General features: G+C 34.2%; 115 protein-coding genes, 1 tRNA gene and 1 riboswitch (2 of these 117 running past the window's edge). Of the genes, 73 read left to right on the top strand and 43 right to left on the bottom strand.

Annotation, left to right across the window (positions count from 1 at the left end):
• Window positions 1–481: the beginning of a T9SS type B sorting domain-containing protein gene (locus IL45_RS14505; protein ID WP_036585170.1), read on the bottom strand. Its footprint begins 1,388 nt before the window's first position; 481 of the gene's 1,869 nt are visible here — the first part of the coding sequence; it begins with the start codon at window positions 479–481; its stop codon lies off the left edge, out of view.
• Between the two features lie 215 nt (window positions 482–696).
• Here IL45_RS14505 and IL45_RS14500 point away from each other — a divergent pair, with 215 nt between their 5' ends.
• The 4 genes from IL45_RS14500 to IL45_RS14485 all read left to right on the top strand — a co-directional run bounded on the left by IL45_RS14500 (window position 697) and on the right by IL45_RS14485 (window position 2,850).
• A complete protein-coding gene (locus IL45_RS14500) occupies window positions 697–1,002 on the top strand; it encodes an HPF/RaiA family ribosome-associated protein (RefSeq protein WP_036585168.1) in 306 nt (101 codons plus the stop codon).
• Window positions 1,003–1,006: 4 nt separating this feature from the next.
• Complete coding sequence (locus IL45_RS14495; protein ID WP_146128679.1) at window positions 1,007–1,432, top strand: ArsC/Spx/MgsR family protein; 426 nt, start codon at window positions 1,007–1,009, stop codon at window positions 1,430–1,432.
• An 81-nt stretch (window positions 1,433–1,513) separates the two neighbouring features.
• Complete coding sequence (locus IL45_RS14490) at window positions 1,514–2,452, top strand: TerC family protein (protein ID WP_036585166.1); 939 nt, start codon at window positions 1,514–1,516, stop codon at window positions 2,450–2,452.
• A gap of 104 nt (window positions 2,453–2,556) precedes the next feature.
• Window positions 2,557–2,850: a hypothetical protein gene (locus IL45_RS14485; RefSeq protein ID WP_036585164.1), complete on the top strand. Its 294-nt coding sequence runs from the start codon at window positions 2,557–2,559 to the stop codon at window positions 2,848–2,850.
• A 48-nt stretch (window positions 2,851–2,898) separates the two neighbouring features.
• Here IL45_RS14485 and IL45_RS14480 read toward each other — a convergent pair whose 3' ends face one another.
• The 10 genes from IL45_RS14480 to IL45_RS14435 all read right to left on the bottom strand — a co-directional run bounded on the left by IL45_RS14480 (window position 2,899) and on the right by IL45_RS14435 (window position 11,671).
• On the bottom strand, window positions 2,899–3,510 hold the full coding sequence (locus IL45_RS14480) for a nitroreductase family protein (protein WP_036585162.1): 612 nt from the start codon (window positions 3,508–3,510) through the stop codon (window positions 2,899–2,901).
• 110 nt (window positions 3,511–3,620) lie between these two features.
• Complete coding sequence (locus IL45_RS14475) at window positions 3,621–3,872, bottom strand: acyl carrier protein (protein ID WP_036585160.1); 252 nt, start codon at window positions 3,870–3,872, stop codon at window positions 3,621–3,623.
• Between the two features lie 20 nt (window positions 3,873–3,892).
• A complete protein-coding gene (locus tag IL45_RS14470; protein ID WP_036585158.1) occupies window positions 3,893–5,194 on the bottom strand; it encodes a beta-ketoacyl-[acyl-carrier-protein] synthase family protein in 1,302 nt (433 codons plus the stop codon).
• Window positions 5,191–5,646, bottom strand: coding sequence for a 3-hydroxyacyl-ACP dehydratase FabZ family protein (locus IL45_RS14465; protein WP_036585153.1), 456 nt, complete (start codon window positions 5,644–5,646; stop codon window positions 5,191–5,193). Before IL45_RS14465 ends, IL45_RS14470 begins: the two co-directional genes overlap by 4 nt.
• Before the next feature lie 50 nt (window positions 5,647–5,696).
• Window positions 5,697–6,479 (bottom strand): SDR family oxidoreductase, encoded by a 783-nt coding sequence (locus IL45_RS14460; RefSeq protein ID WP_036585151.1) that lies wholly within the window; start codon window positions 6,477–6,479, stop codon window positions 5,697–5,699.
• Window positions 6,473–7,522 (bottom strand): type III polyketide synthase, encoded by a 1,050-nt coding sequence (locus tag IL45_RS14455; RefSeq protein ID WP_036585149.1) that lies wholly within the window; start codon window positions 7,520–7,522, stop codon window positions 6,473–6,475. The genes IL45_RS14460 and IL45_RS14455 overlap by 7 nt, the downstream gene beginning before the upstream one ends.
• Complete coding sequence (locus IL45_RS14450) at window positions 7,506–8,222, bottom strand: methyltransferase domain-containing protein (RefSeq protein WP_036585148.1); 717 nt, start codon at window positions 8,220–8,222, stop codon at window positions 7,506–7,508. Before IL45_RS14450 ends, IL45_RS14455 begins: the two co-directional genes overlap by 17 nt.
• Window positions 8,219–9,334, bottom strand: a complete 1,116-nt coding sequence (locus tag IL45_RS14445) for an NAD(P)/FAD-dependent oxidoreductase (protein ID WP_036585147.1) — start codon at window positions 9,332–9,334, stop codon at window positions 8,219–8,221. Before IL45_RS14445 ends, IL45_RS14450 begins: the two co-directional genes overlap by 4 nt.
• Window positions 9,335–9,379: 45 nt before the next feature.
• Window positions 9,380–9,610 (bottom strand): hypothetical protein, encoded by a 231-nt coding sequence (locus IL45_RS14440; protein ID WP_036585146.1) that lies wholly within the window; start codon window positions 9,608–9,610, stop codon window positions 9,380–9,382.
• Window positions 9,611–9,670: 60 nt separating this feature from the next.
• Window positions 9,671–11,671 carry an alpha-ketoacid dehydrogenase subunit alpha/beta gene (locus IL45_RS14435; protein ID WP_036585145.1) on the bottom strand — a complete coding sequence of 667 codons (2,001 nt, stop codon included), beginning with the start codon at window positions 11,669–11,671 and terminating at the stop codon, window positions 9,671–9,673.
• Between the two features lie 107 nt (window positions 11,672–11,778).
• Here IL45_RS14435 and IL45_RS14430 point away from each other — a divergent pair, with 107 nt between their 5' ends.
• The 3 genes from IL45_RS14430 (at window position 11,779) to IL45_RS14420 (ending at window position 16,170) form a co-directional block, all read left to right on the top strand.
• Window positions 11,779–12,729, top strand: coding sequence for an isopenicillin N synthase family dioxygenase (locus IL45_RS14430; protein WP_036585144.1), 951 nt, complete (start codon window positions 11,779–11,781; stop codon window positions 12,727–12,729).
• A 32-nt stretch (window positions 12,730–12,761) separates the two neighbouring features.
• The gene (locus tag IL45_RS14425; protein ID WP_036585143.1) at window positions 12,762–13,085 is read left to right on the top strand and encodes a translation initiation factor; all 324 of its coding nucleotides are present in this window, start codon (window positions 12,762–12,764) and stop codon (window positions 13,083–13,085) included.
• Window positions 13,086–13,260: 175 nt separating this feature from the next.
• Complete coding sequence (locus IL45_RS14420) at window positions 13,261–16,170, top strand: M16 family metallopeptidase (protein ID WP_081866626.1); 2,910 nt, start codon at window positions 13,261–13,263, stop codon at window positions 16,168–16,170.
• Between the two features lie 125 nt (window positions 16,171–16,295).
• On the opposite strand, the gene IL45_RS14415 is transcribed toward IL45_RS14420, so the two are convergent.
• Entirely contained in the window at window positions 16,296–16,478 is a 183-nt protein-coding gene (locus tag IL45_RS14415) for a hypothetical protein (protein WP_036585142.1), read from the bottom strand.
• Window positions 16,479–16,678: 200 nt separating this feature from the next.
• On the opposite strand from IL45_RS14415, the gene fumC reads away from it, so the two are divergent.
• From fumC to IL45_RS14395, 4 genes are all read left to right on the top strand, one after another.
• Window positions 16,679–18,073, top strand: coding sequence for a class II fumarate hydratase (gene fumC / locus IL45_RS14410; RefSeq protein WP_036585141.1), 1,395 nt, complete (start codon window positions 16,679–16,681; stop codon window positions 18,071–18,073).
• Window positions 18,074–18,259: 186 nt separating this feature from the next.
• Complete coding sequence (locus IL45_RS14405; protein WP_036585474.1) at window positions 18,260–18,766, top strand: DUF3124 domain-containing protein; 507 nt, start codon at window positions 18,260–18,262, stop codon at window positions 18,764–18,766.
• Between the two features lies 1 nt (window position 18,767).
• Window positions 18,768–19,373, top strand: a complete 606-nt coding sequence (locus IL45_RS14400) for a MarC family protein (RefSeq protein WP_036585139.1) — start codon at window positions 18,768–18,770, stop codon at window positions 19,371–19,373.
• Complete coding sequence (locus IL45_RS14395; protein ID WP_036585137.1) at window positions 19,373–19,681, top strand: DUF6122 family protein; 309 nt, start codon at window positions 19,373–19,375, stop codon at window positions 19,679–19,681. The genes IL45_RS14400 and IL45_RS14395 overlap by 1 nt, the downstream gene beginning before the upstream one ends.
• A 28-nt stretch (window positions 19,682–19,709) precedes the next feature.
• Here IL45_RS14395 and IL45_RS14390 read toward each other — a convergent pair whose 3' ends face one another.
• Window positions 19,710–20,945 carry a glycosyltransferase gene (locus tag IL45_RS14390; RefSeq protein ID WP_036585135.1) on the bottom strand — a complete coding sequence of 412 codons (1,236 nt, stop codon included), beginning with the start codon at window positions 20,943–20,945 and terminating at the stop codon, window positions 19,710–19,712.
• A gap of 257 nt (window positions 20,946–21,202) precedes the next feature.
• Here IL45_RS14390 and IL45_RS14385 point away from each other — a divergent pair, with 257 nt between their 5' ends.
• The 10 genes from IL45_RS14385 to IL45_RS14345 all read left to right on the top strand — a co-directional run bounded on the left by IL45_RS14385 (window position 21,203) and on the right by IL45_RS14345 (window position 28,958).
• Window positions 21,203–21,973 carry a ParA family protein gene (locus IL45_RS14385; RefSeq protein WP_036585133.1) on the top strand — a complete coding sequence of 257 codons (771 nt, stop codon included), beginning with the start codon at window positions 21,203–21,205 and terminating at the stop codon, window positions 21,971–21,973.
• A gap of 2 nt (window positions 21,974–21,975) precedes the next feature.
• On the top strand, window positions 21,976–22,875 hold the full coding sequence (locus tag IL45_RS14380) for a ParB/RepB/Spo0J family partition protein (RefSeq protein ID WP_036585132.1): 900 nt from the start codon (window positions 21,976–21,978) through the stop codon (window positions 22,873–22,875).
• Window positions 22,868–23,455 carry a DUF5683 domain-containing protein gene (locus IL45_RS14375; protein WP_036585131.1) on the top strand — a complete coding sequence of 196 codons (588 nt, stop codon included), beginning with the start codon at window positions 22,868–22,870 and terminating at the stop codon, window positions 23,453–23,455. Before IL45_RS14380 ends, IL45_RS14375 begins: the two co-directional genes overlap by 8 nt.
• A 1-nt stretch (window position 23,456) precedes the next feature.
• A complete protein-coding gene (gene dapB, locus IL45_RS14370; RefSeq protein ID WP_036585471.1) occupies window positions 23,457–24,161 on the top strand; it encodes a 4-hydroxy-tetrahydrodipicolinate reductase in 705 nt (234 codons plus the stop codon).
• A 34-nt stretch (window positions 24,162–24,195) separates the two neighbouring features.
• Window positions 24,196–25,776 (top strand): signal peptidase I, encoded by a 1,581-nt coding sequence (lepB, locus tag IL45_RS14365; protein WP_036585126.1) that lies wholly within the window; start codon window positions 24,196–24,198, stop codon window positions 25,774–25,776.
• Between the two features lie 3 nt (window positions 25,777–25,779).
• Window positions 25,780–26,397, top strand: coding sequence for a WbqC family protein (locus IL45_RS14360; RefSeq protein ID WP_036585125.1), 618 nt, complete (start codon window positions 25,780–25,782; stop codon window positions 26,395–26,397).
• 4 nt (window positions 26,398–26,401) lie between these two features.
• Window positions 26,402–27,265, top strand: coding sequence for a DUF1853 family protein (locus tag IL45_RS14355; RefSeq protein ID WP_036585124.1), 864 nt, complete (start codon window positions 26,402–26,404; stop codon window positions 27,263–27,265).
• Between the two features lie 130 nt (window positions 27,266–27,395).
• Window positions 27,396–27,524: a hypothetical protein gene (locus IL45_RS15355; protein WP_262496363.1), complete on the top strand. Its 129-nt coding sequence runs from the start codon at window positions 27,396–27,398 to the stop codon at window positions 27,522–27,524.
• Complete coding sequence (locus IL45_RS14350) at window positions 27,524–28,015, top strand: Dps family protein (protein WP_036585123.1); 492 nt, start codon at window positions 27,524–27,526, stop codon at window positions 28,013–28,015. The genes IL45_RS15355 and IL45_RS14350 overlap by 1 nt, the downstream gene beginning before the upstream one ends.
• A 73-nt stretch (window positions 28,016–28,088) precedes the next feature.
• Window positions 28,089–28,958, top strand: coding sequence for a hypothetical protein (locus IL45_RS14345; protein WP_051788747.1), 870 nt, complete (start codon window positions 28,089–28,091; stop codon window positions 28,956–28,958).
• 1 nt (window position 28,959) lies between these two features.
• On the opposite strand, the gene IL45_RS15165 is transcribed toward IL45_RS14345, so the two are convergent.
• Both IL45_RS15165 and IL45_RS14340 read right to left on the bottom strand, forming a co-directional pair.
• A complete protein-coding gene (locus tag IL45_RS15165) occupies window positions 28,960–29,130 on the bottom strand; it encodes a hypothetical protein (RefSeq protein WP_156779999.1) in 171 nt (56 codons plus the stop codon).
• 65 nt (window positions 29,131–29,195) lie between these two features.
• A complete protein-coding gene (locus IL45_RS14340) occupies window positions 29,196–32,912 on the bottom strand; it encodes a metallophosphoesterase (RefSeq protein WP_036585120.1) in 3,717 nt (1,238 codons plus the stop codon).
• A gap of 43 nt (window positions 32,913–32,955) precedes the next feature.
• Between IL45_RS14340 and IL45_RS14335 the strand changes: the two genes are divergently transcribed.
• A complete protein-coding gene (locus IL45_RS14335; protein ID WP_036585118.1) occupies window positions 32,956–34,173 on the top strand; it encodes a Pycsar system effector family protein in 1,218 nt (405 codons plus the stop codon).
• Here IL45_RS14335 and IL45_RS14330 read toward each other — a convergent pair.
• The gene (locus IL45_RS14330; protein ID WP_036585116.1) at window positions 34,139–36,511 is read right to left on the bottom strand and encodes a GAF domain-containing protein; all 2,373 of its coding nucleotides are present in this window, start codon (window positions 36,509–36,511) and stop codon (window positions 34,139–34,141) included. The genes IL45_RS14335 and IL45_RS14330 overlap by 35 nt on opposite strands.
• A gap of 111 nt (window positions 36,512–36,622) precedes the next feature.
• On the opposite strand from IL45_RS14330, the gene IL45_RS14325 reads away from it, so the two are divergent.
• A complete protein-coding gene (locus IL45_RS14325) occupies window positions 36,623–37,744 on the top strand; it encodes a TlpA disulfide reductase family protein (RefSeq protein ID WP_036585115.1) in 1,122 nt (373 codons plus the stop codon).
• On the opposite strand, the gene IL45_RS14320 is transcribed toward IL45_RS14325, so the two are convergent.
• Window positions 37,739–38,377, bottom strand: a complete 639-nt coding sequence (locus tag IL45_RS14320; protein ID WP_036585114.1) for a rhomboid family intramembrane serine protease — start codon at window positions 38,375–38,377, stop codon at window positions 37,739–37,741. The two genes, IL45_RS14325 and IL45_RS14320, sit on opposite strands and share 6 nt — an antisense overlap.
• Window positions 38,378–38,427: 50 nt before the next feature.
• Between IL45_RS14320 and IL45_RS14315 the strand changes: the two genes are divergently transcribed.
• Window positions 38,428–39,342, top strand: a complete 915-nt coding sequence (locus IL45_RS14315; RefSeq protein WP_036585113.1) for a lysophospholipid acyltransferase family protein — start codon at window positions 38,428–38,430, stop codon at window positions 39,340–39,342.
• On the opposite strand, the gene glmM is transcribed toward IL45_RS14315, so the two are convergent.
• Complete coding sequence (glmM, locus tag IL45_RS14310; RefSeq protein ID WP_036585111.1) at window positions 39,302–40,696, bottom strand: phosphoglucosamine mutase; 1,395 nt, start codon at window positions 40,694–40,696, stop codon at window positions 39,302–39,304. The genes IL45_RS14315 and glmM overlap by 41 nt on opposite strands.
• Before the next feature lie 63 nt (window positions 40,697–40,759).
• On the opposite strand from glmM, the gene IL45_RS14305 reads away from it, so the two are divergent.
• Complete coding sequence (locus IL45_RS14305) at window positions 40,760–41,347, top strand: acyl carrier protein phosphodiesterase (protein WP_036585110.1); 588 nt, start codon at window positions 40,760–40,762, stop codon at window positions 41,345–41,347.
• Between the two features lie 77 nt (window positions 41,348–41,424).
• Here the strand turns inward: IL45_RS14305 and IL45_RS14300 are convergent, their stop codons facing one another.
• From IL45_RS14300 to IL45_RS14280, 5 genes are all read right to left on the bottom strand, one after another.
• Window positions 41,425–41,802, bottom strand: coding sequence for a LysM peptidoglycan-binding domain-containing protein (locus IL45_RS14300; RefSeq protein ID WP_036585108.1), 378 nt, complete (start codon window positions 41,800–41,802; stop codon window positions 41,425–41,427).
• Between the two features lie 142 nt (window positions 41,803–41,944).
• Complete coding sequence (locus tag IL45_RS14295; RefSeq protein WP_036585106.1) at window positions 41,945–42,688, bottom strand: YebC/PmpR family DNA-binding transcriptional regulator; 744 nt, start codon at window positions 42,686–42,688, stop codon at window positions 41,945–41,947.
• A 76-nt stretch (window positions 42,689–42,764) separates the two neighbouring features.
• Entirely contained in the window at window positions 42,765–43,697 is a 933-nt protein-coding gene (locus IL45_RS14290) for a hypothetical protein (protein WP_036585104.1), read from the bottom strand.
• Window positions 43,698–43,754: 57 nt separating this feature from the next.
• A complete protein-coding gene (locus IL45_RS14285) occupies window positions 43,755–44,042 on the bottom strand; it encodes a 4a-hydroxytetrahydrobiopterin dehydratase (protein WP_036585102.1) in 288 nt (95 codons plus the stop codon).
• A 6-nt stretch (window positions 44,043–44,048) separates the two neighbouring features.
• Window positions 44,049–44,234 (bottom strand): CsbD family protein, encoded by a 186-nt coding sequence (locus IL45_RS14280; RefSeq protein ID WP_036585100.1) that lies wholly within the window; start codon window positions 44,232–44,234, stop codon window positions 44,049–44,051.
• 119 nt (window positions 44,235–44,353) lie between these two features.
• Between IL45_RS14280 and IL45_RS14275 the strand changes: the two genes are divergently transcribed.
• The 7 genes from IL45_RS14275 (at window position 44,354) to IL45_RS14245 (ending at window position 50,957) form a co-directional block, all read left to right on the top strand.
• Complete coding sequence (locus IL45_RS14275; protein ID WP_036585097.1) at window positions 44,354–45,112, top strand: outer membrane beta-barrel protein; 759 nt, start codon at window positions 44,354–44,356, stop codon at window positions 45,110–45,112.
• Window positions 45,113–45,243: 131 nt separating this feature from the next.
• Complete coding sequence (locus IL45_RS14270) at window positions 45,244–45,762, top strand: SRPBCC family protein (RefSeq protein WP_036585096.1); 519 nt, start codon at window positions 45,244–45,246, stop codon at window positions 45,760–45,762.
• A gap of 1 nt (window position 45,763) precedes the next feature.
• A complete protein-coding gene (locus tag IL45_RS14265) occupies window positions 45,764–46,459 on the top strand; it encodes an SDR family NAD(P)-dependent oxidoreductase (RefSeq protein ID WP_036585094.1) in 696 nt (231 codons plus the stop codon).
• Window positions 46,460–46,541: 82 nt separating this feature from the next.
• Complete coding sequence (locus tag IL45_RS14260) at window positions 46,542–47,864, top strand: cryptochrome/photolyase family protein (protein ID WP_036585092.1); 1,323 nt, start codon at window positions 46,542–46,544, stop codon at window positions 47,862–47,864.
• 57 nt (window positions 47,865–47,921) lie between these two features.
• A complete protein-coding gene (locus IL45_RS14255) occupies window positions 47,922–49,415 on the top strand; it encodes a cryptochrome/deoxyribodipyrimidine photo-lyase family protein (protein ID WP_036585090.1) in 1,494 nt (497 codons plus the stop codon).
• A 71-nt stretch (window positions 49,416–49,486) separates the two neighbouring features.
• The gene (locus IL45_RS14250; protein ID WP_036585087.1) at window positions 49,487–50,041 is read left to right on the top strand and encodes a hypothetical protein; all 555 of its coding nucleotides are present in this window, start codon (window positions 49,487–49,489) and stop codon (window positions 50,039–50,041) included.
• A 34-nt stretch (window positions 50,042–50,075) separates the two neighbouring features.
• Window positions 50,076–50,957, top strand: coding sequence for a DUF808 domain-containing protein (locus tag IL45_RS14245; protein ID WP_036585086.1), 882 nt, complete (start codon window positions 50,076–50,078; stop codon window positions 50,955–50,957).
• 9 nt (window positions 50,958–50,966) lie between these two features.
• Here IL45_RS14245 and priA read toward each other — a convergent pair whose 3' ends face one another.
• The 5 genes from priA to nadC all read right to left on the bottom strand — a co-directional run bounded on the left by priA (window position 50,967) and on the right by nadC (window position 56,379).
• A complete protein-coding gene (gene priA, locus IL45_RS14240) occupies window positions 50,967–53,417 on the bottom strand; it encodes a replication restart helicase PriA (protein ID WP_036585082.1) in 2,451 nt (816 codons plus the stop codon).
• 80 nt (window positions 53,418–53,497) lie between these two features.
• Window positions 53,498–53,926, bottom strand: coding sequence for a DUF2147 domain-containing protein (locus tag IL45_RS14235; protein WP_036585080.1), 429 nt, complete (start codon window positions 53,924–53,926; stop codon window positions 53,498–53,500).
• Window positions 53,927–53,990: 64 nt separating this feature from the next.
• Window positions 53,991–54,557, bottom strand: coding sequence for a chalcone isomerase family protein (locus tag IL45_RS14230; RefSeq protein WP_036585078.1), 567 nt, complete (start codon window positions 54,555–54,557; stop codon window positions 53,991–53,993).
• 33 nt (window positions 54,558–54,590) lie between these two features.
• Complete coding sequence (locus IL45_RS14225; protein WP_036585076.1) at window positions 54,591–55,520, bottom strand: YihY/virulence factor BrkB family protein; 930 nt, start codon at window positions 55,518–55,520, stop codon at window positions 54,591–54,593.
• Window positions 55,513–56,379 carry a carboxylating nicotinate-nucleotide diphosphorylase gene (gene nadC, locus IL45_RS14220; RefSeq protein ID WP_036585074.1) on the bottom strand — a complete coding sequence of 289 codons (867 nt, stop codon included), beginning with the start codon at window positions 56,377–56,379 and terminating at the stop codon, window positions 55,513–55,515. Before nadC ends, IL45_RS14225 begins: the two co-directional genes overlap by 8 nt.
• Before the next feature lie 76 nt (window positions 56,380–56,455).
• On the opposite strand from nadC, the gene rlmH reads away from it, so the two are divergent.
• Both rlmH and IL45_RS14210 read left to right on the top strand, forming a co-directional pair.
• Window positions 56,456–56,929, top strand: coding sequence for a 23S rRNA (pseudouridine(1915)-N(3))-methyltransferase RlmH (gene rlmH, locus IL45_RS14215; RefSeq protein WP_036585072.1), 474 nt, complete (start codon window positions 56,456–56,458; stop codon window positions 56,927–56,929).
• 74 nt (window positions 56,930–57,003) lie between these two features.
• Entirely contained in the window at window positions 57,004–57,729 is a 726-nt protein-coding gene (locus IL45_RS14210) for a thioredoxin family protein (protein WP_081866625.1), read from the top strand.
• Window positions 57,730–57,778: 49 nt separating this feature from the next.
• Here the strand turns inward: IL45_RS14210 and mnmD are convergent, their stop codons facing one another.
• On the bottom strand, window positions 57,779–58,447 hold the full coding sequence (gene mnmD, locus IL45_RS14205) for a tRNA (5-methylaminomethyl-2-thiouridine)(34)-methyltransferase MnmD (protein ID WP_036585070.1): 669 nt from the start codon (window positions 58,445–58,447) through the stop codon (window positions 57,779–57,781).
• Window positions 58,448–59,005, bottom strand: a complete 558-nt coding sequence (locus IL45_RS14200) for a DUF4920 domain-containing protein (protein ID WP_036585068.1) — start codon at window positions 59,003–59,005, stop codon at window positions 58,448–58,450.
• Between the two features lie 89 nt (window positions 59,006–59,094).
• Here IL45_RS14200 and IL45_RS14195 point away from each other — a divergent pair, with 89 nt between their 5' ends.
• Window positions 59,095–60,156 carry a branched-chain amino acid aminotransferase gene (locus tag IL45_RS14195; protein WP_036585066.1) on the top strand — a complete coding sequence of 354 codons (1,062 nt, stop codon included), beginning with the start codon at window positions 59,095–59,097 and terminating at the stop codon, window positions 60,154–60,156.
• 64 nt (window positions 60,157–60,220) lie between these two features.
• Here IL45_RS14195 and IL45_RS14190 read toward each other — a convergent pair whose 3' ends face one another.
• Window positions 60,221–60,610: a pyrophosphohydrolase domain-containing protein gene (locus IL45_RS14190; protein WP_036585064.1), complete on the bottom strand. Its 390-nt coding sequence runs from the start codon at window positions 60,608–60,610 to the stop codon at window positions 60,221–60,223.
• A gap of 51 nt (window positions 60,611–60,661) precedes the next feature.
• Between IL45_RS14190 and IL45_RS14185 the strand changes: the two genes are divergently transcribed.
• A complete protein-coding gene (locus IL45_RS14185; protein WP_397299850.1) occupies window positions 60,662–60,883 on the top strand; it encodes a hypothetical protein in 222 nt (73 codons plus the stop codon).
• Window positions 60,884–60,962: 79 nt separating this feature from the next.
• The gene (locus tag IL45_RS14180) at window positions 60,963–62,342 is read left to right on the top strand and encodes a DUF5723 family protein (protein ID WP_051788745.1); all 1,380 of its coding nucleotides are present in this window, start codon (window positions 60,963–60,965) and stop codon (window positions 62,340–62,342) included.
• 100 nt (window positions 62,343–62,442) lie between these two features.
• Here IL45_RS14180 and IL45_RS14175 read toward each other — a convergent pair whose 3' ends face one another.
• Window positions 62,443–64,452, bottom strand: a complete 2,010-nt coding sequence (locus IL45_RS14175) for a dipeptidyl-peptidase 3 family protein (protein WP_036585062.1) — start codon at window positions 64,450–64,452, stop codon at window positions 62,443–62,445.
• A gap of 198 nt (window positions 64,453–64,650) precedes the next feature.
• Here IL45_RS14175 and IL45_RS14170 point away from each other — a divergent pair, with 198 nt between their 5' ends.
• The 3 genes from IL45_RS14170 to IL45_RS14160 are packed head-to-tail and all read left to right on the top strand — an operon-like array spanning window position 64,651 to window position 68,005.
• Complete coding sequence (locus IL45_RS14170; protein WP_036585060.1) at window positions 64,651–66,438, top strand: ATP-binding protein; 1,788 nt, start codon at window positions 64,651–64,653, stop codon at window positions 66,436–66,438.
• Window positions 66,435–67,064, top strand: coding sequence for a response regulator transcription factor (locus tag IL45_RS14165; RefSeq protein WP_036585058.1), 630 nt, complete (start codon window positions 66,435–66,437; stop codon window positions 67,062–67,064). Before IL45_RS14170 ends, IL45_RS14165 begins: the two co-directional genes overlap by 4 nt.
• 2 nt (window positions 67,065–67,066) lie before the next feature.
• Complete coding sequence (locus IL45_RS14160; protein WP_036585056.1) at window positions 67,067–68,005, top strand: alpha/beta hydrolase; 939 nt, start codon at window positions 67,067–67,069, stop codon at window positions 68,003–68,005.
• Between the two features lie 87 nt (window positions 68,006–68,092).
• Here the strand turns inward: IL45_RS14160 and IL45_RS14155 are convergent, their stop codons facing one another.
• Complete coding sequence (locus IL45_RS14155; RefSeq protein WP_036585054.1) at window positions 68,093–70,054, bottom strand: TonB-dependent receptor plug domain-containing protein; 1,962 nt, start codon at window positions 70,052–70,054, stop codon at window positions 68,093–68,095.
• A 132-nt stretch (window positions 70,055–70,186) separates the two neighbouring features.
• A riboswitch (cobalamin riboswitch) is annotated at window positions 70,187–70,427 on the bottom strand.
• Window positions 70,428–70,457: 30 nt separating this feature from the next.
• Here IL45_RS14155 and IL45_RS14150 point away from each other — a divergent pair.
• The 18 genes from IL45_RS14150 (at window position 70,458) to IL45_RS14065 (ending at window position 82,669) form a co-directional block, all read left to right on the top strand.
• The gene (locus tag IL45_RS14150; protein ID WP_036585052.1) at window positions 70,458–71,612 is read left to right on the top strand and encodes an ABC transporter substrate-binding protein; all 1,155 of its coding nucleotides are present in this window, start codon (window positions 70,458–70,460) and stop codon (window positions 71,610–71,612) included.
• On the top strand, window positions 71,609–72,610 hold the full coding sequence (locus IL45_RS14145; protein WP_036585050.1) for an iron ABC transporter permease: 1,002 nt from the start codon (window positions 71,609–71,611) through the stop codon (window positions 72,608–72,610). Before IL45_RS14150 ends, IL45_RS14145 begins: the two co-directional genes overlap by 4 nt.
• Entirely contained in the window at window positions 72,610–73,389 is a 780-nt protein-coding gene (locus IL45_RS14140; protein ID WP_036585048.1) for an ABC transporter ATP-binding protein, read from the top strand. Before IL45_RS14145 ends, IL45_RS14140 begins: the two co-directional genes overlap by 1 nt.
• 47 nt (window positions 73,390–73,436) lie before the next feature.
• A complete protein-coding gene (locus IL45_RS14135) occupies window positions 73,437–73,901 on the top strand; it encodes an SMP domain-containing protein (protein WP_036585046.1) in 465 nt (154 codons plus the stop codon).
• 69 nt (window positions 73,902–73,970) lie between these two features.
• Complete coding sequence (locus IL45_RS14130) at window positions 73,971–74,342, top strand: hypothetical protein (RefSeq protein ID WP_036585044.1); 372 nt, start codon at window positions 73,971–73,973, stop codon at window positions 74,340–74,342.
• 54 nt (window positions 74,343–74,396) lie between these two features.
• Window positions 74,397–74,855, top strand: coding sequence for a hypothetical protein (locus IL45_RS14125; protein ID WP_036585043.1), 459 nt, complete (start codon window positions 74,397–74,399; stop codon window positions 74,853–74,855).
• A 76-nt stretch (window positions 74,856–74,931) separates the two neighbouring features.
• Window positions 74,932–75,300, top strand: coding sequence for a DUF2200 domain-containing protein (locus IL45_RS14120; protein ID WP_036585041.1), 369 nt, complete (start codon window positions 74,932–74,934; stop codon window positions 75,298–75,300).
• Between the two features lie 26 nt (window positions 75,301–75,326).
• Window positions 75,327–75,665 carry a hypothetical protein gene (locus tag IL45_RS14115; RefSeq protein WP_146128680.1) on the top strand — a complete coding sequence of 113 codons (339 nt, stop codon included), beginning with the start codon at window positions 75,327–75,329 and terminating at the stop codon, window positions 75,663–75,665.
• Window positions 75,666–75,727: 62 nt separating this feature from the next.
• Window positions 75,728–76,411, top strand: a complete 684-nt coding sequence (locus IL45_RS14110) for an RluA family pseudouridine synthase (RefSeq protein WP_036585040.1) — start codon at window positions 75,728–75,730, stop codon at window positions 76,409–76,411.
• An 83-nt stretch (window positions 76,412–76,494) separates the two neighbouring features.
• Window positions 76,495–77,409, top strand: a complete 915-nt coding sequence (locus tag IL45_RS14105; RefSeq protein WP_036585039.1) for an ABC transporter substrate-binding protein — start codon at window positions 76,495–76,497, stop codon at window positions 77,407–77,409.
• Window positions 77,409–78,794 carry an aldehyde dehydrogenase gene (locus IL45_RS14100; protein ID WP_036585037.1) on the top strand — a complete coding sequence of 462 codons (1,386 nt, stop codon included), beginning with the start codon at window positions 77,409–77,411 and terminating at the stop codon, window positions 78,792–78,794. Before IL45_RS14105 ends, IL45_RS14100 begins: the two co-directional genes overlap by 1 nt.
• 88 nt (window positions 78,795–78,882) lie before the next feature.
• On the top strand, window positions 78,883–79,092 hold the full coding sequence (locus IL45_RS14095) for a hypervirulence associated TUDOR domain-containing protein (protein WP_036585035.1): 210 nt from the start codon (window positions 78,883–78,885) through the stop codon (window positions 79,090–79,092).
• Between the two features lie 12 nt (window positions 79,093–79,104).
• Window positions 79,105–79,443, top strand: a complete 339-nt coding sequence (locus IL45_RS14090; RefSeq protein WP_146128681.1) for a hypothetical protein — start codon at window positions 79,105–79,107, stop codon at window positions 79,441–79,443.
• Window positions 79,444–79,449: 6 nt separating this feature from the next.
• A complete protein-coding gene (locus IL45_RS14085; RefSeq protein WP_036585028.1) occupies window positions 79,450–80,067 on the top strand; it encodes an L-threonylcarbamoyladenylate synthase in 618 nt (205 codons plus the stop codon).
• 2 nt (window positions 80,068–80,069) lie between these two features.
• Window positions 80,070–80,489 carry a hypothetical protein gene (locus tag IL45_RS14080; RefSeq protein WP_036585026.1) on the top strand — a complete coding sequence of 140 codons (420 nt, stop codon included), beginning with the start codon at window positions 80,070–80,072 and terminating at the stop codon, window positions 80,487–80,489.
• A gap of 126 nt (window positions 80,490–80,615) precedes the next feature.
• Entirely contained in the window at window positions 80,616–80,993 is a 378-nt protein-coding gene (locus IL45_RS15305) for a hypothetical protein (RefSeq protein WP_235183362.1), read from the top strand.
• A 60-nt stretch (window positions 80,994–81,053) separates the two neighbouring features.
• Window positions 81,054–81,887 (top strand): alpha/beta fold hydrolase, encoded by an 834-nt coding sequence (locus IL45_RS14070; protein ID WP_036585022.1) that lies wholly within the window; start codon window positions 81,054–81,056, stop codon window positions 81,885–81,887.
• Between the two features lie 152 nt (window positions 81,888–82,039).
• A complete protein-coding gene (locus IL45_RS14065) occupies window positions 82,040–82,669 on the top strand; it encodes a carbonic anhydrase (protein ID WP_036585454.1) in 630 nt (209 codons plus the stop codon).
• A gap of 170 nt (window positions 82,670–82,839) precedes the next feature.
• On the opposite strand, the gene IL45_RS14060 is transcribed toward IL45_RS14065, so the two are convergent.
• Both IL45_RS14060 and IL45_RS14055 read right to left on the bottom strand, forming a co-directional pair.
• The gene (locus IL45_RS14060; RefSeq protein ID WP_146128682.1) at window positions 82,840–83,796 is read right to left on the bottom strand and encodes a hypothetical protein; all 957 of its coding nucleotides are present in this window, start codon (window positions 83,794–83,796) and stop codon (window positions 82,840–82,842) included.
• Window positions 83,797–83,980: 184 nt separating this feature from the next.
• Window positions 83,981–85,195, bottom strand: coding sequence for a peroxiredoxin family protein (locus IL45_RS14055; protein ID WP_036585020.1), 1,215 nt, complete (start codon window positions 85,193–85,195; stop codon window positions 83,981–83,983).
• 82 nt (window positions 85,196–85,277) lie between these two features.
• Here IL45_RS14055 and IL45_RS14050 point away from each other — a divergent pair, with 82 nt between their 5' ends.
• Window positions 85,278–85,877: a pseudouridine synthase gene (locus IL45_RS14050; protein ID WP_036585015.1), complete on the top strand. Its 600-nt coding sequence runs from the start codon at window positions 85,278–85,280 to the stop codon at window positions 85,875–85,877.
• On the opposite strand, the gene IL45_RS14855 is transcribed toward IL45_RS14050, so the two are convergent.
• The 4 genes from IL45_RS14855 to IL45_RS14030 all read right to left on the bottom strand — a co-directional run bounded on the left by IL45_RS14855 (window position 85,857) and on the right by IL45_RS14030 (window position 89,069).
• The gene (locus IL45_RS14855) at window positions 85,857–86,465 is read right to left on the bottom strand and encodes a hypothetical protein (protein WP_051788743.1); all 609 of its coding nucleotides are present in this window, start codon (window positions 86,463–86,465) and stop codon (window positions 85,857–85,859) included. The two genes, IL45_RS14050 and IL45_RS14855, sit on opposite strands and share 21 nt — an antisense overlap.
• Window positions 86,466–86,593: 128 nt before the next feature.
• Entirely contained in the window at window positions 86,594–87,904 is a 1,311-nt protein-coding gene (gene murA / locus IL45_RS14040; protein WP_036585013.1) for a UDP-N-acetylglucosamine 1-carboxyvinyltransferase, read from the bottom strand.
• 143 nt (window positions 87,905–88,047) lie between these two features.
• On the bottom strand, window positions 88,048–88,713 hold the full coding sequence (locus IL45_RS14035) for a DUF4290 domain-containing protein (protein ID WP_036585012.1): 666 nt from the start codon (window positions 88,711–88,713) through the stop codon (window positions 88,048–88,050).
• Window positions 88,714–88,781: 68 nt separating this feature from the next.
• Window positions 88,782–89,069 (bottom strand): DUF493 family protein, encoded by a 288-nt coding sequence (locus IL45_RS14030; protein ID WP_036585010.1) that lies wholly within the window; start codon window positions 89,067–89,069, stop codon window positions 88,782–88,784.
• 74 nt (window positions 89,070–89,143) lie between these two features.
• On the opposite strand from IL45_RS14030, the gene IL45_RS14025 reads away from it, so the two are divergent.
• The 5 genes from IL45_RS14025 (at window position 89,144) to IL45_RS14005 (ending at window position 93,644) form a co-directional block, all read left to right on the top strand.
• Entirely contained in the window at window positions 89,144–89,677 is a 534-nt protein-coding gene (locus IL45_RS14025; RefSeq protein ID WP_036585008.1) for an AAA family ATPase, read from the top strand.
• The gene (locus IL45_RS14020) at window positions 89,674–91,560 is read left to right on the top strand and encodes a RecQ family ATP-dependent DNA helicase (protein WP_036585007.1); all 1,887 of its coding nucleotides are present in this window, start codon (window positions 89,674–89,676) and stop codon (window positions 91,558–91,560) included. Before IL45_RS14025 ends, IL45_RS14020 begins: the two co-directional genes overlap by 4 nt.
• Entirely contained in the window at window positions 91,553–92,512 is a 960-nt protein-coding gene (fmt, locus tag IL45_RS14015) for a methionyl-tRNA formyltransferase (protein WP_036585006.1), read from the top strand. The genes IL45_RS14020 and fmt overlap by 8 nt, the downstream gene beginning before the upstream one ends.
• Window positions 92,513–92,659: 147 nt before the next feature.
• Window positions 92,660–92,932, top strand: a complete 273-nt coding sequence (locus IL45_RS14010) for an HU family DNA-binding protein (protein WP_036585005.1) — start codon at window positions 92,660–92,662, stop codon at window positions 92,930–92,932.
• Window positions 92,933–93,083: 151 nt separating this feature from the next.
• Window positions 93,084–93,644 (top strand): YqgE/AlgH family protein, encoded by a 561-nt coding sequence (locus tag IL45_RS14005; protein ID WP_036585004.1) that lies wholly within the window; start codon window positions 93,084–93,086, stop codon window positions 93,642–93,644.
• Here the strand turns inward: IL45_RS14005 and IL45_RS14000 are convergent.
• Window positions 93,641–94,477: an aminotransferase class IV gene (locus IL45_RS14000; RefSeq protein ID WP_036585003.1), complete on the bottom strand. Its 837-nt coding sequence runs from the start codon at window positions 94,475–94,477 to the stop codon at window positions 93,641–93,643. The two genes, IL45_RS14005 and IL45_RS14000, sit on opposite strands and share 4 nt — an antisense overlap.
• A gap of 51 nt (window positions 94,478–94,528) precedes the next feature.
• A complete protein-coding gene (locus tag IL45_RS13995; protein ID WP_036585002.1) occupies window positions 94,529–94,918 on the bottom strand; it encodes an START-like domain-containing protein in 390 nt (129 codons plus the stop codon).
• 143 nt (window positions 94,919–95,061) lie between these two features.
• Between IL45_RS13995 and IL45_RS13990 the strand changes: the two genes are divergently transcribed.
• Window positions 95,062–95,135 (top strand) — tRNA-Met (locus tag IL45_RS13990).
• A gap of 28 nt (window positions 95,136–95,163) precedes the next feature.
• Here the strand turns inward: IL45_RS13990 and IL45_RS13985 are convergent.
• The gene (locus IL45_RS13985; RefSeq protein ID WP_036585001.1) at window positions 95,164–96,177 is read right to left on the bottom strand and encodes a LacI family DNA-binding transcriptional regulator; all 1,014 of its coding nucleotides are present in this window, start codon (window positions 96,175–96,177) and stop codon (window positions 95,164–95,166) included.
• A 223-nt stretch (window positions 96,178–96,400) separates the two neighbouring features.
• Between IL45_RS13985 and IL45_RS13980 the strand changes: the two genes are divergently transcribed.
• Together IL45_RS13980 and IL45_RS13975 are read left to right on the top strand one after the other, a co-directional pair.
• Window positions 96,401–101,767 carry a LamG-like jellyroll fold domain-containing protein gene (locus tag IL45_RS13980; protein ID WP_036584999.1) on the top strand — a complete coding sequence of 1,789 codons (5,367 nt, stop codon included), beginning with the start codon at window positions 96,401–96,403 and terminating at the stop codon, window positions 101,765–101,767.
• 123 nt (window positions 101,768–101,890) lie between these two features.
• Window positions 101,891–107,227: a LamG-like jellyroll fold domain-containing protein gene (locus IL45_RS13975; RefSeq protein WP_036584997.1), complete on the top strand. Its 5,337-nt coding sequence runs from the start codon at window positions 101,891–101,893 to the stop codon at window positions 107,225–107,227.
• A gap of 93 nt (window positions 107,228–107,320) precedes the next feature.
• On the opposite strand, the gene IL45_RS13970 is transcribed toward IL45_RS13975, so the two are convergent.
• Window positions 107,321–108,775, bottom strand: coding sequence for an aminoacyl-histidine dipeptidase (locus tag IL45_RS13970; protein ID WP_036585447.1), 1,455 nt, complete (start codon window positions 108,773–108,775; stop codon window positions 107,321–107,323).
• A gap of 93 nt (window positions 108,776–108,868) precedes the next feature.
• Between IL45_RS13970 and IL45_RS13965 the strand changes: the two genes are divergently transcribed.
• The 6 genes from IL45_RS13965 to IL45_RS13940 all read left to right on the top strand — a co-directional run.
• On the top strand, window positions 108,869–109,105 hold the full coding sequence (locus tag IL45_RS13965) for a hypothetical protein (protein ID WP_036585444.1): 237 nt from the start codon (window positions 108,869–108,871) through the stop codon (window positions 109,103–109,105).
• Window positions 109,106–109,397: 292 nt separating this feature from the next.
• Window positions 109,398–111,302, top strand: coding sequence for a molecular chaperone DnaK (gene dnaK, locus IL45_RS13960; RefSeq protein ID WP_036584995.1), 1,905 nt, complete (start codon window positions 109,398–109,400; stop codon window positions 111,300–111,302).
• Window positions 111,303–111,626: 324 nt separating this feature from the next.
• The gene (katG, locus tag IL45_RS13955; protein ID WP_036584993.1) at window positions 111,627–113,924 is read left to right on the top strand and encodes a catalase/peroxidase HPI; all 2,298 of its coding nucleotides are present in this window, start codon (window positions 111,627–111,629) and stop codon (window positions 113,922–113,924) included.
• Window positions 113,925–114,072: 148 nt separating this feature from the next.
• Window positions 114,073–114,594, top strand: a complete 522-nt coding sequence (locus IL45_RS13950) for a hypothetical protein (RefSeq protein WP_036584991.1) — start codon at window positions 114,073–114,075, stop codon at window positions 114,592–114,594.
• A gap of 17 nt (window positions 114,595–114,611) precedes the next feature.
• Window positions 114,612–114,968: a hypothetical protein gene (locus IL45_RS13945; RefSeq protein WP_036584989.1), complete on the top strand. Its 357-nt coding sequence runs from the start codon at window positions 114,612–114,614 to the stop codon at window positions 114,966–114,968.
• A 132-nt stretch (window positions 114,969–115,100) separates the two neighbouring features.
• A protein-coding gene (locus IL45_RS13940) for an ABC transporter ATP-binding protein (protein WP_036584988.1) crosses the window boundary here: on the top strand, window positions 115,101–115,343 show its beginning. Its footprint extends 1,593 nt past the window's final position; the window shows 243 of its 1,836 coding nt (coding positions 1–243); the start codon lies at window positions 115,101–115,103; its stop codon lies beyond the right edge, outside the window.

Here is a 115,343-nt window from a genome sequence, read left to right as displayed (position 1 = left end):
CATTTGCTAATAAAATTGTGTCTGTAGCATCCCATATTTCAAAACGCACTTGTATCGGTATTTCTGTAGTACCACACACATTTTGTACGCCATCGAGTACATTCATAATCCATGCACTAAATTCATAAGGTGTGTTTTCACACAATCCATTTATAGGCGTTCTATAAAACTGACCAGCATTAAAACCAGCATTAACAATAAGCATTTTACCATCATTATTACCTGTATGATCAGGGAAAGAAAACCAACTACCCAGTTGACCAGAGTCACTAGAAATAGTGTATTCACCATCTTGCGGTGCTGCATTTACATATTGATATGAAGTTACTGCATTAGAAAGTGATGGACCATTATTTGTGCCTGATCCAAAATCTTCTGTAAATATGGCTGGACCTAATATTCCATCACAGAATTGTAATTGCGCTTTCGCGAAAGCGTAACTCAATAAAGCCAGTAAGGTTAGAGTAACCCTATTTATCATACTGAAAATATACGGTAGAATTTTATATGATTGCCCAACATGATCACAGATTAATTATAGAAAACAGAATAACAAAACAGTACATCTTTAATAGAATTGGTATAAATTTATGAATACGTCTGTAAATCTCATAATTTCTTACTAATAACACGTTAAAGCTTTATGAAAGCACATGTAATAATCAGATATTGAATGTAACTTCAATAAAAAATAATATGCAAATCCAATTCAATTATCAGCATGTCTCTGGAAGTACAGAGCTAGAAAATTTTACTAAAGAAAAATTGCAAGTTATTGCAGATCGATATAGCTGGGTAACCAGAGCAGATGTTTTTTACAGAGTAGAAAATACGGAAAGTAAAGAATCTGGAATGATTGCAGAAATAAGGCTAAGCGCACCAGGTCCTAGATTATTTGCAGAAGAATCACAATCTAATTTTAACGATGCTGTTTCTAAAGTAGTGAATCAATTAAAAACGCAGTGCGAGAAACGTAAATCAGAACTTATAGACCATGCCTAATCAGATGTCAGTACTCAATACCAAAGAAAACTTATTAATAATTTTTTATAATTCTGAGATAAAGAATCACAAGGAAGTCTATGCTTATACTAAAAGTGCAGAAAAGGATTGTCATGCCGTGGACATTAGCAAAACAAAAGTAACAGGCACCGTATGGGCAGAAGTAGCTGAAAAACTTTCTATAACCGTACATGGACTGATTGATACAGATCATTCTGCCTTTGAGAATCGATATGGTAAGGAAAAAGAACTTAGTGCAGACGATACTATAAAGATTTTACAAAACGATCCCGAGATGCTCATCTTCCCTATTATGGTGAAAGATGATACCGCTAAAATCATTAAGAATTACAGCGAAGTAACTAGGTTTCATGATTCCGACAGCATAGGAATTGATAAAACAGAAATAGGAAAAGAAAACGATTATTAATTAATAATCATAATTTTAAAAAAGGCTTTGATTTGCATAAATCAAAGCCTTTTTACATGTAACTGTATTAACTTTGATATTATGACAATTTGGATATCCTTTATAATATTTGTGACCATTCTGCTAGCATTAGATCTGTTAGTCTTCAATAGGAATGCACATGTAATATCAACAAAAGAAGCAACGAAATATACTATACTATGGGTTTCTATAGCACTAGCGTTTACAGGTGTTATTTATTTGATCTATAACGGATCTTACATAGCAAATCCTGAAGGATTATCTGCTAATAAGGCTTCTATAAAATATATTACCGGTTATCTAATTGAACTATCATTAAGTATTGATAACATCTTTGTGATAGCTATAATATTTAAGTCATTTGCGATTGAACAACGGTATCAACATCGTGTTTTATTTTGGGGTATCGTTGGAGCTTTAATTTTTAGAGCTGCTATGATCTTTTTTGGTGTAGCGTTGATAAGGGAAATAGACTGGATGACTTATATTTTTGGTGCTTTTCTATTATATACAGCCTTTAAAATGCTAGTTAGTAAAGATGATGATTTCAATCCAAAGGAATCTGTAATCTATAAACTTGCACGTCGCTGGTTTCCTGTTACTGATCGTATTGAAGGACAAGACTTATTTATTAGAAAAATGGGGAAATTAATAGCGACTCCACTTTTTTTAGCCTTAATCGTAATTGAATTAACAGATGTACTATTTGCTTTAGATTCTATTCCTGCAATCCTAGCCATTACCTCTGATCCATTTTTGGTCTTCTCTAGTAACATTATGGCTATAATCGGATTACGTAGTATGTACTTCTTCTTATCTAATCTATTAGATAAATTTCAATACATCCATTATAGTCTTATAGCTATTCTAACTTTTGTAGGTCTTAAAATGATATTAGTACACTACATTCATTTCCCTGAATGGGTATCCTTAACTTTTATCTTTACTGCTTTACTAGTAGGCGCACTTACCTCAAAATTTTTACCTCATAGAAGCTAATAATGATTGATTAAAATAAATACGTATTATTAAGCTCTCTACTTTTAACATTTTTTTCAAAACCATATGGTGACATTCTAGCGTATATCTATAAAATATGCTCGATGATTACCTACACTTATAAACATACACAACAAAAACAACGACTTGAAAATTTATTTCAACAAGAATTATTACCGGTATTTGAATCCAATGCCATAGAGCATGTTCAGGTTGATTTTCAACTTGTTATAGATCATAACGGACTAACTAAAGAATCTGCCTCCATATACTTGAGATATAATAATCGTTTAATATCCTTTAAAGCAATTAAAGGACGATTTAAAAAATCTGCAAGTATCATTATTGAGGATGTTAAAAGCTATTTTGATCAAACAGATCGATTTTTATCTGCATAAAAAAAGGCTCCTAATTGAATTAGGAGCCTTTTTAAGTTTGTAATCATTTTATAAAGATTCTCTTTCTATAAAATCACCGTTAAAGAGAAATTCATCTTGTTTTTTACGTTTTCTAAGAGCGCTTTCTTCTTTTTGTAAGTCGTCATTTAAATCATTATCATTTCCCCCATAGTAACCAGCGGTTATTGCTGTAGCAACATGATATTCTTCAGGAAATCCAAAATCTTCTTTTGCAGACTCAAAATTCACACCGGCCATTTGGTGTATAGCTATTCCCATACTGTGTGCTTGAATAGCCATATTTGCTGTAAATTGACCTAGATCATGTAAGGCGTGATAATTTTCTTTACCATCAGGAGTTTTAGTATTTATTACTCCTAGCATTAGTACTGGCGCATTAGTCGCCCACGACTGGTTAAATTCCACAAGATGATTCATTATACGATCATATGTTTCACTTCCTTTAATTCCCCACACGATATTCCATGGCTGAAAGTTATTGCTGCTTGCAGCCCATCTTCCAGCTTCAAACATTGATTGTAAATCTGTTTGAGAAACTGGCATATCTGCAAATACCCTTGGACTCCATCTATCTTTAATATTGTCAATTATAGGATGGTCATTGGGTGTTTCTTTAAGAGCTGTATTTTCTTTATTCATCTTTTTATTTACAAGATAAAACCATAGGGTTTAGATATCACTACCTTTTAAATAGTATTATTATAATATTAATAGATATTTATGAAAATACAATATAATAGTTTAAAGATTTAAGGTTTTAGTTTTCTTTGAACAATCTGGACAGAATCTGATACGGTCTGCATTGCTTCCATATCGCTTTCATCTAAGGTGATATCAAAAGCATCTTCAACATCTAAAGCAATATCTACTAAGTGAGCACTATTTATTCCTAGATCTTGCATTAGATGGCTATCAGCCTGTATGTCATCAGCATTTACATCTTGTGGTAAGTATACTTTAACGATATCATGTAATTGATTCTCTATTTCTTCTTTTTTCATTTATAATTATATTCTAGACCTTAGTCATTATTTAATTCATCTTTCCATCGTTTCAATACTACCGCGGCGTTCACATCACCAAAACCAAAACTTGCTTTAATTAAAATATCTATATCTGTTTGAACCACTTTAGTCGGTATTTTCTCAGCTGGATAAATAGCATTAATATCAGAGTGTAATTTTGTTATATTTTGATTAGGAAATATCTCCTGATGTTTTAATTGTAATATAGCACCTACTAATTCAATACTACCAGCTGCAGCAAGACAATGCCCTACTGTTGATTTAAAGCTATTTAAATAAGGGAATTGATTAATCAATTGCAATCCTTCAACCCAGTTACTTACTTCATAACCATCTTTGCCAGTAGCTGTTATATGACCGTTTATGGCGTCTATATCCTTATTAGAAACACCTGATTGCTCGACCGCTTGCTGAATACATTGTTGCACGGCATCACCATTAGGAGCTGTCATACTACCACTACCGCGATGGCCACCAGAATTTAATGAACCACCTAAGACCTCTCCATATATAGTCGCTCCACGTTTTAAAGCACTGTCCAATTCTTCAAGAACCATTGCTCCAGCGCCACTACCAGGCACAAAACCTGCTGCATCATCAGAAAATGGTCGACTAGCTTGTTCTGGATGATTATTATAACCTGTAGGCAATATGCGCATGGCATCAAAACCACCCCAAATATATGGACCAGAATCACTTGTAGAGCCTACAAGCATTTGAGTAGCTTTTCCATAAGCTATGCGCTCATATCCCATTATAAAAGCTTCTGTACCCGTACAACAAGCACTAGAATTGCTTGTGACCATATTCCCAGCTCCTAGTTCACCTGACAACCATGCACTTACACCACTAGTCATAGTTTGGATAACACTGGTACTTCCTAACCTGCGCACACGACCGTCATCTATCAGGTGAATTGCTTCTCTGAATTTTTCACCACCACTTTGGCCAGTTCCCATTATGATTCCAAAATCAGACAATGCACAACCTTTATCAGCTACAGTTAATCCAGCGTCCTTAAAAGCGTCTTTTCCTGCGATAACACCATATACTAATCCGCTTGCCTTTAAACCTCTAAGCTGTAACGGTGTAAAATATTTTGCAATATGTTCTACAGTTAAATGCGGTGTACCAGATACCCGACATCCAAAACTTAGATCTGATAACTGCTGGTCATATGTTAAGCCACTTTTGCCAATTTTCAATGCTTTGTAAAAATCGGAAACATTAATAGCATTAGGAGCTACCACGCCCATACCTGTTATTACAACTCGTTTAAGGATTTGCTTACTCATCATTTTACAGTTTCATCAGACTTTATAATCATACCACTCACCCAACCTTCTGCAATTTTCTTCTCGTTTTCATCCATCATCTTTACTAGACATTTTAATTTTCCAAATCTGAAATATTCCTTTCTAGCACTAACTATAACTGCGGTTCCTGGCTTAACGATTGAATTAAACACTACATGACTTTCATTAAAAATAAAATCTAAAGATTGTGTGTTATTTTTATTTAAATAAGTACCTAGACAAGCTAGTCCGATTTGTGCCATGCATTCAATAAGCATGACTCCTGGAGTTACTGGGTTTTGTAAAAAATGATGCTTGTAGAAATATTCGCTTTCGCGAAAGCGGTAAACACCTATCACATGGTTATCATCCATTTCTAAGATGTGGTCCACAAATTTAAATCCGTCACCATAGGGTAAATTTGCTACTATTTTTTCAAAGGGATCTAAAAGCAATTTGTAAAGTATTAGTTAATATGATTAAATATAATATGTTAAAAATCAAACTACTGTAAAGACTCTCCACCATCAACTTTAATTACATTTCCTGTAATCCATTGGGATTCTTTAAGAGCTAATAAATAAACGACGTTTGCGACATCTTCTGGCTGTGTAAGCCTGTGATTAGGATTACGCTTTAGACTCATCTTTTTAAGAGCTTCATACATAGGTATGCGTTTAAGACTATCTGTATCTGTAACACCAGCCTGTATACAATTACAGGTGATTTGTGATGTAGCAAATTCTATAGCCATACTTCTATTAATCGCCTCAAGAGTTGCCTTTGCGGCACTTACCGCAGCATAGCCCTCCATAGGCTTTAAACTGCCTTCACTAGTGAAACTAATTACTCTTGCAGGAGTTGCAAACATAGATTGTGAATGTAAATTAGAAACCCAACTGTAGAGACTTATTCCCATGGATTGCACCGTTTGTTGAAAATCACCACTAGACAACCTATTATCACCAGTCATAGGCTTTAAATTACCTTTAGAAATACTATGAAGTAAAACACTTAGTTTGTTCTCGTTTAAAAATGGTTTGATTTGAGATAGTGCTTCGATAATTTTATCTTCGCGAGCGGCATCCATATTAAGAGTTAATAATTGATTCCCAAAACTTTTTATCTTTTGAAAATCTGCTTCAATTTTTGCAATTTGTAATCGAGAGGCTCTATAAAGAATGATAAGATTCATTCCATGCTGTGCTAGTTTTAGAGCGCTTGCATACCCTAGACCGCTACTACCGCCTAGAATTATTCCATACTGACCTTCAAATTCTTTTACCATTCTAATAAAATGCGTTGTGCTGTGAAACCTGGACCAAAACTAAGCATCAATCCTCGCTCACCAGTTTGTAGATTTTGAGTCATAAATCGTTCTAATACAAATAGAACGGTCGCACTACTCATATTACCATAAAGTCTCAAAACCTCTTTAGTATCATTAATATCTTTACCTAGTCCTGCAAATAGCTCCTCTACGGTTTGTACAATCTTTTTTCCTCCAGGATGAAATATTAAATGATCAATATCTTCAATAGACAATCCTTGTTTTTCAAGAAACGGATGAATTATCGCAGGAAAATGACTGGCTATCGTTTCTGGTACAGCTTTATCGAGCACCATTTGTAATCCACTATTTACTAAGTCAAAACCCATCATATGCGTTGCATCAGGGAAGTGATACATCTCGTGTGCTTTCATTACAGGTCCATCATCATCATGTGATGATAAAAGTACACATGCGCATCCATCACCAAATATGGCTGCACTTACCATATTTGCCATAGAATAATCCTCTAATTGAAATGTAGCTGTTGGTGCTTCTATCGCTAGAACAGCAGCTTTTTTGCCAGGATTTGCTGTTAAAAATTGTTGTGCATAAATTAAACCAGATACGCCAGCAACACAGCCCATTTCAGTAACGGGTAGTCGATAAATATCAGGCCTCATTCCCATGCTATTAATTAAATATGCATCGATAGAAGGAATCATTATACCCGTACAACTTACCGATATGATATAATCTAAATCAGTTGCTTGCCAGCAGGCTTTATCTAATGCTTTTTGAACAGCCTTCTCGGCTAGTGGTACAACTTCTCTTTTATAGATGGCGTTACGATCCTCAAAAGATGTTTTTGTAAAAACCTCAATAGGATCCATTATAGAGTACCTTTTATCAACTCCAGCACCTTCAAATATCTTGATCGTTTTACGTCTCAATCTATCATCTTGATCTGCAAGCCAGGTTTCAACAAAAGGTAAAATCTCTTTAGTTTCTTTATAATACTTAGGTAGTTGCGTTGCAACCGCTTTAATTTTTACGCTCATAGATAGGTATTAACCATATAAATCGGAATGACCACTTCCATTGTATTAAGTCATTTTTAAAAGGTACCAATTTTGCATATCGTTTAAGATCTGCACGCTTGAAACCACTTGCGATAGAAATTAAGCCATCGTGTTTTGAAATTTCATTTCTTATAAAAATAAGACATACTAGTTGAAATAGTATAAAAGCCGTTCTGCTTCTATGTAAATCATTAATAATTATAGAGTAAGTCGTTATTTCCTTAAATTTCTTTAAAAAATCAATGATTTCTACATCATCAAAATGATGCATTGTTAAAGTACTTATAAGTATATCACATTCAATTTCTGTCGAATCGATTTGTAAAATATCGCTTTCGCGAAAGCGAATATCCTTAAAACCTTCACTCTTTAAATATCCTTTCTTGATTGAATTTGCACTAAAATCTAATCCCAAGAACTGAACTCTAGAATCGTTAATATTAGTGGAAAGATAACGTAACATCTCACCATCACCGCAACCAGCGTCAACAATCGTTATGGTACTCTTATTTATTTTTTTAAGTTCTTTTTGAACAGCTTTTAAGGTAAATTTAAAGCCACCTAGCCATTTATTAACTCTATTAATATCATCAACAGCATTTTGTAAAGTTTGCTCATCAAGATTAGGATCATCCATCCACTCTGGATCAGAGTTTCTTTTATGGTCTACGTAAATCATGGTTGTATCTCTTTACCGTGTGTTTTTTTAATGATTATAGGAAGTAGAAACGGTAAACGCTCTAAGAACCAATAAGATAAAGTTGTTAATTTTTTATGTAATAAAACCTTTTGCAGCCACCTTCCATAAAGCAATCTAGATGAAAATGTTTTTCTCCAGCTTTTAGAGTACTTAATTAACATTTGATCTCTGGTTATTTCATCTTGTAAATACTGAGTCACATACTTAGACGCAATCTGCGCACTGTGAATAGCCATTGCCATACCATTACCGCATAATGGATGAATTAATCCTGCGGTATCACCTATCATTAATAATTTACCTTCTACAGGTTGTTTTTGTTCAAATGAAATCTGAGAGATAGTGATCGGCTTTTCCCATATTGGAACAGCCACTTTAAAGAATTCTTTCAAAGCTTTATTTTGTGTTAACACCTCTTTATTAAAGGCATTAATATCTTTATACTCTTTAAAAGATTCATAATTTACTAAATAGCATAAATTCACATTACCGTTTTCTATCTTAGATAACCCTGCATATCCACCTTTAAAAGCATGTAATTCCACGATATCATTAGACATTTTAAACTTATAATGCATTTTAACGGCGAGCCATGGAGATTTTTTCTGAATAAAAGGTCTTGCTAACTTTTTGTCAAGTAATGATCTTTTACCTGTAGCGATGATGACTTGTCTAGCCGTTAATTTTTGATCAGTAGTAATTACCTCATAATGATTATGATTTAAAGTTATATCTGAAACACGATCGAGAAGAAAATCTGTCTTTTCTTTGGCTTTATTATATAATTCTAAATCTAAAGAATATCTAGATACACCTATGCCTCCTAAAGGTAACGTGGCCGTTTTAATAGATTGCGATCCACGTGTAAATCTAAAATTATTAATAGTAACTTGAGAAAGATCTTTAATATGAATACCTAACGATTTTAAATATGAATCAACCTCCATACTTAAATACTCTCCACACATCTTGTGACGTGGATACGTATCAGGATCAATAACCAGTACTTTAAAATGTTGAGATAGGTGTATAGCGGCCGTTAGTCCGGCAAGACCACCACCAGCAATAATGACATCATAGTTCTTCTTCACCTGTTAAAGGTAAGAACTTTCATATCATTTAAGAATTAAATCTAATTAATTGGAATTAGATTTTTCTGCTTCTTTTCTCTTGTTGCGCTTATAGTTGTATTTTAATAGTAAATACAATCCTAGAAGCGATGCAAAGAGACATAGTAAGATTTTGCCTGTAATACCTAATGATCCATCACTAGGACCAAAAGTTACCAAGAAGGTGAATAAAACAGTAAGAATCCACAACGCATAACGAAAGTTGTGTAATTCATTAAGAATACCTAATAATTTCATTTTTACTTTTATGTAGTTATTCAGGGGAAACCAAATTTATTAATTCCTACAAATAAAAGCTTAATAATCTAACAATTCTTTTACACAAATTTTAAGTCTACTTGTTGGTAAGTAGTTATTTTCCAATCCTTTTTCAAAAGGTATAGGCGTATCTAGGCTTCCTACTCTTCTTATGGGAGCGTCTAAATACTCAAAACATTCTTCACCTATAAAACCAGCAATATCAGCTGCTACACTACCGGTAAGATTATCTTCGGTTAAGATAATTACCTTACCTGTTTTACGTACAGATCCTTTAATAGACTCTGTATCGAGAGGTGCTAATGTTCTTAAATCTATAAGATCGATATCAAAATGCATTTCATCGATTAATTGCTTTGCCCAGTGAACACCAGCACCATAAGTAATTATCGATAGGTCATTTCCATGATTAATTGTAGCTGCTTTCCCTAAAGGCAGATTATAATACCCATGAGGAACATCTCCATAAACACTACGATATAAAGCCTTATGCTCAAAGAATAAAACTGGATTAGGATTTTCTATCGAAGCTGTTAGTAGTCCTTTTGCATCGGCAGGAAAAGCAGGATAAACTATCTTAAGACCAGGAATGGTATAAAACCAAGCTTCATTAGTTTGTGAGTGAAATGGTCCTGCTCCTACACCAGCACCGCAGGGCATTCTTACTACAATATCGGCTTTTTGATTCCATCTATAATATGATTTTGCTAGATAATTAACTATTGGATTAAAGCCACTACTTACAAAATCGGCAAACTGCATTTCAACAACGGCTTTCATACCAGCGATACTTAATCCCATCGCAGCTTCTACAATAGCACTCTCACAAATTGGTGTATTACGAACTCGTTCCCGACCAAATTTTTCTACAAAACCGTCAGTAATTTTAAAAACACCACCATATTCTGCGATATCTTGTCCCATGATTACTAAATTATCATAACGATTCATAGATTCTTCAAGTCCATCTTTAATGGCGTCTACTAATCTTATGTTGGTGTTTTCACCACTAGGCTCAACTGGAACATATTCATGTGGCGCAAAGACGTCTGCTAGTTCTTGTTGTGGTGTGGATTGAGGTAACGCTTTCGCGAAAGCGGTTTCTAAACCTGCATTAATATCATTTTTAATCGCATTTCTCCAATCTTCAATCTGATCGCTTGTAATAGTGTTTTCATCTATAAGATACTGCTCAAAACGAGTTAATGGATCGCGCTGTTCCCAGTATTGCATCAGTTCATCAGGAACATACTTGGTTCCACTTGCCTCTTCGTGTCCTCGACGTCTAAAGGTTTTGAACTCCACAAGCACTGGTTTTGGATTTTCTCTAATATCATTTAAGATTGATGATATTTTTGTATAAACTTCAACAATATTATTACCATCAATAATATGTGATTCCATACCATAACCTATTGCACGGTCTGCAAGATTCTCGCAATTGTATTGTTCACTTGTGGGCGTGCTTAATCCATAACCATTGTTTTCAATACAAAATAAAACAGGCAAACTCCATACGCTAGCAACGTTAAGAGCTTCGTGAAAATCGCCCTCACTGGTACCACCTTCACCCGTAAATACAGCCGTTGCAAGCCCAGTATTTTTTAATTTTTGAGCAAGTGCAATCCCATCTGCGACACCTAATTGTGGTCCCAGATGAGAAATCATACCGACGATATTATAATCTTGGGTACCAAAGTGAAAACTGCGATCTCTTCCTTTAGTAAAACCATCTTCTTTACCTTGCCATTGTGCAAACAACTTCCATAATGGAATATCACGAGTTGTAAAAACTCCTAGATTGCGATGCATGGGTAAAATGTACTCGCTCTTTTGCATAGCCATGGTTACACCTATCGCGATAGCTTCCTGTCCTATTCCCGAAAACCATTTTGAAATTCTTCCCTGACGCAATAGAATAAGCATCTTTTCCTCAATTAATCGAGGTAACAACATTCTCTTGTACAAATTTATTAATGTATCTGTATCAAGATTATTCTTATATAATTCTGTAAGTTTAAGAGGACTAGTTTCTGTCATGATGTTTTGCTGTATCCCAAATGTAGTATAATCAACGATTATACCTAGAAAAGCTATTAAAATGTGTGAGGCATTTACTAACTTTGTTATCAACACAATTTTTTATCATGAATAATATTCCAAGCGTTGATCTAGCAGACTTCCTGAGCGATGACCCTAGTAGAAAACAAAAATTTATAAATGAAATAGGTAAAGCTTATGAAGATATAGGTTTTGTAGCTCTCAAGAATCACTTTTTATCTGATCAATTAGTTGAGAATCTATATAATGAAGTTGAGAAATTTTTTAAACTTCCCGTAGAGACCAAAAAAGGATATGAACGTCCAGAAATAGGTGGACAACGTGGTTATGTATCTTTTGGTAAAGAACATGCAAAAGGCAAAAAAGAAGGTGATTTAAAGGAGTTTTGGCATTTTGGCCAAGAGGTTGCGCCGGATGCTAATATTGAAGAAGACTATCCTGAAAATGTAATCGTTAAGGAATTACCTGATTTTAATAAAACAGGTATGGAAGCGTATCGAATGTTAGAAAAAACAGGGATTTACGTTTTAAGAGCTCTTGCTTTACATATTGGTATTGATGAGCACTACTTTGATCATTGGGCTAGTAATGGTAATTCTATTTTGAGACCTATACATTATCCACCTATCACTAGTGAACCGGATAACGCTGTGCGCGCTGGTGCTCATGGTGATATTAACTTAATTACGTTACTAATGGGTGCAAGCGCCCCAGGTTTACAAGTTCAGAATCGTCAAGGCGAATGGCTAGACGCTATCGCGCAAGAAGATGAACTAGTTATTAATGTAGGTGATATGTTGCAACGTCATACTAACAATAAATTGAAATCAACAATTCATAGAGTCGTAAATCCGCCACGTGAATTATGGCACACTAGCCGCTACTCTATTCCGTTCTTTTTACATCCTCGTAGTGATATGAAATTGGATTGTCTAGAAGAATGTGTTGATGAGAATAATCCAAAACAACATGATGATATTACTGCTGGAGATTTCTTACATCAACGATTAGTTGAAATAGGATTAATAAAGAAGTAAACTGTTTAAATTATCAGATAAAAAATAAAATTTTGGACTTAAGCGATCAATTAAAAAATTTATTCCCTGAACATCAATTTAAGGAAGAAGTACAACCTGAAAAAAGTAATGTGTGGTTACAAGAGGATCCTTTGCAATGTAAGTTTGAAAAACGTAAAGGAAAAGTAAACACGGTTATAGCTGGTTATACGGGTGCTACTTCGGATTTTAAAATTCTTGCTAAAGAGATTAAAACCATGCTAGGTGTAGGTGGTAGTTTTAAAAATGACGAAATCATCATTCAAGGTGATTATCGAGATCGTATTATGGATTTCTTAAAAGAAAAAGGTTTTAAGGTCAAACGCGTCGGTGGTTAAACCATTAAACCTTACTAATAATAAAAAAGCGCTCTTATTTTAACATAAGAGCGCTTTTTTATGTGAATTATTCATTAAATACTATTCCTACAAAATATTCGTTGTTTAAATTCATGACCTGAAACTTAACTATTCAGATTATTAACCAAACTATTGAGTAACTAAATCAATCATTATGAAAAAACACTATCTAAGTCTGTTAGGAATAGCAGCTTTATTAGTTGTGGCATGCGGTAGTCCTAAATCAACTACAGCAAATAAAACCACTACTACAACCACAACAATTACTGCTACCAGTACCACGACTAGTGCAGCTCAAGCTGCATTGACTGCAGTTGGTATTGACTTAAATGCAAAAATTCCGTTAGACCCTACCGTAAAAACAGGAGTACTTTCAAATGGTCTTACATACTATATCCAAAATAATGGTAAACCAGAAGATAAAGTAGAACTACGACTTGCGATAAACGCAGGTTCTATTCTTGAAGATGATGACCAGCAAGGACTAGCTCACATGATGGAGCATATGAATTTTAATGGAACGACTAACTTCCAGAAAAATGAGCTAGTAGATTACCTTCAAGGAATAGGTGTCAAATTTGGTGCAGATTTAAATGCATACACCAGTTTTGATGAGACTGTATACATTCTTCCTATACCTAGTGATGATCCAGAAAAATTAGACAATGGCTTTACAATTCTTTCTGATTGGGCAGGTGGAGCGTTGTTAGAAACTGAGGCTATTAATGACGAACGTGGAGTAATTTTAGAAGAATCTAGAACTGGTAAAGGTGCCAATGATAGAATGAATAAAGTTACTTTTCCGGTCATCTTTGCGAATTCTAAATATGCAGAGCGTCTTCCTATAGGAAAAGATGAAATCATAGCAAATTTTGATCCTGACGCAATCAGACGGTTCCAAAAAGACTGGTACAGACCAGACTTAATGGCTGTTATTGCTGTTGGTGATTTAGACGTTGCAACACTTGAAGCTAAAATTAAAGAACATTTTGGGGATATTCCAGCAGCTGAAAACCCAAGAAAACGAGAAGAATTTGGTTTACCTAATCATGAAGAAACTCTTATCGCAATAGCACAAGATCCTGAGGCAAGTTTTGCTCAGGTAAGAATTCAATATAAGGATTCAAAGAAGGCTGAACCTACCACAACGGTTTCAGATTTAAGAGATGATTTAGTAAATGGATTATTCTCTCAAATGATGAATAATCGTTTACAAGAACTGACCACAAAGCCTAATCCGCCATTTATATTTGGATCTTCTAGTTATGGTGGCACTGGTATACGAGGTAAGAATTCCTATTCTTCTTTTGCAGGAACATCACCAGATGGTCAATTAACCGCTTTGAAGACTTTATTAGAAGAAAATCAAAGAGTAAAGTTATATGGTTTTCAGGCTAGTGAATTTGAGAGAGCTAAAACTAGTTATAAGTCATTTTATAAAACATTCTATAAGGATAGAGACAAAAGAGAAAGTGGTCGTATTGTAGGAGCTTATGTAAATCATTTCTTAGTCGGTGATATGGTACCAAGCGTTGAGTATAGTTATGAAATGGCTATGAAATTAATGCCTACTATTACTATAGAAGAGATTAATGCAAAAATGGCAGACTATATACATGATGACAATCGTAGTATTGTTTTTACGGGACCAGAAACAGAAAACAAGCCTACAGAAGCTGATATCTTAAAAATCCTGAATGATGTAGCAAATAGTAAGATCGATAATTATCAAGATACTGAGGTACGTGAAAATTTAATTGAAAAATTACCTACTGCAGGTGCTATTGCCAAAACCACAAAAAATGATAAGCTAGGTACAACAACTTATACATTAAGTAATGGAGCAACTATAACAACTAAAAAAACAGACTTTAAGAACGACGAGATTCTAATGACTGCTTATTCTTATGGCGGGACTAGTTTGTTCTCTGATGCAGAATATAAAGCGGTGAGTCAAGCAATGGGCGGCGTTACTCAAGGTGGAGTTGCTGGAATGAATCAAACAGATATGGGTAAATATATGTCTGGGAAATTAGTCAGAGTAAGCCCACGAGTAGGATCGATAAGCGAGAATTTTAATGGTAGCTCAACACCAGACGATCTTGAAACAATGTTTCAGTTGATTCACCTTTATTTTACAGATATTAATAAAGATGATGAAGCTTATCAATCATACATTGATAAACAAAAATCCTTTTTGGGTAGTTATTTATCAAGACCAGAAAGCTACTTCAGTAATGAGGTAAATAAATATAGATTCGAGTCTAGTCCTAGATATACAGGCTTCCCTACTCCAGAGATGATGGATGCTGCAGATTATGATAAGGCATATGAACTTTTTAAAGAACGTTTTTCAGATGCTGGAGATTTTAATTTCTACCTAGTTGGTAATATAGATGATGCACAAATTCAAGAATTTGCAAAAACCTATATTGCTAGTCTTCCAAGTTCTGGTAAAAAAGAAATGTATAAGATGAACGAATGGAGAGAAGATACTTCTAAACCACGTAAGAAGATTGTAAAGAAAGGACTTGAAGAAAAAAGTACTGTGCAAATTGTGTGGACTGGTGAAGCAAATTCTTATAGCGCTAAAGAAAACATGGCTCTAGATGCTCTAGGAGAAATTGCTACAATTAAAATCATCGAGACGCTACGTGAGCAAGAAGGTGGTATCTACGGTGGTGGCGCTAGAGGTTCTTTAAGTAAGATTACATATCCACGTTATAACTTCAGCATTTCTTTTCCTTGTGGACCAGATAACGTAGATAAACTAGTTGCTGCGGCTCTTAATGAACTAGAGATGATTAAGAATGATGGCCCTACAGATAAGGATATGAATAAAGTGAAAGAAGCCTATTTATTAGAGTATAAAGAGAATCTTGAAAGTAATAGATTCTGGTTAAACTCTTTATACAGCGCTGACTATGAGCAAAAAGATCCAAATAAAATACTTGACTTTGAAGCATCAGTTGCTAATTTAACAAAGGCAGATGTTCAAGCCGCTGCTAAAAAGTATATAGATGAAAATTACCTACTAGCGGTACTTTTACCTGAAGACAAATAATAAATAGTATTACAACTAAATTAAAAAGGTGCTATAACAATAGCACCTTTTTTTATTCTATTTAATCCACAAAAAAACCGTCCAGATATACTCTAGACGGTTTTTACTATATGATAATCAGGTAATTAAGCGTTACCTGTTTCCTGCGCGTTTTTCTTAGCTTCTCTTTTCATTTTCATTTTCTCCATTAACGAACCTGTAATCCAATATGGAATTACAAATGCTGTTAAGAAAATCATTAACCAGAATCCAATGGTTAATATTCCTAAAAATGCTAAAAATCCTAAGTATTGATCAAATTCAAACATCGTAATTGTATTTGCTGCAAAGATAAAAGCTTTCCGTAAAAAAATGAAACGATTTCTATGATTTATTAACAGGTTATTGTTAGTAAGGTGTTGATGGCATTACGCTTTCGCGAAAGCGTTAAAAAAAACAAGCCTAAAGCCTTCTAAAATTGATTCATTATAAGAATTACACCTATTATATTTGTGAAAAATATGAAATCATGGTATATCGTATAGAAAAAGATACAATGGGACCTGTTGAGGTTCCTGCAGATAAATTATGGGGCGCGCAAACACAGCGTTCTAGAGACAACTTTAAAATAGGTGCCGCTGGTAGCATGCCGCTAGAAATCGTTTATGGATTTGCTTATCTTAAAAAAGCAGCAGCCTACACCAACAGCGAACTAGGTGTTCTTGCGGAAGAAAAAAGGGATCTTATCGCACAGGTTTGTGATGAAATTCTTGCTGGAAAGCATGATGACCAATTTCCTCTTGTAATATGGCAAACGGGATCTGGTACACAATCTAATATGAATGTGAATGAGGTCATTGCAAACCGTGCGCACCAAATCGCTGGCAAAACAATAGGTGAAGGCGAGAAAACCATACAACCTAATGATGATGTAAACAAGTCTCAGTCCTCAAATGACACCTTCCCTACTGGAATGCACATTGCATGTTATAAAAAGATTGTAGAAAACACCATTCCTGGAGTAGAACAATTGCGCAATACGCTGCATGCTAAAGCGGTTGCTTTTAAAGACATCGTTAAAATAGGTCGTACTCATTTAATGGATGCTACACCTTTAACTATAGGACAAGAGTTTTCTGGTTATGTATCGCAACTAGATCATGGAATGATTGCTCTTAAAAACACACTAGCTCATTTAAGTGAACTTGCGTTAGGTGGAACAGCTGTAGGTACCGGTTTAAATACTCCTGCAGGATATGATGTAAAGGTTGCTGAGTACATCGCACAGTTTACCGGTTTACCTTTTATCACTGCTGGTAATAAATTTGAAGCTCTTGCTGCACATGATGCCCTAGTAGAAACACACGGTGCATTAAAGCAAATAGCAGTATCTCTTAATAAAATTGCACACGACATAAGAATGCTGGCTAGTGGTCCACGTTCTGGAATAGGAGAATTAATTATTCCAGCAAATGAGCCTGGTAGTTCTATCATGCCAGGAAAAGTAAACCCTACACAAGCCGAAGCTATTACAATGGTTTGTGCACGTGTTATGGGTAACGATACTACTGTAACTGTAGGTGGTATGCAAGGTCATTTTGAACTTAATGTTTTTAAACCAGTAATGGCGGCAGCAGTTCTAGAAAGCGCACAGTTAATAGGAGATTCTTGTAGAAGTTTTGAAGAGAATTGTGCCGCAGGAATAGAACCTAATCATGATAAGATTAAATCATTATTGGACAATTCATTAATGCTTGTAACGGCTTTAAATACGAAAATAGGATATTATAAAGCTGCGGAAATTGCCAACAAAGCACATGAAGAAGGTTCTACATTAAAAGAAGCTGCGCTTGCATTAGGCTATGTAACTTCTGAAGAATTTGATGCTTGGGTTAAACCAGAAGATATGGTAGGACATAAATAAAGTTCTCATAATCATAACATTAAAAAGCCACTTTTCAACAGTGGCTTTTTTTTATAAAACATATTTTCTTAGCTTTTATTTAAAAGAATTCTCAATAAAAAATGGGTTCTTTGTTTAACCATAACGTGATTATAAAAAACACTGATAAACAAATTGTTATATTAGTATCAATCAGTAAATGAAATGATGAAGAGATATTTTTCCATTGTATTAGTGATTCTACTTTTTAGCTGTGAAGAGAAAGTGGAAATGAGTTCTATTAATCCAGAAAACTGGAAGAAAAGAAGTGTATCCATAGAACAAAAAGATTCTTTAGAGTATGGGAAATCATATCTTTCTATTTACTCTCAGATTTATAGTATATCAGAAAGCCGTACACAAAATCTAACCGGAATGGTAAGCTTGAGAAATACAAGTGATTTAGATACCATTTATTTATTAAAAGCAGAGTATTATGATACACACGGTAAGTCTGTTAGAACATACTTTGACTACCCTATTTATTTAGCTCCACTAGAAACTACTGAGATTATTATTGATGAAAAAGACATATCTGGTGGTACTGGTTCTAATTTCATATTTGAATGGCAAAAGCCTCACGACTCTCCTGAACCTATATTTGAAGCAGTAATGACTTCTATTCTAGGTCAACAAGGTTTATCCTTTACAACTCAATCCAAAAGAATTAAATAACATGGCCGAAATTTTAACCGCTATATTTTTCTTATTTGCAGTAATAGATCCTATAGGTACTGTACCTGTATATCTAGAAGCTACTAAAGAATTTGACAAACTTCATAAGCGCAAAGTGGCCATAAGAGCGTCTGTTGTAGCATTTTTGATATTGTTATTTTTTATAGTAATAGGTCAAATCATTCTAGAAGGAATGGAAATAACGCTAGATGCTTTTCAAATATCTGGTGGTGTTATTTTATTTTTATTTGCTCTTACGATGATATTTGGTGGTGGAAAACCTGAAGATGAAAAAAGTCATATCTCTGACTATAAACATGTTACCATTTTTCCGGTTGCGATTCCGTCCATTGCCTCACCAGGTGCAATTCTAGCAGTTGTACTTCTTACTGATAATCATATCTATTCTATAGAGCAACAAGCGTTTACTACTCTATTGGTACTTTTAGTAATAGGTATAACGTGCGTCACTTTATTACTTGCAAATAATATTCAAAAAGCAATAGGTAGTTATGGTATTACCGTAATTAGTAAAGTTATGGGATTAATTCTAGCTGCTTATGCTGTACAAAGTATATTATCTGGTATTGCAGACTATTTTAAGTAATGCAAACATTTATACATTACTTTTTACATTTTGTAGCACCATTAGGGATAGCCCTATTATTCTTTAATAAAGATTGGAAAACTGCGTATATATTATTTCTGTTGACTATGCTAGTAGATTTAGATCATCTACTCGCCTCTCCTATTTTTCAAGCTAACCGCTGTAGTATTCATTTTCATCCATTACATACCTATTATGCAATGATAGTTTATGCATTAATGCTATTCTTTAAAAAACCAATTCGTATTTTAGGTATTGGATTGCTGTTCCACATGTTGACTGACTATGTGGATTGTTTGATGATGTAGATGGATTACCAAAATAATTAATACTAACTTATCTCTTATTCTTCTCCTCGATCCACTGACTGAAATATTTAGTGCTATTAAATGCTTGTTGTTGCAGCAATTGTCCCATAAAATTTTGCAAACGATGATGTTCTAGATTTATCATCACATCATTAATTCTAGAGATAAATTTATCTTTAAATAATTTTATTTCAAACCTTTTGCGAAGTGTTTGAAAACCTAGCTCTTGTTGTTCCTTCCATAAGTTTTCGTGAGAATATAACTCTATGGCTTGTTGAGCAAAATCTGCTGGAGTTTGATTTAAGCTTGACGTTGTTGTTGAATAGATACCTTCCATCGCTATAGGTGTTCCCACAAATGGAGTTCCGGTTTCCATGGCTGTAAACAGTTTTCCTTTCAATCCTGCACCGAACCTGATAGGAGCCAGTACTACTCTACTGTTCTCTATTACCTCGTTTGCTTCTATCGCTCTACCTTTAATGTAAAATCCTTGTTTCTCATTATGTAGTTGAGAAACTTTTGGACTCTCATAAGCACCGTAAACATGCATTTCTGCTTTGGGAAGTTCCTTTCTAATTAAGGGCCATATTTTGGTCTTTAAGTAAAGAACAGCATCATAATTAGGCTTATGAATAAAATTACCAATGGTAGAAAAATGACTGCGCTCTTGAAAGCTTTTAAAATTGGTTGATTTTAAGTTTTTTAGTGTTCCCGAACCAACTAAGAATGGTAAATAATGTAATAATTCTCTAGGTATACGGAATTGATTTTGAAGTAATTCCATTTCATATTCAGAAATAATCAAACTTACATCACAACGATACAGACTAGCTATCTCACGCATAGCCTGCTCGCTATGCAAGTGTTTTAAACTTACCTCTTCGTTATTTTTAAGAGCTACTTCCCTAGCCTTTCTTAAAAAATGTAAATCTTCTGTATCAAGGATATTGATACTGTTAGGGCAGCTTTCGCGGAAGCGCCATCCAAACTGCTCTTCAATCATAAAACGATCATACATGACCGCATTGAATTGTTCTTCTTTAACCCAATCATTAAAGCTATGATTGTTCAATAAAATAGCCTTTTCTTCAACTTCAATACTGGCAAGTTGAAAGCTATAATCACTACGTGATGCTGCACTGGCAAAGGTTATTGCAAAACCAGCATCTTTAAACAATTTTATTAATTGCAACATGCGCGTTCCCGCAGCTGTGCTTTGAGGTTCTGGCCAAGTATGACCTATGATTAAGAGTTTATTTTTCACCAGTCAAAGGTAAGAAAATGAAGAAGGCTTTTATTTTTCAAAATGATTTCACCTACTTAAAGGCTTAAAATTAAGAGCTTAAATAAGTTGAGTAATTCTAAGAATAAAGATTCATATAAGTCATTTTTTAAGAACTACCATTCTCATGTTCAATATGATGAAATACAACTCATGGATATCGTTAATAAAGTATATGGTAAAGCACTTTTTTTAAGTTGTAAATTTTTACCTTAGCAGCTTAAATTGATTCGTTTTAAATGGGTAAAATAATAGCAATTGCTAACCAAAAAGGTGGTGTAGGTAAAACAACTACAGCGGTAAATCTAGCGGCATCACTAGGTGTACTAGAGAAAAAAGTACTTCTTATTGATGCAGATCCGCAAGCAAACGCTACGTCGGGTTTAGGTATTGATGTTGAAACTGTAGAGAATGGTACTTATCAATTGCTAGAACATACTGTTCCTGCTCTAGAATTAGTTATTAAGACCGATTCTCCTAACTTAGATATTATCCCTGCTCATATAGATTTAGTAGCCATTGAGATAGAGCTAGTTGATAAGGATCAACGTGAGTATATGATGCGCGAGGCTGTAGTGCCTCTGAAAGAAGTTTATGATTATATTATTATCGACTGTGCTCCATCATTGGGCCTTTTAACTCTTAATGCACTTACTGCTAGTGATTCTGTATTAATACCTATACAATGTGAGTACTTTGCACTTGAAGGTTTAGGTAAGTTATTGAATACGGTAAAGAGTATTCAAAAAATTCATAATGATCAATTAGATATTGAAGGTTTATTACTTACGATGTATGATAGTCGTTTAAGACTTTCTAATCAAGTTGTAGAAGAAGTTAATAAGCACTTTAAAGCCTTAACGTTTAAGACAATTATACAACGCAATGTGCGTTTAAGTGAAGCACCATCATATGGTGAAAGTATTATCAATTATGATGCTGCTAGTAAAGGTTCTGAAAATTACCTGAGTCTAGCTAATGAATTGATTCAAAAAAATGCCTCTAATTAATTATGGCCAAAGCAACTAAAAAACAAGCATTAGGTCGTGGTCTTTCTGCATTATTGAAAGATCCATCTAACGATATCACTAATGCAAACGATAAGAACGCAGACAAAATCGTAGGTAATGTAGTAGATCTCAATCTAGCAGATATTGAGATGAACCCTTTTCAACCACGTACTAGTTTTAATGAAGAAAACTTGCGTGAATTAGCCTCTTCTATAAAAGAACTAGGTGTTATACAGCCCATCACTGTGCGTAAAATGGGCTTTAATAAGTATGAATTAGTAAGTGGTGAGCGTCGCTGTCGTGCTTCTAAACTATTAGGACTAGATACGATTCCCGCATATGTTCGTATTGCAAATGATCAGGAATCATTAGAAATGGCACTGGTTGAGAATATACAACGTCAGGATTTAGATCCAATAGAAATTGCTCTATCCTACCAGCGTTTAATAGAAGAAATAGATCTTACACAAGAGCAAATGAGTGATCGTGTAGGTAAAAGTCGTAGTGCTATTACTAACTATTTAAGGTTATTAAAACTGGACCCTATTATTCAAACAGGAATGCGTGACGGGTTTATTTCCATGGGTCATGGACGTGCCTTAATCGCGGTTGATAGTTTAGATAAACAACTAGATATCTATCAACAAATATTAGCAAACGGTCTTTCTGTAAGAGACACAGAGGCAATTGTTAAAGCAGAAAAAGGTGGTGATACGCTTCCGCGAAAGCAAGCTAAAACAAATAAACTGCCATCTGAAATAGTTGATGCTACTAAAGAATTATCAGAAGCCATAGGTGCTAAGGTAAATGCTACAGTAGATGCAAAAGGGAAAGGGAAATTAACTATTTCCTTTAAATCTCAAAAAGAATTAGAACGTATTATCAAACAATTGAATGCGTAATTATTTATTTTACATATTCATTATTTTAGGAGCTTTAACGGCTGGTGCGCAAGATGATACATCTCTACCACCTGGTGAATTTAAGGTTATAGCAGCCGACTCAGTAAACACGGCAATAGATGCTAACAAACCTGCAAGAGCGGCATTTTATAGTGCCATTTTACCAGGATTAGGGCAAGCATATAATGGTCGTTACTGGAAGGTGCCACTTGTCTATGGAGCTCTAGGTACTAGTGTTGCTGTATATCTTTATAATGAAAATCAATATCAAGAATTAAGAGACGCTTTCAGAATAAGACTAGCCGGTGGGACCAATGATGCATTCTCTGATGCAGATGGAAATCCTATTATCTCTGATGCAGGATTAGAACGTGCACAACGCACAGCACAACGTAATAAAGAATTAACCCTATTGATAACGGCTGGTATTTATATATTACAAATAATAGACGCTAACGTAGATGGCCACTTAGATGATTTTAATGTTGATCGTAATTTAAGTCTTACTCCTACTATTATCAACATTGAACATGTACCATCAGGTGCAAATGTTGGTCTATCACTTATTTATAACTTTTGATATGAAAATAGCTTTACTGGGTTATGGAAAAATGGGGCAAACAATAGAACGTGTTGCCTTAGAACGTGGTCATGATGTTGTGACTCGTATAGGTAGAAATGATTCTATTGAGGACATTCAAAAAGCCGACGTGGTTATCGAATTTACAGCTCCAGATAGTGCTGTAGGTAATATTAAATTTTGTGCAGACATGGGTTTACCTGTGGTTTGTGGTACAACTGGATGGAATGAAGAATTACAAGAGGTCACAGATTATATTAATTCCAAAAATGGAACTTTAGTTCATGCCTCAAATTTTAGTCTAGGCGTTAATTTATTCTTTGAACTCAATCGCAAACTCGCTGCAATGATGGCTCCATATGAAGAATATAGAATTAGTATGGAGGAGATACATCATACAGAAAAAAAAGATGCTCCTAGTGGTACAGCTGTTACTCTTGCTCAAGGAATATCCGAATTTACTAGATTGAATAAGTGGCATTTAGGCACAGACAGCGAAAGTGATTCTTTACCTATTGATGCACAGCGTATTGAAGATGTTAAAGGAACTCATAGCATACATTACAGTAGTATAATAGATGACATTGAAATAAAGCACACGGCTCACAGTCGTGATGGTTTTGCCATAGGCGCCGTTATTGCTGCTGAATGGATTACAAAACATAAAGGAATATTTACTATGAAAGACGTTTTGAACTTATCATAGTAGCTATCATTAAAAAATATTAAAGAGTAAACAGATGAGTTGGACAGGATGGTTAATTTTTTTCTTAGTACTTCAAGTAGTACATGCATTAGGTACTTGGAAAATGTACGTCGCCGCTGGTAGAAAAGCATGGGAAGCATTTGTGCCTGTGTACAATGCTGTAATCTTCATGAAGATATTAAATAGACCATGGTGGTATGTTTTCTTACTGTTCTTGCCTGTTGTAAACTTAATCATGTTTATAGTCGTCTGGGTAGAAGCCTTACGTTCATTTGGTTATAACAAAGCAAAAGATACAGTCTTAGTTATTGTGACATTAGGACTTTATTTATATTTCATAAACTATACACAACCATTAAATTATATTGAAAATCGTAGTCTTCATCCACGCACAAGTGCTGGTGAATGGACTAGTTCTATATTATTTGCGGTAATTGCAGCGACAATAGTACATACCTATGTGATGCAACCTTTCATAATTCCATCGCCATCCTTAGAAAAAACCTTATTAACTGGTGATTTTTTATTTGTGAGTAAGATGCACTATGGACCTCGTATCCCTATGACACCAGTGGCTTTACCAATGGTACATGATACTATACCAGTCTTACATGTTAAAAGTTATCTAGAAACACCACAAATACCATACACTCGTATTCCTGGTTTTTCAAAAATAAAAAGAAATGACATTGTTGTTTTCAACTGGCCAGCAGATACCTTATACGGATTTCCTTCTATAGATAATTTGCATCACGATAAGCCTATTGATAAAAAATCTAATTACGTTAAGCGATGTGTGGCTATTGCTGGTGATCTATTTTCAATTGTAGATGGTAAAGTACATATCGATGGTCAACCTACTGTTTTACCAGAAAGAGCGAGATTACAACACACCTATAAGTCAGTTACAACACCACAACCTATAGATCCTGCCATGCTCAAAAAAGAGTATGATATTACAGATGCAGTTGGACATTATTACGATACAGAAAATGATAATGCTCCTACTCTAGCAGTAAGTGCTGCAACTGTAGAAGCCGCAGCTGCTTTACAGGCTAATCCTAATATTCTAGACCTTAATAAAAGAATAGACAAGAAAGGAAGTTGGGATCCAGCAATATTCCCGTATGATTCTAAAATTGCTAATAACAATGATAATTTTGGTCCTGTACTAATCCCTCAAAAAGATGTTACTGTAGAAATCAACTATAACAACATCGGTTATTACAAAAGAATCATTGAGGTATATGAAGGTAGTGAGATGAATATCATTAACACTATTGCAGTTAATGGTAAATCGGTTTTACTCAATGGTAAGCCATTAAATGCATATACTTTTAAACAAAATTACTATTGGCTAATGGGTGATAACCGCCATAACAGTTACGATAGTCGTGGTTGGGGTTTTGTACCAGAAAATCACGTTGTTGGTAAACCTGTTTTTGTGTGGATGAGTATGGACTGGAGCGGTAGTTTCCCTTCATTGAGATTTGACCGTATGTTTACGACTGTAAATGGTTCAGGACAACCTACATCATATTTATGGATATTGATAGTTGGACTATTAGGATATTTTGGTTACAAGAAATTTATCAAAAAGAAAAGTAATAAGTAAGCTATGGAGCTGATACTACATCCTAGCTATTTTATAGATGTAGTGAGTTTAGTGCACCTGTATCATTGCAATCAGTTGATGCTGGAGACTCATGATAACTACGTAAAACAGACTTATCGTAATCGTTGCTATATCGCAACTGCAAATGGTAAACTGGCTCTAAACATACCTATAGTTCATCAAAAATCAGGTCACTCTGTACCTTACAAAAGCATTGAAATAAACCAGACAGATGATTGGGTTACACAACATTTAAAAAGTATAAAAAGTGCTTACAACAGTAGTCCTTTTTATGAATATTATGAGGCTGATTTACATGATTTATTTAGTGATATTCCAAAGCTATTAATAGACTGGAATATTAAAACACTGAAATGGACGCTTCATCTACTACATATTACAAAATCAATTATATCATCAGAAGAATACCTGGATGATATAAGAGCTAGACAACTAATTACTGCAAAGCAAAATCCTATTCTATCAACTCATTCTTACATTCAAGTATTTCAAGAGAAACATGGATTTTTAAATGGATTAAGTGCTTTAGACCTATTATTTAATTTAGGTCCTAGTGCTGGCGTTTATTTGAAAGAACAGCAATATTTAATAAAAGAATAAGTAAATGGCTCAAAACGATATTCAACGGTTTAGAGCCTTTTTAAAAACAGCAAGCCTATGGAATGGTAAGCTTGCAGGTGTACAACAGTTTCCTCTAAATAAATTAGACCTATCTCATTTAAAAGATGATGATATCCTTACAGGTTTTCCAACGATTCCTGTTAATACTGTTTTAGGTAAACGAGCAGAATATTACTATGAGTATTGCATAAAGCAAAGTTCGAATTATGAATTAATTGATTCTAATATTCAGATCAATGTAGCAAAAATCACAAAAGGCGAATTAGATTACCTAATCAGAGAAGTCAACACCAATAAAATATACCACGTAGAATTAGTTTATAAATTCTATTGTTATGATCCTGATGTTTCAGAAAAATCGAACTATTTAAATGAAGACCATGCAACCGAATTATCTAAATATGTGGGACCTAATAAACGTGATAATTTCGTTTTCAAATTTGATCGATTAGTAGATCATCAATTACCTCTACTCTACAAGCCAGCTACTTATCAAGCATTATCTTCTTTAAATCTAGCTATTGATTCTATAGAACAACGTGTTTGCTATCTAGCACATGTGTATATACCTCGGGATTTGTGGAAACATAATTTTAAGTATATCAATAAACGATGTATTGCTGGTTATTATATGAATTATGACGCTTTCGCGAAAGCGAATACCAACAACCTATACTACTTACCTAAAAAGCATCTATGGATTGGTAACTGTCACGCTTTGAAAGATTCTTATAATCATGAAGAAACGTTACTAATAGTAAAGGATAGTCTGGCGCGAGGCTTTGCTCCCATGGTCTGGATGCAATTAGAATCTGAAGAATTTGAGTCCTTTTTCATTATTGCATAATTCACAATAAATTCTACATATCATTAAATAATCTATGCTTATTTAAGATAACATAAACATGTTTTAACCTTTTATTCTCAATGCTTAGGTCATATCATTATTATCTTTATATCAAATAATAATAAACGCCATGCAAACTAAATTTAAAAGAAAAAGTCAAGATCGTCCTTTAGGAAATCTGGGCAAAGTGAATAAAAATAAAGACTTTGATATAAAGTCAGAAACATTAACTGAAAAGAACCAACAAAAGACTAAATAATGAATTACCTAAATCTAGATAAAGATAAAACTGAAAAAACAGTTCAAGAATTAAATGTATTACTATCAGACTATCATGTTTACTATCAAAAATTAAGAAATTTTCACTGGAATATAGTTGGGAAAAACTTTTTTGATTTGCATATTAAGTTCGAGGAAATGTATGATGATGCAAAATTAAAAGTAGATGAGATAGCAGAACGTATTCTTACGTTGCGATACCAGCCTACTTCTAATTTATCTGAGTACCTGAAGAAGTCTAACTTAAAAGAATCTAAATCAGAACATACAGATGTTGAAATGGTGAATACTTTGCTAGAAGACCACGGTACTTTAATACAACAAATGCGTAAAGTGGTAGAACGTGCAGATAAAGCCGGTGATGAAGGTACTATAGATTTAATAGGTGCATATATCAGAGAGTTAGAAAAAACAAGCTGGATGTTAGATGCGTGGAGAATGAATACTAGTGACAATCATCAATCCGTATAATTAATTTTATAAATTAATAAAACACCGTCTAAGTTATTTATTTACTTAGACGGTGTTTTCGTTTGACTATAATATGAAAGTATTTCAATTACTATTATTTACAATTCTATTTCAAAATGCTAGTTGCCAGGACTATGGTAAACTTACGTATTTAGAACATCTACCAGAAGACCTTGAAGAAATAAGTGGAATGGAGTCTATCGAAGGCTCTGATTTATTATATGCGGTTAATGATTCTGGAAATGAACCAGTACTTTACTTATATGATCAAGAATTAGGTTATTATGAGCTTACAGCTCCCATCTTAAAAAATAATGACTGGGAAGATTTAAGTAGTTATACTAATACCGTTACTGGCAAAACCTATTTGTATATAGCTGATTTAGGAAACAACAAAAATAAACGTAGAGACTTAGCTATTTATGAAGTTGATATTACTGATCTAGAACCTAAAGACCAAGAACTAGTTAACATTCGCGAGATTTCTGTATTCTATTCCAATCAAAAAGACTTTCCTCCTAAAAAGAAAGAACTCTTCTATGACTGTGAGGCTTTTGTGCGCGTTGAGGATTATTTCTATTTATTCAGTAAGAATAGAAGTAGTGATTTTAATGGTAAAACTCAAGTATACCGATTAAAAGCTGACGGAACTTCAAATAATGCTCAATTTCTCGTAGAAATTGAAATTTGTAACGATTCAAAAGATTGTTTAATTACCAGTGCAGATGTGAATAGTCAAGGAGAAATTGCTCTACTTACCAGTGACAAAGTATTTATACTCTCTAACTATGACGAAGATTTCACTAATTATGATATTGAAAGACATGATCTCAATCACTACTCTCAAAAAGAATCTATTATTTATAAAACTGACAACATTTTATGGATAAGTGATGAACAGACTAAAAAAACTGGTGGAAACCTTTATCAATTGAAACTATAAACTAGCGTTTCCTATTTTTCCAGAAAATATAAGCACCAGCAAGTTCTACCGCTATACCTAGTAAAATCATACCAGTTGCTCCTATAATCTCCATTAAATAAAGCACTATTCCTATAAACACTATTGCACTACCTAGTGCAATAAGCATGACACCACTTTTCTTATCATTCATTTGTTAAAAATACAAAAGGCTCGCAATAACTTCGAGCCTTTATTATAATAAAACAGGTATTAATTTTAGAAACTGAACCCAACTTGAAAACTAAATCTTAAACCATCATCACCATGAAAGAAATTAAAATTAGCTCCTATAGCCTCAGCTGAGTTTACCCAAAAACCACCACCAAAATCATTGTGCCATTGATCACTAAACTCTCCATCTACCCATACACGACCTACGTCTGCACCGGCAAATATTCCCATTTGTAAAGGAATTAAACCAGTTTTAAATTCGTTAAAGCTATATCTCAAATCACCACTTGCAGCAAATGATCGTTGACCAGAGAATCGTTGTGTACGATAACCTCTTAGTCCGTTATTCTGTCCCAACTCAGCTAGTTGAAAAAATTGATAATTGTTACCTACATTAATCTGACCTAGAATAGTAGATTTTATAACCCATTTGCGATTTCTAGATATGGCGTTATAGAAACCTAATTTTGGTTTAAAGTATAATAGACTTTGATCTACATCTTCTGTAGCAATGGTACCACCTATGGTGGTTTCAAATATCATACCTCTAGTAGGATTAAGTTTGTTATCATAACTTTCGTAATTATAGGTTGCTTTTGTGTCTACGTACCATTTGCGTTCATAAAAATCAGGATTAGTTTCAGGATCGATTAAATCAGTAATAAAACGCTCATTACCTTCCTCTACCTCTATTCCCTGTAAATTTGATAATATGGTTAAGTTAGATCCATATTCACCGTTATACTTAATCCCTAGACCAACGGTAGCCTCACTAATACGAACTCTATTGTAGTCAAAATCAAAATCGTCTTGTAAATTTTCAGAATCATTACCTATCCCAAAAAAGTTTTCAGTAAAAGTAGGTCCTGCAAATCGTCCATTTACAAGTAAGTTTACACCATTAAAAACACCAGCAAATTCACCTGTGTAATTAATGTCATAACCATTAGTAGCAAAATAATAACCTGCTGTTATTTTATGAACTCTTGTATGTGGATTACGATTAAAACCATTTACTGTATAAACATTTTGAATTCCTAATTTAAAACCATCATCTGGATTAAAACCTATTGCTGGTGTTAGTGCATTACTGGTCAATATGTTTTTACGTGGATTGTATAAATTAGTATCATAATTATCAGATAGCCTTACACGAGCTCCATTTTTAGCTTTAAAAGTGTTATCCTTTGATTTATGATCATAAATCGATATTGCCTTTCCTTCTTCAAGATCATAAATATCATTATTCTGTCCACCAATTACTCGCACTTTAATTTTGTTTTTTCCAGTTCCCATCGCTTTAATGATGTCATCATCATCTAATGCATAAATCCAAATTTCATTAGTATCCTTACTATCAAAAACTCTTTGCGCAACGATATCTGCTTTTTCTCCATCTTTATTACGATAGATAGTAACCTCTGTTTTACCATCTTCTATACGATCGATTTCTATAATATCATCCTTATCGGTTCCCGTCATGATAGCTAGGCTTGCGAGATAATTATAGTAGTCATTAACTGTTTCTAATAAATTATCACGTCGTTTCTTCATATTCTCTACAATTACTTGAGTAGATTCATGTGGATAGATCTCGGCTGGTAAATTTTTAAAAGCGTTTTCTATTTGTTCATCAGTTAAGTTTTCTTGTATATACCTGGCTTGTGATTCCCATACAAAACGATCACTGTTTTGAGCAAGTGCTCTATCTAAGTAATTTGCAGCAGTATTAAACCACTTTACATCTGTAAGTTGTTCATCATAAGTAGCAAATTGATTTGTAATACCGATCATAGTGCGTAATGTCGCAAAAAGAGCTCCATCAAAGTTTGAATAAACTTGATCACGATCTCTGGGAATAGCACGGAAAAGGTGTGTTCCATCTTCTAATTCAAACTCTGACCAGCGCCATTGATCCTGGTGTCTATCCCAATCACCAATAAGCATGTCAAAGATTCTAGCCTTAATATAATGAGGCTCGTCAATCTTATATTTCTCGTCTCTGCGTAGACGCTCAAAAACATCTGCAGTACTCTCTATATCATCTGGCTTACCAAAACTTAATAAATCTTTGTGATTTTCTTCAGGTCGTTCTACTAATAAATATAATTCATCTCCATAGTCATTATTATATTTTCCTAAGGCTTGTTGTTTTGGTAAATAAAAGACTTCTGGATTAGTATGATATACACCTACTGCACTTGCTAAGTCTGGTATTGTTAATGCAGCATAAGGATGCGCTGCGGTATAAAAGTCAAACAATAAGTCCTCTGTCGTAGTGTTTTCAAAACCTTCAACAACTTGATTCTCCTTAAAAACAGTCGTTTGTAAAAACTGTACAGCGCTTTTCTTAAGTGCTCTTATATTATATTCTTTACCGTCTTTATCCTTTAACCTTAGTGCTCTCGTCTGGTGTCCACCACCAGCTCTTACTACTTCTAGTCCACCATATAGAGTATCTAATAGTGCTACTTTGGCATTAACTTCAATGCCATACAAATCTCGATATTTATTACCCCATACAGATTCGTAAAAACCTGAGACATCGGTACGTTCTGTTTCATATATACTCGCTTTCGCGAAAGCGGGATAACTACTAGGTAATTGTTTTATATCAAATTCCTTAGGTTTCTCAATCGCTTGTACCGTATAAATTAATTCAACTTTACCATTACGCAAGGTGTAATATCTTACCCAACCACTACCATCTTTAAGAATATCAAATCTTGCAAAACCTTTACCACCGTATGCAAAAAGTCCATCATTGCTTAAGGTAGCATAACTTTGCTTAGATCCACTACCAGAAACAATCTGGCGTATTCCATCGTTCTCAATATATTGTAAGGTATGCTCGTGACCGCTGGCAAAGATTATACGTGCTGCTTGTGACGACCTTGCAAGTGTGGTTACCCGATTAACCATTTCTTGATAACGTTCGTTTTGTTTGTCTTGAGAGCTTATCCCACCACTAGTGCGCACTTGATTTACTAGAGATGCAATAAGCGGTAGCGGTATGTTTCTTTGAGTTGGAAACAAGTGCTTTGTAGCAGCATATTGACCACCATGTACACCATTAGTGTATAATGGGTGATGCATCGCTACAAGAATAACCTTATCCTGATTTTTTTTGAATTCTCCTTCTATCTCTAGAAATAATTGCTCTCTTGTCTTGATTTGATCGCAATCATCATTAATTGTAGGGTGCTTATCCCATTGGGCTAGATACCACTGACTATCTAAAATAATAAGTTGAACATCATCTGATATTTCTATACTTTCTAATGGACAACCTACTTTAGGTTCCCATATATTTTTATCCTTAAGAGCTTTTTCTATATAGTCCTTTTCCCTTTCTACATTTTTTAAGCCTTGATCATACCAGTCATGATTTCCAGGTATAAAAATAGTTTTACCATCAAAAGCTTGAGCAACCGCAATTTGTGCGTTCAAATGATTTTCTGCCAGTGATCTAAAAGAATCATCCTTATCTGGCATCCCTACAGGATAAATATTATCACCTAGAAAAATCAAATGCGATTTCTTTGTATCTTGATTTTCAATATGTTGTTCTAGCGCAAGTAAACCTTCACTTTTACCATTAATTGGAGATTTACCTGCATCACCTATAAGATAAAATGATTTGGTAATCTGTGCATTATCAGGAAAAGCGTTCTGTGTTTCCTCCCTATATTGCTCCTTGTAAGAGGCACATCCTACTAAGATGAAAACGGCAATAAAAAAAAGAGTAGTATTTTTAATCATAAATTAAGAGGTTTTTATTCTATTTTGAGGTATCATTGAGATTATGACAGATAACATTTTTCTAAAAGTAGACGATTTTGTTCTTGAGTTGTTTAAAACACAACTTGATGAAACTTATGTGTATCATAACTACATGCATACCGCAAGAGTTGTTAAAAGTACTAAAGAGATAATTGAAAACACCGAAATCGATGTTAAAGAAGAACAAGCGTTAATAATTGCGGCATGGTTACATGATACAGGCTACATACATGGTGCAGATGGTCATGAAGAACGCAGCGCAACTATCGCTGAGGATTTTTTAAAAGATAATGGTGCAGATCAATCCTTAATTGAACTGGTTAAACAATTAATATTAGCCACAAAATTCAATGGCACACCTAAAACTACTTTAGAAGAAATCTTAAGAGATGCAGATGCCTCACATTTTGCAAAAGATTATTATGATGAAACTAGCGAACTTCTCAAAAAGGAACTTGAACTGCGCGGTATAGCTACCTATACTAATAAAGAATGGCGTAAGGAAAACATAAGAGTATTTACAGAAAAGCACCGTTATTATTCTGACTATGCTATCAAGAACTGGAATAAGGATAAGAATGAAAACCTTATGAAGTTGTTGAAGAAAAAGAAAAAGAATAAACAAAAACTAAAAAAGGAAAAATTAAAGGTAGACCTAAAGAATCAAAGTCCTGAACGAGCGATTCAAACACTTTTTAGAACAGCATTACGTAATCATATAAAACTTAGCGATATAGCAGACACTAAAGCAAACATACTTCTATCTGTAAACGCGATTATTATCTCACTAGCACTAGCTAATTTGATACCTAAATTAGAACAGGTAAGTAATAGACACTTGCTATGGCCTACTCTTATTTTAGTTTTGTTTTCAGTAGCAAGTATTGTACTCTCTATAATGTCTACCAGACCTAATATAACATCTGGCGAGTTTACAGACGATGAAGTCCGAGAACGTAAGGTAAATTTACTTTTTTTTGGTAATTTTCATAAAATGCCATTGAATAAGTACAAGGACTCAGTAATGGATTTACTTGAAGAAAAAGAGGAAGTTTATGAATCTCTTATCAAGGATTTATATTACCTAGGTGTTGTACTTGCAAGAAAATACAAATTATTAAGGCTTACTTATACCATCTTTATGATAGGAATTATAGGATCAGTACTTGCGTTTGTTATTGCCTTTGCCCTACTCGATCTAGACTCTATTGTTGATGTAATTCCTGCAACAAATCCTTAAAGGTAAGACGTTTTTTATCTTCAGATTTTTTGTTGTAAAGCACGCCTACTCGTATCGCTTTAAGACCTATAACACCTTGTACGTCTTCTAGTTCGAGTAGTTCGATTTTATCGTTGAGATATTTTTGATCTTGAAGAAATGATATGTATCTTAAGTACTCCAGTTCGCTCTCATGATTTGTATAGATGATTGAAATTTTACCTTTTTGGGTAATTCTTTCTTGAGTTCCTTTGATATTTGCTTTATCAATTCTCTTTTTAATCACCTCATACCTTGCGTTATAAGCTCCGTCGACATCAAAACGTTTCTCATCAATACGGTATCGAATACTTAACGTATTACCAAAGACTAAAATCATAGACGCTGCCTCTATTTGAACAGGAAGACTCTCTTGATACTGATAAAATTTATTTTCCATCTGTATCATGGTCTGTAACTGCCATAATCTAAGGTTATATAAATAGACCGGATTGTAAGATTGACCTCTTACAATACTAGATCCTACATATATGTTGTGCTCTACACCGTCAGTTTTATAGCGTTCAAAGAAATGAGGATAAATTTCCTGAGCTTCCTTTTGCTTACGGTCTAAGAAACGAGCTAGTCTTTCATTAACAACCTGAACTGTTGTGTCGTAATTATCTCTATTAGTGAAGACAACGCCAGAGTCATGATTTAAAGTATTTTCATAATCTGTGACGAGCTGTTTTAATTTCTTAGATAAATCCTTAATATGAACCATAAAAGGATTTACTTCACTTTCAAGTATACTAATTATCTCACGTTCGGTATTTGCATTAATGCTATTCAACTCAAGTTCGACTTGGAATTTGTGGATCCTATGAATAATTTGATCATAAATAGGTAATGGTTCATTCGCTTTCGCGAAAGCGAATATCTCACTGACCAATTCGAGTTGTGATATTAAGTCGGTTTTAATCGCTTCATTACGTGCATCACTACTACCTACCACGTCAATTTGCCCATATAAGGGACTGACATCTTCAAATACTAAATCATTAAAATTGTTATCTGAAGACTCTGCTCGCGATCTAATCAGCCTACGAGCTTCTTGTTCAAATTTCCACTGCACACTAGGATGAATAGATGTACATTCTGTTTGTATAAGTGCTTTAATAGTAGTCTCATATTCTTGCTCTGAACGGATTAAAGCCATTTTAAGATAGTCTGAAATACCTTCTAATTTCTGGGCATTAAACGTGTTTAACAAATATGGTGTATAGCTGGCTAGTTCTAATATACCTAGCAATCTACCTTCGTGAGATATAGGATAAAATATAGCACTATTAAAACCAGCCTCAATTAAATTATCAGGTAGAAAAGTGTTTTCAATGTTATCGCGATAATTTTTAACGTCCGTTATAACTAGCGGTGTAAAATCTCTTAAAAGATGAGCATATGAATCTGCACAAAGAGCATTATTACAATTTTTTTCGTGACTAGAGCCTAGTAAAAAACTGCTTGAATCACTATAAACCATATTTTCAAAAAGCATGTCTACATTATTATAAATAGTAAACCCAACATGCAAATCCTCCATATTGAACATTTGCTTGAATATCTTTTCTACTTTTTCTGTCTCATGATTTGACTTTTCACCTAAATTACCAAGTAAAACTGTTTTTAAATCTGAAATAGCGTTATCCATAGTTACATCAGTAAGACTGATGATACCGAACCCTTTAAATGTGTAACTATTCTTAGGGAACTTAGATTTCCATAATTTTTTGTTTTCCGGATTGCGCAATAACTCTTTAATATCAACATCTGTCAGTCTGTACTTTTCATCCTTAAGGGCTACTTCAACAAAATCTGCATTGTAAGTGATGCGATAAGTTTTTAAATTACCATTTCCATCAGGTATTTGACAATGTAAAGGTTTACTTAAATCGATTTGAGCATTGTATACATCCTTAAGTATAACGCCGCTTGCCATAGTGAAATAGTCAAAGTCTGTGTTAGAAAGAAGTGAAAATTTCTCATCTTTAATATGAGATAATAAATTTTCAAAGCGTTCTGATTTATTGAATAAGAAATCAGAAAATGGTACCGTTGCTGCTTTTATTTCGTTAAGTGTTAAAGCTCTTGGAAAAAGATCTGATAATAAAGTATTTATGACTTCTTTCTCTTGCTCAATCTCTTCAACCTGTAATCCTTCTTCTAATCGTGGATGGTTGCTTACATAATCTAACGTAGCAGTAAGAAATGCAATTGCAATAGGATTGGTCTCGGTCTTGAGACGTTCCCTATAATGATCTATTACCTTATGAAAACTTAAGGTAACTTCCATCATAAAATCTTCAGGTAACATATTCATAGGTACAAAGGTAAAACTATTGCGTCTAGGATAGCTATACGTCCTATAGTTTTAGAAAGTTTTAACCTGTTCTATAGCTGTAAAACCACTATTTTTGAAAAAATAATTAGCATGAGATTTCTACTTCCTATTGTCGCACTTTTATTAATAATTTCTTGTAAAACTGAAACTAGTAATGATAACACTCACTTTATTGAAGGTACAGCGCCTGGTGTTTATAATGGAATGAGAGTTTACATGAATAAATTGAACAGTACTAATAATCCTATGATTATTGATACTGCGGTAGTTATGAATGAGAAGTTTTATTTTGAACAAGGAGAAAAGAAAGATTTTGCCGAGGTACGTTTCTTATCTATGGAGACTGGTAATGACCGTATGATTTTTATTGAAGGAGATGAACCGTTAAGAATCACATTAAACCAAGACTCGTTATGGGCTAGTTCTGTTACAGGAAGTGAAGAAAATAGAATTCTTTATGACTTTAGAGCTGACCAAGCTACTTATCAAAAAAGAACAAACGAATTTAAAACTGCTCGCGGTAATGCTTACCGATCAGGTGATCAGCAAAAAGGCGATGATGTTACAAAAACATGGATGGACGCTGAAGAAGCTTATAAAAACGAGGTGTTTAACATCGTAAAGTCTAATCCTAATAAGTTAGTAAGCAGTATGATAATAGGCGATTTAGTGAATTCTAAATTAATTGATACCGACAAGGCTTTGGAATTATTTAATGTGTTAGAAGGTGACGTAAAGGAAACGGCTATCACTAAGAGTCTAGAGAGTTACCTGACTAAATTTACTACTACAGCCATAGGTGCAAAAGCACCATTATTTGAAGGTAAAACACCAGATGGTGATGTTTTAAAATTAGAAAATGTTTTAGGAAAAGTGACACTTATTGATTTCTGGGCTTCATGGTGTGGACCATGTAGACGTGAAAACCCTAATGTGGTTAGAGCTTATAAAGAATATCACGATAAAGGATTTAATATCATAAGTGTATCTCTAGATCGACAAAATGCTGAAGCAGCATGGAAAGCCGCTATCGAAAAAGATGAAATGGACTGGTACCATATTTCTAGATTAATGCACTGGCAGGACCCTATTGCAAAGCTTTATAATGTAAGCAGCATACCTGCTACATTTTTACTAGATGAAAATGGAGTTATTATTGCAAAAGATTTGCGAGGTCAAGCTTTACATAACAAACTAGCAGAGCTACTATAATTTGCCCATTTTTTTGAGTATAAATAAAGCTACTATCGGCAATAGCATTAAAACCACGGTAAGCGTTTGTTCAAATATGATATGGTAATCATATAGAATAGTCACAACATAACCGGCTACTGCTCCACCAAAATGGGCATCATGTCCAATATTATCTGATTTATTTTTCATACCATAAATAGAATAAGCTAAATATCCTATTGCAAAAACAAATCCTGGTATTATACCATATATATATATGCCAGGCTCTAACAATATTGCTGAATATATAATTCCCATTACTGCACCACTCGCTCCTATGGCACTATAGTGATATTCATCTTGATGAAAAAGATAACTGAGAACACCACCACCCAATAAGCTGGCAAAATAAACTACTAGAAAACCTATATCACCTAAATCTACAACTACGTAATGTGCAAAGAAATACAAGGTTAACATATTAAATATGAGGTGCTGTAGGTCTGCATGTAAAAAACCGCTGGTTAAAAACCTTAACTGTTCACCACGCTGAATTCCTGCAATATTAAATTTGTATTTATCGAAGAAAAAACGGTCTTGAAACCCTTTAAAACTTACTAATGCACATGCTACTATAATCACTATAGTTACTATATCTAATCCTTGATTCATATCATTCTTTTACTACGCAACAAGATAGTATATTTGTCCAAATTTTATTTATGCAAGCGATTGCTTTTTATTTGTTTTATCCACTACTCTGGATCATTTCTAGACTTCCAGCACGATTAACGTATTTATTAAGTGATTTTGCATTTCTGATTGTTTACTATGTGATTGGATACCGTAAAAAAGTAATTATTAATAACTTAAAAATTGCTTTTCCTGAAAAATCAGAAATTGAGTTAAAAGAACTGTGCCGGAAAACAACGCAGCATTTTTGCGATAGTTTTATTGAGGTTATTATGTCTATGTCTATGAGTCATGATGAGATGTTGAGTAGATTTGAATATACAAATCTTGAATTAATACATCAATTTAGAGATCAAAAAAGGCCGATTATAGTCATGTTTGGGCATCAAGCTAGTTATGAGTGGACAATGTGTATAGATGGTCTAGTCGATTATAAAATCATTGCTGTATACAAACCACTAGCCAATAAGTATTTTAATAAACTAATTGTTGATATAAGACAAAAGTTCAATTCTACTATGATCACTATGCGTGAAGCTAGTAGTAATATCTCTCAAAGTATAAGTAATGGTGATATGGCAATGTATGGCTTAATAGCTGACCAATCACCAGCTAAGTATAGAGCACAACATTTCACAACTTTTTTCGGTAAAACAAGCGCCGTCTTTATGGGTAGCGAAAAGCTTGCTAAGGCTCATGATACAGCTGTAGTATATCTAGCTGTAGAGAAAATTAAAAGAGGTCACTATAAAGCTAATTTCCAAACCATAACGGAAAATGCTGCGCAAACTAAAGATTGGGAAATAACAGATACTTTCTTGGACTTATTAGAAAAACAAATCAGAAAGCAACCAGAGTATTATCTCTGGTCGCATAAAAGATGGAAGGCAACACCAGAAAACATTAAGCGTAAGCCTGTGCTATCGCCTCGAGTTCAGCAATAAAACGATTTGCTAGATCATCAGCTTTAGTTTGGGTTGGTGCTTCTGTATATATTCTTATAATAGGTTCCGTATTTGATTTACGCATGTGAACCCATTCTGTTGGGAAATCTATTTTAACACCATCTATAGTGGTTAACTCTTCATTTACATATTGAGTAGCAATATCTTTCATGATATCATCTACAGGCATGCCTTTAGTTAATTGCACTTTATTCTTACTCATATAATACTCAGGATAACTTGCTCTTAAGGCACTTACTTTCATTTTCTTTTCAGTAAGTAATGATAAGAACATCGCTATACCTACTAAAGCATCACGACCATAATGAGAGTCTGGGTAGATAATTCCACCATTACCTTCACCACCGATAACAGCGTTCATTTCCTTCATTTTAGTTACAACATTCACTTCTCCTACTGCTGCAGCATAATATGTACCACCATGTGCTTCAGTAACGTCTCTCAGTGCACGAGAAGATGATAAATTAGAAACTGTATTTCCTTTATGATGACCTAAGATATAATCTGCACAAGCGACAAGTGTATATTCCTCACCAAACATTTCTCCTTCTTCAGTCATAAAAGCAAGTCTATCCACATCTGGATCTACAGTTATTCCAAAATCTGCCTTATGCTCTACTACTGCAGCAGCTAGATCACCTAAATGCTCTTTTAAGGGCTCTGGATTATGTGGAAAATGACCTGTAGGATCACAATATAACTCAACTACTTCTACTCCTAATTTCTTTAATAATGCCGGCACAGCAATTCCTCCAGTAGAATTCACACCATCAACAACAACTTTTAAGTTCATTGCTTTTATGGCATCTACCTTAGTTACAGGCATATCTAAAACTAAATCAACATGCCTATCTATATAGTCCGTAACCACTTTTACAGTTCCTAGATCATCAACTTCTACATAATTAAAATCTTCTGCAGCCGCAGTATCTAGAATTTTCTGTCCTTCTACACCATTTAAAAATTCTCCTTTATTGTTTAAGAGTTTAAGGGCATTCCATTGTTTAGGATTATGACTGGCCGTTAAAATAATTCCTCCATCTGCATTTTCTATAGGCACTGCTACTTCTACCGTTGGTGTCGTACTCAAACCTAAATCAATAATGTGACAGCCCATACCAACTAAAGTATTTTGAACTAAAGCTTGAATCATCGCACCGCTTAAACGAGCGTCTCTTCCTATTACCACTGTTGGATCACTTTTCCCAGAGGCTTCTTTAATCCATTTTGCATAAGCAGATGCAAATTTTACTGCATCTAATGGTGTTAAATTATCACCTGGCTCACCACCAATGGTTCCGCGAATTCCAGAAATAGATTTTATAAGTGTCATAGAAAAAATACTTTACATTTACCACAAAAGTAAGAGTACTCAACGCCATCTACAACTGCAACCATGAATTATCTCGCACATATTTATCTTTCAGGAAATGATACTGAATTACGTATTGGAAACTTTATCGCAGATTCTGTACGTGGTAAAGATTTTACTATGTTTCCAGAACGTGTTGCTCAAGGTATTATTTTACATAGACATATTGATACGTTTACAGACTCACACCCTATAGTTAAGTTAAGTAAAGACCTAATACGCAGTGAGTACGGACATTGGAGCAGCGTCATTGTTGATTTATATTATGATCACTTTCTTGCTGCAAACTGGGCTGATTTCCATAAGGAACCGCTTGATATATATGTTGAACAATTCTATTCTGATTTAAAAGAGAATTATAACATACTTCCAGAAAAGGTTCAGAAGTTTTTACCTTACATGGTAGATCAAAATTGGATTAGCAGCTATGCAACTGTAGATGGGATTTCACGCATCTTTCATCAAATGAATCATCGTACAAAAAACCGGAGTAAAATGAACTTTGCGCCTATAGAGCTTGTTAAATACTATAATGAAATGGAGCGTCACTTTAGAGAGTTTTTTGAGGATCTAGAGTTTCATGTGAAGAAGCAGCGCAAAACACTAGACTAATTCCATTACACAAAAAAACCTCACATTAATAATGCGAGGTTTTTAGTATCAAGAAAATAAATTTCTATATTATAACTCTATAAATTAGGAATTACTAATTCTTGTCCTGGATGTATCACATCTGGGTTAGAAAGTACGCCAGTATTTGCAGCAAATATTTGCTTATACTTCATTGGGTCTTTGAAATAGTGCTTTGCAATAAGGCTTAATGACTCACCGCTTTGGACAGTGTGACGTGCATAAACAGATGCATCTTCAACCTTAATGTCTGCCATTAAATCGCTAGGGTTTTCTCCACCTACCTTTTTAATTTCGTCCCATAATTGATCTTTGTCATAAGGAGTCGCCGCTGTACCTCTTATTTCAAGACGCTCTCCATTTACTTGAACATCACCATCTTTAATTGCTAATTTCTCTCCTAAGTCAAGAACGCTTTGATATTTTGCTTTTACCATTTTAGTTGTTTTAATTAATATGTTTAAAGTTAAGAATGATTTGTGATAAAAAAGATAATCAGAAATGAAAACTTTTTCATTCGATGAAATGTACGATTATTTCTTTAAAATACGCTTTCGCGAAAGCGTAACTTAAAATTAATTATTCTTCATCCTGCATGGTCGTGTATACATTATTCACGTCGTCGTCTTCATCCAGTTTTTCAAGAAGTTTCTCTACGTCCTCGCGCTGTTCTGCAGTGACTTCTTTTTGCATCGTCGGTATATATTCAAATCCGGAACTAAGTATCTCGTGACCTAACTCTTCAATACCTTTCTGTAAAGCTCCATAATTTTGGAATTCTGCATAAATCATTATTCCATCTACTGAGTTATCATCTTCTTCATCTTTCTCGTCTAGAAATAATTCTTCAGCACCAAAATCAATCAACTCTAACTCTAATTCTTCTAAATCCACATCACCAGCCGGGATTCTAAAATGACATTTATGATCAAACATAAATTCGACAGAACCCGACGTACTTAAATTCCCGTCACATTTAGTAAAGTAACTGCGCACATTTGCAACGGTTCTATTATTATTATCTGTAGAAGTCTCTACAAGGATCGCTATTCCATGAGGTGCATAACCTTCAAAAAGAACAGTTTCATAGTTTGCTGTGTCCTTATCTGTAGCTTTCTTAATTGCACGTTCAACATTTGCCTTAGGCATGTTAACGGCCTTTGCATTTTGTATTACCGCACGTAACTTTGCATTGGATTCTGGATCTGGTCCGCCTTCTTTTACTGCGATAACGATATCCTTACCTATTCTAGTAAATGCTTTAGACATAGCGCTCCATCTTTTCATCTTGCGCGCCTTGCGGAATTCAAATGCTCTTCCCATTTAATGTTTTGTTATTTGTTAAAGTTCAAATTTAAGATTCTGTGACTATCCTTGCAAGTACATTGATATTCTTATATTATTCTAACTCTGATAATAATATTTTTAAATATTGACTCGTACCATATGACCATATAGTATATGCTTTTTTTCTGTTTATATTAAACCAGGTTTTTGATTGATTAAATGCGTCTGTTTTTTGTAAAATATCTGTTCTATCATTATTAGCAGCTGCTGTTAGATAAACGGTAATGGGTGATGTTTTCTCAAAAAAGGTATGGCTATACAATTTTGTAAAATCATTATAAACACTTTGCAAGCTAGCAATATCAATAGATTCTGATAATTCTATTGCTTTATTATTATTAACTTCAATGGTGTTTTTAAGTTCTATCAGTCTATTATTAAATTGTTGTGGTGTTAACTGGGATATATCTTGCCATAGATAGGCCTCGGCGTTTTTAATTTGCAGCACCAACATATTCATCTCATTATTATAATCATATATCTTAATGGTTGCAGCCATTTTTTGAGCTAGTTCATTATCATTTTCTGAGATAATTAAATTATGCCTTAACCCATAATTTACAACTGCTCTATCATAATCTTTACGCAACTGATACATGGCATTTCTTATCTTTCTAAATATGGTACTCTTATCTACTAATGGCTCTTTAGAACTGTCTAACTTAAGGAGTTGTACATAATCTTCCTTCACAATAGCTAGATTACCATTCAAATATTTTACAGCAGCCTGTTGAAAATCTGTATCATATGGGCGTTCTTTTTCAATATTGCGTATGGCTCTTTTTAAAACATTTTCTAAAACCTTACGTTGCCCATTGCGTTTTTGTAAATTAGGTTCTTGAGAATACCTGTACATATAGTTCCACGTTTGCTCAATAACTTGTTCGTGATTTTTATCTACAAATTCTAGATAAGTCTTCGGTGAATTGTAGCGCTGCGCTTGAACATTTATTCCTATTAATATAAAAAATATAAAATATCGCATAAAAAAATAGCTGCCCTTTAATGGGACAGCTACAATATTACAAAATGAATGCCGTAATTACTCGTCACCAACGATATGCTCTATAGCAGCAGCCAGTTTAAAGTCGTTTTCTGTTAGGCCATTTACGTCATGAGTACTTAGAGTAATCTCTAACGTGTTGTAAACATTATGCCAGTCTGGATGGTGCTCCATTTTCTCGGCTATTAATGCGATGCGTGTCATTACAGAAAATGCATCCATAAAATTATCAAATTCAAAGGTTGTATGAATGGCATCATCATAATAATCCCAACCTTCAATATTTTCTAAATGCTTGTATATCTGATCTTCAGTTAATTTTTCCATTGTTTTTTATTTATCGTCAAAGGTATTTTTAATTTTTCTTTTAGCCTCACCTAGACCTTCTTTAATTTCACCTTTTACTTGATCAGTTTTACCTTCTGCTTCAGTAGATTTATCGTCAGTTAATTTCCCAAACTCCTCTTTAGCTTTTCCTTTAGCCTGATCCCATTTTCCTTCTAATTCTTTATCGCTCATAGTATTTGTTTTTTGAATGAATTTAAATTTACTTATGATAGCTTAAAATGTGACACAATAAAATCTTAATCCTTCATTAAAGTATTCCCAATACAAGTAGGAACTCCTATATTTAACCCATGAAAAAAATCGCTCTACTCCTATCGTTAATAAGCACCATTGCTTTTTCACAAGATGACCTCAAACAGGTAAAGCCAGAAACAGCTGTACATTTAAGAGAAATTCCGAGACATAACTTATCACTCGCCTTTGGTGTCGCACAACCATCTGGAGATTTTAGTGACATTGCTAGATCAGGTCTTAATGTAGGTCTTGAGTATACTTACTACACAAATAAATATTTAGGACTTAGTGCTGGTTTAAGACATCAATACAACGAGTTTGGATATCTAGACACAGATACTAATCCTGAAAATAATATTAGCTCAAACAATTATACCACTACCAGCATTTCTATAGGACCCAGTTTTAGTTACACTAGAAATAGATTTCAACTAGATGTGATGTTAAAGGGTGGAATAGCTTTTTACAATAATCCAGATAACGTTGTATCTAATAATGAATTGCAAGATGCACCAACAACCATATTATATCAATCTGATGCTGCAAACTCAAAATCTGCAAGTGCTTATCTTGAAGGTGGATTAAGATTTAACTATTATTTCCGTAGATCTGTACAACTATTCTTCTCTCCACAATACAATACTACCTTAGGTAATCCTATAGGTTATAATTATATTGATGAGAATAGCACGACATTTATACCAGAAGAAGTACGCACGATTAATGCTTCTAATTTCACTTTAAATTTTGGTATTAAAATAGCTTTATCACCAGAATATACAAGTGGTGAAGACCGCTACGACGGCGATGAGTAGATTTTAATCTATTATTAAATTAAGGAGCATTCCCTACTTTTTCATAGTATAAAGTAGGGAATGTATATTTTAACAAACTCTTACTAAAACACATTTGTTTAATGTTTAACTTTATAACCTAAACAAAACAAGTGAAACTATATCAATTCTCATCACAGCAAAAGTTACCAATTTCCATAGATGAGGCATGGAAATTCTTAACGGACGCAAATAACCTTAAATTATTAACACCGCCAGAACTGGAGATGAAAGTCCAGTATGGTACAGAAAGAGGCATGTATCCAGGTCAGTTAATAGAGTATTCGGTAAAACCATTACCTCTCTATCGTACAAATTGGGTGACACATATCACTCAAGTAAAAGAAAGAGAATACTTTGTAGATGAGCAAATGTATGGACCATACGCAACATGGCATCACAAACACTTCATTAGTGAAATACCTGGAGGAACTTTAATGGAAGATTTAATTCACTATCGCTTACCACTAGGTTTCATAGGCAAGATAGGTGCACCATTTGTTAAGAAGCAATTGGATGAAATATTCCGCTTTCGCGAAAGCGCACTAATTAAGCATTTTGGTGAATATAAAGAAAATGCTCACATACAAAACGATTTACAAGAAACACAAAAACACGAAATACTAAACTAAAATGTCTAAAAATATATTACTTATAGGTGGAAGCCACGGAATAGGAAACGCTATCGTGCAACATATGCATGGTGATAATAATTTATTTGTCGCGTCTAGGGAAAATGAAAATTTACCTGATGGTGTTACTCACATAAATTTTGATGCATTAACAGATGAATTGGATACAAGCTCTTTACCAGAAGCTTTAGACGGTTTTGTATACTGTCCTGGAAGCATTAATTTAAAACCTTTTAAGATGCTAAAACAACAGCATTTTGAAGATGATATGAATATTAATTTCTTTTCAATGCTTAAGGTAACACGAGCAGTTTTACCTTTATTAACTAAAGAAGGAACTAGTAGTATGGTCTATTTTTCAACTGTTGCGGTAGGTACAGGAATGCCATTTCATACTAGTGTTGCAGCTGCTAAAGGTGCAATTGAAGGTTTTGCAAAGGCACTTGCTGCAGAGTATGCACCAACTATACGTGTTAATGTGATTGCCCCATCGTTAGTAGACACACCACTTGCTGGTAGATTGCTTAACAATGATGCCAAGAAAGAAAAAATGGGAGAAATGCATCCTTTAAAACGTGTAGGTACACCAGATGATATCGCTAGTGTTGCAGCATTCTTACTAGAGCAAAACGCAGGTTGGATTACTGGACAGGTTATAGGAGTTGATGGTGGAAAAGGCACCTTGAATCTGGGATAAATAATAATAGAATTTAGCACAAAGCTATGAAGTAGTAATTTCTTTAAATCAGTTCTATCAAGCTACAAACTAACCTAACAAAATGAGTGAAAAAGTAAATATTTTTTGGTTCCGCAGGGATTTAAGATTGGATGATAATGTAGGTTTTCTAGAGGCTCTTAAAAGCGACTTACCTGTCTTACCTATTTTTATTTTTGATAAAGAGATTCTAGATCACTTACCAGAAGATGATGCTCGTGTCACTTTTATATTTGAGGAATTGCAGCGTATGCGTAGCAATCTTCAAGAAAATCATGATAGTTCACTAGCTATGTTTTATGGGAAACCGTTAAGTATATGGCAAGAGATTATAGATAATTATGAAGTGAATGCTGTCTATACCAATAGAGATTATGAGCCCTATGCACAAGAAAGAGACCTAAAATTAACCTCTTTCTTTAATGACCAGAAAATAGAATTCTTTACTTATAAAGATCAAGTTATCTATGAAAAAGATGACATCGTAAAAGGCGATGGCGATCCCTATGTGGTTTATACACCTTATAAAAATAAATGGCTAGAGAATTTCCGCAATGATTTTGGTAAAGCTGATAATCTTACCATTCATTATACTAGCGAGTATTTGGATAATTGTATTAAAAATAGTCGATTACCCAACTTAGATTTATCTGATATGGGATTTAAAAAATCAGATATAGAGATTCCCGATTATAATGTAAAGCCTACACTTATAGAGGATTATGAGAAGACAAGAAATTTTCCTGCCTTAGAAAATGGTACATCGCGTTTAGGCGTGTATTTAAGATTTGGTGTCGTTAGCATCCGTAAAATGATGAAAAAGGCAGATTTGGCAAGTGAAAAAACTTTTATGAGCGAGCTCATTTGGCGTGAGTTTTTTATGACTATACTGTATCATTTTCCTCATACAGTAGATAAAGCCTTTAGGTCAAAATATGATCGTATAGAGTGGAGAAATAATGAGGCCGAATTTGAGAAGTGGAAAAATGGACAAACAGGATATGCCATCGTTGATGCTGGTATGCGCGAATTAAATACTACAGGCTATATGCATAACCGAGTGCGTATGCTAGTTGCCAGCTTTTTATGCAAACATTTATTAATAGATTGGCGTTGGGGCGAGCGTTATTTTGCAGAGAAGCTTCTGGATTTTGACCTTTCTGCAAATGTTGGTAACTGGCAATGGGCTGCTGGTAGCGGTGTAGATGCGGCTCCATATTTTAGGATATTTAATCCTATCACTCAGAAAGATAAATTTGATAAGAATTATAAATATATCAAGCAATGGGTTCCAGAGTTTGATACAGATAATTATGTAGAGAAAATGGTAGATCATAAAGAAGCACGTGAACGATGCCTAAAAACCTATAAAGAAGCTGTGGCTTAAAGACTGTAGATCAGATACAATCACAACCACTAGGCTAAACATCATTCATTTGTCAATTTGAAACAATCCATTAATATAGTTTGGTTTAAAAGAGATTTAAGAATTCTAGATCACGAGCCTTTATTAAAGGCAACGCAATCTGGATTGCCTATACTCCTACTCTATGTTTTTGAACCTATGCTGCTTAAAGATTGTCATTACAGCAAGAGACACTTTGATTTTATAAAGCAATCGTTAGAAAACATGAACGATAAGCTAGCATCTATAGATACTAAAGTACTTACTATAGAGTCTGAAGCACTGACTGCTTTCAAAATATTAGAGCAACAGTACCAAATCAAAAATGTATATTCCTATCAAGAAACAGGATTACTAAAGACCTTTAAAAGAGATCTTGCAATTGCTGGATATTTTAAGAAAGTTAGTATTCATTGGGAAGAAAGCATTTCTAATGGTGTGGTACGAGGAATAAAAAACAGAACCAACTGGAAAGAGCACTGGATTCAATTTATAAATGCAGACTTACAACATCCAGACTTTGATAAAGCGATTATCATTAAAACCGAAACCATAACTCAACTTGAAAAACACTTCAACGCTACCGATTTAACCACTTCAAAAACTAATCATTTTCAACCAGGAGGAACCACCACAGGCTTAAAATACTTTGATAGTTTTCTTACGGAACGCATTACCGGATACAATCACCATTATTCAAAACCACTGACCAGCAGATTGCATAGCAGTAGGTTATCACCATACATCGCATGGGGCAATATAAGTGTGCGCATGGTTGCTCAAAAGGCTAGTGCTGCAAAACATTATGTAAAAGATAAAAGAACACTCAATTCTTTTCTATCAAGACTAAGATGGCAAGCTCATTTTATTGAAAAATTTGAAATGGAGCATGAAATGGAATGGCAGAGCGTTCATATGGCATATCGTGATTTAAAAAAACCTGTCAATAAAGAGTTTCAGCAAGCCTGGCGTGTAGGTAGGACAGGTTATCCACTTGTTGATGCCGCCATGCGTTGTTTAAATACTACGGGATTTATCAACTTCAGGTTACGGGCGATGCTCACTGGATTTTTCACCCATCATTTATGGCAACCATGGCAGGATGCTAGCAATCATCTAGCGTCTCAATTCTTAGATTTTGAGCCTGGTATTCATTATCCGCAATTGCAAATGCAGGCTGGTGAAACAGGAATCAATATAGTACGCGTTTATAATCCTGTAAAAAATAGTCTCGAGCATGACCCAAAAGGTATTTTTATTAAAAAATGGGTTCCTGAAATAGCTCATCTACCATTACGATTTATTCACGAGCCATGGAAAATGACAATGATGGATGAACAGTTTTCTAACTTTAAACTTGGGATTGATTATCCAGTAAGGTTGGTGGAAAATACGCTTTCGCGAAAGCGTGCTCAAGATATCCTCTATGGTATACAGAAAGACCTTAAAAGTAAAGCCGAATCAAAACGTATTATCTCAAAACATACTAATCCTAATCGTGAAATATGGCCAGGTGGTCATGAATTGAAGTAAACAATTCTCAGGTTTCAATTATACTTATTAAAATTTTTATAACTTGATAAACCTTAATACAGTAAACCTTAATGGAACAAATCAACATCATATTTTTTGCTATTCTTTCTTTTTTTAACGTTGAAAATGGACGCATTGCAGCGACCAAAACAACAGTCACTGTAGATACATCTCGTAAAACGGTGCTGATTGAACAAGAAAACTTATTCTCTATTATTAAAAATGAATCGGAAGCTAATGTGGTTGTAGATCAATGGAATCACTTCATAACTATGATGGATAAGGATATTATATGGTCTGAGGATCTGAAATCTTTTACTTATAAGAAAGTTATAATTAATACTGTTGAAGAAGGTATTCTTCCTAAAATAACTTTAAGCTACAGTCATACTAATGATTTACGTGATTTGGGAATTTGGTTTAATGAATTGAAAAATGATTACTCTATTAATAATGTACCTGTTCAAAACTTAAAGACTAGCGATGGAGTATTACATGGTAATTATTGGGTATTTGAAGGTGACCAAGTGTTCTTATTTACTTTAGAACCTTTTTTAGACTTACCAGAAGGATATCAATCTTTTGTAAAACCACTAGAAGAAATATTATCAGAAGCCAAAAAGTAATTATATTTTCGTTGTTTAAAAATTAGGAATAGATATGGCTTCAGGATTTTTTGCATTACTAGATGATATTGCAGTACTTATGGATGACGTAGCAGCGATGAGTAAAATTGCTACTAAGAAAACTGCTGGTATTCTAGGAGATGATCTTGCGGTAAATGCAGAGAAAGCGTCTGGATTTGTGTCTTCACGAGAGATTCCTGTTTTATGGGCTATTACTAAAGGCTCCTTTATCAATAAACTTATCATCTTACCTCTAGCCTTTCTATTGAGTGCCTTCTTGCCTATCGCGGTCACCATTATATTAATACTAGGCGCGATATACCTTGCATATGAAGGTGCAGAAAAGATTTATGAATATGCTTTTCCACATGAACATCCCAAAGCTCATTTAGAGTCTAAAGAATATACTGAAGAAGAAATATTGACCTTTGAAAAAGAGAAAATAAAATCTGCAATTTTTACTGATTTTATATTATCTGTAGAGATTGTTATCATCGCTTTAGGAACTGTTTTAGGAGAAGATATTACAACTCAAATTATGGTTGTATCGTTTGTTGCTATTGTTGCTACCATCGGAGTTTATGGAATAGTTGCGTTAATTGTAAGAATGGATGATCTAGGTTATCGTTTAATTAAAGCTAGTAAGAGTGAAAAAAGTTTTACTAAAACAATAGGTCAACTATTAGTAAAAGCCTTACCACTTATTATTAAAGGATTAGCTATTGTGGGAACAATCGCATTGTTACTAGTGGCTGGTGGTATATTTCTTCATAATATCGAGTACTTACACGATTTATTACACGGTTTACCTTCTATTGTTGCTGAGTTTTTAGTAGGTCTAGCGGTAGGTATTGTCACTCTTGTTATTATTAAAGCCTTTAAAAAAGTATTTTTAAGCAAGAAATCAGTGTCATAAAAGAAAGTTTTAGTAACAGTCTACATCTACATTACATCTTACAGAATTGAATCCTTTAATAGATTCAAAACTGCGCTTTACTTTACGGATATAATCTTTTATGGTATTGGGATGATGTTGTTTTCCCATTTTAACCATGACGTGTACTTGATACAAATTACGTACACGAGTTACTGCAGGAAATTCTGGTCCTAACACTTCTACTCCATGCTCAATTTGATTTAATGCGTTTACAAACCATTGTCCTGCCTGTAACGTCGTATTATAATCACGATTTTTAAAAGTTAATCTTATCAATCGCTGATATGGAGGATATTTAAATTGATAACGATCTTCTAATTGGTCTTTAAACATTGCACCATAGTCATAAGTACTTACCTGTTGTAGGATTTGATGCTCTGGATTATAACTCTGAATCAATACTTTGCCACGCTCTGCAGTACGTCCTGCACGTCCAGACACTTGTGTTAATAGATGAAAACATCTTTCATGTGCTCTAAAGTCTGGAAAATTGAGCATGGTATCTGCACTCAAAACACCGACTAAACTTACGTTTCTAAAATCCAAACCTTTAGTAAGCATTTGTGTTCCTACAAGACAATGAACCTCACCAGTATCAATTTGCTCAATAATTTTTTCAATACTATTCTTTCCTCTAGTCGTATCTAAATCCATACGAGCAATCTTAAGATCTGGAAATAATTCTTTGAATTCTTCTTCAATTTGCTGTGTACCAAAACCTTTAGTGTCCAGAGATGTACTAGAGCAAGAAGGACATTCTGGAGGCACGATTGTGTGATAGCCGCAATAATGACATCGCAACTGTTTTTTATATTGATGGAATGTTAAGCTCACATCACAGTTAGGACATTGAGGTGCATTACCACAAGTGTTACATTCTAGGATAGGTGCATAACCTCTTCTATTCTGAAATAAAATGACTTGATTATTATTCTTAAAAGCCTCTTGCATTTGCTCAATTAAGCTATCAGAAAAATGACCTTTCATTTTCTTACGCTTATGCTTATCTTTTATGTCAATTATTTGAATTTCAGGCATTAACACTTTTCCATAACGCTCTTTCAATTCAACTAATCCATACTTTCCTAAAGTTGTATTATAATAACTCTCTAATGATGGAGTCGCAGACCCTAATAAGACATCAGCTTTTTTCATATGTCCTAAGACTACCGCTGCATCACGTGCATGATATCGAGGATCTGGATCAAACTGTTTAAAACTCGTTTCATGCTCCTCATCTACAATAATGAGCTTTACGTTTTGAAATGGTAATAGAATAGCACTACGAGCTCCTACAATTACATAAGGCTCTTTATTTTCAATAACATGATTCCATACTTCTAATCTTTCATTAAGATTATATCTAGAATGATAAACGAGCACCTGATGTTTGAAATAATGCTTTAAACGAGATATAAGTTGGGTAGTTAAAGCTATCTCTGGTAATAGATATAACACCTGGTTACCTAACTCTAACTGTTCTTGAATAAGTCTTACATAAATTTCGGTTTTACCACTTGATGTAACTCCATGTAACAAAGTTGTTTTACCGGCTGCAAATTGCTCTCTAATCTCATTAAGTGCTTCTTGTTGCGCTGGTTGAAGTTCAAAAAGTTCGCTTCCTTGTTCTTTTTCATCGAGAACACGATCTATAGCTTGTTCTTCTTCAATAAAAATGTTTTTATCTATTAAAGCTTTAATAATTGCTCTAGAAACTCCTGCTCTATCCTGCAATAATTTTGATGTGACTAATTTGTTTCCTGTTTGTAACATGAATAATGACATTACTGTATCACGCTGTTTTGGCGCTCGAGTCATATCATCTAGCAAATTTTTAAGCTGCTCTTCATCTTTATATCTTTTGTTGAGAAAGATATACTTTACCGTTTTTGGCTTATAAGTAGAATAGACTTCTTCTTGAAGAATGATCCACTCTTGTTCGAGCATCTTTTTAAGAATAGGCAATACAGATTTTCTGTCTAAAATATCCATTACCTCTTTTACCTTCAAGGCTGGTCTATGAAGTAGCGCTTCCATAATTAAGAATTGCTTATCATCTAAAAAATCATCATTAACTTCTGTATCTGGATTTTTAAGAATAATTGTCTCACTCTCCAGTAGTAATGACTTAGGCAATGCAGCACGCATCACTTGACCTAAACTACATACATAATACGAGGCTATCCATTCCCAAAACTTTAGTTGATCTTTTGTTACTGTAGGTAACTCATCAACTATGAGTTCAATATCTTTTACCTCATAATTAAGTGGTGGTGATTGATGAATGTGATGAACAATACCAGTGTAGATTTTAGATTTTCCAAACGGGACAGCAACACGCATTCCAGGTTCTAAAAAATCAGCCTCGGCAGCAGTAACTCGATAAGCAAAAAGCCTTTCAAGCGGTAACGGTATGATAACATCAATATAATGGGACATAAAAAAATCTACTATGTAAAAATAGTAGATGATTTAAAGTGTTGCATGATAAATATCGGTTATTTATCCAATAATTATTTTTACTTGAGTCTTACCCAAGTCTGTGTGCGATATAAAAATAGAATATATCCTCTAACCATTAACAGATCTGGATTATCCTCATTGAGCCAAATCTTGCAATCGTATGATTTACCATTTTCTGGGTCAAGCACAGTACCATTTTTATAGACCTTATCTTTTGCCTCTAAGTCATTAATAATGACTAGACCTTCAATCGGTGCGTCCTTTAAGTCACCATCACAACTAATACATAACGGTTTTTCAGGCGCTTCTGGATCAAGTACTTTTAATACTTTACCATAGTATTTCCCATCGTTCTCAAAGATTTCTACATGAGATTTAACAATACCAGATTCTTCGTCAACAGTTTTCCAAACACCCGTGATATCTTGTGAATACGCTTTCGCGAAAGCGATAAAAATAAAAGCTACGGTAATCAATAATCTCATATCTGTAAATTAAAAAACCCACGCAAAGTTACTTCACGTGGGTCATAATATTCTAAAAGTAATATTAAGACTTACCTAACATTCCTTCTTTTAAATCTTCATCTGCTGGATCGTCTCCTAACCAAATTCCGAATAAAGCTCTTTTAAATTCAATACCAGCAATAGTACCTAAAGCTTTACCGTTTTTAGAAACCATTGTCCCTTTTCCTGGTACATAAGCGATTTGAAACTCATCACCTTCTACTATAGCATCTTTAAAAAATCCTATAAATCTCGTAATATCTCCTTTAATTGCAGCACGCTCTGCATCAGTACAGCTATCTTCAAAGCCATCTTCTACAGCACTCTTCATTTTGTCTTGAGTCACTTTACTATCAGTAATATCTAGTGTGATAGCCATAGCTAAATCTGCATCTACTAGTGTAGAGCCATCACCAGACTTGACTGTTGTGTATAAAGCACCTACATATAGATCAAACCATAATTTTTCTCTAAGTCCTGCTCCATTAAGCATCAATTCTTGTCCTTCAACAGTAAGTGATTTTTCAACCTTTACATCATTAATGGTTACTTGAGCATTTGTAGTAAAAGTAGCTACTAAGGCTACCGCTAATAAAATTAATTTTTTCATTGTGATTCTTATTTTGGGTTTTTAAAGATAATATTAAGTATTCAAATTCTGTGCCTTTAATTTTCTTAGTGAAGCATTTAATTCAAAACCTAATAGTAAAATGTTGGAATTGAGCCATATATAAATCATTAAGATTAGTAAAGCACCTATCGATCCATAAATTTCATTATACGAAGTAAAATTATCTATATAAATACCGTAAAGAACTGACAATAAAACAATTAATATTGTAGTTACGGTCGCTCCGATTGAGAAAAATCGAGATTGTCGTCCATCTCTTGTCCCAAAATAATAGAGCACGGCAACAAAGATATAGGTAAGTATTATCACAATTAAATATCTAACAAATACTAGTGTTCCACCTTGACCGGTTTCACTCATAATATTAGATTTACGCAACTCCTCTAGTAAGTATTCCACATAACCTGCTACAATTACCATAATTAAAAGAAAAAAGGTAAGCATCACCGATACGGCAAGTGAAATAGCATATTGCCTAAAAAATCCACGATTGAAATCTGTATGATAAGATCTTTCAAAGCCGTTAAAAACAGCATTAACACCGTTAGACATAAAGATTAATGAAGATACAAACGCGATGGTTAATAAACCTGTATTACCTTGAAGTGCAATTTCTTTAAATATTTGATCAAAAATACTTACCGCTTGTGCTGGTAGTAATTCAATTACAAATTCTAAAAACTCATTCTGAAAATTCTCAATAGGAATAAAAGGTATAAGATTTAATACAAATAGAAGAAAAGGAAATATGGCCATAAAAAAGCTATAGCTAATAGCACTAGCCCTTGCAGAAAAAGCTCCTTGTGCAATTCCTATAATGTAGGTCTCTGCTACATCATAAAGAGTCATCCCTTCTAATCCAGGTATACGTATTTTATTTGCAAGATTAACCGGCCATCTTAAAACCGGTATACGATCTAGTAAATCTTTGGTTTTACTCATGGACCGCTTTAAGACTTAAATCTAAATTATAAACGCTATGTGTTAAAGCGCCACTTGAGATAAAGTCTACTCCACAGGCTGCATATTGAGGTGCGGTGTCTAAAGTGATACCACCGCTACTTTCTGTAAGGCATTGATCACCTATTAGTTCGACAGCTTTGCGTGTATCTTCATAATTAAAATTATCAATAAGAATGCGGTAAACACCATCATTTGTAAGGATCTCTTTAATCTCATTGAGATCCCTGGCCTCAACAATAATCTTCAAATCACGATTAGTATCCTTAAGATATTGTTGCGTTTTTTGGATCGCTTTACTAACACCACCGGCAAAATCTATATGATTATCCTTAAGCATGATTACATCATAAAGGCCAAATCTATGATTAACTCCACCACCAATCTTTACAGCCCATTTTTCAAGTACTCTAATACCAGGCGTCGTTTTTCTAGTATCAAGTATTTTTGTTTTAGTACCTTCTAAAGCATCAACAAAAGTTCTTGTTTTAGTAGCAATAGCACTCATGCGCTGCATTGCGTTTAATGCTAAACGTTCTGCCTTTAAAATAGACTGTGATGAACCTGTTACATAAAACGCCTCGTCACCATATTTTACAGGACTGCCATCCTCTATTCTCACATCAATCTTTAAATCCGGATCTACTTCATGAAATACAGCTTTTGCAAATTCTACACCAGCAAGAATACCATCATCTTTTACTAATAAACGGGCTTTACCTGTTGCTCTTGTAGGAATACAGGATAAGCTACTGTGATCTCCATCACCTACATCTTCTCTTAAGGCATTAGTGATAATGCGTTTAATTTCTTCCTTAAATGCTGTGCTTCCGTATTCCATTAGTATATTTTATTAATCAAAAATAAGCTAAACATCTGTTTTTACATATTGTTAAAATGCAATTAACTTTGTCAATATGAAAATTACACTCCTAGCCGTAGGCAAAACAGATGATTCTCGAATCGAACAACTCACACAGATGTATGTCGATCGCCTAAAGCATTATATAAACTTTGAATTAGAAATAATTCCAGATTTAAAAAAAACAAAAAATCTGAGTGAAGATCAACAGAAAAATGAGGAAGGCAAACTAATCTTAAATAAACTTGAAAAAAGCGATTTCGTCACCCTTCTAGATGAAAGAGGTAAAAAACTATCTAGTCTTCAATTTGCTGAGTTAATTAACAAACGTAGTGTATCGGGCTTAAAAAGGCTGGTCTTCATAATAGGAGGCCCTTATGGATTTTCTAGTGATGTTTATCAAAGAGCAAATTCAAAATTATCTTTGAGTGACATGACTTTTTCTCATCAAATGGTACGGTTATTTGCCACAGAACAAATTTATAGAGCTTTTACTATTCTAAGAAATGAGCCTTATCATCATGAGTAAATAAAAATACCCCATAAAGGGTATGTCTATTTTCTACAAAAATTTGTTAATTGCAGATTATAAACCAACGAATTATGAAAAACCTTCTATTATTAATGCTTGGAATGCTTTCTTTACAAGCAATTGCTCAAATTGAAATTAATGATGATAATGCTGAAGAAAAATTACTAATAAACAATGATAAACTTATCATTGTAGACTTTTATGCTACGTGGTGTGGTCCATGTAAAAGAATGGATCCGATTATAGAACGTCTCGCTGAAAAATATGGTGACCGTATTTCTATCTACAAAATTGATGTTGATGAAAATGAGGTTGATGACGCTTTAAGTGTCACGTCAATACCAACTTATTACTTTATAAAAAATAAGGAAACTCTAGATTATATGGAAGGTGCTATGTCTGAAGAAGATTTTGAAGATCTTATCATTGAACATGGTGGTTTTTCAAGTAGTTCTTCAAATGCTGGGAATTCTGAAGGTACAGAAGGTGAATATAGTCAAGACAGTATAGATGCGATATGGTATGATAGCAACGCTTTAAATAGTAAAGCATGGCATGCTTATCTAGAACACTCTGAAATTGATGTTTTATTAAAATCTATTAAGATGGTAAAACGATCTATAGAGTTAGATGCTAACTACAATAATACCGATACTTATGCCGCATTATTATATAAGACTGGTCGATATGATGAAGCATGGAAACAAGCTAAAGCAGCTATTTTACTAGCTAAAGAAGAAGACGTAAGTTATAGTAGCACGCAAGAATTATTACTTAAGATTGTAGATAAAATGTAAATTATCAAACACCAGTAAAAAAGCCGTTCTACACATAGAACGGCTTTTTTTATGTCATTTTTCTTCCTCTTAACATCTCACGTTTGCCTGGTGGACCAGGTAACCTCTCTATGATAAAGCCTGCTTCTTGCATATTTCTACGCGCTTGACCTTGTGCACAATAGGTAGTTAAAATTCCTTCTGGCTTTAATGCTTTAAAAGCTGCATTAAATATATCTACCGTCCACAATTCAGGTTGAACTCTAGGCCCAAAAGCATCAAAGTAGATAATGTCAAAACGTGACACATCATTAATCTGATCAAATTTTTTCTCTAACTTTTCAATAGAAAACTGATCTGTAAGCTGCACAGCTTGCTCCCATTCACATTGATGAAGTTTTTCATACAATACTTGATTTCCTAATAACTGTCCATAATTAACTTCAACAGCTTCAGATACAGCTATAGGAAAAGCTTCTACGGCGGTATAATAAATAGAGTGTTCAGTTGGAAACTGTGCCGTAATCATTGCGTTAAGTCCAGTACCTAAACCATATTCTAATATAGAAATAGGTGATGTTTGTTCACGCTTTCGCGAAAGCGTATCCTTAAGACCCATCTCTATAAAAACATGAAGCGCCTCTTGTAAGGCGCCATGTTTTGAATGATATTGTTCATTCCACTCTGGCATATGAATAGTTTTAGAACCATCGCCAGTAGTGATTATTTCACGTTTCATCTACTCTTCTGTAGTAGGTTCCATACCTTCTACATCTGGATTTTCAAATTCTTCCACCAAAGCACCATCTGCCATAAAAGCATAGGTTACTTTGTCCTCAGTAATCTTTGCTATTTCTTCTTCACTTTCTCCAGCGTCTTGTGCATAATGAATCAACTCATCTTTAGGAGTAACACTTTTATAAGCCTTACCTCTTAAAATAACTTCTTTATCCGTACCATTTTTAGGCAAAAAGAAACCATAGTCTTTAAATTTTACAAAAGCAGACTCTGTATCATTAACAGGTAATTTAATCCAGCATCCTTTATTGACACATACCTCTTGAATCATTCCTTTTACTTTAACTTGCATGGTATCTCCTTCTTTCATCCCTTCATAAAAGCTACCTAACTTTGACGCTTCAATGGCGTCAGATGCGTCAATTTTTTCTCCATAGCTCATATAAGCCATTTCTTGAACTTGCTCATCGTTGACAGCTGGTGTCATGTCTTCTTTTACCTCTTCTTTACATCCTACCATAGCAGCTGCTGCTAGTAAGGCGAATACAATTTTTTTCATAATGTTGATAGTTTAATGCAAATTTAAGAATTCGTTTAGGTAATTGATGTATAGATATCCAGTATCTTTGCAAAAAACTTTGACAAGCCATGACAGACGCCTACGAAATCGTTATCGATAAGATTCAAGAATCAAAATTAAGCCATACTGATTTTGATAATTTGACATTCGGTAAAACATTTACAGACCACATGCTAGAGTGTACATGGCGTGATGGTAAATGGGAAACTGCTGTTATAAAACCTTACGGCCCTATAATGGTAGAGCCTAGTTGCAAGGTATTCCATTATGGACAAGCGATTTTTGAAGGAATGAAGGCGTTTAAAGATGATGCTGGAGATGTTTTTCTTTTTCGCCCAGAAGATAACTGGATACGTTTTAATGAAAGTGCAAAGCGTCTAGCAATGCCAGAAGTACCTGAAGAAGTATTTATTGAAGGTCTTAAAACACTTGTCAATTTAGATAAAGATTGGGTACGTCATGGTGAAGGATTATCTCTTTACTTACGACCTTTTATGATTGCTAGTGAAAATGGTGTGGCAGCTGCCCCATCAACTGAATATAAATTTATGATTGTAATGTCTCCTGCATTTGCTTATTACAAAGGTGATGTAAGAGTTATTATCGCGTCTGATTATTCTCGTGCTGCAGATGGTGGTGTAGGATATGCAAAAGCAGCAGGAAACTATGCGGCTAGCTTCTACCCTAATAATCTTGCACTAGCAGAAGGTTATCAACAAATCATTTGGACTGATGCTGCCTCTCATGAATATCTAGAAGAAGCAGGCACGATGAACATTTTTGTTCGTATAGGAGATACACTTTTAACGGCACCTAATAATGATCGTATTCTTAATGGAGTTACCAGACGTAGTGTTCTGCAGTTAGCGAAAGATGCAGGTTTGACAATTGAGGAACGCAGAATAAGTGTTAATGAACTTAATGAAGCTGCACAAAACGGCAGCCTTAAAGAAATATTTGGATCTGGTACCGCAGCGGTTATTGTACCTATTAAAGGGTACAAGCATAAAGATTTTAAATATGAGCTTCCTATTATAGAAGACAGCTATGCAGAACAGTTTAAAACTGCTTTAAAAGATATACAATACAATCGTGCAGATGATCAGCACGGTTGGAGAGTAAAAATATAGGTAAATAAAATATCCTAATTCAAAAAAGCCATCAACTAATGATGGCTTTTTTTTTGATAATGGTTTAAGAAGTCTTTAAAATCTTCTCAAAATTAGGTTTGAAATAATTAGGCCCTTTAAGTACTTTACCATCCTCACGATAAATAGGTTTTCCATCTTCTCCCAATTTACTCATATTAGATCTTTGTATTTCATCAAACACATCTTCAATAACGTCTTGCATACCATGCTCTATAATAGTACCGCAAAGTATATATAGCATATCACCCAATGCATCTGCAACCTCTACTAAATCATTGTTTTGTGCAGCCTCAAGATATTCCTCATTTTCCTCTTTCATTAATTCAAAACGTAATTTATTTCGACGTTCTGTAATATCACCTTGTGGTTGATGATTCATTCCTAGTTTAAATGCTGTGTGAAATTCTTCTACTGCTTTAATTTGTTTCTTCATGTGCTGTTATTGATAAGATCGTGTTGTAATTTTGTCAAAAATAGTTATTCTATGTCTCATTTATTATTACTTGCAAAAGACCCTATGTTCTCTAGTGGTCAAATTACCTTTGGTATTATATTCTTTATTGCTTTTGTAATAATCATATCATTCATGTATTTGAAAGATAAAGGAATGCATAAAAAAAACTATAAAGGCGTTAAATGGATCCTTGTAGGCTTTATAGCCTTCATTCTTTTACTTTTCATTATTAAAGTCTCCCTAAAAAGTTAAGTTACATTTTAAATATACCCTTTAAAGGGTATTGACTTGAAGCATTGATTAGGTTTAATTTTGAATTTAAACTTAACCAATGAGAAAATTATTTTATAGTGCTATAGTGTTCTTAATAAGCTTTTTAAGTATCGCACAAAGTTATTCTGGAAAAGAAACTGATAATTATTCAGGCATTACTAGCCTTTCTTTTAATCCTGCAAATCTGGCAGATTCAAGATTTAAAACGGATATTAATTTATTTCAAGTATCCTCTACAACCTCTAATGATTACTATGCTTTCAACTTTTCAGAACTTTTTAATGATGCCAGCGGTATCAGTTTTGAAGAATCTGGAATGCGTTTCCCTAGTCAAAATAATAATGTGTATCAAAACTTAGATGTACTAGGACCATCTTTTCTTTTTAATCTATCAGATAAGCATAGTCTAGCTATATCGACTCGTGTTAGAGGTTATTTAAATTTAAGAGAGGTAAATGGTAATCTATTTGAAACCTTACAAGATGGCGATATCCTCAATAAAGACTTTAACATCGATATGGAAAACCTTAATGGTACCGCACATGCCTGGGCAGAGGCTGGATTAACCTACGGATTTGTAGTGATGAATAAAAAAAATCATTTCTTAAAAGCTGGTGTAACAGCAAAATATTTATTGGGAGCTGGTGGCTTTTTCATGAACTCAAATAGTATCAATGGTTCTTATGATTCTGTTGCTGAAACTATATCTGCAAATGGTGATTTATCATATGCCGCTGCTAATTCGACAGATGAAGATGACGACTTTGATTTTGGTAACGGTAGTTCAAGTATAGGTGGTGATATTGGTTTAATTTATGAGTATCGTCCAGAACTTAAAAAGGACCGTAAATTAGACTCACTAGCTTTAAGAGGTCATAATCAATACCGCCTTAAACTAGGTTTAAGTATAACTGATATAGGAAGCATTACTTATCAAGACGTCAATATCGACACATACTCTGTATCTGGTACGGTAAGTGCTTCAGATTTTGACGAGGATTTTGAACAAGGTCTTGAAGACAATTATTCTTTTATTTCTAATACACAGGATGTGACTGTTCAATTACCTACTGCTCTCAGATATGCCATAGACCTACGCGTTGATCGCAATATTTACATTGCTGCAACAGGCGCTGTGGGATTAAATGCATCGACAGATCCTTATAGTAATAATCAATTGAATTACACAACGATAGTTCCTAGGTATGAATCAAGACTATTTACATTATATACTAATATTAGTTTTGTAGAATATGCTGATATGACTTGGGGCGCAGGATTAAGGTTTGGCCCATTGAGCTTTGGTTCTGGATCTATTCTTAGTAACCTTATTTCAGAAGATTCTCAAGCTGCTGATTTTTATATAGGTCTCAAAATACCATTCCATCATCGTTTAAAATCAAAAAAGAAAAAGAATAAATTTAAAGAGTTGATCTAAAAGAAATCAAAAACCTATTTTATTTAAACCAAAGTAAAGAGGCTCATAAAAAGATTATAAAATCTTTTTATGAGCCTCTTAAATTTTAAACTATTACTGATTAGTCTAGATGACCATACTTTTCTGAATACATCAACATTTGATCTGCAAACGTCTCTGGTTGTTCAATGGTAAACGATGTAATCTCATCACCTTCCATAATTGGTGTAATCATAGGATTTACAAAACCTCTATAAGCTGGTGTTTTAAATTGACTATTACGATCTAACACCTCACGATGTAAATCTTGATCTACCTTAACACCATAGTCTTCAACTAGTGCTTGTGCAGCCTCAAAATCACCTTCACTAGTAATACGTTGAGTCTCTCTCAATAATTCACCAAAAAGTGTTCTCAACTTTTCGTAATCATTAATGTCATAATAGGTCTTTCCGTCTTTAGTTACTTTTTCAATAACATTATCTTCCTGTCCTCTTTCATAAACCCATGCACTCACCCATTGTCTATTACGCATATGGTCTTCTTCTACATCTTGACCTAACTCTAAACGTACTAATTGAGAAATCAATCCATTTCTTATATAACCATCATATGCAGCTGTTCCAGTTTTTTTCCAATCTTTTACAAGACCTAGCTCTTCTAGTTTAGGGTCCATTAAGTAATATAGACCAAATAAATCGGCTCTACCTTCCTCAATAGTAGATTTATAACTTTTTAAAGTTTCTTTAGGCGTTGCAACACCTTCATTAATTTGTCCAGATGCGTGACCTACTACTTCATGTAATGCAGTATGTAATTTATCTGCAAGCGCACCATATTCTTTTTCAAGAGCAATCTCTTCATCATCAAAGGCAAATTCTTCTAATCTACCTGAGCTACCAGAACTACCATAAGCCTCAATAATGTTACCTAAAGAAACCGATTTACTACCATGCACTTCTCTAATCCATACATTATTAGGTAAATTAACTCCTATTGGAGTCGCAGGGCTAGCATCTCCAGCCTCACCTGCCACATTTACCGTTTTATAACTTACACCGGTAACTTTCTCCTTTTTATGTTCATCCATTAAAGGCGAGTTATCTTCAAACCATTGAGCATTTGAACTTAACACTTCCATCTTACGTGACATATCAAAATCCTTAATCTGTACAATAGTTTCATAACTACCCTTATATGCGATAGGATCATTATAAACTTCTACAAAACCTGTTATCCAGTCTACAGCACCATCTGTTGATTTAGACCATACAATAGCGTATTCATCCCATTTATGTAAATCACCTGTTTCATAATACTCTATAAGCAAACCTATAGCTTTTGCTTGTTCAACGGTTTCTGCCACTCCTTGAGCTTTTTGCAACCAGTAAATCATTTGATCCATCGCTGGACCATATAAACCGCCACTTTTATAAGCTTTCTCTACGAGTTTACCATTCTCTTTTACAAGTTGAGAATTTAATCCCACTTCAATAGGTTCATTAGGGTCTACATTGATACTTTTATAATATGCTCTGGCTTCTTCCTCAGTTACATCAGGACCATAAAAATTAACCGCACTAGCTAGTACAATATCTTTTCCTTTTGCTTTATCAACTTTTTTAGCATCTTGATCATTAAACATGACCATCCACACGTCTTCAGCTATAGTCACATTAGTCTGTGCCATTAAACGTTTAAAATAGTCCTCATCAAATCCTGGTTTCATCTTATCCATACTGTAGTGATGATGGATTCCATTTGCAAACCATACTCTATGAAGATAAATTTCAAACTCTTTCCAGTCTACATCATTTACATCACCTTTATAAGACGTGTAAATAGATTCTAGACCTTTACGCAGTTCTAGATTATGGCGATAATTTTGATCCCAGATAATATCTCTACCACTCAATCCTGCCTGAGTTAAATAATAAACAAGTTTTTGTTGTTGAAGATTTAATTCTTCCCATCCTGGGATTTGATATCTTAAAACTCCTATGTCAGCAAATTCAGTCACATCATAGCTAAATTCTGTAACAGGAGCCTCCATTGTTTCAGGTACTTTATCATTACAAGAAATTAACGCTGTTGTTGCTAGTACAATGCTAGCAATCTTTAAATATTTCATAAAATACAATTGTTTAAAATAATTTAATGGTTTGGATTACGCTTTCGCGAAAGCGTAACATGATAACCCATACTAAATGAAACCAAATTTAAGAAAATAAACAAGTAGTAAATAACGTGTAGGAATAGATTTTATAAGGGGAAGATTCCTAACCGATAGTTTATTATATTTGAAAGTATAACGTTCCCTACTTATATAATGGCTCGACTTTTCCCTTACAATCACCAATCGACAACTCGATTTATAATCACTATCGTGTTAATCCTTACATCTATACAGCAGGTTATTGCGCAAGCACAACCACTAGATAGTGTCATGAATATATTGAACCGTAATGACATCGCGCAATTAAGAGAAATAGTAAAAAATCACGATGTTAATGACCTAAATAAAAGTGATCAAGCTCTTTATTTTCTAGCTACTGGCGGTATTAAATGTGCCATAGATGATTTTGAAAATGCTTATAAAGATTTACAAAAAGCAAAAAATCATTCTGATGATAAGCGTGTCATTTTTATGGCAAACGATTACATGATGGAACTTAGTAATTCAGCATCAGAATTACAGGTAGCGCCAGAGTCGCTAATGATTGAAAATCTATCTATTGCGACAGAGCTTAACGACCCTACTCTTTTGATTAAAAGTAAATTCTATTTCATGTTCAAAGAAATACAATTGGGTAATTATGCACAAGCACAGGATATTTGTTATGAGATGAGAAACATAAGTATCGAGAATGATTTAAAACAAGAATTGATTGATACCGAATTTAATCTAGGAACCTTACATTACTATCAGGCACAAAATGATTCTGCTTTATTTTATTATCAAAAAAATCTTGCAGACGTCATTGCAAAAAAAGACACTTTTGATATCGCCGTGAGACTTAATAATCTAGCCATGTTACAAATGGCTATAGGTAAAAATCAAGCTGCGGTAGATAATTTAATTGAAGCCAAAGAACTGATTAAAAATAAAAACGATAAAGAATTAAGTGTAGGCTTGTTGCGCAACATAGCCGATGCTCAAACGGCTGCTGGTAATTACAAAGAAGCAATTGATTACTACAATCAGTTCATATCAGAAGAGGATTCTTTGGAACGTAGTGACATCGCTCAAAACTTAAAGGAACTACAGACCAAATATGAAACAGCAGAAAAAGATCTTGAAAACGCTGAGCTAACTGCTAAAAACCTGACTAGTAAGAACAAAATTTATTTATTGCTCTTTATTCTTGCCTGTATTTCGGGAATAGGTGCTTATCTATTTAATAGAATGAGACAAAAGCAAAAATTACTTGCCGCACAAGCTGAAGCTCAAAAACAAAGAGAAGAAAAATTACTGCGTGATCAAGAATTAGCAGGTATTGATGCGATGATCACTGGACAGGAAAAAGAACGTAAAAAAATCGCTCAAGATTTACATGACGATATAGGCAGTTCCTTGACTACTGCTCGTATGTGTATTGAAAATGTTATAGGTAAAAGTAATCAAGTAGAAAATAAAAAAATACTAGAAAACGCCTATGATTTATTGAATGACACGTATACTAAAGTTCGCAATATATCACACGCTCAAAAAAGTAGTGTTCTAAGTTCACATGGTTTAATAGGTACTTTAGAGCAACTTGCTAGCCGTATTAACGCCGGTAAGTCCATACAGGTTGAAGTTATACATCATGGTTTACAAGGTAATTTAAGCAATAGTATGGAGTTAGGTCTTTTTAGAATTATTCAAGAACTGCTCAATAACACCATCAAACATGCCGAAGCACAAAACGCAAGCATTATATTAACTGGCTATGAGGACCATGTAAGTATTATGGTGGAAGATGATGGTAATGGTTTTATTCCAGAAAATTTAAATAATAATGGAACAGGTCTTGATAGCATTAATACTAGAGTTCAAAACTTAGATGGTACTATGGAAATTGATACTAAACTAAAACGTGGAACCACTATTAATATTGAAATTCCCCTAGTATGATATTTATAACTATTGCCGAAGATCACATCTCGCTCAGTGATGGTCTTAAGGTTTTTCTAGAACAAGATTCTAATATCGAGGTCATAGGGAACGCGCCTAACGGAAAAGAAATGTTAGAAATGCTCAAGTTTGTAAAACCACAAGTGGTACTTACAGATATTAACATGCCTATTATGAATGGTGTTGAGTTATGCACTGCTATTAAATCTTTAAATAAAAACATTAAAGTAATCGCTTTAAGTATGTATGATAATCCTGGCGCCATTAAGGAGATGATAGATGCAGGTGCAGATGGATATGTCCTTAAAATAAGTCCCTTAACAGAACTTAAGAAAGCGATTGAAACAGTCGCATCTGGTAAAAATTACTTTGATCAAGCAATTGACCTTGAAGAGGTCAATAAAAAAGAACAAAATGATGATGTACAACCTTTATCGCGCAGCGAGACTGAAATCCTGAAACTTATTGCATTAGGAAAAACATCTGCAGAGATTGCCGAAGAAAGACAAACCGCAGTGAGTACCGTTGTTAAACATAGAAAAAATATGATTCATAAATTACAATTAGAAGGTAAAAATGAGCTCTACAAATATGCCTTACAACGTTATGGCCATTATAACCAATAAACATGAAAGCATTTAAATATCTTCTTTTCATTTTTATAATTATCTCCTGTAAAGATCAGTCGCCCACTAATATATTTACACCTATAGCGACAACAAATATCAGTAGTTTTGAAATTCAAAATCCAATAGAGAACGACACTATTCTATATTTTAATAACTTTAAGTCTAGTTATGTTGACCAGCGTCAATTAGAAATCTGGTTACCGCAAGGTTATCCTCTAACCGACGTAGATTATAAATTATTATATATGCATGATGGGCAAAATGTATTCAACAAAAGTTCTTCAAATTATGGCAAAGCATGGCAAATAGATGAGAAAATGGATTCCCTATCTGTCATTAATGCTATTAAGCCTACCATTGTAGTTACAACATGGTCACATTCTAAGAAGCGCATGAATGAGTATATGCCACAACAACCTAAGGAATTAACACAATCCAAATTTGCAAAATCTGAATTAAAGAAAAACACTGGTTATAACCAACTCTACTCAGACGAGTATTTAAAATTTGTAACCACGGAAGTATTACCTTTTGTAAGAAACAAATTTCAAGTATCTGTAGAACCTAAAGATAATATCATCATGGGAAGCAGTATGGGCGGATTAATATCTCTGTATGCAATTATGGAATATCCTAACATTTTCGGTAACGCAGGTTGTCTGAGTACACACTGGCCTGTTCCTTATTTAGGTGAAGCTTTTATAGAAAGTCTACCGGAAACCATACCACCGGCAAAGAATCATCGCATTTACTTTGATTATGGAACAGAAACACTAGATAAAGATTATGAACCATACCAGCTGCGTGTGGATAGTATGTTTATAGAAAAAGGTTATACATCAGTTAATTATAGGTCTATCAAATTTGAAGGACATGAGCATGATGAAAACTATTGGAGACAAAGAGTAGCACCAGCATTAGTCTACTTACTAAACTAATTGAAGTATTTAATTAGTTTAAAAATAAAAAATCCCATTTCAAAAAAGACATTTGAAATGGGATTCATAATTAAAGATAGACCTAATTTAAAATTGGTACCTCACTCCTACTTTATATGTTCTACCTCTAGTTTGATATCCAAACAATTCTTGGAAATCAGTATCTGTAACGTTGTTGATACCAGCAAAAAATGTAGCCGGTACATTTTTCAACCCATAAGTTAGGTCTAGATCCACTGTATGATAACTACTCAATACCACAGCATCATTAGTAAATGTATTTGAGTTAAAGAAAGAATCTCCTCTATCATCATTGTACTGATATCTTAAGGTTATAAATCCTCTTGCGATAGCTTCAACTCTTGCACTAGCATTAACTTTGTGTTTCGGTATACGGCGCAATAAAGATTGATCATTACGTTCTATAAAACTATAGTTTGCTGTCAGCATTAATTTATCAAACAATGTGGTCTGACCACTAACTTCTATACCTTTTGCAGTTAACTCTTCTTCAACATTCTGATATTGTGAAATAAAATTTACAGGATCAATGGTTACGAACTGTACAAGATTATTTTCATCACGTTGAAAAGCACTTACAGTGACTGTACTCTTACCTTTAGTCCAAGATAAACCAGCTTCAAGAGTAGTATTTTCTTCTGGTTCTAGCTCATCATTGCCAAAACCGGCAGCATATAATTGAAATAATGATGGTGTAATATAAGCCGTACTATAACTACCATAGACTTTAAAAGTAGATTTACCTAAATCAAATCTATATGATGGATTTAAATTATAAACCACCTGTCCATCATAATTACTATGCTTATTATAACGAGCACCAGCATTTACATTGAGACCAAAATCACTGATATAAACAACATTTAAATACGGATCATAAATCTGTGCATTAACGTCATCTTTATCAGCATTTTGTTCAAAACTAGAACTTCCGAACGGGATGCTAAAATCCTCATAGCGATCTGTTCTAAAGTTAAATCCTAATATCGTTTTTAATGAAGATTCCTTTCCTAAATCAAAGGTGTACTTGTTATATAAATCTAATGAATAACCATCGGCGTTGTAAAGTGATGGGAAACTACTTCTCGTGTCACGACGGGTATGTGTACTCACATCTGTATAAACAATTTCTCCTTTTTTAGAATATTTCCAGTTGACATTAGTTCCCCATCGTACCTGACGGCTATAGGTTTCATTATTTGCGTCAACTAATGTAAAATCATCAAATTCGGCAGTATACTCATCAAAAGACAAATAACTAGAAATTTTAAAGTCTTCTCTGTTGTCATATCCTATTCTACCTAATAGGTTGACCCTATTAAAGTCGTCAGACTCATTAGGTGAGGCTCCATCTGCAGCTTCGGCAGCACTTAGACCACCATTAGTTGCTTGATGGTTAAAACCTACTCCATAGGTCAAACCATTTTTTGCAGTACCTTGTAATTGTACACTATTAGTAAACTCATCGGGACCATTATTAGCTTGTTCTACGCTTTTATTAGTACCAATAAATGAGGCAACAGTTACACGCACACCAGTCACTGGCGACTTGCGCAGCTTAATATCAATTACAGCAGTACTAGCATTTGCACCATATAAAGTACTCGCAGCACCTTTAAGTATTTCTATTTCCTCGATTTGATTAAGGTCTACTAATCTTATATCAAACTCATTACTGATGTTACTTGCATCACTCACTTGTGCACCATCAATTAAAAATGCTACCTGTCTAGTGCTACCACCACGTACAAAATATCCTAGATTCTGTCCAGCATTGCTGCGTGCGCCATTCATTTCAATACCAGCATATTGATTTAATAAATCTGCTAGACTTGCTGCGCTTTGTGCTTCAATGTCTGCTCTGGTAATTTTGATAACAGGTTTACCGCTATCTTTTCTTGTTAATTCAAATTTAGAATCTGCACTAATAAGTACTTGATCCAGTTTAGTTGCAGTAGAATCTACTTGTGCAATTCCCGACACAGCAGCTACCATCATAGCGCTCATGGCAATGATTTTTTTGTTCATTTTAATGATTTTAAATACGGGAAAAGAGAAGAGAAATCATATCAAGCACGGTACTAATGGGTGATCATATAAGAAAGGATCAACCATTAAACTTACTTAAAAGACTCGCTACCTTTATCCCGAAGGTTAACAATTAGTTTGTGTAAGCTGGCAGGTCTCCTGACTTATTTATTTCTATCGCCTTCCCAAGTACAAGACTCAGTGACTTTTTGATAGAAATCTCTACGAGACATCTTATTAAAAGATGTAAACTTTACAGTTGCGGGAACAGTTCTAGATTTACACTAGATTCCCTTTTAATTCTCTAATCTTCATTTATCTCGCTTTCGCGAAAGCGTAATCCAACTAGAGAAACCAATTTTACAGGGCAAATGTATGCTAATAATAGTATTTTTGAGGCGCTATGAAGAACTTATATTTTCTGTTATTTTCCATATTCTTGATCACGTCGTGTAAAAACAGTGATACCTCAACAACAATAGAAAAGGTTAAAGCATCTAACCTTAAATATCCAGATGTAGAAATAAAATACGCTACTGGATTTAGTATTAATTCCACAGATACAGGATATTACATCACTATAAAAAACCCATGGCCAGAAGCAGATTTAGAATATTCTTTTAAATTAGAAAACGGTAATTCTACAAATCGAATACCAGAACCTGATGCTCCTCAGATTATTAACATTCCTATTAAAGAAATAATTCTAAGCTCTACTACTCATATACCACCAGTCGTTTTAATTGATGAGCAATCTTCAATTATAGGATTTCCTGGTACTGATTACATCAGTGATAACAGCGTTAGAACACTTATCGATAAAGGTCGTATTGAAGAACTAGGACAAAACCAGACCATAAGCGTTGAAAAAGTATTAACCATGCAACCAGATCTAGTAATGGGATATGGAATTGATGGTGATAATCCTATCTATGAATCAATTCAAAAGGCTGGAATACCGGTTATATACAATGGTGACTGGATAGAGAAACATCCATTAGGTAAAGCAGAGTGGATTAAGCTTTTTGGTGTGTTATATGGTAAAGAAAAAGAAGCAGATCGTATTTTTAAAGAAATTGAGAAAGAATATCTTGAGACCAAAAAACTTGCTCAAACCTTAGAATCACCTAGTATCATCGCTGGTGCAACTTGGAAAGATACTTGGTATCTACCTTATGGAAACTCGTGGCAAGGTAAAATTATTGCAGATGCAAATGGTAATTACATCTATACAAATACCACTGGTACAGGTTCTTTATCGTATAATGTAGAACGTGTACTTACAGATGCGCAAAATGCTGACATATGGATAGCGCCTGGGCAGTATACCAGCTATAGAGCCATGGAGAAAGATAATAGCGCTTACAGCCAGTTTGATGCCTTTAAAAACAGACAGGTCTATACCTTTGCACTTAATGTAGGTGCTCGTGGTGGTGTTACTTATTATGAAGAGGCTTCTACGAGACCAGATTTAGTATTAAAAGATCTGGTTAAAATACTGCATCCTAATAGTTTACCGCAACATCAACTCTACTTTTTTAAGCCGCTTAACGATTGAAAAATAAAGTCCTTTTTTTATTAATTATAGCTGTCATTGTACTATTTATAGCAGACATATGTCTGGGCACTGTGTTTATTAAACCACATAAAATTTGGGACGTATTGATAGGCGCAAATAATAGCGCATCAGAGAATTATATTATCACCCAAATGCGTTTACCACGTGCCGTAATGGCCATTTTAACTGGTGCTGGACTTGCGATTGCTGGGTTATTAATGCAAACACTATTTAGAAATCCGCTAGCAGGACCATTTGTACTGGGAATATCATCTGGTGCAGGATTAGGAGTTGCACTTGTTGTTATGGGCAGTGCTGTATTAGGGATAAGTGCTGTGTCAGGATTAGGGCTTGTTACGGCTAGTGTTATAGGTAGTATATTAGTAATGATGCTTATTATTCTCATGTCGTTGCGCATTAAAGATACTATGGGATTACTTATCGTTGGGTTAATGGTAGGAAGCTTAAGTAGCGCAATAGTTGGTATTTTATCATATTTCAGTTCTAGCGAGCAATTGAAACGTTATGTATTCTGGTCTTTGGGTAGTTTAGGTAATCTTGAATGGAGCGATATTTTAATCTTGACAGTTATTTTGTTGATTTCTAGCTTACTAGTTATTGTCATATTAAAACCACTCAATGCGATGTTGTTAGGTGAGACCTATGCTCGCAGTTTGGGAATCAACATTAAATCTACTCGATGGATCATTATAATAATTACTAGTCTACTAGCTGGTAGCATAACCGCATTTGCAGGACCTATAGCATTTATAGGACTAGCGGTACCTCATCTAGCACGATTACTATTGCCTACGGTAAATCATAAAATATTAATTCCCACCGCTGTTTTATTAGGTGCTTCACTCCTATTAGCTTGTGATATTATATCACAATTACCTTTTTCAAATTACTCATTACCTATTAATGCTATGACGTCATTACTAGGCGCGCCGTTAGTAATTTGGCTTATATTAAGAAAACGTAATCTACATTTTTAATGATCCGTTTAGAGCACTTACAGATAGGATATGGTCATTGTGTTATTGCACATAATGATAAAGAAATCGCTTGCGCGAAAGGTAAATTTATCACACTTATAGGTGCTAATGGAACTGGTAAATCTACTTTGCTACGTGCTATTTCTAACAACCAACATTTAATTAAAGGCGCTGTTTACATAAACAACACTAACATAAACAATATTAGCGATTTAGATAAATCAAAATCTATTGCTGTTGTTCTTACGAATCGTGAGTTCAGTCAATTCTTAACTGTTGAAGAAATCTTATATTTAAGTCGTGCACCTTACACTAATTTTATAGGAAAGCTTACACCATCAGATATCGCTATTGTGGAAGAAATCATGACTGATTTTGAGATCTTAAAAATGAGGTCGCGTAGGCTATCAACGTTAAGTGATGGACAATTGCAACGCGTACTTATTGCAAGAGCTTTAGTTCAAGACACGCCTTATATTGTCATGGATGAGCCTACCAGTCATCTCGATGTACATCATAAAGCAGAAATATTACTAAAACTTAGAGATTATTGCCATCAACATCAAAAGTGTATCATATTCTCTAGTCACGAGTTAAGTATTGCTCTAGCATTAGCAGACGAAGTACTCGCCATACATGATTTAAAGCTTACTCATCAAAGTAAAGCAGAATTCGTAGCAACAGGTATGCTCTCGAAAATGTTTCCATCACCCTTATTAGATTTTAAAGATGGTAAACTTGGTTTGAGGTTTAAGCAAAGTAAATCTACAGAATTATAAATCCAATCAACTTAAACATAACAGCAAAAACTCTAAAAATCAGTCTAATGAAAAACTTATTTACGATATTTATTTTTACTCTATGTTTAATGAGCTGTGATAGCATTACCGGTGAAGAAATAGGCAGACTATCCATCAATAAAATAAGTACTGATAACGATAACAAAATATTAAAAGAATTTACAGTAGACCTTAAAATGGGTGATGAAATTGGTTTATGGTCCGATATGGATATAGAGTATAATGGTGAAGTTACATTGACCTTTAAACTAACAATGTTTAAGAATCGTAAAAGGATCGCCACCATAGATATCGATCCAACAGATAAATACATTACCATAGGTGAAATGCAAAAGAGCATCAACGGTAAAACAGACTGGAGTTTTCTAGGAAAAAATACTTCATTAACAATAGATGATAATGCCACATACACATTTAAAGGAATCTTAATAGCTACAAAAAATCCAACATTACAAATCGATCAAGCTGAAGTTGTTTTTAAAAGGAGTTAGCATAACATAGAGCTTAATTACCTTTTTATTATTATTCTATAGTTTTAAGGAACGATAAACAAATTAAGAATGATTTTTAAAGGATTCAGATTCATCTTTACATTTTCAATACTTCTAGTAATCACTAGTTGCAACCCTAATAATTTTAAAGAAAAAGCAAATCAACAGTTTGGTGATCAGCATTTTAAAACAGCTATATCTCTTATAGAGTTACATAAGCTGCGAGAAGGTAATTATCCTCCATCGTTAGATAGCTTAAAATATATAGGTGATTGGGATAAAATAATATTTACTTCTGTAAAATATAAAAAGCTAGATAATGGTTATCAACTAGACTTAACCAATGGATGGATAGGTAAACCTAAAGAATTAAGCTATCCAGATGAATTCTGGAAAGGACTCGGATTAGTAAAATCTAATATGAAAAAGAAGTCGCAATAACATCTTTTGATTGAACTACATTCTTTCAAATTAGAATTTCATTAAATTAGATTCATGAATAGAGACAAAAAACCATTGTATCGAAAAGTAAACACACGTGCAAGAGGCGTTATTCACAATTTTGGAAGTGATTTTAAATATTCTAGAAATAAAAAGCGAGAAACTGTAGAACAGACCAAAGGTTCTATGCAAGGTAAAAAAGAAAGAGGACTTGATTACACTCCTTTATTCAGATTTTTACTATCCAAGGTCGGAAAGAACTGGGATGACATATTTAGTGAGGCTAGTTCAAGACTAGATAAGACAGAACCTATATTTTGGATTGTGGCACTAGATGAAAATGAAAAAGAAGAATATGTAAGAACTGGAGAATCTTCTTTTTTCTCTGGATTGTATGTTGATGTAGAAAATAATTTACAATTAACCAATCCAAACTTAATAGCCAAAGATATGATCCCATACTGCAATTGCTGCACGCATACCTTAAATGGAAAAGTATTTGGAACGGAATAGAGCTTGTGAATTTGATTATAGGACTATTGCAAATTTTAATTTTTGACTAACTATCACTCCAACAAAATATTTAACTATGAAAGTAACCGCTGAAAAGAATGAGAAAGTAGCCCAAATGATTTTTGGGTCTGTTTATCCACACTACTTGAGTAGAATAGAAAAAAATGGAAGAACAAAAGCAGAATTAAATCAGGTAATAGAATGGCTCACTGGTTATGATGCAAATCGCGTTCAAACCTTGATTGATGAAAAAGCAACCTTTGAAACCTTTTATAATGAAGCAAATATGCATCCCAACGCTCATTTAATTAAAGGCGTTATTTGTGGATACCGTATTGAGGATATTGAAGATGATTTTCTAGTATATAGACAATGTAGATATTTAGACAAACTAGTAGATGAACTTGCCAAAGGTCGTAAAATGGAAAAAATATTACGTAAATAATTCTATCCATGCGCTATAAAAATATCGTGAAAACTATATTGCTATGGTTACCTAGTATTCCCGTTATTATCTTCTTTGTGCAAAATGCATTTGAAAAGATAGTAAAGCACGATCAACTAGATAAAATAGGCACCAGCCCTACTCTACTAATCACAACTGGTTTAGTTTTACTAATAGCTATCGGGCTATTTATATATCATAGAACGATACTTTATGGAACACTCATTTTAAGTCTTTATATGACAGCTATTGTAGCAATACATATCCATAAAGGAAAAGGCTTTTATCTAACCATGTTGATTATTATTGGAACTTTAGTGGCTGGATGGTTAAGAAAAACCTATTTACCCATTAAGCCAGATTAACGATAATCCATGAGTCGTTACCTATTTTAAGCATTAAATTTGTAATGTAAATTAAATACTTCATGTCCATTAACAATCGTATTCTATTTGAAGATAATCACCTTATTGCCGTGAACAAGCAATCTGGTGATTTGGTACAAGGCGATAAAACAGGTGATGTCATTTTACCTGATATGATTAAAGAATACATTGCTGTAAAATATGATAAACCAGGAGCCGTCTTTCTAGGTGTTACACACAGACTAGACCGTCCAACTAGTGGTGTAGTAGTTTTTGCCCGAACCTCAAAGGCATTACCACGCATGAACAAGTTATTTGCAAATCACGAGACGCGCAAGACTTATTGGGCAGTAGTAGAAGGTACAGCGCCCAAAAACCAAGATCGATTGATTCATCACTTAGTACGCAATACAAAGCAGAATAAAAGTTATGCTCATGACCACGCCGTACCTAATTCTAAAGAAGCCATTCTATCATATAAAGTTGTTCAAAAACTAGATCGATATACCTTATTAGAAATAGCGCTAGAAACTGGTAGACATCATCAAATTAGAGCTCAATTGAGTAAAATAGGTTGTGTGATTAAAGGTGATTTAAAATATGGTGCGAGGCGCAGTAATAAGGATGGTAGTATTCATTTACACGCTCGCCAGTTAGAATTTAATCATCCTGTAAAGAAAGAGCCTGTGAAGATAATTGCGCCTGTACCCGTTGGTGACGCAATATGGAAGGCCGTATCTGATTAGCTGTTAATATTTGATTAGTTCTAACATAAAATTGGCTAGACATATTACGCTTTGGTTCTATTTTAGTGATTAAATTGAATGAAATGAAATCACTAAAAATTGCTTTAGATTGGACTCCTAACGCAAATCATGTAGGCTTTTATGTGGCACAACAGATGGGTTTTTATAAAAATGCTGGTATCGATCTACAAATTATACATGCTGGAGAAGATCATTATAAAATCACACCTGCAAAAAAGATAGAACTAGGATTAGTAGACTTTGCTTTGTGTCCGCTAGAAAGTGTCATGAGCTATCAGACTAAAGCAAGTCCTTTTTCACTTCAAGCGATAGCAACACTTTTTAAAGAAGATCTAAGTGCAGTGGTCTGTATTTCAAATAGAGGAATTGAATCACCTAAACATCTTGATGGTAAATCATATGCAAGCTATAAGGCACGATATGAAGATGCTATCATAAAACAAATGATTATTAATGATGGTGGTTCTGGCTCTATAGAACTCCAATATCCTGATAAGTTAGGAATATGGAATACTATAGAAAATAATCAAGTAGACGCAACGTGGATCTTTATGAATTGGGAAGGTGTAAAAGCACAACAAAAAGGTCTAGATCTTAACGTTTTTAAATTAAAAAATTATCAGATACCTTATTCTTACTCGCCTGTAATTGTAGTAGATAGCAATAAAATAAAAGAAGAACAAACGGTCTATTCAAGATTTCTTAAAGCCACTAAATTAGGCTTTTTATATGCTCAAAAAAATCCAGATCAAGCCGCAAAAATTTTAAAGCCACACTTACCAGAAGCAGATAAATCAATCGATTTGAATGAATGCATTAGGATTACATGCAACGCCATGGGTGATGAAAAAAATTGGGGAATTATGGAACCTTTAAGAGTGCAAGAATTTTTAAAATGGTTACAAGAACATCATTTAGAAAAACATAGCCTTAAGGCAGGTTCTCTTTTTACAAATTCATTACTAATCCATCACTAATGACTGAGATTAATCAAATACACCATTTCCATCAGGTACAGCAAGAGTTTTTTAAATCACAACAAACTAAGGATGTTATATATCGCATTACCGCACTGCAAAAACTAAAGGCGGTTTTAAAGCACAAAGAACAAGAAATCTATGACGCGCTTGCTAATGATTTAGGTAAAAGTGAATTTGAAGCATTTATTACAGAATATCAAGTGATTACTGGCGAACTGGATAAGTATATCAAAAAGACCAAAAAATGGGCAAGTCCTAGAAAAGTGCGACCTTCATTGCTTAACTTTCCATCAAAAGCATGTCAATATCCCGAACCTTACGGCAATACTTTAATCATATCACCTTGGAATTACCCTTTTCAATTGGCACTAGCTCCTTTAATCGGTGCTGTAGCTGCTGGTAATACCGTAATTCTTAAACCTAGTGAATTTTCTACCGCTACATCGCAACTATTGCAAGATATTATCGATGAAGCTTTTATACCACAACATGTAAAAGTCATACAAGGTGATGCGGCCATTGCAAAAGAGCTGACCAGTCTCAAATGGGATTATATATTCTTTACAGGTAGTCCACCAGTAGGGAAAGCAATTTATCAAGCCGCTGCAAAACATTTAACGCCTGTAACACTGGAATTAGGTGGTAAAAACCCGTGTGTCATACATGAAAGTGCATCGCTTAAAGTGGCTGCACGTAGAATAGTCTGGGGAAAATTTCTCAATGCTGGTCAGACCTGTATTGCACCAGATTACATATTAATTCATGAAAGTGTGAAACGAGAATTTATTGAACATGTACAGACTGAAATAAATAATTTCTTTGGAGAAAACCCTAAAGAAAGTCCGGATTTTCCTAGAATAATAAGGAAACAACATTTTGAAAAACTAGTAGAAATGTTAGATGATCAACAGATTCTTATCGGTGGTGATCATGATATAAATTCTTTGTTCATAGCTCCTACTTTATTAGATGAACCATCGAGAGAAAGTACCGTGATGCAACAAGAAATTTTCGGTCCTATACTTCCGATAATAAGTTATAAGAATCAAGGTGATATCATCCAGTGGATTGACTCTTATGAAAAATCATTGGGTGCATATATATTTAGTAATAACACTAGGTTTGAGCAATGGTTCATTCAGCGATTTTCATATGGTGGTGGCGTTATAAATGATAGTATTGTACAGTTTGTGAATGAGCGATTACCCTTCGGCGGCGTAGGAAATAGTGGTATTGGTAATTATCATGGTAAAAAGACTTTTGAAACTTTTTCACATATAAAAAGTATAGTACATCGTGGCATCTGGTTAGATATTCCTGTAAAGTATGCCCCATACGATGGTAAATTAAACATCATAAAAAAAGCATTGCGATGGCTCTAACCTTCATAAAATTCTCATAATGAATCCTTAAGATGTTGTTATTACGCTTTCGCGAAAGCGAGATTGCTCTTATCTTTAAAATAAAAAAATGATTAGAGAAGGTAGTAATGTATCATGGAAATGGGGAAATGGGACAGCAGAAGGAAAAGTAAAAGAAACTTATACAGAGTCTGTTACCAAAACAATCAGTGGTAATGAAGTCACCCGTAATGGTGAAAGTGGTAATAAAGCACTCTATATTGAACAAGATGATGGAGATATGGTGTTAAAGTTAGAAAGTGAAGTTAAAAAAGCCTAGTTATAAAGTTTTATGATTAACTTTATAAGGAATTTTTATATCATGTTTTACAGTACAACATCTACAGACTTACAATTTCTCTTAATGTCATCTACAGACTGGATGACCTTATTAGTCATTAGTAGTGTCATAGCGCTGGGGACATTTGTGGTTTATAGACTTTATGACGAAGATGCTGACAAGGCTAAAAAATCGGTTATGATTAAAATAGATCGCAATGGGAAACATAGATATGAGATTAAGGAAAATCTAGATAACGGTAAGGTCTACTTCTGGATGAAGTTGATTTTTTTTATTATCGCTTTAGGTTTACTTTTTATCCCTATTCATAGTTGGTTTTATAAATCATAATACATCATGGCACAATTAATACGTATATATGAGGACAATCCTAGTCCCAAGGAGTTACAGCGTATCGCAAAAGCTATGAAAGATGGCGCTCTAATTATTTATCCTACAGATACCGTTTATGGTCTAGGCTGTGACATTAATCATAAAGGAGCATTAGAAAAAGTAGCTAAGATTAGAGGTGTAAAACTTGAAAAAGCAAATTTTTCTTTCATTTGTGAGAGCTTAAGTGATTTAAGTGAATACGTAAGTCAAATTGACACGGCTACTTTTAAAATTCTAAAACGTAATTTACCAGGTCCGTATACCTTTATTTTGCCAGGTAATAACAATCTTCCTTCGGTATTTAAAAAAAAGAAAACAGTTGGTATACGTGTACCAGATAATTCTATAGCTATAGGATTAGTTCAGGCACTGGGCAATCCTATTATTTCTACTTCTATAAAAGATGATGATGAAGTTATAGAATATACTACAGATCCTAGTCTTATTGTTGAGAAGTGGAATCATCTGGTGGATTATGTTATCGACGGTGGTTATGGTGATAACGTTGCTTCTACAGTGATAGATTTAACAGGTAATGAACCAGTATTGATTAGAGAAGGAAAAGGTAGTGTAGAGTTATAGTCATGCGTGTAGAGCGATTAGTTTCTTATTTACTCTTTGGTATCGTTGCTATTCTAGTAATTACAGCTTTTTACAATCCCATTGAAACTATACAATACGTAGAAACAGACACTTATTTTAAGGATGCGCATCGTGAGGCTTTATTAATATATGCTGCGTTTATTTCTATACCAGGTTTTATGTTCCTTTTGTGGTCTGATAAAAACAACTCCTTTATTGCATACTTATGCTGGTTGATGCTGGCATCAGCAATTATTATTTGTGCTTCCATTTTATATCTTACTTATTTTGTAAACCCATATGATATGGGATTTGATGATTATACAACATATAGCTGGTACATTGCCTATGCTCTCATTGCGCTTATTATTCTCAATATCATCTATTTAGTTGCTAAAATTTTTAAAGTAGGTAAAGATTAATTCAATTTATATTTATCGATTTTGAAGACTTATTGCACACAAAACACTCATCGCAGTATATCTTATATATTTTTATTATTTGCTTCAATTAGTATAGCCTAACTTATCTTAAATCATGGATTAGATTTGTTAAACATAAACATAGGCGACACTTATTATGTTTATGCACAGTATCAATATATTACTCTAATTAATGTGTTTCTAATTGTTATGGGTTTGTCTACCTTATGGATTTCATACGGTAAGAATAGGAAAGTCCTTTGGCTACTTGTCATTAATATTTTCTTTGTAACGTTATTTCTTATCATGAATATTCTATTGCAAATGGATATAGTTACAGAGCAACCATTTAATATAAACACCTATGATCCAAAGGCTATTGATTATGTAAGTCGTTATCGATTTTCACTCATCATTCAAGCTCCTATCATTCTGATAACAGCCCTATTGTATCTTCTTATTAATCTGATATCTAAATTGAAACAGATATTAATAAAGTCATAATTCACATTAAATTAGATTCTACTTTTATCTAGTTTTTTATCTTTAATAAAAAATAATTTTATGCCCTATTTAGAAAAAACGACAGCACAGCACGATGCAGACGTCAGTATATATTTTGAAGATCAAGGAGAAGGACAACCTATCATTCTTATTCATGGATGGCCATTAAGTGGTGCTATGTGGGAATATCAAGTACCTACGTTAATAGAAAACGGATATCGAGTGATTAGTTATGATAGACGTGGTTTTGGTAAATCATCACGTCCTTGGAACGGTTACGACTATCATACCATGGCTGAGGATTTAAATGATCTCATTGAGCAACTAGAAATTGAAGATGTGATTTTAGTCGGGTTCTCCATGGGTGGTGGCGAGTTAGCTCAATATGTAGATACATTTGGAACTAGTAAAATAGACAAACTAGTCTTCATGAGTTCAATTGCACCATATTTATTAAAAACAGATGATAATCCTAGCGGTGCCCCAGATGACGTATTTAAAGGAATGGAAAATGGCATTAAAAATGACCGTGCCGGTTTCTTAAAAGGCTTTGGTTCTGGATTTGTAAATTATGAGGAAAACAAAGAACGTATTTCTCAAGCACAGTTAGATTATAACTTTCAAATTGCATTAGATGCAAGTCCTAAAGGGACATTAGATTGTATCAATGCTTTTGGTCGCACAGATTTAAGAGATGCGCTTAAAAAAATTGATGTCCCTACTCTATTCATTCATGGTGATACTGATAATATTGTACCTATTGAACCTAGTTCAAAACAAGGTCATTCTATTGTAAAAGATTCTAAGTTAGAAATTATAAAGGATGCTCCACATGGCCTGTATGTGACACATAAAGATGAGGTCAACAAAATTCTATTGGATTTTATTAAATAAAATTATCTCCATTTGATATTAAAAAGGATTGAGCATATTCTATTATGATCAGTCCTTTTTTTATAAATAACCTTATTAATCATTAGGACCACGAGTTTTAATAGTAGAAATGTCATACTATTTCTTTATTTTTCATGCTAGAAAAAACAGGTATGAAAAATATAAATCAAATTTTTGACAACAATAAAGAATGGATCAAGTCTAAACTTGCAACAGATAGCACTTACTTTGATAAGTTAGCATCTGGTCAAGATCCTGAAATATTATATATAGGTTGTTCTGACAGTCGTGCTACTGCAGAAGAAATAATGGGACTAGGTCCTGGAGATGTGTTTGTACACAGAAACATCGCAAACATGGCTTCTAATCTAGATCTTACAGCGATGGGCGTTATTAACTATGCCGTTGAGCATCTTAAAGTTGATCATGTAGTTGTATGTGGTCACTACGGTTGTGGTGGTGTAAAAGCTGCTATGCAATCTCAAGATTTGGGAATCTTAAATCCATATTTGAGAAACATACGTGACGTATATAGAATGCATAAAGATGAATTAAATGCTATTAACGATGAGGATTTACGTTATAGACGTCTTGTAGAATTAAATGTACAAGAACAATGCATCAACGTCCTTAAAACTAGTGATGTTCAAATCGCATTTAAACGTCGTGGTATCACTGTACATGGTTGGGTTTTTGACCTTGCCACCGGTGAACTTATTGATCTCAAAATTGATTTTGCTAAGATTCTAGAAGACATTATGGAAATCTATCATTTAGATTAGATTGACAATGCAACAGATAGTTTTATAGATACAGTTGTAACCATTAGATTAGGAACATGTTTAAAGTTAGGGTCATAAAAACCCTTTAAGTAATGAACTAAAACCTAAATGCCGCATTTGCTTTTAATCAAGCAAAAGTCCTTTTGGAAAAACAATAAATTAAGAATTCCTTATAAATTAAAGCGCTCTAGAGATTTTTCTAGAGCGTTTATTTTTTGCTCCATTTTATTAAAGAAAATGGAACGCTCTTTTAAAGAGCTGTCTTTTATCGAGGTAGATTGTCGTATCTGATGTTTAAAGAATTCATTCATTCTATTAAGTATATTACTACCACTAAATCTGATGTAACCCAACATAGTCATCGTAACAAAGCCTGCAACAGGAATGCCTTTTTTACGTACTACCGCATTATTACTCATTAACAAAAGTTCATGATAATAGATACTGTAAGATTCTTGTAATAAGTCTGCTGACGCATTTTTTAGTAATTCTCTTAAATCATTGCATAACACCTTAGCCGTATCGTGATCAATATAACCAGCCTCGTGATAAAAGTGTATTTGCTGCAAACTACTCGATATCGTGGTGTCATTCCATATTTCAACTCTTTTGAATTGCTCAAATAACGATTTATTTATTTTTATTTGTTCTTTAATAGATAGCGGTAAGTGAAAATCTGCAAAACGCTTGCCTTCCATGGTGTCATCTAGCAAGTGCAACCAGACATATATTTTAAATCGACCTAACAAAGAATCATTAAAGTGATGAAAAACAGGTATATCCTTGGCACTATAAATCCACTCGACATCATCTTTACCAGCTGCTTTTAAATTAGTTTCCATATCCTTAAAATACTTTTCAAGGCTTTCTATAGAATTAATAGTATCAGTAGCACTTCCTAAAGCTGTCAAATCTTGTTGAGCGGTCATGATCTGATCTAGCGAAAATTGACCAACTTTTGCCAGTTTCATAGATTCTTCTATATCCAACTTAGCTTTACCTTGTATACGGCGATAAGCAGCATCATAGCTTATTTCTAACACATCTGCTAGATGTTGAATAACAGATTTGGTCTTGGGTACGCTTCCGCGAAAGCGTTCTATAATCATCTCTTGAACTAGCATCATATTTGCGATTTTCACAAATTAAAGATAACACAATCTCGCTATTCACGATTAGAATGGTGAAAATGAATATAAATTTGAGTAAAAGAAACCAAGATGAAAACGAAACGATTTAATAATCCCGAGGTAGAATCTTATATAAAAGATACCTTAAGACAACTCAAATACTTAAGGTCAAGATGGTGTTTTACTCAGCAGACAAAGAATCTATGTAAAGGTAAAAATCATCTTTAAATTTTAAGTAAGAATTACCTGTTGCCTTACCATTAAATCCTGTATGGATACGTCTCACCTTTCCATTTTTATCGATATAAATTGTAGTAGGATATGATAGTATATGATTAAGCATTGGTAATTTCTCTTGTGCTACTTTCTTATCTACATTACCATATTGTGCTAGCAATACAGGATAAGGAATTTCTAATTGCTTTTTCATGCGCTCTATAGATTGAAATGCTTTTTCTTCCGTACGAGCATATTCAAAAGCGAGACCTATGATTTGTACATCGGTATCTGGATTTGCCTTTAAATAATCAACATAAAATTGAGTTTCTTCCATACAATTAGGACACCAGGAACCTAATAATTGTACAAGTACTACCTTATTATCATATTGAGAGTCACTTAAAGAAATACTTGTACCTTCTGAATCTTTAAAACTGAAGTCTAATTGTTCATAACCTTCTTTAAGAAATGTCAATTCCTTAGCGTCTGGTAATTCATAAGTATTATTAAGTTGTGCTGTAAAAGGCTCTTGCCAGTGATTGCCACTGTAAAAAACACCATTCAAAGTTGAGTCTGTTACCGTTGCTTCAAATAAGAAAGCATGTGCACCATCAAAAGTCGAGATCTTTAATTGATCACCTTCTATCGCGCCATCTAGGTAACGATAATCACCTGTGGTTGTTCTAAATGTTCCGGTCACATGCTGGCCATACTGATTGAAAATACCTAAAGCAATATATCGATCCTCATCACTATCTGGACTGAAAACGGTTTCCCACTTACCTGTAATATTTGTAGTAGGCTCTTTTGTTCCTACTTGAAATCTATGTTGATCACCATATTGCATAGTAAATGGCACTACTCTATCTAGACTAGGTTTTATAAAATCTCCTTTAATAGTGGTTTCATCTACAAAAACGCCTTTAAATATTCCCTCAAAAATGGGTGGTTGAAATGTTATAGAATCACCTTTAATAGAGATGTCTTCTACCTTGATACGTTCTTTATCGTTAATAAGAATGATCTGTGATTCTTCTGTGACCTCTATTAATACAGGTAGTTCTTTTGCATTACCTAGATCAAGTGTCAATCGCCACGAACCCGATTTTAATTCTTTTGTTACATTAGACTGACAACCAGCTACTAAAATAAAAAGTAATAAATATAAATTTTTCATGTGCAATGTTACCTCTTAATTATCACAGAAACTTCATCTATTTAAATTCTAACATTACTTTATAATTCTGCATTTTTGCAAGATGCACAGACATTTTTTGATTTATAAACCTTATCGCATGTTGAGTCAATTTATGACTAATGATAGACATCAAAAAAACAAAAGGTTTTTAGGTGAACTCTATGAATTTCCCGAAAATGCAATGGCTATAGGAAGACTAGATGAACAATCTGAAGGTCTATTATTAATTACAACAGATGGTCAATTAAGTCATCATATCAATAAATCTGGTAAAGTAGATAAAGAATATGCTGCTCTAGTAGATGGTTTAATAACTGATAAGGCTATCACACAATTGCAAAATGGTGTTACCATTAGTATCAATGGTTCAACCTATGATACAAAGCCATGTCAGGTACAAAAACCACATCAGACTCCAGATTTACCTGAGACGAAGCAAAAAATAAGAGATGAACGCCATGGCCCAACATCATGGGTAAATGTGACCTTGAGTGAAGGCAAATTTAGACAAGTGCGAAAAATGACAGGCGTTGTAGGCTTTCCTACTTTAAGACTTGCTCGAGTAAGAATCGGGCCGTATAATATCGATTCATTAAAAAATCAAGAGGTTATTGAAATATCTGATCAAGAGATTAGATCGCTACTCTTTTATGACTATTAATAGAGATTTTACTCCTGCATTAATCATACATATTTTTTGTTCCATAACCTCACCTTCATCGTCTCTAATAACAATTCCAGAGGTGTTGGGTGCAGAGTAACCTTGATTAAGAGCTTCAATTTCTATTTTATTAAATCCATCTTTTAAGGTAATAGGAAAACCTTGAGCGGCATTTAAGAGCGTCATGTCTGTAATCAGGATTTCATCATTGAGCCATATACGAACACGATCGCCATCTTCTAACCTAGGATCCCAAAGAGTCATCTTTAAGATTTGTTTACCAGTTCTGATTTCACCTAGATAAGTATCATTGATAAAATTAACTGGTGGCGCATCGCTTTTAAATTTTTGTCCTTGAAAGCGTACACCTGGATCCAGTAGATCTGTCTTTTGAGTAAGATCTATGGTAGGCGTTTCACTAGGTCTTACATACTTCTTCTCTTCTGTACTATTAGGAAATAACATAGAACCACTAGTATTAGTTCCAGAAGGTACTGGTTCTATGGTACGTGGTGTGGTAGTAGGGATTTCTTGCGCAGTTGTAAATGCACTAGTAAGTACGATAAGAAATATAAAAAACTTGTTCATGATTTAAAGCTAGCAAAAGTCTTGCCTAAAACGTTGAATTTTAGACATAATTATGACTTAATTAATATAAAAAGGTTTAATCACGCTTTCGCGAAAGCGTAATTAAACCCATTATATAGAAAATAAGGTTATGCTAGACGTTCAATCTTAGCACCTATTTTTTTCAATCGGGTATCGATATTTTGATATCCGCGATCGATTTGTTCAATGTTATGTATGGTGCTAGTACCTTTTGCACTCAAAGCAGCGATCAGTAATGAGATACCAGCACGTATGTCTGGAGAAGTCATGGTAGTCGCTTTTAAACTAGACTGAAAATCATGTCCTATAACACTAGCCCTATGTGGATCACAAAGAATGATTTTTGCGCCCATGTCAATCAATTTATCGACAAAGAATAAGCGACTTTCAAACATTTTTTGATGAATCAGTACACTACCTCTAGCCTGTGTTGCCACAACTAAAATAATACTTAATAGATCTGGCGTAAATCCAGGCCATGGTGCATCAGATATGGTAAGAATAGAACCGTCGATATAATTTTGAATTTCATAACCATCTGTATGAGCTGGAATAAAAATATCATCACCTTTACGTTCTATCGTAATTCCTAATTTTCTAAATGTATCTGGAATAATACCTAATTCATCATAAGCAACGTTCTTAATGTTGACTTCACTTTTAGTCATTGCAGCAAGTCCTATCCAGCTACCTATTTCTATCATATCTGGAAGTATGGTATGTGTCGTACCACCTAATTTTTTAACACCATTAATAGTTAACATATTAGAACCAATTCCTTTAATATCAGCACCCATACGTACTAACATTTTACAAAGCTGCTGTAAATATGGTTCACACGCTGCGTTGTAAATGGTCGTTTCACCAGTAGCCATTACAGCTGCCATAACGATGTTAGCCGTTCCGGTAACAGATGCTTCATCCAGCAACATATAGGTTCCATGAAGCTCATCTGCCTCTACTCCATAGAAATATTCTTCTTTGTTATATCTAAATTTTGCTCCTAGTTTAATAAATCCTTCAAAGTGCGTGTCTAGTCTTCTACGACCTATTTTATCACCACCTGGACGTGGGATATAACCTTTACCAAAACGTGCTAATAAAGGTCCTACTAACATAATTGAACCTCTTAATCCACGACCTTGCACTTTATACTCTTCAGATTGCAGGAAATCTAGATCGACTTGATCTGCTTGAAAGGTATATGATTCAGGCCCATTTTTAGTAACCTTAACGCCTAAGTTATTTAAGAGAGCAATCAATTTATTAACGTCTATAATGTCTGGAACGTTATTGATGCGTACTGGTTCATCAGTTAATAAAACGGCACATAATATTTGTAACGCCTCGTTTTTTGCTCCTTGTGGTTGAATATCACCCTTTAATTGGTGTCCACCTTCTATAATGAATGTTCCCATTTTTGTATCTTATTAATATTTTAAAAATACGAGTATAGTGACGGCTTGAAAAGCTTTCTAGCGATAACTATTCATATTTAATTAACAATGCTATTAACTAAAAAAAGCAGCCCATGGGCTGCTTTTTTTTGATTACATTATAATTATCTAGATCGTTTATGATTACGATTATTAGATTTATAATTACGTTTATTATTACGTCGTGGTGGATTGGTACTATGATCTCTACGACCTACTGTTTTGTGAATTAAGGATTTTGAATCTAGAAGATCTTCTTCTTTTGCAGCTAGATTGATCTGGCCGTTACTCATTTCAAATAGATGCTTAAAAATCACATTGTCATCAACCGAATCCTTATTCCAGTTAAGGAAGGATTTTTTCATGTGATTTGCGATAATAAAAGTAAGTGCTTCACGCTTTTCACCTTTTTCCCAGCTCAACGCTACATCGATCATGTTTTGAATATTATTCCCATAAAAACGATATTTAGGTCGTTTTTGAGGATAAGGCATGCGCTCTGGTGAAGCTGCTAATTGCTCTGGATCTGGTAATGGATATGGAGAATCTGCATCTAAATCAAAATCTGCTATGACAAATAATTGATCCCAAAGCTTGTGTTGGAAATCTGCTACGTCACGTAAATGAGGATTAAGGTTACCCATAACGCCTACAATTGCTGTAGCCATGCGGTTGCGTTCTTCCTTAGTTTCTAAAGCTTTACAATGCTCAACTAATTTTTGAATATGTCTCCCATATTCAGGTATATTGAGGTGATTACGCTCTGTATTGTATTCTAATGATGGTACCAAAATGATTTTTTAATTACTTGTGAAGAGCTGCAAAATAAACAATTTACAGCAATTATATGATATATTATTTATAAAGAAATAACACCATCTATTTCTCCTACTTCTTTATATTTTTCAATTACAGCGTCAGGAGATTTCATGGTTACTTTAATTGAAATACTGGTATAAGTTCCTTTACTTGAAACCTTATTGTCTATAATTGCTCCTAGCCCATCAAATATATTTGAAATTTTATCTAACTTCTCTGGTAAAGAAGGTACTATAAATTTATACATATATTTTGCAGGCCAGACACTAGTTTCAGCTAGTTGATCTTTAAGGTTTTTGTAAAACGAGTCAGAATTATTTTTGTCCATAATATAAATATCTACAAATATAAGTCAACATATAATGCTGCACTAAAATTGAATTTAGTTATTTTGTACCTGTTATGACAGATTGTAAACGAATATTGCTAATAGGTGGACCAGGATCTGGTAAAACCACCCTAGTGAACTATATAGAATCCCAAGGTATCATCGTACATCACGAAATATCTAGACAGGTAACTCTAGAAGCTCAAGAAAAAGGAATAGAACAGTTGTTTTTAACTGATCCGTTAGCTTTTAGTAATAGTTTACTGGCTGGCAGAATTAACCAATTTAAAAATGCAACTTCAGGAATTAATTACTATGACCGTGGCATACCAGATGTACCTGCATATCATGTGTTTACTGGCGATCCTATACCAGATAATTACATAACTGCCTGCAAGGAATATCAGTATGATGTTGTTTTTCATTTACCGCCATGGAAAGAAATTTATGAATCTGATAATGAACGTTATGAGACCTTTGAGCAAGCACAACAAATCAGTAATATTTTAGTAGATTATTATAAAAAGTTTAATTATAAACCTATCGATGTGCCTCAAGGCACCATAGAACAACGTTTTCAATTTATACAAGATCAACTTAACTTTTGAATCTAGAAGCAAAGAACATATTAAAAAACACCTTTGGTTTTGATCAATTTAGGCCACAGCAAGAAGAGATTATAAATGCCGTTATTGAAGGTTATGATGTCATGGCTCTCTTACCTACTGGTGGTGGAAAATCTCTATGTTATCAAATTTCAGGATTAGTACGCACAGGAATTTGTATTGTAATTTCTCCATTAGTAGCATTAATTAAAGATCAGGTAAATGCCCTTAAACAAAAAGGAATAAAAGCTACTGGTATCACTGGTGGCATAAGTTATAAAGACCTCGATGATATTCTAGATAATTGTATTTATGGACAATATCAATTTCTATATTTAAGTCCAGAACGATTGCAACAAAGTCTCGTGCAAGAACGTATATCTAAAATGCGAGTTTCTTTAATCGCAGTAGATGAAGCTCACTGTGTAAGTCAATGGGGTCATGACTTCAGACCTGCCTACAGAGACATTAACTTATTACGCACTATTCATAAAGAAATCCCTATAATAGCAGTTACAGCAACGGCTACAGAATCGGTGCAACTCGATATTATCGATAACCTAGAATTAAAAAGTGCTCAAGTATTTAAAAACAGTTATTTGAGGCCCAATATATCTTATCAAATAACAAATACTACAGATAAAAACGACTCTTACATCAATTTTTACAAAAAGTATGTAGGTAGTTCGGTTACTTATGTACGTAGTAGAAAAAATGCCATTACCTACTCTAGATTACTTACCACAAATGGTATTTCTTCTGGTTTTTTTCATGGAGGATTGCCCAATAAGGTGAAAGTCGATACCGCCCAACGATGGATGAAGAATGAAACCCAAGTCATAGTTGCGACTAACGCTTTTGGGATGGGAATAGATAAACCAGATGTGCGTACAGTCACTCATCTACAACTACCAGACAGTATAGAAAGTTATTATCAAGAAACTGGTCGTGCAGGACGCGATGGTAAAGAAAGTATAGCACAGTTTTTTTATAATATTAATGATATTAATCACGCTCAAAATCAATTCATCAAATCTCTACCTACTGTAGAAAATATCAAATTTGTTTATCGCAAACTCAATAATTACCTGCGTATTGCGATGCATGAAGGGGAAAATACGACTCATCAATTAAGCTTCTCAGACTTTGCAACCACCTACTCTATTAATGGAATGATGTGTTATAATGCACTTCTGACGTTAGACCGTTTTAGTGTGATTAGTTTATCACAAAGTTACCATAGAAGGTCTAATATACGCTTTCGCGAAAGCGGGAAAAATATCATTGATTTTCTAGGAAATCAAAAAGATATGAATGCCATTGTTCAAGCTATTTTGAGGACATACGGTAGCAGTACTTATCAAGACTTAGAAATCAACACCTCAATAATCGCGTTACGTAGTAACACGAGCGAGCAAAAAGTGATTGAAACACTACAGAAACTTGAAGAACTAGAACTGATAGAGGCTAATATTATTGATGCAGATACCCAAATTAACTTCTTAGAACCACGTGATGACGATCGCACTATCAACAGATTTTCTAAAGAACTTACTAAACAGAATAAAATAAAAAAACAAAAGCTAGAGCAAATGTTCTACTTAGTTACTCAAAAACAAAAATGTATTAATGTTCTTATCCTGAGATACTTTGGCGAGAAATCCCAACCTTGTGGTAAGTGCTCTGTTTGTATCGGTAAAGTGCCTCAAATTCTGGTACTAGATAAAATTAAAGATCTGCTAATTAATAAGGATTTAAATAGCGGCGATATCGCATCTTTGCTACCACAAATAGATAAAAATAATTTAATAGAAACCATAAGCTTGCTATTAGAGCAAGGAAAAGTTTCTCTTCTGGACAATCATAAATATCACTGGAATGGATAAACCCTTAAAAATTGTGTTTTTTGGCACACCTGAATTTGCTACAGGTGTATTAGAGACTTTACATAATTCTCATCATCAAATCGTTGCGGTTGTTACTGCTGTTGATAAACCTGCAGGACGTGGTAGGAAGTTAAATGAAAGTCACGTAAAACAGTTTGCTATTCAAAACAACATCCCTGTTTTACAACCTAGTAATCTAAAAGCGCCAGAATTTACAAAAGAATTAAAGAGCTATAATGCAGATTTACAAGTAATTGTAGCTTTCAGAATGCTTCCTAAGGTGGTATGGAACATGCCTGCCATGGGAACTTTTAACCTACATGCTAGCCTTTTACCCGAATATAGAGGTGCTGCACCTATTAACTGGGCTATTATTAATCAAGAATCGCAATCTGGTGTTACGACATTTTTCATTGATGAAAAAATAGATACTGGAGCTATTATAGACCAACAAAGTTGTGACATTGATGAAAACGAAACGGTAGGCACCTTATATAAGAAGCTTATGGACATGGGAAGTATCTTATCGCTTAACACCGTAAATAACATTGCAGCTGGCAAGATTACGACGCAAACACAGCCTATGAAGGACACTCTCAAAGAGGCTCCAAAGCTTAACGCTGCAAATACTACAATAGACTGGAACAATAGTACCAAAGCCGTAAATGCTATGGTGAGAGGATTATATCCTTTTCCTGTTGCAAAAGCTGTTTTAATACAAGAAAATATAGAAACAGTTAAAATTTATCAGACATCAGTAAGATTAGAAAAGCATAAAATGAATCCTGGAAGTATTGTTATTGAAGATGATATTTTTAAAGTAGCATGTACCGATGGGTTTTTAATCATAGATGAAATGCAATTACCCAATAAAAAAAGAATGGATGTAAAAAGTCTATTGAACGGATATAACTTTAGCGCTGACGCTAGATTCCACAACGGATTGCTGTAAATTCAGTTAAAAAGTCTTAACTTATTAACAATCGTCCAGTTTTATAAACAAATTTTATCATTTATCGCTCTAATCCTTGTGTGGTAGCATAATCCGTATAAATTTGTTCCACGTTTTAGTTTAACCAACATTAATTTAATTTCAATTATGAACAAAACAGATTTAATCGAAGGAATGGCAGAGCATGCTGGTATTTCAAAAGCAGCAGCTAAAAAAGCATTAGAATCTTTCTTAGGTAACGTAGAAAAGTGTCTTAAAAAAGGTGATAGAGTATCTTTAGTAGGATTCGGATCTTTCTCAGTTTCTAAAAGAGCTGCACGTGAAGGTAGAAACCCACAAACTGGAAAAACTATCAAAATCGCTGCTAAAAAAGTAGTGAAATTCAAAGCAGGTAGCGATTTACAGAAAGCTGTAAACTAATTACCACTTTGTTGAAAGTATCAACCCGATTCTGAAAAGAATCGGGTTTTTCTTTGTCTTAAAATGTCAGTGAAATAGAATTATAGAAAATTATCGTGAACTGCATGGGTGTTTTTAAAAATAATTATTTAAGTTTAAGAATAATTAATTCATGAAAACAACAGAACTACATAAAGGAAGCTTACTTGTTTCAGAACCTAATATTATAGGTGATGAATCTTTCTCCAGATCAGTAGTGCTATTAACTGAATATGATGAGAATGGAATTGTGGGCTTTATTCTTAATAAACCGTTACAATTCACACTTAATGATTTAGTTCCAGAAATAGGCTTAGAACTTCCTGTTTTTCAAGGTGGTCCTGTAGAAATGGATAATTTATATTTCTTACATTCAATCCCAGACTTGATTCCCAACTCACACCTTATAGCAGATAATATTTATTGGGGTGGTGATTTTCAACGTGTACACCATCTTATAAGTGAAAATAAGATCACTGGTGATGAGATTAAATTTTTCTTGGGATATTCTGGATGGCATAAAGATCAACTGTTACAAGAGATTAATGAGCGTTCTTGGGTTATCAAACCTAATACCTCGTCAGAACTTATCTTATCTGATGAAATTCACGGCTTGTGGAAGAAGGAAATGTTAGAATTAGGCGGTAGTTATGAGTTATGGTCTAATGCACCAGAAAACCCTTCTTATAACTAATCGAAAAATTTATCATTAAAAATTTCTAATAATTCTGTTGCTAATTCTTTATTGAATTCTTTTTTTCTGTATTTGTTTACACTTTGAATTCCCTTTATGACATTAGTTGTGAAAATTTCATCAGCACGTTGTAATTCAAATGGTGATAATGTTTCTTCTATGATATCATAATCGAGCATGCGCTTCAATTGCTGTATGACTTGTTCTCTCATTAAACCATTAAGACAACCGTCTAATACTGGTGGAGTTTTTACTTTATTACCTGTTCTAACAAAGACATTTCCAGAAATACCTTCGGTAATCATTTTTTTCTCATTTACCAGAAACATTTCTTGGTAGTCATTATCTAATGCATACCTACCAGCAAGAACATTAACAATCTTATTTGTGGATTTAATGGTATTTAATAATCCAGATAAAACGTAGTGATCTTTAAATAACTCGGCTATACGATTTGTATTATTTTGATAAATACCATCTAATTCTGTAGATTGAATGCTGTAATGTACACCATTATCTAAAGGTGTATAAAGACCACCAAACTTACGCCATACCGTAAATCTCACTCTAGCATGTCCTGTATTGAAGTTATTTTGATTTAATATATCAACTATTGAATCTTCAATAAACTCTGGTGTAAAGGATGCTGGAATATCCATTCTTAAAATACGCATACCAGACATAAGTCTAAAATAATGCGCTTCATAAAGTAATGGTTTCCCGTTGAAACATCTTATTGTTTCAAATATCCCATCTCCATAAAATGTTCCTCTATTATTAAATGCAATGGTAGCATAATTACTAGATTTTAACTCACCGTCAATATTTACCATAAAAAAAGCCCTGTTTAATTCAGGGCTCAAAATTAGGTATAGAAATTAGGTTTAACTAGAACCTAGTACTTTTTTTAACTCTCCAATTTGATTTTCCCAAAACATTTTTTGATCATCTACCTCATCTTCATCATCTCCAAAATCAGTAATCATTAAAGAAACATCCTTTGTAATCTCATCAACTTGAATACTCATTTCAAAATATTTTTTAGTATCCTCATCATAATCCCATTGAAAACGAGCTCTTTCTTCACTAACTCGTTTGATAATTTTTGCTTTTTCCTCAGATCCATCCCAGATAAATCTAAAGTACTCACCTCTACTATTTACATTATCTGCAAACCATTCTGACATTCCTGATGGTGTTGCGATGTATTGATACAATAATGCTGGTGAGACGTGAATAGGAAACTCCAGGTTAAATTTGATTGGTTCTTGCATGAGATAATTACTTTGATGGCAATATAGTAGATAAATCCTGAAAAGAAAAAATCAATTTCAGAAAAATATTAAGAGAATTAGATTTGGTTAGAATAAAGAAATAAGTATATATTTGCAGCCGCTTAGGCAAGTTTGCTTAACATGGCGTGGTAGCTCAGCTGGTTAGAGCGCAGCACTCATAATGCTGAGGTCGGCGGATCGTGCCCGCCCCACGCTACGAAAGTCCTCTTTTAAAGAGGACTTTTTTATTTTCTAGTAGTTCCTCTTTCTAGTAATGTAGTCTTTAAGGTATGAATACGAGTTACTTGTACCTCATCTTTATTCTTCATTAAGTTTAAAATTCTAGTAAAGGTTTTTTTACCTAATTCTTTTGAATGTTGATCTACTACGGTTAATTGAGGATATGAATATTTTGCCATTGTACTATTAGAATAGCATATAATCTGTAATTGTTCTGGAACTTTAATATCTAATTCCTTTGCTTTATTAAGTGCCATAATACCTGATCGTTGATCTAAAGCTATGATTGCATCAGTTTTTTTACTGGTCAAGGTTTCTTCCATTTTCTTCATAAAAATGTCATCCTCATCTTCTAATACATATTCAAGCTTTAAATCTGGACAATTATCGACTTTCAACCTTATTCCTTTTTCTCTAAGTTGTCCAACACTTAATTTACTAATAGTTGAAGCAACACATAAATTACGATCTCCTTTTTTCTTTAAAAAGTCTACTAATCTAGATCCAGAAGCTGCATCATCAACTATTATCTTATCACAGTCTAAATCATCAATAACTCTATCAAACATGACTAATTTTAAATCGGAGTTGAGGATATCATTGTAATGCTCATATTGATTAAGCTCTTGTGTTTCCATTGATGCAGCAATGATAAATCCATCTACAGCACCGTTAGAAAACATTTCTATATAATCCCTTTCCTTTATATAAGATTCATTGGAAATACAAATTACAATTTTGTAATTGTGTTGAGAAGCCTCTTCTTCTATTCCCATCAATACTTGTCCAAAAAAATCATTCACTATTTCTGGAAGTACTACGGCAATTGTTCTGGTCTCTCTATTTCTTAGAGACGCAGCTGCCGTGTTAGGCCTATACCCCATTAATTTAGCTAGTTCTTTAACACGTGTTTTGGTATCTATACTAATCTCTGCACTGTCCTTCAAAGCTTTGGACACTGTAGATGTAGATAGTTGTAATTTCTCAGCAAGTACTTTTAGCGTTGGCTTTTGATTCATTGTAGTAGTTCTAAAAAGTAAAGATAAGTTTAAATCGTAATATTTTTTGAATTAATGCTTTCGCGGAAGCGTAAAAAAAACTTAACGTTTTTAAACATTTGTTAATTAAATCGATGAAATACACTTAAAACGGGTTGTTTGACGATTTTATAGATAAAACGCGAAATTACATCGGTATACTACGTTAATTTTACCGCACCCGAAAAATTAATTGTAGACGATTATGAAAAATTTTACCTTCCTAAATTGTAAAAATCTATTACTTAGTACTTTATTATTCTTTATTACTTTAATATCCGCTGCACAGACTAGCGAGGTTATAGTAACTGTTAACTGGCCAGCCTGGTCTGGTGAAAATTATTTACGTGTATACGACCCGAGTGGTACTACTCTATTAGATCTGTGTAACCCTGCAAGTTGTTACACTGGTGCAAACACAAGTTACAATACATCTGTGAATATGGGTTGTTTAACTGATGCTAATAATTATAGAATCAGAATGTATGACAGATATGGAGACCAATGGAATGGTACAGGTGCAAATGTAACCATCACTTCTGGTGGTAATGTAGTATTAAGCACTAACCACGGTGGTGGTGCCAGTTCTACCGCTAATTTTAATGTGTATGGTGGTGGATCTGCTTGTGTATCGGGACCTCAAGAAATTGACATTTACGGTAATGGAGTTTTAATAGCAGATAATGATACAACACCAGATACCACAGATGGTACTGATCTAGGTATCGTTGAAGGTAGTGGAACATTAAGTTCTGTTTTTGTGATTACCAACTCTGGGAGCAATAATTTAAACCTTACAGGAACACCTAGAGTGGATATTACCGGTTTAAATGCGGCTGATTTTTCAATTACGACCCAACCTAATGCTACTATCGCTGGTGGTGCTACACAAGACATAATGATAAACTTTAATAGAGCTACTGCAGGTATTAGTACTGCTACTGTTACTATATTAAGTAATGATAGTGATGAGGCTTCCTATAACTTTAATATCACCGCTCAATCTGTAGCACCTCAATACACCATGTATTATGAAAATTTTGATAATGGTGCTGCTGGATGGACTTCAAACACGGGTTCTTTCAATTGGACACTAGGTACTACTTTTGAAAAAGGTGAAGGAGATTACTGGTATACCGATAATTTTAATAATTACCCTAACAATGCTGAGGCTGTATTAACTAGTCCTACGATATCAACATTAGGATATACTAATTTAAAGTTCTGGATAGACTTCAGGACAAATACTGCAGATACTGAAGATGGAATGCGCATTGAGTATAGTGCAAATGGCGGTACTACTTGGAATACTCTAGGCGCAGTAGGTAGTGGAGATAATTGGTATAATGGTAATGATGCTGATGGTATTGCAAATAACGCTCATGCATGGGTAGGTGACAATTCTAACTTAGATTCTAGCCTTAGTAGATTTGAAGAAGCATCACACGAGTTACCTGCTACTTTATATAATAACCCATTAGTAAGATTTAGAGTAAGATTTGAATCAGATAATAATGGACAACGTGATGATGGAGTTTTAATTGACAATGTTATCATTACTGGTTCTCCTCTAGCCTTACCTATGGCTACTGATGGACCAGCAGATGTTAGTGATAATTTAACTTTATGGTTAAGATCTCAAGACATACCTCAGGCCGATGGTAGTTTACTTACTAACTGGAATGACATGGCAATAGGTAATGATGCTAGCGAGATTGCATCTAGTGCTCCTACTTTTGCTAATAATATTGATCAAAATATTAACTTCAATCCAACTGTAAACTTTGATCGCTCTCAACAACAACATATGAGAGGTAAAGGTGGATTTAATTCTAATGATTACTGGATAGTTGTTAGAAGTTCTATTAACATGACTAATTCTCTTGCAGGAGAGACAATGTTATTAGGTGCAAAATATGCTCCTATTAACCCTGCAAAAGACCCATCTGGACTAGGTTGGGGACCAGTATCTGCCAGATATACAAATGAGGTTCTTGCTCATAGTGTAGGTACCGTTTCTGAGAATGATGCAAATAGTGGTTATGGTCGTGCATTTTCTGATGCTTCAAGAACATTTGATGATGTACACATTATTAATGTAAAAAACAATCCTTCAAATAATCAAACAGAAATGTATTTGAATGGTCGTAAAATTGATAACGCTACTGGTCAAACAACAGTTAGTAATCAAACCTTAAATTTTGAAGGTTTTACAAATAAACCATTTTATCTAGGTGCAGGAAGGTATCAATTAAATGGACTTCCTTTTGAAACCCATTTAGATGGTCAAATCACTGAGGTTTTCAGTTATAGAGATAAATTAGATGCTTCTGTACAACAACGTATTTATTCATACCTAGCTATTAAAAATGGTGTTTCACTTCACAACCCTACTAGTACTTTGGACGATCATAGAGCAGACTGGGATTATCTTAATAGTGACAATAATATCATATGGGACTACAGTCTAAATACAAATTATAATTATGACGTGGCTGCTATAGGTAGAGATGACGATTCTGATCTTAATCAAAAGCAATCTAAAAGTGAAAATTCTACTTCAATTGTAGCTATAGGTCTTGATAAAGTTGAAGATTTAGGAACAGATAATAGTAATACTTTCCAAAACGATAAGGACTTCCTTGTATGGGGACACAATGGCCAAGACTTAAATGCTTACGCAACTGTTCTAGATTATGATTTAGGTATTGTAAACGCCGTAGAAACTAACATAACAAGAATCAATCGTATATGGAAAATTAATGAGGTTGCGACCACTGATGTTGCTAAAACCGAAGTAAGAATTTCTACTACAGACTTCAATGGTCTACCAGCACTTACTGCTGACAGTAAATATGTTTTAATCGTCGCAGACGACGAAAACTTTACAACTAATCTAGAAACAGCATTCTTTAAAGATGATGGTTCTTACCAGCGCGCTAAGTACGATTTTGATGGTACAAAATACTTTACTATTGGTATTACTTATGTAAAGCAAGAAGAGCGCAGTATCTCTTTTGATGGAATAGATGATCATATTGAAATTCCAGAATCTGATGGATTAGGTGGTCGTTTTACATGTTCCGTTTGGATTTATAGTGAAGGTGCTAATAGTACTAGCTCTAATAAGACCATTGTTGCAAAAAGAACAGGGAATTCTGGATTCCAAATGTATTTAAGACCAGATAATAGAGTTGCTGTATGGTGGAACAATAGCGGTGCACAAGAAATTATCTCTAACACTGCTGTAGCAGATAATGCATGGAGACATATCGCTGTTACTTACAATGGATCTGATGTTACACTTTATATTGATGGTGTGATTGATAATACAGCTTCACTAGTGCCTCCGACTGCAGATTCAAATACTTTAAGTATAGGTGCTCGATTTGAAGACGAAAGTAATGTTATAGAGCACTGGAAAGGTGAACTAGACGAAATTAGAATGTGGAACATTCCTCTATCTACAGATCAAATTAGATTTATAATGAATCAAGAACTAGAAAATAATTCTGATTTAGTAAATGGAACCATCATACCTTATACAGTTTCTAAAAATGAAATTGCCTCTTTAGACTGGGATGAGCTTAATGCTTACTATAGTATGAATAGCTTTATCGGTACAGCTCTTAACGATGAATCTGTAAATGAAGGGTATGGTCGTATGGCAAACGAGAACTTTTTTGAACTTAAAAGTCAGACAGCTCCACTTCCTTATGAATCAAACGGAAATGGAACATGGGAAGATCAAAGCTCTTGGGAAAATGGTAGTAAGCAATTTACTCCTGGTAGTTACAGAAATATAGATGGTGCTACAGTAAAAATCGATTGGAACATTGTTAGATCTAACCATGACCTTGATATTTTAAATACAGATGTTGCATTATTAGGATTAATGTCACAATCTGGACAGATTAATGTTGATAATGATCATGGCCTTACCATTACACATTATCTTGAATTAGATGGTATTATTGATTTAAAAGGTGAATCTCAATTAATACAGACCGAAGACAGTGACCTAGTTGCTACTAGTGCTGGTCACCTAGAAAGAGATCAACAAGGAACTGCAGATAAATTTAACTACAATTACTGGACATCACCAGTAAGTAGAATCAGCAATACTAATAACAATGATGGTTTCAGTATAGCAGGTGTACTTAAAGACGGTACTTATGTTAACAATCCTCGTGACTTAAACTTTACAAACTATAATACACGTGATGGTGCAGCAGGAACCGCTAGTACAGCTGCTACTATTTCTTCAAGATGGTTGTATAAATATGGTAATCAAACTGGTGGTCAGTATTCTAACTGGCAACTAGTCGATCAAAACACAAACCTTAGTCCTGGTGAAGGATGGACTATGAAAGGTACCGGTGCTGGTGGAACCGCAGATGAGCAAAATTATGTATTTGTAGGTAAGCCTAATAATGGTGACATCGATTTACCTATTAATAATGGTAACGATTACCTAGTCGGTAATCCTTATCCTAGCGCACTTGATGCACACGAGTTTATTAATGATAATCCTAACATTGATGGTACTGTTTACTTCTGGGAACATTGGGGTGGTAACTCTCACCAGTTACAACAATATCAAGGTGGATATGCAATGTATAACCTATCTGGTGGATTAGGTAATGCAACCTATGGTACCTCTCACCCATCAGTTAATCAAGGTGGAATTGCAACAAAAGAACCAGGACGTTTTATTCCTGTTGCTCAAGGATTCTTTGTTTCAGGAATATCTGATGGTACTGTAAAATTCCGTAATGATCAACGTCAGTTTGTAAAAGAGTCTTCTGGTAATAGCATCTTTGTTGCAGCACCTGGTAGTAATGCAAACAGTAATCCATATTCTGGTTATAATACTCAAGGTGATATGCGACCTAAATTTAGATTTGGCTTTGATTCTCCTAGTGTTATTCACAGACAATTATTATTAACTATAGATCCTAATGCTAGTAGTGCAATTGATAGAGGTTTTGACGGTTATCAATACGATACTCAGACCGATGATATGTCATTCAAAATAGGTAGTAAGAGTTTAAATATTCAAGGTATTGATCAAATCTCTCAAAGTACTATTTTACCTTTAAATGTTAAGATAGGTACGACTGGAGTCATTACCATTAAAATAGATGAATTAGAGAATGTAGATCCTACTCAAGGAATATATCTTAAAGATGGTCTTAATAATACTTACCATGATTTAAGAGCTAGTGATTACACTAGTCCACAACTATGGGCTGGTAATTATAATGACAGATTTTTCATCGTATTTGATGATCCTACAACACTAAGTAATGATGATGTCGTTTTAAATGAAGATGATCTAATCATTTACACTCCTCAAGGAATGCATAGCCTTAACATTAAAAAAGGTGTAGAAATGACAATCGACTCTATCACCTTAACTAATATGTTAGGGCAACAAGTGAAGACTTGGACTGTATCAGATCAAAACGGAATCATAACTGTACCTACAGATCAAATCGCAAGTGGTAATTATATCGTTTCTATGGAAACTAACTACGGTGCTCAATCTAGAAAAGTAATTATCCAGTAAACTCATCTCAATTAAAAAATTTCAGGATTTAAACTATAATTAGTTTGAATCCTGAAATTTAATCTATCACGCTTTCGCGAAAGCGTATATCCATAAATCTCCCCATACTTAGGACCAATCAATATGAAACTTAATTTACTATCTCTACTATTCTTCTTTTTAACCACAGGAGTTTTTATTTCTAATGCGCAACAAAATAGTGTGTCAATAGACATTAACTGGCCTAGCTGGTCAGGTGATAATCGAATTGAAATATTTGACCCTAGCAATAACCTGGTCGCAACTTATTGTGATCCAGCACGATGTTTTACAGGTGCAAATGGTAATTATACTACCACTGTATCATTAGGTTGTTTACCTGTTGCAAACAACTATAGGGTCGTTTTAAGTGATTCCTTTGGTGATGGATGGAATGGTGGTGGAAATATTGTCATTAATATAGGCACAGCAAATTCATATGTATTTGCCTTAGGTGCAGGAAATAGCTCTACAGAGAGTTTTGATGTTACAGGTAGTAATCTTTCCTGTAATACACCAGACATTTCTATCACCGCAAATAATATTGAAATAGCTGATGGTGCTACCGGAACAAGTACAGCTAACAATACAGATTTTGGGAATGTAGAAGGTCCTAAAAGAATATATAGAAAATTCACCATCAACAATTTAGGAGGACAAGAATTAATAATGTCAGGTAGTAATCCAGTGACATTTTTTGGAGCAGGTGGTGCATTTTATGATGTTGTAGAACAGCCTACAGGAATAATTCCTGGTGGTGGCTCCTTAAGTTTTTTTGCATATGTTACTAGACCTACGCCTGGTACAAGTTCTGCAACTTGTACTATTAACTCTAACGATCCAGATGAAGCCTCTTACACCTTTGAAGTAACCTCTACCTCTACTGCTAAAAAAAGTACATTCTTTTATGAAAACTTTGATTCTGGAGCAAATGGATGGACTAGTAATGGAACAAATCTAAATTGGACTTTAGGTACCACTTTTGAAAACGGAGAAGGATTATATTTTTATACAGATAACTTCAATAATTATCCTCGTGATGCTAGGGCGACCCTAGAGAGTCCAACGATTTCTACATTAGGCTATACAAATCTAGAATTTCAACTAGATTTTAGAACTAACACCAATGATGTAAATGATGGTATGCGCGTAGAGTACAGCGCAAACAATGGTCTTACCTGGGATGTATTAGGTGCACAAAACTCTGGCGTGAACTGGTACAATGGTAATAATGTGGATGCATTATCCAATGATTCACATGGTTGGGTAGGTGATAATTCTACCTTAGGTACTGCAGATAGTCGATTTGAAAATGCTTCTCATGAATTACCTGCTATACTTAATAATAATCCTTTAGTAAAATTTAGAGTTGTATTTGCATCAGATGGAGATAACACTAGAGATGATGGTGTATTAGTCGATAATATCATGTTAAGAGGTATTCCTAATACAATCCCTGTTGCACCTGATGGACCAGCAAATGTAAGTGATGATTTATCCCTATGGCTTAGAGCATCAGATATTGCAAGTACTGATGGAACACAAATTTTAACTTGGGAAGATTTAGCCTTAGATAACGACGCTAAAGAAGCTAGTCTAAATGCACCCTTTTATGTAAATAATGTCGACAAAAATGTGAATTTTAATCCTGCAGTTGATTTTGATAGAGCTTCTCAACAGCACATGAAAGGAAAAGCTGGATTTAATTCAAATGATTATTGGATCGTTGTTAAATCTACTTTAGATATTAGTAGTTCAAATGCTGGAGAGACGATGCTTCTAAGTGCAAAAGTATCTTCAGAAAACCCGGCAAAAGATCCTTCTGGTCTAGGTTGGGGACCAGTCTCTGCTAGATATAACGATGAGGTTCTAGCTCATAGTGTGGAAACAGTTCCGACAGCATTAACAGATAACCTACTAAGCTATGGAAGAGCATATAGTGACCCCACAAGAACTTTTAATGATGTTAACATCATTAATGTTAAAAATGACCCATCTAATAATAGTACCGAAATTTACATTAACGGTAGAAAGGTAGATAATGCAAATGGTGTTACATCATCTAGTGGTGAAACATTACTTTTTAATGGATTTTTAGATAAAGCATACTACTTAGGTGCTGGTAGGTATCAATTGAACGGTTTACCTTTTGAGACACACTTGAACGGTCAGATAACAGAAGTTTTTAGTTATTCTGATCGACTGGCTATAGATGATCAGCAAAAAGTTTACTCTTACCTAGCTATAAAAAATGGTATTACCTTACATGAACCAGCAAGTACATTAGATGATCATCAGGCAGACTGGGATTATATAGATTCTAGTAACAACATGATTTGGGACTATAGTTCTAACACAAGTTATAATTATGATGTCGCAGCCATAGGAAGGGATGACGAATCAGAGTTGAATCAGAAACAATCTAAAAGTGAAAATTCTACTTCTATTATTGCAATAGGACTAGGTGATGTTGAAGATATAGGGTCTGATAATCTAAATACTTTTGAAACGGATAAGGAGTTTTTAATTTGGGGACATAATGGTGGTGATACAGACACTAGTCCTACTCCTGTTGCATATCAAGTTGGTTTAACAAACACGGTAACAACCACTACAGATAAAATGAATCGTGTTTGGAAAATATCAGAAGTGAATTCAGATATTCCTACCGTTGAAATAAGAGTTCATAAAAATGATTTAACGGGTCTACCAGCTATTACCGCAGACATGGAATATGTTCTACTTGTAGCAGATGACGAAAACTTTAGCACAAATTTTAAAACACTTTTTTTTGAAGAAGATGGTGATTACTATAGAGTTAAATATGACTTCAATGGAGTAGAGTTTTTTAGTTTAGGAACAGCAGCAATAGTATACACATCAAGAGGTTTAGAGTTTGATGGTACTGACGATCATTTAAATGTTGAAAAAGGTGTTGATTTAAATAACAACTTTACAATTTCTGCTTGGGTAAACAGTTATGGCGATAATGACCGTAATAATGCAAAAACTATTTTATCAAAAAGGCAAGGTGGTTCTGGATACCATTTCTACCTTAATAGAGGTAATAGATTAGTGATGTGGTGGAACAATGGATCCAACCAAAGTCTAACTAGTAATACTGCTTTAACAAATAATGTATGGAGACATGTTGCGGTAACTTATGACGGTACTATAAAACTATACATTGATGGTGTATTAGATAAAAGAACAACTAAAACTGCTCCAATTACAAATTCAAATCTATTCACGATAGGTGCCCGTAGAAATAATAACGGTTCTTTAAATAATGAATGGAAAGGTGGATTAGATGAGTTAAGAATATGGAATCAAGCTCTGACAGAGTCACAATTAAGATATATCATGAATCAAGAAATTCAAGATATTTCTAACCAAGTAGAAGGAGAAATATTACCGACTACGGTCACTAAAAATGAAGTTGTATCTATAGACTGGGATCAATTATCAGCTTACTATGACTTGAACAGTTACATAGGAACAGCACTTAATGATAATTCTATTAATAAAGGATACGCTCAACTCTTTGATAGAGATCGTTTCTCTATGGATCTTCAAAAGGCTCCACTACCCTACATCTCAACCGCCAACAATGATTGGGAAGATATTAATGCTTGGGAAAACGGATCAGAACTTTTCACTCCTGGAAGCTTTAGAAATATTAATGGAGCTACGGTAAAAATTGATTGGAACATCGTAAAAACAAATCATGAATTAGAAATTAATAATACAGATATAACATTATTAGGCCTTATAGTGGAATCTGATCAAATTAATGTGAACAACGATCATGGACTTACGGTTACCCATCATTTATTACTAGATGGAACAATTGATTTAAAAAATGAGTCTCAATTAATTCAAAATACGGATAGTGATTTAGTAGCGACTAGTACAGGTAAAATCGAAAGAGATCAACAAGGAACTTCAGATAAGTTTAGCTATAATTACTGGTCTTCTCCAGTAAGCTTAATAAATTCAAGCAGCATCAATTCTAATTTTTCAATTAACGATGTTCTTAAAGATGGAACTTTTGTAGATACTCCTAGAGATCTTAACTGGACATCTACAGCGGTTAGAGATGGCGCTGCAGGTAATGCCACAACAGCTGCGACAATATCTGGTAGATGGCTCTATAAATATACCAACCTACTTGCCGGACAATACTCTAACTGGACTTACCTAGGACCTAACGGCACCTTAAAAGCTGGTGAAGGATGGACTATGAAAGGTACAGGAGCCTCTACAAGCAATCAAAATTATGTGTTTGTTGGAAAACCTAATAACGGAGATATAGACTTAACTGTTTTTGATGGTAATATATATCTTGTTGGTAACCCATATCCTAGTGCCCTTGATGCACATGAATTCATTAATGATAATCCAGATCTAGATGGTACCATATACTTATGGGAACATTGGGGTGGGAACTCACACCAGTTACAATTGTATCAAGGTGGTTATGCAATGTATAATCTATCCGGTGGATTAGGTAACGCAACAATAGGAACATCTCATCCATCTGTTAATCAAGGTGGTATAGCTGTAAAACAACCAGAAAGATTTATTCCTGTTGCACAAGGTTTCTTTGTGACAGGTATTGCAAATGGTAGTGTGCGCTTTAGAAATGATCAAAGACAGTTTGTAACTGAAGCTTCTGGTAACAGTATCTTCGTGGCAGCACCAGGAAGCAATGCAAACAACAATCCCTTTTCTAACTATAATACGTCATCAGATTTAAGACCTAAGTTCAGATTTGGATTCGATTCTCCTAATCTTATTCATAGACAGTTATTATTGACCATAGATCCTAATGCTAGCAATGGTTTTGATAGAGCTTTTGATGGTTATCAATATGATCCACAAATTGACGATATGTCTTTTAATTTAAATAACGAAGAGTTAAATATTCAAGCCATTGATCAAGTAGACATCACTACGGTACTACCTCTTCATGTTAAAGTAGGAACTGCAGGATCAATTTCAATTAAAATTGATGACCTTGAAAACGTTGATCCTTCACTAGATATTTATCTTAAAGATGCTCTTAATAACACTTTTTATAACTTAAGAAATGCTAATTATGTAAGTGATCCACTTGCAGTAGGTGACTATAGTGATCGATTTTCAATTGTATTTAATGATCCTACAACCCTTAGTAGTGATAGCAGTCAACTGTCTGAAAGTGATATCATAATTTTCACACCTGCTGGACAAGATGCTTTACACATTAAGAAAGGTATTCAGATGGATATCAATACCGTAACTTTTACAAATATGTTAGGTCAACAAATTAATACTTGGGACGTTAGCGATCAACATGGAATTATAAAAATACCAGTAGACCAAATTGCAACGGGCAACTATATTGTCACTATGCAAACTAGTTATGGTAGACAAATAAGGAAGGTAATCATAAAGTAATCGGGACTTTATGATTCCATAAGAAAGCCCCAACTGGTTAAACAGTTAGGGCTTTTCTTTTATCCTATTGAGTTGACTAGTCATCAACCACCATTAAATTTTGGGAATATCTTTCAATATCTCTAGTAAATACTTCCAGAATTTCTGAACTGAAGGAATCTCAACATGTTCATCAGGGCTATGCGCTCCTCTAATATTAGGGCCAAAAGAAACCATATCTAATCCTGGATAACGTTCTCCTAAAATCCCACACTCTAGTCCAGCGTGACAAGCCACTACTCTAGGAGTATGATTAAATAAAGTCTCATACTTTGCTTTAGCAATTTCTAAAATAGCACTATCAGTATTAGGCTGCCATCCTGGATAATCTCCAGAAAGTACCACATTCATTCCTGCAAGTTTCATTACTCCACTTATTGATGAAGCAAGATCAGTCTTAGAACTATCTACAGAAGAACGTGTTAAACAAGCTATCTGTAAAAATCCGTTGTCCAAAACTACCCGAGCAAGATTATTAGAAGTTTCAACTAGATCTGCTATATCTGGACTCATTCTGTACACTCCATTGTGAATTCCTAATAGAGTAAAAACTAAGTTGCGGCTATCACTTGCACTCAACACTAGTTTAGATGCTGTAGTGTCTGTTAAAGAGATATCAAGTTTTGCCTCTAGTGATTTATATTCATCATGGATGGCTGCTTTACAACGTTTAAATTGATCCATTAACTCATCAGTTTTCTTAAAACTGATGATCGCATTTGCTTCGCGTGGTATCGCATTACGCAAGCTACCACCATGAATGCTTTCTACATGAACATCTTCTACCTTTTGCATCGCGTCTAGCAAGCGCGTCATCATCTTATTTGCATTACCCAAGCCCTTAATAATGTCCATACCACTATGTCCACCATTAAGTCCCTTAACCGTCAGAACTGCTGTAGTATAATCCACAGGTATGTTTTCTAGTTCGTATTCCTTGGTTGCTGTAATGTCTACACCACCAGCACAACCTATATCAATCTCATCATCTTCTTCAGTATCTAGATTTAAAAGTATTGTACCAGATAAAATCGTCTTATCCAGTTCTTTTGCACCTGTCATACCTGTTTCTTCATCGATAGTAAATAATGCCTCTATCGCTGGATGAGCAATATCACTAGAGGATAATACAGACATAATAGCCGCTACTCCTATTCCATTATCGGCACCTAGTGTTGTTCCATGAGCAGCAATAATATCTCCATCTACATACATATCAATACCTTGAGTAAGGAAATCAAAATCTGTGTCATTATTTTTTTGATGCACCATGTCTATATGCGACTGCATGATTATCGTTTTACGATCTTCCATTCCGGGACTGGCAGGTTTTTTAATAATTACATTACCTATCGCATCTTCTATAACCTCGAGACCTAGTTTTTTACCAAAATCTACCATAAAAGCTCGTACACGTTCCTCCTTTTTTGAAGGTCTCGGTACGGCGTTTAAATCTGCAAAATGATTCCAAAGCACCTGTGGTTCCTGCTTTCTTACTTCTTCTGACATAGCTTCTTTATTTTGAAGGGCTAAGATAAGATAGCATAATGGCTCTACCATTTGATTACCGCTTTTTTTCCTAACAATTGTTATATTGCTCGCATGAATTTAAAACGAAATATACTTCTTGCCTTAATCGCTAGTCTCACATTAGGTCTAGCACCATTTAGTCCAGAACCTCATATTTGGGGTAAGTTAAAATGGATTGCTGGTGGTGGCGATGGTATGGGATTAATGGATTATTGGGACACCTTCATGCATGGTGCACCATGGATGGCATTAATACTTTTCTTATTTCTTTATTTGGTAAGAAGTTTTAAAAAAGCGACAGATTCTTAAATTTTCTATTAACTGACAGCATCTTATTGGATTTAATAAAACCATGAAAATCATTCTTCAAGATTCAATTTCATTAAACAATACTTGACATTATTCACTCTATACAACGGCTAGCGTCAGTATTATTTAGATACTGTGTTATTATACGCTTCCGCGAAAGTGAGACCAATACAACTTTAGAAATGCCATTTTTACAACAATAATGACATCGTGTCACTAACACTGTCATGGCACAAACATTGACCTAAGGAAAGTGTAAAAAATTGAACATTAAAATTAAAATACATTTATAATGAGTAAAATAATCGGAATAGACTTAGGGACGACAAACAGCTGTGTTTCTGTAATGGAAGGAAGCGAGCCTGTAGTAATTCCTAATGCTGAAGGAAAAAGAACTACTCCATCTGTAATCGCCTTTGTTGAAGGTGGTGAGATTAAAGTAGGTGATCCTGCAAAAAGACAAGCGGTAACTAACCCTACTAAAACGGTTGCATCTGTAAAGCGTTTTATGGGTAACAAATTTAGCGAGTCTAGCAATGAAGCTTCACGTGTACCTTACAGTGTAGTTAAAGGTGATAATGATACACCACGTGTAGATATCGATGGTCGTTTGTATACACCTCAAGAATTAAGTGCTATGATTCTTCAAAAAATGAAGAAAACAGCAGAAGATTATTTAGGACAAGAAGTAACTGGTGCTGTAATTACTGTACCTGCTTACTTTAACGATTCTCAACGTCAAGCAACTAAAGAAGCTGGTGAGATCGCAGGTCTTAAAGTAGAACGTATCATTAATGAGCCTACTGCTGCGGCACTAGCTTATGGTATGGATAAAAAAGATACAGATCAAAAAATCGTTGTATTTGACTTCGGTGGTGGAACACATGATGTTTCTATATTAGAATTAGGTGATGGTGTATTTGAAGTACTATCTACTGATGGTGATACACACTTAGGTGGTGATGATGTAGATCAAAAAATCATCGACTGGTTAGCAGATGAATTTAAGACTGCCGAAGATATCGATCTTAGACAAGATCCTATGGCTTTACAACGTCTTAAAGAAGCTGCTGAAAAAGCAAAAATTGAACTTTCTTCTAGCGCACAGACAGAAATTAACTTACCATATGTAACAGCTACTGCTAGTGGTCCTAAGCACCTTGTAAAAACACTTACAAAATCTGCTTTTGAGAAACTTATCTCTGACTTAGTAAAAAGAACTATCGAGCCATGTCAGACAGCATTAAAAAATGCTGGTCTTTCAACTGGTGATATTGATGAAATCATCCTAGTAGGTGGATCAACTCGTATTCCTGCTGTACAAGAAGCCGTTGAGAAATTCTTTGGTAAAGCTCCATCAAAAGGTGTAAATCCTGATGAGGTTGTAGCGATAGGTGCTGCAATTCAAGGTGGTGTTTTAACTGGTGATGTAAAAGACGTTCTTTTATTAGATGTAACTCCACTTTCTTTAGGTATTGAAACTATGGGTGGTGTCATGACTAAATTAATTGAGTCTAACACAACCATTCCTACTAAAAAGTCACAAGTATTCTCTACAGCGGCAGATAATCAACCTAGTGTTGAGATCCACGTGATTCAAGGAGAACGTTCTATGGCTGCAGATAACAAGACGATCGGTCGTTTCCACTTATCTGACATTCCACCAGCACGTCGCGGTACTCCACAAATTGAAGTTACTTTTGACATTGATGCTAACGGTATCATTAAAGTAAGTGCAGAGGATAAAGCAACTGGTAAGAAACAAGATATCCGTATCGAGGCTTCTTCTGGACTTAGTGAAGAAGAAATTGAGAAAATGAAGCAAGATGCTGCTGCAAATGCTGATGCTGATGCAAAAGCAAAAGAAACTGCAGACAAGTTGAACGCAGCAGATCAGATGATTTTCCAAACTGAGCAACAGTTAGAAGAATTTGGTGATAAGTTACCAGAAGACAAAAAAGCACCAATTACTGAGGCGCTTACTGAGTTAAAAGCAGCTTATGAAACTAAAGATATCGCAGTAATCGATCCTGCTCTAGAAAAACTAAACACAGTTTGGACAGCAGCAAGTGAAGAAATGTACAAAGCTCAAGCAGATGCTCAAGGTGGACAACCTGGACCAGACGCTGGCGCACAACAACAAGCTGGTGATGACACAAGTGATGTTGAAGATGTAGATTTTGAAGAAGTTAAATAAGCATAGCTAATTTAATTAACAGTTAATTGAACTCAGTTAACTGGATATATTTAAAAATCCTTGAACTTATAGTTCAAGGATTTTTTTTTATACTATCCAATACCTAACAAATATGATAAAAATGGTAACGATGAAGTTATATACTGTGTGTTATCATTAAGATACCTCTATTCTCACTCCATATAGATTCAAAACATTCTTCTAATACCAAGTTGTACCATGAATAGGTAAATTACTTTGAATAATATTTTAATAGAATATATTTATGGATAATTATTATTGATAGATTGTAATTATGATAAGTTTGCGAACAAATCAATAAACATGAAAACAATTTTAATTTATTCAAGTATAGCGATAGTCGCTTTACTAGGTCTTTTTGGAGGCTATTATTACACCTTCCACATGAATAAGCCTACTGATGTAGCTGCAACAAGTAAGGCTGAGTGTCCACTTGGCTTTGGTAGTACAAAGTCAGCAGGATCAATGACTAAAGGTGAAGGTAAAACCAACCAGCAATGGTATCCTAATTCTTTAGACTTAAGTGTCCTACGTCAAAACAGTGATATGTCTAATCCGTTAGGAGAACAATTTAACTATAAGAAAGAATTTGAAAGCCTAGATTATGATGCGCTTAAGAAGGATATCGAACTAGCTTTAACAGACTCAAAAGACTGGTGGCCTGCAGATTTTGGTAACTATGGCGGACTATTCATTAGAATGGCGTGGCACAGTGCTGGTACTTATAGAACTGGAGATGGCCGTGGTGGAACGCGTGAAGGTAAACAACGATTTGCACCTCAAAATAGCTGGGCAGATAATGCTAACCTTGATAAAGCAAGAAGGTTATTATGGCCGGTAAAACAAAAATATGGTCAGAAAATATCTTGGGCAGATTTAATGATTCTAGCAGGAAATGTTTCTTTTGAAAATATGGGATTTGAAACACTAGGATTTGCTGGTGGTCGTGAAGATACATGGGAACCACAGACTAATGTTTATTGGGGTTCTGAGAGCGAAATGCTAGGTGATGAACGATTCAATGAAGATAGAGAATTAGAAACACCACTAGCAGCCTCACAAATGGGATTAATCTATGTAAACCCAGAAGGTCCTAACGGTAATCCAGATCCAGTATTGGCGGCACACGATATCCGTCAGACTTTTGGTCGTATGGGAATGAACGATGAAGAAACTGTAGCACTAATTGCAGGTGGTCATACCTTAGGAAAAACACATGGTGCTTCTAGCGGTGAGAATTTAGGTGCCGCTCCAGAAGGTGCAGCAATTGAAGACCAAGGAATGGGATGGAAAAGCGCTCATAAAAGCGGTAAAGGAGCAGATGCTGTTACCTCTGGTTTAGAAGTTACATGGACTAATACACCTACACAATGGGGAATCGGTTATTTTAAAAGTCTTTTTGAACACGAATGGAAACTAACTAAAAGTCCTGGAGGCGCTCACCAATTTGAGGCTGTAAACCCAGAAAAAATGTATCCACATGCATTTGATAAGGATAAGCAAGTTGCTCCTACAATGCTAGTGACCGATTTATCTTTGATTAAAGATCCAGAATACTTAAAGATTTCTAAGAGATTTTATGAAAACCCTGAGGAATTTGATGCCGCTTTCGCGAAAGCGTGGTTCAAACTAACACATAGAGATATGGGACCTAGCACTACTTATCTAGGACCTGAAGTGCCTCAAGAGCAATTTATCTGGCAAGACCCAGTACCAACTAGAGATTACAAATTAGTATCTACTAGCGATATCAATATACTGAAAGGTAAAATAAAAGCATCTGGATTAACGACTAATGAGCTAGTTACAACTGCATGGAACGCCGCATCTACTTACCGTCATGGAGACCGTCGTGGTGGAGCAAATGGTGGTAGAATACAATTAGAACCTCAAATAAATTGGGCTTCAAACAATCCAGCTCAATTGAAAAAAGTACTCAAGGTTTACCAAGATATTAAAAACGATTTTGATACTTCAAGTACAAAGATATCTATAGCAGACCTTGTGGTATTAGGTGGTAATGTGGCTATTGAAAATGCTGCGAAAAAAGCAGGTTACTCTATTGACGTACCTTTTACACCAGGAAGAACTGATGCTACACAAGATCAAACAGATATCGATGGCACTAACTTATTGAAGCCTATGGCAGATGGATTTACTAACTTTCAGCAAAAGGAATATACTCTTACATCAGAACAGTTATTAGTAGATAAAGCACAACAGTTAACATTAAGTGCACCAGAAATGACTGTATTAGTAGGTGGAATGCGTGCACTAGGTGCAAATTATGATGGTTCTAAAACTGGAATCCTTACAGAGCAGCCAGGAACGTTATCAAATGATTTCTTTAAAAATCTATTGAGCATGGATTATAGTTGGAAACCAGTAGAAAATAATAAGAATTTATTTGAGATTGTAGAGCGCAATACAAATAACAAAAAATGGGATGCGACTCGCGTTGATTTAATATTCGGTTCTAATTCTGAATTAAGAGCACTGTCTGAAGTATATGCAAGTGAAGATGCAAAAGAGCGTTTTGTAAATGATTTTGTAGCAGCATGGACTAAAGTGATGAATCTAGATCGATTTGATTTAGAATAAGACAAATAAATTTTAATATTAAAATCCCCAAAACATATGGTTTGGGGATTTTTTGCATGATGGATAAAACATCTAGATTATAATCTGTGACAGAATTGAGATAGACACACAATCTTTATCTTTGAAGCAATTAGATTATTGATACCATATGAAAAATATCACCACTGCCCTATTTCTACTTTTATTCTTCCAATTGAGTACTGCGCAGAATGAAACGGTCAACTTGATGAAGAATAAAGCTTATGAATTAATTGAAGATATCAGTGATCGAGAAGCTTTTGGTTTATCGACTTATAAGAGTCACATGGTTTCATTAATTCTTTTAAATAAAGCTGCAGACTCACCAGATTTATTAATGTCTGATGAGGATAAAGAAATTATAAAAGCAGTGAGTAGAACTCGATATGCAGAACTACTTAAAGAGGATCATGACGCTATTAGAGAAGCCGCACAAAAGTTCAATATCAACTGGAAGAAGGTTGAATATGTAGATTTACTATATAAAACACGAGCGATATTTAAATTAGGACAGCCAGGTTATGAAGGCTTATTAATTTTTAAAGATAAATCTCAAAAGAATGTACTCTTCACATTGCATGTAGACTTTATCATGTTGGGTATAGAGCCATACATCATTGAAATGGTGGATTTAAAAAAGGAAGAGAAATAATTAAAACATTTCCTTAGATGAATAGTGCCATCATATTATTAGTTACAATGGTAGTTATTTTTTCCATTGTGATTTTCTTCTTCTACTATTTATCAATAATAAAAAAGAGAGATGCTAAAACTATAGATGCTGACTGGCATCATTTTCAAAATGCTGTGAAGCATCATCGTATTCAAGCGATAGAGAAATATGGAACTCAACTAATATGGAATGAACACATAACGGTAGAACAAGTAAAAGAAATGTCTGCAGTGATGAAAAAGCTAGAAAAAAGCCATCCCGAATTGAATGAACTCAAACTAGTGATTTATAATAAGCGTAAAGATTGGAGTAAAAAATATCCTAGACATTATAGTGGTAATCCTTACCTGTAAAGAAGCTCGAGTATTTAATATGATTTACTAATAAAGTAGACGTTTTTTAAAGTTCTTAAGGAATGTTTAAATTACTTTTTCGCGTAAGCGAACTGTATAAATCGCTTTACCTTTACATTATAAACAAATAACGTGGCGAGAAGAGCACCAGCATCCATAAAAGAACAAAGTAAAAAGGGAAAAACGTTCTCTTTCAGCGCATTAAAGACCTTACCTAGATTTTTTAAAGAAATATGGCGCACTAGTCCTAAATTATTTGTGACCAATTTTGTGGCAAGATTGCTTACAGCTATTAGTCCTGTAGCACTTTTGTGGGTCGGTAAATTAATCATCGATGAGGTGATTTTACAAATCTCACTGGATCAACAAGACCTG

This window comes from Nonlabens ulvanivorans, from assembly GCF_000732625.1.
Classification (GTDB): Bacteria; Bacteroidota; Bacteroidia; order Flavobacteriales; family Flavobacteriaceae; genus Nonlabens; species Nonlabens ulvanivorans.
Note: the sequence above shows the minus strand (reverse complement) of the source record. Positions and strands in the feature narration are given on the sequence as shown.

What these genes read in the sequence shown, in the direction of transcription:
- IL45_RS14080 (WP_036585026.1), top strand. Translation starts at nt 80,070, where the DNA reads ATGCGTGTAGAGCGATTAGTTTCTTATTTACTCTTTGGTATCGTTGCT.
- IL45_RS14250 (WP_036585087.1), top strand. Translation starts at nt 49,487, where the DNA reads ATGGAACAAATCAACATCATATTTTTTGCTATTCTTTCTTTTTTTAAC.
- IL45_RS14475 (WP_036585160.1), bottom strand. Translation starts at nt 3,872, where the DNA reads ATGAAAAAAGAAGAAATAGAGAATCAATTACATGATATCGTTAAAGTA.
- IL45_RS14170 (WP_036585060.1), top strand. Translation starts at nt 64,651, where the DNA reads ATGGCTCGACTTTTCCCTTACAATCACCAATCGACAACTCGATTTATA.
- mnmD (WP_036585070.1), bottom strand. Translation starts at nt 58,447, where the DNA reads ATGAAACGTGAAATAATCACTACTGGCGATGGTTCTAAAACTATTCAT.
- IL45_RS14360 (WP_036585125.1), top strand. Translation starts at nt 25,780, where the DNA reads ATGGAGCTGATACTACATCCTAGCTATTTTATAGATGTAGTGAGTTTA.
- IL45_RS14395 (WP_036585137.1), top strand. Translation starts at nt 19,373, where the DNA reads ATGCAAACATTTATACATTACTTTTTACATTTTGTAGCACCATTAGGG.
- IL45_RS14235 (WP_036585080.1), bottom strand. Translation starts at nt 53,926, where the DNA reads ATGAGATTATTGATTACCGTAGCTTTTATTTTTATCGCTTTCGCGAAA.
- IL45_RS14010 (WP_036585005.1), top strand. Translation starts at nt 92,660, where the DNA reads ATGAACAAAACAGATTTAATCGAAGGAATGGCAGAGCATGCTGGTATT.
- IL45_RS14435 (WP_036585145.1), bottom strand. Translation starts at nt 11,671, where the DNA reads ATGACAGAAACTAGTCCTCTTAAACTTACAGAATTATATAAGAATAAT.
- IL45_RS14415 (WP_036585142.1), bottom strand. Translation starts at nt 16,478, where the DNA reads ATGTTTGAATTTGATCAATACTTAGGATTTTTAGCATTTTTAGGAATA.
- IL45_RS14030 (WP_036585010.1), bottom strand. Translation starts at nt 89,069, where the DNA reads ATGGACAAAAATAATTCTGACTCGTTTTACAAAAACCTTAAAGATCAA.
- IL45_RS14485 (WP_036585164.1), top strand. Translation starts at nt 2,557, where the DNA reads ATGATTACCTACACTTATAAACATACACAACAAAAACAACGACTTGAA.
- IL45_RS14190 (WP_036585064.1), bottom strand. Translation starts at nt 60,610, where the DNA reads ATGAAGAAACAAATTAAAGCAGTAGAAGAATTTCACACAGCATTTAAA.
- IL45_RS14285 (WP_036585102.1), bottom strand. Translation starts at nt 44,042, where the DNA reads ATGGAAAAATTAACTGAAGATCAGATATACAAGCATTTAGAAAATATT.
- IL45_RS14060 (WP_146128682.1), bottom strand. Translation starts at nt 83,796, where the DNA reads ATGATGCTAGTTCAAGAGATGATTATAGAACGCTTTCGCGGAAGCGTA.
- IL45_RS14245 (WP_036585086.1), top strand. Translation starts at nt 50,076, where the DNA reads ATGGCTTCAGGATTTTTTGCATTACTAGATGATATTGCAGTACTTATG.
- IL45_RS14090 (WP_146128681.1), top strand. Translation starts at nt 79,105, where the DNA reads ATGATTAACTTTATAAGGAATTTTTATATCATGTTTTACAGTACAACA.
- IL45_RS14210 (WP_081866625.1), top strand. Translation starts at nt 57,004, where the DNA reads ATGAAAAACCTTCTATTATTAATGCTTGGAATGCTTTCTTTACAAGCA.
- IL45_RS14500 (WP_036585168.1), top strand. Translation starts at nt 697, where the DNA reads ATGCAAATCCAATTCAATTATCAGCATGTCTCTGGAAGTACAGAGCTA.
- IL45_RS13950 (WP_036584991.1), top strand. Translation starts at nt 114,073, where the DNA reads ATGAAAAATATCACCACTGCCCTATTTCTACTTTTATTCTTCCAATTG.
- lepB (WP_036585126.1), top strand. Translation starts at nt 24,196, where the DNA reads ATGAGTTGGACAGGATGGTTAATTTTTTTCTTAGTACTTCAAGTAGTA.
- IL45_RS14345 (WP_051788747.1), top strand. Translation starts at nt 28,089, where the DNA reads ATGAAAGTATTTCAATTACTATTATTTACAATTCTATTTCAAAATGCT.
- IL45_RS14085 (WP_036585028.1), top strand. Translation starts at nt 79,450, where the DNA reads ATGGCACAATTAATACGTATATATGAGGACAATCCTAGTCCCAAGGAG.
- nadC (WP_036585074.1), bottom strand. Translation starts at nt 56,379, where the DNA reads ATGGAATACGGAAGCACAGCATTTAAGGAAGAAATTAAACGCATTATC.
- IL45_RS14070 (WP_036585022.1), top strand. Translation starts at nt 81,054, where the DNA reads ATGCCCTATTTAGAAAAAACGACAGCACAGCACGATGCAGACGTCAGT.
- IL45_RS14350 (WP_036585123.1), top strand. Translation starts at nt 27,524, where the DNA reads ATGAATTACCTAAATCTAGATAAAGATAAAACTGAAAAAACAGTTCAA.
- IL45_RS14280 (WP_036585100.1), bottom strand. Translation starts at nt 44,234, where the DNA reads ATGAGCGATAAAGAATTAGAAGGAAAATGGGATCAGGCTAAAGGAAAA.
- IL45_RS14375 (WP_036585131.1), top strand. Translation starts at nt 22,868, where the DNA reads ATGCGTAATTATTTATTTTACATATTCATTATTTTAGGAGCTTTAACG.
- IL45_RS14065 (WP_036585454.1), top strand. Translation starts at nt 82,040, where the DNA reads ATGAAAAATATAAATCAAATTTTTGACAACAATAAAGAATGGATCAAG.
- IL45_RS14405 (WP_036585474.1), top strand. Translation starts at nt 18,260, where the DNA reads ATGAAGAGATATTTTTCCATTGTATTAGTGATTCTACTTTTTAGCTGT.
- IL45_RS14295 (WP_036585106.1), bottom strand. Translation starts at nt 42,688, where the DNA reads ATGGGAAGAGCATTTGAATTCCGCAAGGCGCGCAAGATGAAAAGATGG.
- IL45_RS14180 (WP_051788745.1), top strand. Translation starts at nt 60,963, where the DNA reads ATGAGAAAATTATTTTATAGTGCTATAGTGTTCTTAATAAGCTTTTTA.
- IL45_RS14155 (WP_036585054.1), bottom strand. Translation starts at nt 70,054, where the DNA reads ATGAACAAAAAAATCATTGCCATGAGCGCTATGATGGTAGCTGCTGTG.
- IL45_RS14325 (WP_036585115.1), top strand. Translation starts at nt 36,623, where the DNA reads ATGAGATTTCTACTTCCTATTGTCGCACTTTTATTAATAATTTCTTGT.
- IL45_RS14490 (WP_036585166.1), top strand. Translation starts at nt 1,514, where the DNA reads ATGACAATTTGGATATCCTTTATAATATTTGTGACCATTCTGCTAGCA.
- IL45_RS14000 (WP_036585003.1), bottom strand. Translation starts at nt 94,477, where the DNA reads ATGGTAAATATTGACGGTGAGTTAAAATCTAGTAATTATGCTACCATT.
- IL45_RS14260 (WP_036585092.1), top strand. Translation starts at nt 46,542, where the DNA reads ATGAGTGAAAAAGTAAATATTTTTTGGTTCCGCAGGGATTTAAGATTG.
- dnaK (WP_036584995.1), top strand. Translation starts at nt 109,398, where the DNA reads ATGAGTAAAATAATCGGAATAGACTTAGGGACGACAAACAGCTGTGTT.
- IL45_RS13975 (WP_036584997.1), top strand. Translation starts at nt 101,891, where the DNA reads ATGAAACTTAATTTACTATCTCTACTATTCTTCTTTTTAACCACAGGA.
- IL45_RS14025 (WP_036585008.1), top strand. Translation starts at nt 89,144, where the DNA reads ATGACAGATTGTAAACGAATATTGCTAATAGGTGGACCAGGATCTGGT.
- dapB (WP_036585471.1), top strand. Translation starts at nt 23,457, where the DNA reads ATGAAAATAGCTTTACTGGGTTATGGAAAAATGGGGCAAACAATAGAA.
- IL45_RS14165 (WP_036585058.1), top strand. Translation starts at nt 66,435, where the DNA reads ATGATATTTATAACTATTGCCGAAGATCACATCTCGCTCAGTGATGGT.
- IL45_RS14005 (WP_036585004.1), top strand. Translation starts at nt 93,084, where the DNA reads ATGAAAACAACAGAACTACATAAAGGAAGCTTACTTGTTTCAGAACCT.
- fumC (WP_036585141.1), top strand. Translation starts at nt 16,679, where the DNA reads ATGGTATATCGTATAGAAAAAGATACAATGGGACCTGTTGAGGTTCCT.
- IL45_RS14440 (WP_036585146.1), bottom strand. Translation starts at nt 9,610, where the DNA reads ATGAAATTATTAGGTATTCTTAATGAATTACACAACTTTCGTTATGCG.
- IL45_RS14495 (WP_146128679.1), top strand. Translation starts at nt 1,007, where the DNA reads ATGTCAGTACTCAATACCAAAGAAAACTTATTAATAATTTTTTATAAT.
- IL45_RS14455 (WP_036585149.1), bottom strand. Translation starts at nt 7,522, where the DNA reads ATGAGCGTAAAAATTAAAGCGGTTGCAACGCAACTACCTAAGTATTAT.
- IL45_RS13945 (WP_036584989.1), top strand. Translation starts at nt 114,612, where the DNA reads ATGAATAGTGCCATCATATTATTAGTTACAATGGTAGTTATTTTTTCC.
- IL45_RS14140 (WP_036585048.1), top strand. Translation starts at nt 72,610, where the DNA reads ATGATCCGTTTAGAGCACTTACAGATAGGATATGGTCATTGTGTTATT.
- IL45_RS14330 (WP_036585116.1), bottom strand. Translation starts at nt 36,511, where the DNA reads ATGAATATGTTACCTGAAGATTTTATGATGGAAGTTACCTTAAGTTTT.
- IL45_RS14420 (WP_081866626.1), top strand. Translation starts at nt 13,261, where the DNA reads ATGAAAAAACACTATCTAAGTCTGTTAGGAATAGCAGCTTTATTAGTT.
- IL45_RS14160 (WP_036585056.1), top strand. Translation starts at nt 67,067, where the DNA reads ATGAAAGCATTTAAATATCTTCTTTTCATTTTTATAATTATCTCCTGT.
- IL45_RS14450 (WP_036585148.1), bottom strand. Translation starts at nt 8,222, where the DNA reads ATGATTTACGTAGACCATAAAAGAAACTCTGATCCAGAGTGGATGGAT.
- IL45_RS14460 (WP_036585151.1), bottom strand. Translation starts at nt 6,479, where the DNA reads ATGGTAAAAGAATTTGAAGGTCAGTATGGAATAATTCTAGGCGGTAGT.
- IL45_RS14315 (WP_036585113.1), top strand. Translation starts at nt 38,428, where the DNA reads ATGCAAGCGATTGCTTTTTATTTGTTTTATCCACTACTCTGGATCATT.
- IL45_RS13970 (WP_036585447.1), bottom strand. Translation starts at nt 108,775, where the DNA reads ATGTCAGAAGAAGTAAGAAAGCAGGAACCACAGGTGCTTTGGAATCAT.
- IL45_RS14380 (WP_036585132.1), top strand. Translation starts at nt 21,976, where the DNA reads ATGGCCAAAGCAACTAAAAAACAAGCATTAGGTCGTGGTCTTTCTGCA.
- IL45_RS14200 (WP_036585068.1), bottom strand. Translation starts at nt 59,005, where the DNA reads ATGAAAAAAATTGTATTCGCCTTACTAGCAGCAGCTGCTATGGTAGGA.
- IL45_RS14120 (WP_036585041.1), top strand. Translation starts at nt 74,932, where the DNA reads ATGAAAGTAACCGCTGAAAAGAATGAGAAAGTAGCCCAAATGATTTTT.
- IL45_RS14105 (WP_036585039.1), top strand. Translation starts at nt 76,495, where the DNA reads ATGAAATCACTAAAAATTGCTTTAGATTGGACTCCTAACGCAAATCAT.
- IL45_RS14290 (WP_036585104.1), bottom strand. Translation starts at nt 43,697, where the DNA reads ATGCGATATTTTATATTTTTTATATTAATAGGAATAAATGTTCAAGCG.
- IL45_RS14125 (WP_036585043.1), top strand. Translation starts at nt 74,397, where the DNA reads ATGAATAGAGACAAAAAACCATTGTATCGAAAAGTAAACACACGTGCA.
- IL45_RS14230 (WP_036585078.1), bottom strand. Translation starts at nt 54,557, where the DNA reads ATGAAAAAATTAATTTTATTAGCGGTAGCCTTAGTAGCTACTTTTACT.
- IL45_RS14320 (WP_036585114.1), bottom strand. Translation starts at nt 38,377, where the DNA reads ATGAATCAAGGATTAGATATAGTAACTATAGTGATTATAGTAGCATGT.
- IL45_RS13995 (WP_036585002.1), bottom strand. Translation starts at nt 94,918, where the DNA reads ATGCAAGAACCAATCAAATTTAACCTGGAGTTTCCTATTCACGTCTCA.
- IL45_RS14195 (WP_036585066.1), top strand. Translation starts at nt 59,095, where the DNA reads ATGACAGACGCCTACGAAATCGTTATCGATAAGATTCAAGAATCAAAA.
- murA (WP_036585013.1), bottom strand. Translation starts at nt 87,904, where the DNA reads ATGGGAACATTCATTATAGAAGGTGGACACCAATTAAAGGGTGATATT.
- IL45_RS14430 (WP_036585144.1), top strand. Translation starts at nt 11,779, where the DNA reads ATGAATAATATTCCAAGCGTTGATCTAGCAGACTTCCTGAGCGATGAC.
- katG (WP_036584993.1), top strand. Translation starts at nt 111,627, where the DNA reads ATGAAAACAATTTTAATTTATTCAAGTATAGCGATAGTCGCTTTACTA.
- IL45_RS13985 (WP_036585001.1), bottom strand. Translation starts at nt 96,177, where the DNA reads ATGAATCAAAAGCCAACGCTAAAAGTACTTGCTGAGAAATTACAACTA.
- IL45_RS14470 (WP_036585158.1), bottom strand. Translation starts at nt 5,194, where the DNA reads ATGATGAGTAAGCAAATCCTTAAACGAGTTGTAATAACAGGTATGGGC.
- IL45_RS14305 (WP_036585110.1), top strand. Translation starts at nt 40,760, where the DNA reads ATGAATTATCTCGCACATATTTATCTTTCAGGAAATGATACTGAATTA.
- fmt (WP_036585006.1), top strand. Translation starts at nt 91,553, where the DNA reads ATGGATAAACCCTTAAAAATTGTGTTTTTTGGCACACCTGAATTTGCT.
- IL45_RS14480 (WP_036585162.1), bottom strand. Translation starts at nt 3,510, where the DNA reads ATGAATAAAGAAAATACAGCTCTTAAAGAAACACCCAATGACCATCCT.
- IL45_RS14130 (WP_036585044.1), top strand. Translation starts at nt 73,971, where the DNA reads ATGATTTTTAAAGGATTCAGATTCATCTTTACATTTTCAATACTTCTA.
- IL45_RS14100 (WP_036585037.1), top strand. Translation starts at nt 77,409, where the DNA reads ATGACTGAGATTAATCAAATACACCATTTCCATCAGGTACAGCAAGAG.
- IL45_RS14135 (WP_036585046.1), top strand. Translation starts at nt 73,437, where the DNA reads ATGAAAAACTTATTTACGATATTTATTTTTACTCTATGTTTAATGAGC.
- glmM (WP_036585111.1), bottom strand. Translation starts at nt 40,696, where the DNA reads ATGACACTTATAAAATCTATTTCTGGAATTCGCGGAACCATTGGTGGT.
- IL45_RS14110 (WP_036585040.1), top strand. Translation starts at nt 75,728, where the DNA reads ATGTCCATTAACAATCGTATTCTATTTGAAGATAATCACCTTATTGCC.
- IL45_RS14055 (WP_036585020.1), bottom strand. Translation starts at nt 85,195, where the DNA reads ATGAAAAATTTATATTTATTACTTTTTATTTTAGTAGCTGGTTGTCAG.
- IL45_RS14355 (WP_036585124.1), top strand. Translation starts at nt 26,402, where the DNA reads ATGGCTCAAAACGATATTCAACGGTTTAGAGCCTTTTTAAAAACAGCA.
- IL45_RS13980 (WP_036584999.1), top strand. Translation starts at nt 96,401, where the DNA reads ATGAAAAATTTTACCTTCCTAAATTGTAAAAATCTATTACTTAGTACT.
- IL45_RS14335 (WP_036585118.1), top strand. Translation starts at nt 32,956, where the DNA reads ATGACAGATAACATTTTTCTAAAAGTAGACGATTTTGTTCTTGAGTTG.
- IL45_RS15355 (WP_262496363.1), top strand. Translation starts at nt 27,396, where the DNA reads ATGCAAACTAAATTTAAAAGAAAAAGTCAAGATCGTCCTTTAGGAAAT.
- IL45_RS14275 (WP_036585097.1), top strand. Translation starts at nt 44,354, where the DNA reads ATGAAAAAAATCGCTCTACTCCTATCGTTAATAAGCACCATTGCTTTT.
- IL45_RS13965 (WP_036585444.1), top strand. Translation starts at nt 108,869, where the DNA reads ATGAATTTAAAACGAAATATACTTCTTGCCTTAATCGCTAGTCTCACA.
- IL45_RS14095 (WP_036585035.1), top strand. Translation starts at nt 78,883, where the DNA reads ATGATTAGAGAAGGTAGTAATGTATCATGGAAATGGGGAAATGGGACA.
- IL45_RS14265 (WP_036585094.1), top strand. Translation starts at nt 45,764, where the DNA reads ATGTCTAAAAATATATTACTTATAGGTGGAAGCCACGGAATAGGAAAC.
- priA (WP_036585082.1), bottom strand. Translation starts at nt 53,417, where the DNA reads ATGTCCCATTATATTGATGTTATCATACCGTTACCGCTTGAAAGGCTT.
- IL45_RS14340 (WP_036585120.1), bottom strand. Translation starts at nt 32,912, where the DNA reads ATGATTAAAAATACTACTCTTTTTTTTATTGCCGTTTTCATCTTAGTA.
- IL45_RS14225 (WP_036585076.1), bottom strand. Translation starts at nt 55,520, where the DNA reads ATGAGTAAAACCAAAGATTTACTAGATCGTATACCGGTTTTAAGATGG.
- IL45_RS14185 (WP_397299850.1), top strand. Translation starts at nt 60,662, where the DNA reads ATGTCTCATTTATTATTACTTGCAAAAGACCCTATGTTCTCTAGTGGT.
- IL45_RS14050 (WP_036585015.1), top strand. Translation starts at nt 85,278, where the DNA reads ATGCACAGACATTTTTTGATTTATAAACCTTATCGCATGTTGAGTCAA.
- IL45_RS14175 (WP_036585062.1), bottom strand. Translation starts at nt 64,452, where the DNA reads ATGAAATATTTAAAGATTGCTAGCATTGTACTAGCAACAACAGCGTTA.
- IL45_RS14300 (WP_036585108.1), bottom strand. Translation starts at nt 41,802, where the DNA reads ATGGTAAAAGCAAAATATCAAAGCGTTCTTGACTTAGGAGAGAAATTA.
- IL45_RS14150 (WP_036585052.1), top strand. Translation starts at nt 70,458, where the DNA reads ATGAAGAACTTATATTTTCTGTTATTTTCCATATTCTTGATCACGTCG.
- IL45_RS15165 (WP_156779999.1), bottom strand. Translation starts at nt 29,130, where the DNA reads ATGAATGATAAGAAAAGTGGTGTCATGCTTATTGCACTAGGTAGTGCA.
- rlmH (WP_036585072.1), top strand. Translation starts at nt 56,456, where the DNA reads ATGAAAATTACACTCCTAGCCGTAGGCAAAACAGATGATTCTCGAATC.
- IL45_RS14400 (WP_036585139.1), top strand. Translation starts at nt 18,768, where the DNA reads ATGGCCGAAATTTTAACCGCTATATTTTTCTTATTTGCAGTAATAGAT.
- IL45_RS14385 (WP_036585133.1), top strand. Translation starts at nt 21,203, where the DNA reads ATGGGTAAAATAATAGCAATTGCTAACCAAAAAGGTGGTGTAGGTAAA.
- IL45_RS14855 (WP_051788743.1), bottom strand. Translation starts at nt 86,465, where the DNA reads ATGAACAAGTTTTTTATATTTCTTATCGTACTTACTAGTGCATTTACA.